The sequence below is a fragment of the Lacipirellula parvula genome, from assembly GCF_009177095.1.
In the GTDB taxonomy this organism is placed as follows: Bacteria; Planctomycetota; Planctomycetia; order Pirellulales; family Lacipirellulaceae; genus Lacipirellula; species Lacipirellula parvula.
On record NZ_AP021861.1, the window covers coordinates 1,729,307 to 1,840,000 of the forward strand.

Here is a 110,694-nt window from a genome sequence, read left to right on the forward strand (position 1 = left end):
TCGCGATCGCCTGCTATGCGATCAAGTCGGAGAAGGCCTACCTCTATCTGCGTTACGAATACGGTCGCAGCTACCGCGTGCTCGATGCGGCGATCAAAGAGTGTTACGCCGCCGGCCTGCTCGGCAAGAACATCATGGGCTCGGGGTTCAACCTCGACATCGTCCTCCACCGTGGGGCGGCCGCTTACATTTGCGGCGAAGAGACCGGGCTGATCGAAAGCCTTGAGGGCAAGCGGGCTTGGCCGCGGATCAAGCCGCCGTTCCCCGCCATCGAAGGTTTGTTCCGCAAGCCGACGATCGTCAACAACGTCGAAACGCTCTGCTGCGTGACGCACATCCTCAATCGCGGTTCGGAGTGGTTCAAGTCGATCGGCGTGCCGCCTGATCCGAACAACCCCCGCGATATGGGCAGCTACGGCCCGAAGCTTTACTGCATCAGCGGCCACGTGAACAAGCCAGGCTGCGTCGAGTTGCCGCTGGGCGTCACCGCTCGCGAGCTGATTGACGAACATGCCGGCGGGGTTTGGAAAGGCCGCAAGGCGAAGGCGGTCGTGCCGGGCGGCATCAGCATGGGTTTCCTCTCGGCCGATGAACTCGACACGCCGCTCGACTTCAACGGTCCGGGCAAGGCGGGGTGCCTTGGTCTCGGCACCGCGGCCGTCGTCGTCGTCGACGATCAGACAAGCATGGTCGACGTGTTGTACAACTGCTGCCGGTTCATGTCGCACGAGTCGTGCGGTCAGTGCACGCCGTGCCGCGAAGGGACCGCGTGGATGACGAAGATCCTCGAGCGGATTCGCGCCGGTCACGGCAAGATGGAAGACCTCGACACGCTGACGGAAGTCGCCGGCTCGATGGGCATCATCCCGGGCACGACGATTTGCGGCCTGTCGGACGGGGCCGCTTGGCCGGTGAAGAACGCGATCAGAAAGTTCCGCGCCGATTTTGAAGAGTATATCAGCAGCGGCCGGCGATCAGTGACGAGTGCTCAAGAACTGATGGCGGGAGCCCACTAATTTCGGTTTTGTTGCGACGACCTCCCGCAGCGAACGATACGAACGAGACACCACCCACGAAGCCTCCCCCGCGACGGGCGAGGAGTTTGTAATGGCCACGGCGATCATCAATAACCAGACGCTCGAGCTCAAGGATGGAGAGCAGCTGAACTGCATCCAGGCGGCGCAGCGGATCGGCTACGAGATTCCTTCTTACTGCTGGCACCCGGCGTTGTCGGTCGTCGCCAGCTGCCGCATGTGCTTGGTCGAAGTGGGCGATACCAAGCCGGACGGCACGGTCGTCATGCAACCGAAGCTCGTCCCCGGCTGTCAGACGCCGGTGAAAGAGGGCACGGTCGTCATCGCCGACAGCGAAAAGGTAAAGGCCGCTCAAAAGGCGACGCTCGAATACCTGCTGCTCAACCACCCGCTCGATTGCCCGACGTGCGATCAGGCGGGCGAGTGCTTCCTGCAGGACTACAGCTATAAGTACGGTCGCGGCTACAGCCGGCTCCAAGAGCCGAAGAACATCAAGCCGGATAAGGACCACATCGGCGAGAACATCACGCTGTTCACTGATCGTTGCATTATGTGCACGCGCTGCGTGCGGTTCACGCGCGAGGTGAGCGGCACGTCGGAACTGCAGGTGGTCTCGCGTGGCTCGGCCGAGACGATCGACACGTTCCCCGGCATTCCGTGTGACAACAAGCTTGCCGGCAACGTGGTCGACCTCTGCCCGGTTGGCGCCCTTTGCAGCAAAGACTTCCTCTACCAGCAGCGTGTTTGGTGGCTGAAGACGACCAAGAGCGTTTGCGCCGGCTGCAGCACTGGTTGCAGCGTCGACGTCGATCAAAACGAAGACCAAGTCTATCGCCTGACGCCGCGGTCGAACCCGCTGGCACAAGGCGACTTCATGTGCGACGAAGGCCGTTTTGGCTGGAAGTACATTCACAGCGACGAACGCCTCACATTCCCGGCTCGTCGCAAGAACGGCGAAATTCGCACCCGCGATTGGGACGACGTCATTCCTTCGCTGCAGAAGGCGCTGGCGAAGGCCGTGGGTCGCGCCCCCGAAAAGTGCGCCGCCGTCTTCTCGCCGTGGATGACGGTTGAAGAAGCTTACATGCTGGCAAGCTACCTCCGCGGTTTGTCGCCGAAGGTGAAGTTGGCTCTTGGCCCGGTGAAGACCGTTGGCGAGGATGACACCTATCCGAAGGACTTCTTTGGCAAGCCGAAGGAGCCGGTGAAGTTCACGATTCGCGCCGAGAAGGCGCCGAACCGTCGCGGCGTGCAAATGGTGCTGAACCACTTCGGCGGCGCGGCGACGACGCTGAGCGATCTCGCCGCCGACGGCGCCGCGGGCAAGCTCGAAGCGATTTACCTCGTGGGCGGCGATCCGACCGGCTGGCTTGAGTCGCAGCAAGCAACGGGCCTAGGCAAGGCGTCGCTGGTAATCGTGCAAGACATTCTTCCTTCGACGATCAGCGAGCGGGCCGACTTCTTGCTCACGGGCGGTTCGTTTGCCGAACGCGATGGCAGCTTTGTGAACTACAAGGGACTGGCCCAGCAAATTGGACGCTCAGTTCGCGGCCCCGATGGGACGCGGCCTGATGGTCGAATCCTATGGGATCTGACCGGTCGCAAGGGGCTGTTCAATGCCGCTGCGGTGCGGAAAGAAATGGCCGAGAAGATTCCGGCGTTCGCCGCGTTCGCGCAAGGCACGCTGGGCGACTGCGGCGTGCTGCTCAACGAGCATGGCGCCCCGGAAGCTCACGTGGTGGCGAAGGCTTAGGTTGGGCTTCGGCCTGACGTGCGGTGCGTTTGAGATTGAAGTGATTGCGGTTGGTTGAGAATCAAAATTAGGTGCAAGTCGGGCTAACAGCTCGACCTACAAATGGACGCCATTCTCGAATACATCCCGAAAGAGCTGATCACCACGCTGGTGACGATCGCGGTCGTCGTCGGCGTGACGCTCGGCGTGATCTCGTACCTCATTCTGCTGGAGCGGAAGCTTTCGGCATGGATGCAGGATCGCCGCGGTCCGAATCGCGTCGGCCCGATGGGGATTTTCCAGCCGCTCGCCGACGGCGCCAAGTTTTTGCTCAAGGAAGAAGTCACTCCGGCGGGCGCCGACAAGGTGCTGTTCTACGCGGCGCCGGGCATCGGCTTCATGACGACGATGCTCGCCTTCTCGGTCGTGCCGTTCGGGCCAGTCGGCGTCGAGGGCATTCCGTGGTTTGTGCGGTTCCTCATCGCTCCGGACGTCAACATTGGCATCGTGTTCATCTTCGCGATCACGAGCCTGTCTGTGTACGGCGTGATCCTCGGCGGCTGGGCTTCGAATAACAAGTACAGCGCCCTCGGTTCGCTGCGGGCGAGTGCTCAGGTCATCAGCTACGAAATCCCGCTCGGCATGTCGATCCTCGGCATCGCCCTGCTCGGCAGCACGCTCGACATCAACACGCTGCTCATGCAGCAAACGGGCAGCTTCTGGGACTGGTACTTCTGGACGCAGCCCTTGGCGTGCCTGATTTTCTTCACCAGTGCCCTGGCCGAAGCGAATCGCCTGCCGTTCGACCTGTCGGAGTGCGAACAAGAACTCGTCGGCGGTTTCCACACGGAATACAGCTCGATGAAGTTCGCCCTGTTCTTCCTCGGCGAATACGCTCACGTGATTCTCACCAGCTTCCTGACGAGCATTTTGTTCTTCGGCGGCTGGCACTTCCCGTGGATCGCCACGCCCGAGTCGGCCTACACCGGCGCCTGGGTCGTCAAGATCGGCGTGCTGCTGTTCAAGGTCGGCATGGTGATCGTCTTCATCATGTTGCTTCGCTGGACGATTCCGCGTTTCCGCTTCGACCAACTGATGAACCTGTCGTGGAAGGCGCTGATTCCGCTGTCGCTCGCCAACATGGTGGCGGTGATGACGGTGCTGCAATTTGGCTGGGACCGTTGGTGGTTGACGCCGATCTCGCTCGGTTTGTTCGCCGTCGCCGGTTTGATCAGCGTCGCGATGAAGCGAGCAGAAATTCGGCATCGCCCCAGCGCGGCGGAGTTGGCGCACCAGTTCGCGACGTAGTTCGCAAGCCGCTATCACTCAATCGACTTAACGCATAGACTGCTGACGCTATGGCTGTTGCAAAAGACGACGTAATGTGGATCGAGGAGCCCGAGATGGGGTTCTGGGAGATGACATTTCTCCCGGCCATTCTCGACGGCCTCAAGACCACGATCCGCCACGTCACCCATTACGATCCGGTCACGCAGCAATATCCGGAAGAGAAGCCGTCGTTGCCGCTGCACTATCGCGGCGTCCACCGGCTCAATCGTGACGAGAAGGGCCGCGTAAAGTGCGTCGCCTGCATGTTGTGCGCGACGGCTTGCCCGGCCGACTGCATCTCGATCGAAGCTTCCGCAGCGCCGCCTGATTGGCCCGATCGCGACAAGTTCCCCGCTACGTTCGTCCTCGACGAACTCCGCTGCATCTACTGCGGCATGTGTGAGGAAGCCTGCCCGGTCGACGCGATCGAGCTGACGCACATTTACGATTTGACCGGCGAGACGCGCGAGTCGATGCGGTTCGACCGCGAGAAGCTGCTCGCTGTGTACGACAAGACGAAAGACGATCCCCGCGATCCGCTCCGTACGCGACGCGGCAAGCTTGGTCCGGCCGCTGACTTCGGCACGTTGCCGACCGTGGCGCCGGCGACTCAAGTCACCGCTGGCGACCGCTCGGCTCAATCGACGGCGCCTGGCACGATCCACACCTACAACAATCCTCGTCCCTTCGACGATCCCGGGGGGGCGACGTAATCACGATGAGTGAATCGGCTGCTCAAAATATATTGTTCGGTTCGCTGGTAGCGGGCGCGATCGGCATGTGGCTCGCTGCGTCTCAGCGCGCGGCGGGGCTGCGGCTGCTCGGCTCGATCCTGGCCTCGGCCGGACTGATCGCCGCAGTGACGACGTTCGGCAATCCTGCCGGCGACCTGACCGACAAGATTCTGTTCTGGATGTTCACCGGCTCGGCGCTGCTGAGCGCCGTGATGATGGTGACGAGCCGTTCGCCCGTGTATGCCGCGCTGTGGTTTGCGTTGGCGACGCTCGGCGCGTGCGGGTTGTTCATGATGCAGTCGGCGCCCTTCCTGGCGGCGGCGACGATCATCGTCTACGCCGGCGCCATCATCGTGACGTTCCTATTCGTCATCATGCTCGCCCAGCAACAGGGACGAGTCTTTTACGACTACCGCTCGCGGACGCCGATCATGTCGATCGTCGCCAGCTGGCTGATGCTCGCCGCGCTCCTCTGGAATTTCCAGGAGTGGCAGAAGAAGGCGCCGGCTGCGGACGGCGGCCCGGCGCTGACGGCCGCGGCGGCTTCGAACCCCTTCAGCGAACCGAAGGAAAACTCGCCGTACGGTTCGCTCCGTTCGCTGGGGCTGTCCCTGTTCGGCGACTATCTGTACGCCGTCGAAATCGCCGGCACGTTGCTCCTCGTGGCAGGCATTGGCGCCATCGCGATCGCGCCGCGGAGGGCTGAAGGAACGCTATGACCGCTGATTCGGGTTGTTATCTGGCGGTCGGGGCCGCGCTGTTTGTTCTAGGCGGCATCGGCTTCGTGACGCGCCGGAACCTCATTCTGATTTTCCTGTCGGTGGAGCTGATGCTGCACGGCGTCTCGCTGACGCTGCTCACCTTCGGTCGGATGCACGACAACCTCGAAGGTCAGTCCTTCACGATTTTCATGCTGACCGTGGCGGCGTGCGAGGCGGCTCTCGGGCTCGCGCTTGTGTTGTCGCTCTATCAGCGGACCAAGTCGCTCGACGTCGACATCTGGAGCAAGCTCAGCGAACCTGACCTGCCGAAGTGGGACAAACGCGACGTGCCGCCGACGATCATTGCGGAACCGCAGACGGCGTATCCTCGCCTGACCGTGGCAGGTGAGACGCCCGATATCGACGACGACTTTCCTGTCGCCCTCGCGAAGACGACCGATCCGCGCAAGGTGCTGACTCCCTCGCCGCCGGATGATGAGTATTAAGAAGGGTGATCGGTGACTGGTGATCGGTGATCGGAAGATTACTAACCACAGAGTCGCCTGTCGCTCGCCCGCCCTTACCGATCACCAGTCCCCGATCACCATACCCCATGTCTCCCGCGACCGAACAACTTGTGCTGTGGCTGATCCCGGGCGCTCCGCTCGTGGCTGCGTTGGTGATCGCCCTGCTAGGCAAGTCGCTACTCCACGAACGGAGCCACTGGCCCTGCTGGCTCGCGCTGGCCACGTCGATGGTCTGCGCGATCTTGCTAGTGACGAAGGTCGTCCCCGGCACATTCGCCGATCACGACGAGAGCGTCGTCGGGGCCATCGCCACTGGATACTCGTGGCTGAAGGTCGGTTCGATCGACGTCCGCATCGACCTGCGGGCCGATGCGATGAGCGCGCTGATGCTGACGATGGTCACGAGCGTCAGCTTCCTGGTGTCGGTGTTCGCCTCAGGCTACATGCACGGCGACAAAGGCTACCCGCGGTTCTTCGGCGCCGTGTCGCTGTTCGTCTTCTCGATGGTGATGCTGGTCCTCTCTGCCAACTACCTGCAGCTGTTTATCTTCTGGGAACTTGTCGGTCTGTGCAGCTACTTGCTGATCGGCTTTTGGTTTCAAAAGCCGAGCGCCGCCGCCGCCGCGAAGAAGGCATTCGTCGTCAATCGCATTGGCGACATGGGGCTGATCCTCGGCATCTTCCTGATCTGGGATACGTTCGGGACGATGGACTTCTCGAAGGTGTTGTTCGACGCCGACGAGTTGTCGCTCATTGCCGGCGACCATCCGACCCGCATGGTGGCGATTTGCTTCTTGCTGTTGATCGGGGCGATGGGAAAATCGGCTCAGTTCCCGCTGCATGTCTGGCTTCCGGACGCGATGGAAGGCCCCACCCCCGTCAGCGCGCTCATTCACGCCGCGACGATGGTCACGGCCGGCGTCTACCTGGTCGCCCGTAGCACGCCGCTGTTCATGTACGCTCCGAGCGCTCAAGTGTTCATTTCCTGCATCGGCGCCACGACGGCGTTGATTGCCGCGTTGATCGCGCTGACGCAAACCGATCTCAAGCGGGTGCTCGCCTACTCGACGGTTAGTCAGCTTGGCTACATGTTCATGGCCCTTGGCGTCGGCGCCGCTGGGGCAGAACTCGCCACGGCCGGCGCCACTGCAGGCATGTTCCATTTGGTGACGCACGGCGTGTTCAAGGCACTGTTGTTCCTCGCTGCCGGTAGCGTGATGCACTCGATGGGCGACGTCATCGACATGCGTCGCTTCAGCGGGCTTCGCAAAGTGATTCCGGTCACTCACTGGACGTTCTTGTGCGGAGCCGCGGCGCTCGCCGGCGTGCCGCTGCTCGCTGGTTTTTGGAGCAAGGACGAAATCCTCGCCGTGCTCCATGAAGCGGGCCATCACAGCGAGAAGTACGGCACGGCGTTCACCGCTGTCTACTGGATCGCGACGATCACCGCGTTGCTCACGGCGTTCTACACGTTCCGCGCGTACTTCATGACGTTCTGGGGCCCTGAGCGGACTCCGCCCGAAGCAGGCCACCACCCGCACGATGCTCCGCCTGCGATGGCGTGGCCACTGCGTATCCTGGCGGTCGGCGCCCTGACCGCGGGCGGCGCGGTAGCGATCACTCATCTGTTCGCTCACTACTTCGAACACACGCCCGGCTTCGCTCACATCGAACAGCACGTCTTCCACATCAACCTGATGGTGCAGAGCGGCATTATCGCGCTGGTCGGCATCGCGGCGGCGTGGTTCATGTACGTGAAGAACCCGATGCTCCCCGCGAAGTTCGCTCAAGGGCTGAACTTTGCCTACGACATCTCATCGCGCAAGTTCTTCCTCGACGAGATCTTCACGGCGATCCTGGTGATGCCGCTGCGGGGGCTCGCCAAACTTTGCTTCCTGTTCGACGTCCATGTGATCGACCGCATCGTCGACGGCGTCGGGGCGTTGCCGCGAATCCTCAGCGCGGCGCCACGGTTGCTGCAGACTGGGTACATTTCGAGCTACGCGTTGATGATGTGGGTCGGCGCCTTGGCCTGCATGGGATATATGCTTGGGCTGTTCGATCGCTAACCGCGATTGCAGTTCGAGTTCACGACATTCACGATTTCATTTCGATTAGCGACGGCTAAATGATCCAACTTCTGTTCATCTTGCTGCTGGTGCCATTGGGAGCGGGGGGGCTGTTGCTCCTGTTCTCGGGCGTTTCTCAGCAACGCTCCGCCCGCTGGATCGCTCTCGGGGGATCGCTGGTCGCGCTCGCCTTGTCGTTGCAGTTGGCCGCCGATTACCGCGCGTTGCAAGCAGAGCAGGGCGCCTCGGCGAGCGACTCGCCGATCAACCCGCGGGTTGAATACCGCCGCGTGTGGGAAATCATCGGCGACACGTCGACGCCCGAAGCTGCCGCCGACGCGATCAAGCTTGAGTTTCACTTCGGTCTCGACGGCGTCAGCGTCGTGATGATCGTGCTGACGACGCTGCTGACCGTGGCGTGCGTCCTCTGCTCTTGGGAAGCGATCAACGAGCGCGAATCTGAGTTCTACGCCGCGCTGCTCATTTTGCAGAGCGGCGTCATCGGCGTGTTCTGCGCGTTCGATGCGGTGCTGTTCTACGTCTTCTTCGAGTTCACGCTCATTCCGCTCTTCTTCATGATTGCGATCTGGGGCGGACCGCAACGTCGTTACGCGGCAGTGAAGTTCTTCCTCTACACGCTGGCCGGCAGCCTCGTGACGCTACTCGGGTTGATCACGCTGATCACCTACGCCGCCAAGGGAGGTCTGACTTCGCCTTGTTCGCTGCCCGAACTTGCGGGTTGGTACAAAGCCCACCCAATGCCGTTCGAGTTGCAGGTGGCGACTTTCCTGGCGCTCTCGGTTGGCTTCCTGATCAAGGTGCCAGTCTTCCCGTTCCACACGTGGTTGCCGCTGGCCCACGTTGAAGCGCCGACCGCGGGCAGCGTGCTGCTGGCCGGCGTGTTGCTGAAGCTCGGCACCTACGGTTTCTTGCGGTTTTGTCTGCCGATGCTGCCCGATGCGTGCCTCACCATCGGCATGCCGGCGGCGGCGATTCTGTCGATCGTCGGCATCGTCTACGGCTCGCTTTGTGCACTCATTCAGCGCGACGTGAAGAAGCTGGTCGCTTACTCCAGCGTGGCCCACTTGGGTTTCTGCATCTTGGGGCTGTTCGCCCTGAACGTGGAAGGCATCACCGGCGGCGTGTTGCAGATGATCAACCACGGTTTGTCGACCGGCGCCTTGTTCCTCATCGTCGGCATGTTCTACGAGCGGTATCACACCCGCATGATGGACGACCTCGGCGGGCTGGCGAATCGGTTGCCGTTAATGGCCGCGATTATGGTGTTCGTTTCGATGGCGAGCGTCGGCCTGCCGGGCCTCAACGGCTTCCCTGGCGAAATGTTGTCGCTGGCCGGCATGTTCAAGCGGAATCCGTACTACGCCGCCGCGGCCGCAACTGGCCTTGTGCTTGGCGCCTGGTATTTGCTGTCGATGTTGCAGTGGGTTTTCTTCGGCCAGCTCAAAGAGCCGGCGGTTCACGATCATGATCATGGCCACCACGCTCCGATTCGCGACATCTCGCTGCGTGAACTGGCGGCGGTGATTCCGCTGGCCGCCGCGTGCTTGTGGATCGGCGTGAAGCCGCAACCGCTGATCGACGTCATTCGGCCCGACGTCGAGGCAGTCGCCAAATTGTATGAAGGACGGACGCCGATCGAGGTCAAAGCCTTGGCAGTCGCCGAAGCACAAAGCCCTGAACGGCAGGAGCAGTAAGAACCATGGCGACCGCCATCGAACAACTCAATAACGGCGTCCACTACCTCGCACCAGAATTGATTCTGGTGATGACGATCTGTGTGATGTTCATCACCGGTCCGTTCTTCGTGACGGAAGGTGGCGTCGCGGCGCCGGGACTTCGTCGCCGTTGGGGAGCCCTGGCACTAGTGGCCATCGGCTGCGCCGGCTTCATGTGGTGGACTTCCGACGCCGCGCGGCCGCTCGATACGGGGCCGTTCCGCGCCGACGCGCTCACTTGGTACGTCCGCGGCCTGACGCTCGCCCTGGGGGCGATCATTTCGATCGTCCTGATCGACCAGATCGACGAGGGGCACTCCGCTGAATCGCAGGCATGCTTGTTGGCGATTCTCGCGGGGGTGAACCTGACGGCGCTAGCCAACGATCTGATCGTACTCTTCCTCGCGCTGGAACTGGTGAGCATCCCCACCTACGTGCTGCTTTACTTGCCGCGACGCGGCGAGGCGAACCAGGAAGCCGCGATCAAGTATATGCTGCTCAGCGTGTTCTCGTCGGCGATCGTGCTGTACGGCATGAGCATGCTGTACGGCGCCGCGGGAACGACGAATCTGGCCGGCATTGCTCAATCGTTCGGCGTCGAAGACCAAGAGAAATCCGCGACGCTGGTGAAGATCGCCGTCGCGTTGCTGATCGCCGGCTTATCGTTTCGCATCGGCGCCGTGCCGTTCCACTTTTACGCTCCGGACGTGTTCCAAGGGATTCCGTCCTCGGCCGCGGCCTTGTTGTCGTTCGTACCGAAGGTCGTTGGCTTCGTCGCCCTGCTGCGGTTGCTGCCGCTTGTGGGCGGTCTGGGCGTTGCGGAAGCGGTTGACGGGCCGTCGGTTCGCGTGCTGCTGGCCGCGCTGGCATTCGTGACGATGACGTTCGGCAACCTGCTCGCCCTGCGGCAAAATAATCTTTACCGCCTGATGGCCTACTCCAGCGTCGCCCACGCCGGCTACATGCTGATCGGTCTCGTGGTCGACGGCGGCGCCAACGACGTTGACGGCGTTGGCGCCCTGCTGTTCTACCTCGCTACCTACGGATTGATTACGATCGGCGTGTTCGCGTTGATCGCCGGCGTCAACAGCGAGAAGACTCCGCTGCGTAACGTCAGCGACCTGAACGGCCTCAGCCGCGTTCACCCGGCCGTCGCCTTGGCGCTGGCCGTCTGCTTGTTCAGCCTCACTGGTTTGCCGCCAACCGTGGGCATGCTCGGCAAGCTGAACCTGTTCCTGGCGAGTTGGGGCGATGGCACCACGCTTGGCCGGTGGTTGGCGATCGTCCTGGCCGCCAATGCGGCGATCTCGGCCTGGTACTATCTGCGGCTCATCGCCGTGATGTTCCTTGAGCCAGTTCCGGCGGGCGAAACCTCGAAGGTGTCGCTGGCCCCGGCGATTGCCGGCTCGGTCTGCTCGCTGGCGAGCATCCTGCTGTTCATCGCTCCGCAGCATCTGTGGGAAGCGGCGGTGAAGTTCGTCCCGTAATGCGGACGCGAGGTCGAGCGGGGCGCCGGCGATCTGCAAACGCCGGCCCGCATGTGAGCAAGTCCGGCGGATCCGCATAATCGGTGCGATCCATCGCTAAACGGCCGCATCGCGGCCGATTCTGCCGGCGTCGACTGGCCGTTTTCGCGTGCGCCAGCCGGCAATTTCTGGACACGGCGCTCCGACCAATCAAACTGGAAAAGGTCGGCCCCCCGACGGGAACTTAGTTCCCCTCTTCAGTCGGGGCGAAGGATGCCGCACTCGAACGGCGTCGATCTTCGGACACCTTCCGCCCACGACTTTGATTGGCCGCCATGATTGCGAACGCACCTGCGCGACGCTGCGCACTTTCCTCGCCTCAATTTCGCCGCATTCGTGAACTCGTCGCTTGCGCGACGCTGGCCGTCGGCGCATTTGTCGCAAATTCAACGGATGCTGCGCTCGTTTATTCAGTAGGCGATGCGGAAGTCCTGTACACGGCCAATCAGCGTAACAGTCTGGGCTTGAACTACTGGGCCGACGGCAATCTTGGCGTCGTCCCGCTCGGCAACGGGCAATACGACTTCTACGGCGCCAATGGCAGCGCCCCCATTCGCACGACCGGCACGCTCGCAAATCCGGCGATGTCGAAGAGCACCGTCAACATCGCCGGCTTGCCGCCCGGCGCCTACAACTACGTGGCAGGCGGGCCAGTGTACACGGACCCCGCGTCCGGCAAGCGGTTGATGATCTATCACGCGGAGAAGCATGCGAGCAGCGGGCAAGACTTCTACAGTGTGCTGGGCATGGCGATTTCCACCGACTCGCAGGGGCTGAACTTTCGCGACCTCGGACTCGTCGTTGAACCAGACGTGCCGATGTCGCAGCGAACACAATCGATTGACGTAGGCGGCGGATCGTTCGCCGTGATGAACAACCAGCTTTACATTTACTACCGCGACTATCTCGAGGGGGGCGGCAGTAGCGAACTGGCCGTCGCGCGGGCACCGCTCGCCGACATCTTCAACAACGCGTCGACGTACCAGGGAACCAGCTTCTCAAAGTACTACGACGGCGGCTGGACGCAGCCAGGTCTCGGCGGCAAGTCATCACCGCTGGAAGTCGGCAACCCCGGCAACGCCTGGTCGAGCGTTTCGTACAACGACTACCTGGGCGGGCTGGTAATGATGAGCTCCGCTTGGCCCAATATGAACGGAAACAACGATCTCTACATGTCGTCGTCGACCGACGGCGTCACGTGGTCGCCGCGGCAGGTCGTGGTTTCCACCCCCGGCGAGCAGATGTATCCCACCTTGATCGGCACTGGGGCCGATCCGACCCACACGGGGCAGAGCTTTTACGCTTACTACACCGACAGCCAGGCAGGGGCGTGGAATCGTTGGAGCGACGCAAAGCTCGTCCGGCGGTTGATCACGCTCGATCCCGCGACGAACAATCCGAACCCCAATCCGAATCCCCCGACGCCGACTTGGACCACCGTCGCCGACTATCAGGACGATTTTAAGACCGGCGGTCCGGCGACCGGTTGGAAGTACATGTGGAACACCGGTGCGGTCGGCGACGCCAGCAAGTACGTGCCACTGCAATGGAGTTCCTCGGCCAACGCCTATAACACGACCGGCGGAGCGACGCGGGAGTGGAACGGCACTCTGCACAACGACGATTACCTGATGCTTAACGCCGAAGGCGGGCATCCCGGTCGGCCGGGGAGTTATACGATTGCGGGCTACACGCTGCAAGCTGACGACGGCGCCGGCAAGTATCGGCTCACGGGCAGCTCGATTATGAAAAACGATACCGTCGCCTTTCCGGGTGAAGACGGCCTGACGATGCTGTTCTATCTCAACAACACGCGCTTGGCGTCGGTAGACGTTTCAGAATTTTCGCTGGGGACGAACTTCGATCGAGATCTCGGCTCGCTCAAGGTGGGCGATACGATCTACGTGATGGTCGGCTCTGGCAAGAACAACAATTACGATCTGTTCCGCGACTTCAACTTCACGCTGCAGAAGTACGACTCATTGCCGGCCTCTGATCCGAATCCGATTCCGCAACCGGTGCAGCAGTGGCAATCGGTCGCGGGTTTTCGGCAAGATTTTAAGACCGGAGGGCCGGCCGCTGGTTGGAAGTATCAGTGGAGCTCGTCCGGCAAACTCGGCGATGCCAGCAAGTTCAGCGATCTCAAGTGGAGTTCGATCGCCGGCGCTTACAACACCACCGGCGCTGCAACGACTTCATTCAACGGCAAAGCCCGCGGCGACGACTATCTCACGCTCGGCCTCGATGCCGGACATCCGGGGCGAGCCGGTTTCTACACGATTGCCGGTTACACGCTCCAAGCAGACGACGGAGGCGGCGTCTATCGTCTGACCGGCGGCACGCTCTCGAAGGGCGACGCCTCCAAGATCGGCGATGAAGATGGCTTGGAACTGATGGTGTTCGTCAACAACACGCTGATCGGCTCGATCGAATCAATCTTGACCGACGGTTCGATCAAGTCGTTTGTGCGAGACCTCGGCCAGCTGGTCGTCGGCGATACGATCTACGTGATGATCGGTTCGGCGAAGAATCAAAACTACGATGCGTTCAGCAATTTCAACTTCACGATTGAACGCTGGACGACGGTTGCCGGCAACAACGGCAGCGGCGTCGGCGGCGACATCATTTCCTCGATTCCGGAGCCGGCCAGCGCGTCGCTGATGGTCGCCGCGGCGGTCGGCGTGGCGGCCAGCTCGCGCCGGCGAGCCGGGCGTTGCGTCGTCTAACGCGCCGAGATCACGACGCTAACGTCGGCGAGCAACTCATCGACGTCGGCGAGAGCCGTGGCCCACGAGCACATGAATCGCGCCGAACCGCGGCCGATGAAGGTGTAATAGCGCCAGCCGCGCTCGGCAAGATGCCGGTGGACTTGCTCCGGCAACGCGACGAACACCGCGTTGGCGTCAGTGGGATGCAGCACCTCGACGCCGGGCAGTCGTTGCAGTCCTGTGGAGAGCCGATGCGCCATCGCGTTGCCGTGGCGTGCGTGCTTGAGCCAAGCGTCGTTGGAAAGCAGCCCCAACCAGGGGGCGGTGAGAAATCTCATCTTCGAGGCGAGTTGGCCGGCCTGTTTGCAGCGGTACGCGAAGTCGGCTGCCAGTTTTCGATTGAAGAAGATGACCGCCTCGCCGATGGGGAGGCCAATCTTGGCGCCCCCCAAGCAAAGGACGTCGACCTGCGCGGCGCGGATGATCTCTCCAGGGGGAACATCGAGCGCAGCGACGGCGTTGGCGAAGCGAGCGCCGTCCATGTGGACCTTCAAACCCAACCGTTTTGCCGCCGTTCCTAGTTCCGCCAATTCGTCCAGCGTGTAGACGGTGCCAAGCTCCGTTGATTGCGTGATACTGAGGACGTGCGGCTTTGGATAGTGAATGTCGGTTCGCCGCGTCACGAGTTCCTCGACGGACGGAACCTCGAGCTTGCCATGCACGGAAGTCGCGAGCAGCAGCTTGGCCCCGCCGGAAAAAAACTCAGGTCCGCCGCATTCGTCGGTTTCCAGATGCGCCACGTCGGCGCAAATCACGCTGTGGTAGGGCTGGCAGCATGTGGAGACAGCCAGAGAGTTCGCCGCGGTGCCGTTGAAGACGAAGTAGACGTCGCAGTCTAAGCCGAACAGCTCGCGCAGCCGATCGGCAACGGCGGGCGTATAGGCGTCGTTGCCGTATGAGAGCTGGCAGCCTTCATTGGCTTCGAGGAATCCCGCCAGCGCCTCGGGGCAAGCGCCGGCCGTGTTGTCGCTGGCGAACTGGCAGCCAGGTTGGGTTTTTGCCGCAGCGTTGCCGTTCATCGTTGGTCGTTCCGGCTCTTGGCCGCCTCCACCATCCAATTGACTGAAGCGTTAAGCGCCCAGCGTTGTGGCGACGCCATCAGGCTACACCGCGTCGATCAGATCGATCCGCCGCTGATGGCGGCCACCTTCGAACGGCGTTGCCAGCCAGGCGTCGACGATGTCCAGGGCCATCTGTTCGGTCACCATCCGTTCGCCGATTGAAATCACGTTGGCGTTGTTGTGCTGCCGGCCGAGCTTGGCGGATTCCAGGTTCCAGCAGAGGGCGCACCGGACGCCTTTGACGCGATTGGCGACGATCGCTTCGCCGTTACCCGAGCCGCCGAGGACGATGCCGCGCTCGCACTCGCCGCTCGCCACCGCCTCGGCTGCGGGGCGGATGTACAGGGGATAGTCGACGGCTTCAGGCGAATTTGTGCCGAAGTCCTTCACCGTATGACCTGCCGCTTGCAGGTGCGACTTGATCAGTTCTTTGTAGCGGTACCCGGCGTGGTCGGAGCCGATGGCGATGTTCATGGCAGCGGATTCAGACGATTAGGTAGAACAGTTGAGAAGCGGCAATTCTAACCCCCGCTCCACGCAGCGCCGACCGGGCCGGCTGCGGAACCCCCGAGAAATTGCCGAACCGTCGACGGCGTCGCCGCGAGGTATAATTATTGACGGCGACGCCCCGACGGCTGTCGCGGCCGGGACAAAGGAAGCTACCTGTGATTCGTCACGTCTTCAACTACGAATCACGCAGCGAGCCGTTGTTGTCGCGCAACGGCTTTGCGCGGCGGCTTGGCATCAATTTGCTGGCAGCGTTCGTGCTGATCGCGATTTCGCTGCTCGCCGGCATGGCGGGGTACCATCACTTCGAGTCGATGGCGTGGATCGACGCCTTTGCTAACGCCTCGATGATTCTCTCCGGGATGGGACCGCTGCAGCCAATGGAAACGTGGGGCGGCAAATGCTTTGCCGGCTGGTACGCCCTCTACAGCGGTCTGGCGCTGATTCTCATCAGCGGCCTCATCCTCGCGCCGATTCTACACCGGCTAATGCACCGCTTTCATCTCGATACCGAAGATGATGAAGAGGCAGAAGAACGCGGTTCCAAATAACGGCGCCTACGCGAGCGTGATCAGCAGGTCGCCTGCTTGAACTTGGCTACCCGTGCCGACGTGCACGGTCGCCACTTCGCCGTCGGCGTCGGCGGCGATCGTCGTCTCCATCTTCATCGCTTCGAGCGTCATCAGCTTTTGCCCCTTGGCGACCTTCTCGCCCGCTTGCACGGCCACCAGCACTACCATGCCCGGCATGCTGGCGCCGATTTGCTTGGCGTTGTTTGGATCGGCCTTCGCCGACACAGTCGCTTCGTTGACGAGCGACTTGTCGGTGACGGTCACTTCGCGCGGCTGGCCGTTGAGTTCGAAGAAGACGCCGCGAGTGCCGTCTGCGTGCGGTTCGCCCACGGTGAGGAACTTGATGATCAGCGTCTTGCCCGGCTCAATGTCGACGGCGATTTCCTCTTGCGACTCCATGCCGTAGAGGAACACCGGCGTCGGCAGCACGCCCGTGTCGCCATAATGCTGCTGATGCTGAGCGAACTGCTCGAACACCTGCGGATACATGAAGTGCGACACGACGTCTTGCGGCGTCGGCTCGCCTTCGGTCAGCTTCGCGATGCTTTCCTTGGCCGCGGCGAAGTCGGCCGACGGCAGCGTGTCGCCGGGGCGGCCTTCCACCGGTTTCTCGCTGCGGAGAATGCGGGCCTGTACCTCCGGCGGGAAACCGAAGACCGTTTGCCCCATCTTGCCGCCAAGCAGGTCGAGCACCGACCGCGGGAACGCCAGCTCGCGCTCGCTTGCCATCAAGTCAGTGCAGCTGAGATCGTTCGCCACGAGGAAGAGCGCCATATCGCCGACCGCCTTCGACGTCGGCGTCACTTTGACGATGTCGCCGAACAGTTGATTGACGTCGGCGTAGACGCGGCAAACTTCCAGCCACCGCGACGCCAAGCCGAGTGCCTGAGCCTGTTGGAACAGGTTCGTATACTGCCCGCCCGGCATTTCGTGCTGGTAGAGGTCGGCGCCGGCGGCGAGGATCGGGCTTTCGAACGGGGCATAGAACTCGCGGGCCTCGCGCCAATATTCCGAGATCGCGTCGAGCGCCTCGGCGTTGAGGTTCGACGCCCGCGGCGTGAACCGCAGGCCTTCGACCATCGTGTTGAGGTTCGGCTGCGACGTGCCGCCCGACATCGAGGCGAGGGCGCCGTCGGCAATGTCGAGGCCGGCCTCTGCCGCGTTGAGGATCGAGGCCGCTTGGACGCCCCCCGTATCGTGCGTGTGGAAGTGAATCGGAATGCCGATCTCTTCCTTCAGTGCCTTCACGAGCACCGACGCCGCATGCGGCTTGCAAAGGCCCGCCATATCCTTGATCGCGAGGATGTGGGCGCCCATCTGCTCAAGCTCTTTCGCCAACTCGACGTAATACTTGAGGCTATACTTCGACCGCTTGGGGTTAAGGATGTCGCCGGTGTAGCAGATCGCCGCTTCGCAAATGGCGTCGGTCTGCTGGACCGCTTCCATCGCGACCCGCATGTTGGGCGTCCAGTTAAGGGCGTCGAAAATGCGGAAGACGTCGATCCCCGCCGCCGCCGACTCGCGGACGCATTCCCGCACGACATTGTCGGGATAGTTCGCGTAGCCCATGGCGCTCGAGGCGCGGAGCAGCATCTGGAACAAGATGTTCGGGATCTTCTTACGCAGCAATTCGAGTCGTTGCCACGGCGATTCCTTGAGGAATCGCATCGAGGTGTCGAAGGTCGCCCCGCCCCACATTTCGAGCGAGAAGAGGTCGGCGCAGTTGCGGGCGTAGGCGTCGGCGATCACCGCCAAATCGTAGGTGCGGAACCGCGTCGCCAGTAGCGACTGGTGGGCGTCGCGCATCGTCGTGTCTGTCCACAACAGCGGCTTCTGCTCTTTGACCCACTTAGTAAACCCGGCGACGCCGAGTTCCTTCAAGCGGTCGCGCGTCCCCTTGGGGAGCGGCGCGTGCGTATCGGCCTCCGGCAGCACCGCCGGCTCGCGGCGACGAGCGCGGGGCTGGCCCTTCACGATCGCGTTGCCGTTGACGATCACGTCGCCGATGTAGGTGAGCAGCCGCGTCGCCCGATCGCGGCGTGGGACGAAATCGAAGAGCGACGGCGTCTCGTCGATGAACCGCGTCGTGCAGTCGCCCGCAACGAACGTCTGATCGGTGATCAGCCGAGTGAGAAACGGAATGTTCGTCTTCACGCCGCGAATGCGGAACTCTTGCAGGCAGCGCTCCATGCGGTGCGTCGCGTCGACGAACGTGCGGCCCCACGCACTCACCTTCACCAGCAGCGAATCGTAGTAGGGGAAGACGACCGCACCGGAAAACGCCGTCCCCGCGTCGAGCCGCACGCCCATGCCGCCGGCCGACCGGTAGTGAGTGACGCGGCCGTAGTCGGGCATGAAGCGATTCGAAGGATCTTCGGTGGTCACGCGGCACTGAATCGCAAAGCCGGTCGTCTCGACGGCCGACTGCGCAGGAATGCCGATCGCCGCATTACTGAGCGGTTCGCCCTGCGCAATGAGAATCTGCGAGCGGACGATGTCGATGCCGGTCACTTCTTCGGTGACCGTGTGTTCGACCTGAATCCGCGGATTCACTTCGATGAAGTAAAGCTCGTTCGTGTCGGCATCAACCAGGAACTCGACCGTGCCGGCGTTGTCGTACTTCACCGCGGCGCCGATTTGCACCGCGGCTTCGCAGAGACGTTCGCGCACACCCTGCGGCAGGTTCGGCGCGGGGGCAATTTCGACGACCTTTTGATGTCGCCGCTGCACCGAGCAATCACGCTCGAACAGATGGACGAGATTGCCATGCTTGTCGCCAAGGAGTTGCACCTCGATGTGGCGGGCTCGTTTGATGAACTTCTCGACGAAAATGTCGGGACTGCCGAACGCGGTAAGCGATTCGCGACGGGCCGATTCAAACGAATCGGCAAAGTCTTTCGCATCGTTGACGACGCGCATGCCGCGCCCGCCGCCGCCGTGGGCCGCCTTCAAGATAATCGGGAAGCCGAGCTTCTCGGCAGTTTTCAAACCATCGGCCGCGTCGACGATCGGCTTGTCGCTCCCGCCGAGGACCGGCACGCCGATCCGCACGGCCACTTCGCGAGCCTTGATCTTGTCGCCGAGCGTCTCGAGTAGTTCGACCCGCGGACCAACGAAGATGATGCCGGCGTCGGCGCAGGCCTGGGCGAACTTCGGGTTCTCCGACAGGAAGCCGTAGCCAGGGTGGATCGCGTCGATGTCGTGCTGCTTCGCCAGCGCGATCACGCCGTCGATGTTGAGGTACGACTGCAGCGGCTGCCCTTCCTTGCCCACCGGGTAGGCCTCGTCCGCTTTGAAGCGGTGGAGAGCGTAGCGATCCTCGTGCGAGTACATCGCCACGGTGCGGATGCCGAGTTCGTGGGCGCTGCGGAAGACGCGGATGGCGATTTCGCTGCGATTGGCGGCGAGGAGTCTGCGGATTGGTTTCATGTGGCGAGAAGCAGTGGCGGCGAGAATTCGAAAAGGCGACCCGTGATTGTCGCATGCTGAGAGCGAATTTTCGAGGAGGTCTCTGGACGAGATTGGCGTCGATACCGCTCGCTGCCGCTGCGCTTTAGCCTCGGGCTTCGCCCGGGGGTGGGTTGCCATTCCGCGATGCGTTACCTCACGTAGCGCGACCCCCGGGCGGAGCCCGGGGCTAGAGCGAGGCAGCGATTTGCCATGGAGCTCCGGCGGGTCGTTGACCCGCGGCTACAGGCTGGCTTGCACGCGGTGTTGCTCGGCGAGGGCGTAGTCGACGAGGCGGCCGCAGAATTCGTCGGCGGTTTTGATCGGCTCGCGTTGTAGCGGTTCCACGAGGTAGGCAAGCCGCAGCAGGTCGTCGCCGGCCAGCGCGTGGCAGGGGGCGACGCCTAAGAATCCGAACCCCTCTTCCTCCAACGCTTCTGCGACGGACGGCGTCGCGGGATCGCTTAGCGGCAGTTCCGCGTAAACGACTTCGGCGTGCGAGCGTTCGACGATCTCGCGTTTCGCGTGGCGAATTTGGTGAGCCGTATCGCCGCCGAGCAGTTCCGCGCGGATCGTGGCATGCGTCGCCGAGATCGAGATGCGGATGGCGCCGTGGCCGGCAGCTTTAGACGCCGGCCCGAAAGTCGCCGCGGCGCCGAGCTTTGCGTAAATTTCCGCGACGATCGGCTGATGACGCTCGGGGACGAAGATCGTCCGCGGCAGCGGCTCAGTGAGCCAGTGGAAGAACATCAAACAAGTGATACGCTGCGGCAAGTCCGTCGAAATGTTGCGGAACTGCTGGGTGCGGGGGGCGATCGCCAGATCGACGCAGCAGAGGCGGCCGTCGTGGCTGATGTTCGACTGCTGAGTGCGCGTGTGAACCGCCACCGCGTCGGCGAACCAACCGAGGAGTTCCAAGCGTGCAGCTTCGGCGAGCGCTGCTTCCTTCATGCGGTCGAGCAGCCCGCGACTGCGATGCGACGGGTCGACGACCGCTTGTCCCCCTTCGACCACCGGTCCGTCGACGCCGCGCTCCAGGGCATAATGGCCTACGACGATTCCACCTGCTCCCACGGCGACGAACGAAATCACCGTGCCGGCGGCGTCTTGCGCGGCGACGCGGTCGGGGTAGTAGACGTCTTCATTAAGGTAAGTGTTGCCGTAGGCGCGGTACATCAACTGCGAGACTTGCACCGCCTCTTCAGGCCGCATGCGGCGAATTTCGTACTCTTGAGGCGGAGCGAGCGGCGCTTCGGCGTTAAACGGCGTCAATTCAGCCGCACCGTCGCTATCGGCGATATGACTGTCGTGCAGCCACTTGATGATCTGAATCGCTTTCCCCTCGCGGCCGAAGCCGATCCAGTGGATCTCGTCGACGGCCTCCAAGCCGGGCCATGCCAGTGAATGGACGCCGGCGGGTTGCGCCGCATCGTGCAGACGGCGTTCGAGCGCGGCGACGTCTTGGGGCAGGCCGTAGTCGCGGATGCGAAATTCGAGTCTCCCATTTTCTTCGGTCACGCGCAGTTTCACTTCGCCTGCTTCGCCGTCGGGGTAGGCGTTCGCGATTGCATTCTCAGCCGCCGCGAAGATGCACTGCGCCAGCTTGTCGGCCGTCGCGTCGTCGAACGGGTACTGGCGGAGCGTCTCGCGAACAAAAGCGTTGAGCGCCGGCAGCGTCCGCGGGGTGTTCGAGAAGAGAAGCTGAAGTTGCATGCGAATGGCTGGGGTTGAATTCGGTAGCCGCGGGTCAACGACCCGCCGGAGCGGTGAGCCGCGGCTACTCTTGTTGCAAGTTTAGGTTACGGGAGATGATCGCGGCGCAGACGCAGGCGAGGGCGAGCAAGCCGGCTCCGGGAAGCCAGTTTTTGAACACCAAGTGCCCGATGCCGAAGAGCGACGAGTAAATCAGCGTGCAGCCGACGATCCAATTGGCGAACTGCAGGCCGATGCTTTCGCTGGGTTTGGCATGGGCGGGATTCACGAGCGGGCGAACCGGCGCCCAACCTGGGCCTGCCGGGCGGACTTGTTCGTAGAAGGCAATCAGCTTCGCCTGCGGCTCGGGGCCGGTGAGGTAGGTGACGGCGACCCACGCAATCGTCGTCACGATCACCGTCGTCAGCAGAATGTAAGCGAACTCTTGCTCGTCGTTCGAACGCCACTGCAGCGGTCCGAGTTGCAGGAAGAGCGAAACGCTCGCCGCGACGACCATCGCTGCGACTTCCGACCAAGCATTAATCCGCCACCAATACCAACGCAGTAAGTAAACCGTTCCGGTGCCGGCCCCGGTGACGAGCAGCAGCTTCCAGGCGTCTTTGATCCCTTTCTCGTGCAGTCGCAGGTAATAGGTGACGAGCAGCGAGACGATCATGATCAGCACGGTCGCCAGTTGTGAGGCAAAGACGTAGTGCCGCTCGCTCGCGCTACGTTTGACGAAGGCGCGGTAGAAGTCATTGATGACGTACGAGGCGCCCCAGTTGAGATGCGTGGCGATCGTCGACATGTAAGCGGCGGCAAATCCCGCGATCATGAAGCCTCGCAGACGTGGCGGAAAAATGTCGGGGTTCATGAACATCGCGATGTAGCTTGCCTCGCGATCTTTGCTGGCGGCGAGTTCGGGCGAGAGGATGAGCGCGGCGAGCGCCGTCAAAATCCACGGCCACGGCCGCAACGCGTAGTGGGCGACGTTGAACCACAGCGTTGCCAACACACCGTGGCGTTCGTCCTTCGCGGAAAAAATTCGCTGCGCAACGTACCCGCCGCCGCCCGGTTCGGAACCGGGATACCAACTCGCCCACCAGCTCACCGCGAGATAGGTGCCGAGCGCGACGGCCGGCAGCCAAGCGGAGTTGAGCGGCGGCAGGAAATCGAGCCGCGAGCCGCTCCGGCCGCTCGCCCCGTCGAGGGCGATAATCTTCTCTTGCAGCGCATCAACGCCACCCGCGGCCTGCACGGCGTAGTAAGCGAGCAAGATGACCATCGTCATCTTGAGCGCAAACTGCAGCATGTCGGTCACTAACACGCCCCACAAACCTGCAAGCGTCGTGTAGAACGCAGTGAAAACGAGGATGCCGACGAGGATGTAGAGCGCCGTCCGATCGTCGACGCCGAGGCTGGTTCGCAAGATGGTGAGCATCGCCAGGTTCACCCAGCCGAGGATGATGCAGTTGATCGGAATGCCGAGGTAGAGGGCGCGAAACCCGCGCAGAAACGCCGCCGGCTTCCCTGAGTAGCGTAGCTGTGCGAACTCGACGTCGGTCATCACGCGGCTGCGGCGCCACAGCCGGGCGAAAAAGAAGACGGTCATCATGCCGCTCATCACCAGGTTCCACCACAGCCAGTTCCCCGCGATGCCGTTGTCGATGACCATGCCGGTCACTGCGAGCGGCGTGTCGGCGGCGAAGGTCGTGGCGACCATCGACGTGCCGGCCAGCCACCAAGGGGCGTTGCGACCCGAGAGGAAAAACTCGCCAACGTCGCCGCCGGCGCGGCGGGCGTAGTAGAGGCCAATGGCCAAGTTGGCGGCAAAGTAGAGGGCGATGACGGTCCAGTCAAACGGCGTAAGCGTCATGGGGCCTCGCGTCGAGCATGGTCAGGTAGCCGCGGGTCTACGACCCGCCGGAGTGGCGACGATTGGACGTTTGACCGCCGCCGATCTCGCGTTTATCGTCGGGCCTACTTTAGCATGTTCGCGCGCTGATGCAGCCTCTGGCGGCGGAGAATCGTTCGGCGTCCGCTCCGGCGGCTCGTTGAGCCGCGGCTACACTTCGCGGAGGGCGTCGACGACTTTCATGCGGACGGCGCGGAAGGCGGGCAGGAAGCCGCCGATGAGGCCCATCACCACGGCCAGGAGGATGCCCTGCAGGAGGATCATCGGGCCGAAATCAAACGAGAAGGCGACTTCCGTGAATGTGCCGGGGTTCATCGTGCCTGTTTGAATGCCGCCAAGCAGGAAGTTGACGCCGAGCGCCGCCAGACAGCCGAGAGCGGCGCCGGTGACGCAGAGCAGCAGCGACTCGAGCATGAACGCGAAGAGAATGCTAAAGCGGCCGAAACCGAGGGCGCGAAGCGTACCGATCTCGCGAGCGCGTGACGCGATGGCCCCGTACATCGTGTTCGCGACGGCGAACATTGCGCCGACCGTCAACACGAAAGCGATGATGTAGCCGACGAACTTGATCAGGCTGCTTTGGGCGGCCTGCTCGGCGTAGTACTGCTTTTCCGTGAGCGCTCCGAGATCGATCTGCTCGTCGTTCTTAATGTGGTTAATCAGCCGTTCTTGATCAGCTGCGCTGGCTGCACGGAACTGCATGCTCGACATTGCCCCGGTTCGCTTGGCGATCTGCGCGAGCACTGCCTGGTCCGTCCAAATTTCCGATTCGACCGCTCCGCCGCCGGCTTCAAAGATGCCGACAACCTCGAACTCGGCGCCATCCACCTTGAACTTGTCGCCCAGGCCAAGATCCTGGAAGCGGTTCGCCATGGCGCGGCTGACAATCGCTTCCCGCACTCCCTCTTTAAACTCGCGGCCTTCGACGATTGTCATTTCTTTGCGTAGCGCACGCGAGACGCTGTCGACGCCGCGAACGGAGACGTTCACTTTGATTTCCGCGCCGCGCCGCGGCAAATACGCGAAGACGACCAGTTCTGAAGCGGCCAGCGGCGTGCCGGCGGCATTCGTCGCAATGCCCTTCAGCGCTTTGATCTCGCGCGCAGCGGACTCGGTGACGGCGCTCACCGCCTCGGAGGTGGAACCTTTCCGCAGGACGATCACGTCGAGCGGCTCGGCGGCGATTTCGAGCGTTTTGTCGAGACCTGACGACAAGCCAAACGCAAAAATGCTGGCCCACACGACCATCGCGATGCCAAAGATGGTCATCAGTGAGCCGACCTTGCGGGCGCGGAGACTGCGAACGTTGTATTTAAGCGGAACCATGGCGGCTACCGGAGAATGAATGCGGTGGGCGAGTCGAAACTACACGACCTTGCGAAGTCCTTCGATGACGCTGACGTGGGCGGCGCGCCAAGCAGGGATGAGGCCGCTGAACAGGCCGATGGCCGCGGCGAGCGCGACGCCCCACAGCGCGGTTCTCCAGGGGACGTAGAACATCGCCAGTCCTGGATCGACCGCACTCATGTCGATGTACCAGAACAAGAACTTCGTGCCGACCCCGCCGATCAGTCCGCCGAGCAGGCCGATGGCGACCGACTCGGCGAGAAACATTCCGAGAATGGTGTTTTGGTTGAACCCGATCGCTTTGAACATCGCGATCTCGCGCGTCCTCTCCCGCACAGCCATCGCCATGGTGTTCGCTGCGACGCAAACGAGCGCGATGACGATGGCCGTCGCCGTCATGCGGATGAAGCCGCGGACATTGCCCATCATTTCTAAGAACGACGCGCCGAATTCCTTCTCGGTCATCGGCTTGACTGGCGCATCCGAACTAGCAAACGAACTCTCAATCGATTGCATCACCGGCGACATCTTCGACGCCGAGTCGGTCCGCAACATAATAATGCCTGCGTTGCCGGCGTTGGGCGCTCGCGCTTCCTTCAGTGACTCGTCGAAGTAGTCGAAGTGAAACACGAGCCATGAACGGTCGGACGTTTCAGGTCCGTCGAAAATTCCGCGGACGGTGAGTTCGAGATCGACGGGGTAGATGTTTCCTTGCAACGGAATTTTATCACCGACCTTCCAGCCTTTGCTCGCGGCGAGCAGCGTCCCCACCAGGCAACCGGTTTTATCGGCTTGCCAGGCGGCAATCTGGTCGGGAGGGCAGGTGAACTCCGGGTAGACTTCGAAGAAAACCTTCGGATCGGTGGCGAACTGTGCGAACTGAGTCCGTTCTTCGCGATAGTTCCCGCCAAACCACGACATCGGAATCGCATTCTTCACGCCAGATTGGCGGCGAACGCGATCGACGTAGGCGATTGGCAACTGGCCAGCTAGCCCGCCTTCATGCAGCACGGCGACGCGGTTGTACTGCGCGGTGCTGTTCGCCATGTCGTCCTGCAAATCGAGGAACGCATAGAGCAGCATCAACGGAAAAAGGCTGATTGCAATCGAAATCGCCGTGAGCGTCGAGCGAACTTTGTTGCGAAATACGTTCCGCAAGATCAGCGGGAAATACTTCATCGCGTCGCCTCCAACGCATCGATGTCGGCCTGCACGAAGGTACCTTTTTCAAGATGCAACAAGCGCTTCGCGCTGCGGGCCGCCTTCGGATCGTGCGTCACCATGATGATCGTCGTGCCGAACTGTTCATTCAACGATTGCATGAGCGCCAGGACTTCCTCGGCGCTCTGAGCGTCGAGGTTACCGGTCGGTTCGTCGGCGAGCAGCAGCACGGGGTCGTTGGCCAGTGCCCGAGCGATCGAAACCCGCTGCTCCTGACCGCCGGAGAGTTGCCGCGGGTAGTGATCGGCGCGGTCTTCGAGGCCGACGATTCGCAGCGCTGCCGCAGCGTGCTTGCGGCGTTCGCTCCGCGACAGCGGAGTCAGCAGCAGCGGCAACTCGACGTTTTCAAGTGCCGACAGCACCGGCATGAGGTTGTAGTTCTGAAAGACGAAGCCGAGATTCTCGCTCCGCCATTTGGAGAGGCCCGCTTCGGAGAGATCTCCCAGGTTCTGGTTGTTAACGATCACATCCCCGGTGGTGGGGCGGTCGAGGCCTGCGCACAGATTGAGCAGCGTCGACTTGCCGGACCCGGAGGGGCCCATCACCGCGACGAAATCGCCGCGGGGGATGTGGAGCGTAGTGTTCGTGAGAACGGGAATTACGACCTTCTCACGCCAGAAGCCTTTGGTGACGTCAACGAGCTGAACGACGCTGTCTTGGTGATCGGACATGACTGCTTAACGATCCCTGGCTTTTGGGGGATTTAACTGCCAAGGACGCCAAGGACGCCAAGGAGAAAGCTTGGCGAACGTGCGAGCCGTGGCGAATGCGAATGATCTGGTCAGTAAATGAAAGGTATTGTTGCGGATTTAGACAACGAACGCGGTCGGCTCACTGTTGGGACGAAGATCGCGGAGTTGTATTCTCCCTTGGCGTCCTTAGCGTCCTTGGCGGTTCAAGTCCTTACTCCGCCATCTTCACCTGCGCGCCTTCCTTGAGACCCGGCGGCGGCGAGGTAACGAGCATTTCGCCCCCTTTGAACGGCGAGGCCATTTCGATCAAACCACCGTCGGCGTCGCCCTTGGTGGTCACGGAGACTTTACGCACTCGGTCGCCTTCGAGGACCCAGGCGAATTTTTCCTCGCCCTCGCCCTGAATGGCGGTCACTGGAGCAAAGATCCCTTTGCGTTCCGATTGGTTCGCGTCGCCTTCCTTTTGGTCGGGCAAAAAGAAGACTGTCGCGCTCAGCTCGGGGAACAGCCGTTCGTCGGGGTTAAGGATCGCGACCTTCACCTTGACGATGCCGCGGGTGCGGTCGCCCATGGGGATGATTTCGCGGAGCTTGCCGCGGTAGCGGTGATCGGGGACGGCGTCGACGACCACCTCGGTCGGCTGGCCCTTGCGAATCTGCCCCAGATAGTCTTCTTTGACGTCGGTGTCGACTTCGAGTTCATCAAGTTTGGCGAGCGTGATCACCGAGCCGCGGCCTGAACTGGCGCCCATCCCGCCCGGCATAATCGATTCGCCCTTCTCGGCGTCCTTTGTCACCACCGTGCCGTCGAACGGGGCGTAGATAAACATGTTGCGAATCGCCTCTTCCGCCTCTTTCACCGCATTCTTCGCCGCCGCGACCGAGGCTTCGCGAGCTTGCAGGATCGTCTTGTTCGCGTCGCGAGTCGTTTGCGCCTTTTCCAGCGCGGCCTTTGTGCCGGCGTTACGCTTGAAGACGTCTTGCTCGCGGTTGAAATCGCGTTGCGACTGCTCAGCATTGAACTTGGCTTCGGCAACTTGAGCTTCCGCCAAAGCGACCGCGACTTTGCGCGATTCGAGCATCGCGTCGAGGTCGGCATGCTCAAGCTCGGCGAGTACGTCGCCCGCCTTCACTTCGGTTCCTTCTTCAACCGGGATCTCGGCGATGCGGCCCGGCACCTTGGCGCCGACGGCGGCCTGCCAACGCGATTCGAGATACCCCGTGGCGGTCAGCTCCGTCTTTAACTGGCCCAGCGTCATGACGCGCACTGAATCGACCGCAACTTCCGGCAGCGGGAACAGCTGATCCTTCAATGCCACGTAGCCCGCGGCGCCGATTGCGCCGAGGATCGCCAACAGCAGCAGCCCCCACGCCAGGAGCGCGAGCGGCGAACTGCGGCGAGCCTGGCTGCGGTCGATTCGCAGCGACGAAAGCTCATCGCGCAACGAACCAGCTTTGACATTGGGCAGGGTAGGGGAGGGCGATGTCGAAGACATGGCGGCGGGCGGAGCGGAAGGAGGGACTGCGGGAAACCCATAGGGTAACGATGTACAGGCAATCTGTCATCATAACCCAAGGAGTTCGTTGGGGGAGCGGCAACATTGCCCGGTAAAAGAGGGCAAAATCGCAGCCCGACAGCGGCGCTCGCGTTCGGCCGGAGAGCTTTCCAGTTGCGAAGTATGAAATCCCTCCCCTAGTCCCTCCCTGCGAGGGAGGGGATTATTTTGCTGCATGAGCGGCGGTCACTTCGTTCGCCAGCGTCTCGCCTCGTTCGAATGCGGTGAGATTGTGCACCGTCGTCTCGGCAATGTTTCGCAACGCCTCGTCGGTGAAGTAGGCCTGGTGCCCGGTGATCAGCACGTTAGGGAAGGTCAGCAACCGCTGAAAGATATCATCCTGGATAATCGTTTCGGACAGGTTCTCGAAAAAGAGGGGCGCCTCTTGTTCGTACACGTCGAGCGCCAGCGAACCAATATGGCGATTCTTCAAGCCACGGATGACCGCCTCGGCGTCGACGAGCCCGCCGCGGCTCGTGTTCACGAGCATCACGCCACGCTTCATCAGCCCGATCGATTCATCGTTGACGAGGTGGTATGACTCGGGGGTGAGCGGGCAGTGGAAGCTGATCACGTCGGAGTGCCGCCAGATTTCATCGAGCTCGACGTACGATCCGCCCTGCTCGATGAGCTCGCGAGATTGAAACGGATCGTGCGCGATCACTCGACAACCAAGTCCCAGTAGCGACTTCGCCAGGATGACGCCGATCTTGCCCGTGCCGACGATGCCGACCGTCTTTCCGTGCAGATCAAACCCCAGCAGGCCGTGGAGCGCGAAGTTCCCTTCGCGAACCCTGTTATACGCGCGGTGAATCTTGCGATTGAGGCAAAGGATGAGGGCGAGCGTATGCTCGGCGACGGCGTAGGGCGAGTAAGCCGGCACGCGGACGACTTTGATGCCATGCTGCTCCGCCGCCTTCAAGTCGACGTTATTGAATCCCGCGCACCGCAGCGCGATGAGCCGACAGCCTTGGCGGGCGAGTCGCTCCATCGCCACGGCGTCGCAGCCGTCGTTCACGAAAATGCAGACCGCGTCGGAACCGGTTTGCAGCACCGCGGTGTGTTCGCTCAGTCGCTCGTCGAGGTAACGGAACTGATGCTGGGCTTCGAGATTGGCCGCGTCGAGAAACTGCCGGTCGTACGGCTTCGTGCTGTAGACGGAGATGTGCATCGCGGTTGACTCTCGTTGCGGGTGGAACTGGCAAGTTCTTCTTGCGTGCTCAAGTAGAACATCCCGCCGCAACGATTTTTAGCCCCTGGCTCCGCCAGGGGGTAGCGTGACGTTACGTAACGCTTTGCGGAACGCGAAATGACCCCCGGGCGGAGCCCGGGGCTAGGAAGGCGGTCAGCTAAGCCACCTGCCTTACGAGCGGTACCCAATGCTGCCCGACTTTACGTGGTGAATCGCCTCGACCAGGCGGTTCACGTCGTCGACGTTGTTGTACATCGCCAGCGACGGCCGCACGGTCGACTCGACGCCCATGCGGCGGAGAATCGGCTGAGCACAGTGGTGCCCCGAGCGAACCGCGATCCCTTCGGCGTTGAGCGCCTTGCCGATCGATTCGTTCTCGTGCCCGGCGAGGGTGAACGACAGTACGCTCGCCTTCTCGGGCGCGGTGCCGATCAGCCGCAGGCCGTCGATCGATTGCAACGCCCGCGTCGCGTAGACGAGCAGGTCGTGCTCGTAGCGGGCGATGTTTTCGATGCCGAGCCGTTCGACATAGTCGATCGCGGCGCCAAGGCCGACCGCATCGGCGATGTTGCCAGTGCCTGCTTCAAAACGATTCGGAGCCCCTTGGTAGATCGTCTTCTCGAAGGTGACGTCCTGAATCATGTTGCCGCCGCCCTGCCACGGTTGCGTCGACTCGAGCAAGTCGCGCTTGCCGTAGAGGACGCCGATCCCGGTGGGAGCGAATACTTTGTGGCCGGAGAACACGTACCAGTCGGCGTTCAGCGATTGCACGTCGGCTCGCATGTGCGAGACGGCTTGGGCGCCGTCGACAAGGACGCGGGCGCCGTAACGCTGCGCGATGGCGACCATTTCCTTCGCCGGCGTGATCGTGCCGAGGGCGTTCGACACCTGCGGGAACGCCACGAGCCGCGTCCGCGAGGTGAACAGCTTTTGGTACTCGTCGAGCAGAATCTGCCCGTCGTCGTCGACCGGGGCGACGCGAATGCGGGCGCCAGTCTCTTGGGCGAGCATCTGCCACGGCACAATGTTGGCGTGGTGCTCCAGGTTCGTCAGAACGATTTCATCGTCCTTGCCGACGTGCTGGCGTCCCCAACTCTTGGCGACGAGGTTGATCGCTTCGGTGGCGCCGCGGACGAACACGATCTCGCTACTTGAGGAAGCGTTGAGAAACTTCGCCACCTTGTTGCGTGCGTCTTCGTACGCATCGGTCGCGCGAGCGGCGAGTTCGTGGGCCGCGCGGTGGATGTTCGAATTTTCGTGTTGGTAGAAGTACGCGATGCGGTCGATCACCGACTGCGGCTTCTGCGTCGTCGCGGCGTTGTCGAGCCACACCAACGGATGGCCGTTGACGCGTTCCTGCAGAATTGGGAAGTCGCGACGGATGGCTTCGACGCTAAACGGCTGATGCAGCGCCAGGCCGCCCGTCGGGATCGGCTGGCTCACGCGGGGCGCCGACGACGGCAGCGAGACTCCCGGCACCGGCAGCAAATCGCTCGGCGGCGCGGAGAACCGCGCGAACTGGTGAGCTTCGTTCAGAAAATAGAACGTTGAGCCATCTTCGACGCGATTCACGGCGTGCGACGACGCGGGAACCACCGACGGACCGCTGTTGACGCCGCTGGCCGGCGCGCCGCTGCGATTGGTCGGCACGCCCGAGATGTTGCTGTGCTCCAGTGCCGATTGCAGGCGATCGTCGTCGACCGATTGCAACGTCTGCGGCGGGTGGCCGCCAGGGAGCGACACGCCGCTTTGCTGTTGGCCGGCGGTCGTCGGAAACGGCGGCGTGGGCGACGCCGTGCCGCCGCCAGCGTTCAACGAACTCTCTGGCGTTAAGTCTAATCCACTCACTGCCGGCGTTCCTGGTAACTGCGACGTCGAGCCGAATCCAGACGCCGGCACGTGCGGTTGCGTTACCGACGGCGAACCGAGGCCTTGCGCAGTACTTGGAATTGCACCGCCAGGGAATTGCGCCGGCGCTCCACCGCTGCCCCCCATGAACCCCTGCGGAGAGGATGGCAGCGGCGCACCAAACCCGCCGGCTGAACCGCCGGGCGTGAAGCTGTTCGGACCCGCCGGCATTCCGGGGACCGAGCCAGGCGCTCCGCCCGGCACGGCTCCGATCGACAACGGCTGCATGCCGTACGCCGCGCCCCCGGGAGGAGCGGCGTACAGTTCGTTCGCCAAACGGGTGAGCGCACCCTCCAGCAGCGTGCCATCGCAAGGAAGGCTGCGGCCCAACTGCGGTTGAGGCAGCGAGCCCGTGCTCTGCGGCAAGCCGGCGGGGAGGTCGCGACTACTTGCTGTAGAGATGTTGATAGTCATGGTACTTTCCGATTTCCACGTTATCGAGCACGCCGAGCGCATCTTCCGTCATGACGACGGCGGAGCAATAAAGCGACACGAGGTAAGATGCGATCGCCTTGCGGCTGATGCCCATGAAACGGACGGAAAGTCCCATCCCTTGCTGGCCCGGTAGGCCAGGTTGGTAGAGGCCGATGACGCCTTGGCGCGACTCGCCGGTGCGCATCAGCACGATGCTCGTCTTGCCCCCTTCGGTGCCCAGCTTGTCGCAGGGGAAGATCGGGATGCCGCGCCAAGTGATGAACTGCGAACCGAACATCGTCACCGTGGCCGGAGGCACGCCGCGGCGGGTGCATTCACGACCGAACGCCGCGATCGCGAGCGGATGGGCCAGGAAGAAACCAGGTTCCTTCCAGACGCGGGCGATCAGCTCGTCCATGTCGTCCGGCGTCGGCGGGCCGCTGCGGGTCTTGATCCGCATGCCGGGCGCCGTGTTGGTGAGCAGGCCGTACTCCTTGTTGTTGAGGAGTTCGCTCTCTTGGCGTTCTTTGACCGTTTCGATCGCCAACCGCAGTTGCTCGCCGATCTGGTCGTGCGGCACGCTGTAGAGGTCGGAGACGCGGGTGTGAATGTCGACGATCGTCGTCACCGCGCTGAGCATGTACTCGCGGGGATTTTCGTCGTAGTCGACGAACGTTTCAGGCAGATCTCGCTCATCGCGGCGAGAGCAGGCGACGGTGACGCGCGAGGCGTCCTTCACCTTGTTCAGGCGGTAAATGCCGGCTTCCACCGGAACCCACGGCAGGAGATGCGTCAACCACCGGGGGGTGATCGTCGACATCTGCGGCGGGGTCTTCGTCGCGTTCGCAAGTTGCCGTGCGGCGACGTCGCCAAGCGCAAGTTGGGGAGGGGCGTCGGCCATAGATTCCTTCCTTCTCGTATGGGGCTTCAGTCGTCTGAAGCGGTGGAGGCAGTCGGCCGACCAGCGTTAGCAATCGGCCTGCGTCAGTGTTTTAGTTTCGCGCTTCAGAAAATAACAGTGGTTGCCAGCCGCTAGCAAACGGTCGGCAGTGATTTTTTAGATTCCGCCGCCGTCGTCGAACGCTTCGCTGCGGTTTTTAGCCTGGGTAATGTTGCTGCCCGGCGGGACGCTGCGCGTTAGCCAGACGTTGCCGCCGATGACCGAACCTTTGCCAATCGTGATGCGGCCGAGGATCGTGGCACCGGCGTAGATCACGACTTCGTCTTCGACGATCGGATGACGGGCGTTGCCTTTGAGCATGGCCCCGTTTTCGTCGGTGGGGAATCGTTTGGCGCCGAGCGTCACGGCTTGGTAGAGCCGCACCCGCTCGCCGATGATCGCCGATTCGCCGATGACGACCCCGGTCCCGTGGTCGATGAAAAAGCTCCCGGCGATTTGGGCGCCCGGGTGAATGTCGATGCCGGTCGTCGAGTGAGCGACTTCAGCGATCATCCGCGCCAGCAGCGGCGCGCCCAGACCATGCAACACATGAGCGAGGCGGTGGTGGGTGATCGCCGTGACGCCGGGATAGCAGACGAGTACTTCGTCGACGCTACGGGCCGCGGGGTCGCCTTGGTACGCGGCGCGAATGTCGCTTTCGAGTAGCTTGCGCACCGCTGGCAACTGCGAAGCGAACTCACGCGTGATCGCGATTGCGGTCTCGCGAATCTCGGTAGGGTTCGACTCCAAGGCGGCGGAGAATTGCAGTTCCCGCCGGACTTGTTCCAGCAGTTCCCGCAGCGTGAGGTCGAGCGTGTTGCCGACGAAGTAATCGACGCCCTCGTTCGTCAGGTCAGGGAGGCCGAGGCGATTCGGGAACAGGGCCGCCGAGAGCCCGTCGAGGATGCCGGCGAGCGCCTTCTGCGAGGGGAGCTTCGCGGGGCGATCGCCGAACCGCCGGCCCGGCGCCGCCATTCGCAGCGACCGTAGTTGCGCAACAATCGAGTCGATATCCCAATGCAGCGCATGGGACTCGTGTTCGACCGCCTTGTCGGAAAAACTGTTCATAGTTGGCAAGCCGACGCCGGTGGGCGGCGGCACTGCATCCATTCGCGTGCGTGAAACGAAAAAAGCCGGCGACCACCCTCAGGGCGATCGCCGGCTTCCGGTTTTTCCAGTCAGCGCAAGCAAGCTCTTCTATGTCTGAAGCGATCAACTTAGCGATCGCAGCGGCGCAATGTCAACCCAATTCACGCCGTCGACCATGCTTCCCGCAGGCTCATGCCCGTCACATTTACTTGGTTGGCCAGCGTTCGCCGCGTTGAGAAGCTACGGCCGCTTGGCGCCTATTTCTTTGCGATGTCGTAACAGAGCAACACATCTTGGTCGCGAACGTAAAGCTTGCCGTTGGCAATCACCGGATGCGCCCACGCCGGCACGTTGGTGCGGTCTGGCGGATCGAAGCGCCCGACCTCGACGTACTTTTCCGCGTTCGGCTGGATGAGGAGCATCGTGCCGTCCTCGGTGCGGTAGTAGAGCCGACCATCGGCGAATGCGATCGAGCCCTTGCCGACGCGGGTTTCGCCGCGGCGCTCGTCCCACAGCACGTCGCCATTCTCAAAGTCGAGACAGATGAGATTGCCGCCGCCGTTGCCGCCGTTGGCGCCGTAAAGACAACCCTCGAACAAAATGATGCCGCCGTGATGGTTTTGCATCCGGTTGGTGAAGTAGACCTCCTCGGCCTCGATTTCGTCGTTGGATCCCTTGCTAAGCTTTGCCAATCCGCCGCCAGCGCCGTAGGCCGAGGCGGCGAAGACCGTGCCGTCGTGGTAGAGAGGCGTCGTGCAGTTGATGCCGTTGCGGTTGGCCGGTTTCGCATACTCCCACAGGAATGCGCCATCAGAGGCGGCCACGCCGATGAGCGCCTGCGCCGTCAGCTGCACGTATTGCCGCTGCCCCTCGAAGTCGATCGCGATTGGCGAGGAGTAAGCAGCCTTGGGGCTGCCTGGCGCCTGGCTTTTCCAGATTGTTTCGCCAGTCAATTTGTTGAGCGCGACGAGCGTGGCGTCCTCGCCGCCAGGCGTGCAAATCAACCGATCGCCGTCGATAAGCGGCGACTCGCGGAAGCTCCACATTGGCGTCGTCCCGCCAAAGTCGTCGACCAAATTGCGATGCCAGACAATCGTCCCGTCCGCCGCGCGGAGGCAGGCCAACTCGCCGCCCATCCCGATGACGTAGAGCAATTCGCCGTCAACGGTGGGGGTGCCGCCTGGCCCTTCTTTCGACTGCGGCATGCGTTGCTCGACGGCTGGGCCAATCGCTTGCTCCCACGCGACTTTGCCGTCGGCCTCGTTGAGCGCCCAGACAATTTCCTCGCCATCGCGGGCGCTCATGCCGTAGAGCCGCCCCGCAGCGATGGCGGGAGCGCTATCGCCGCCGCCGAGATTGTCGACGCGCCACGCGAGGGGCGGGCCGCCCTCGGGCCATTCTTGCAGCAAGCCTTGCTCGGCCGACATGGCGTTCCGATCGGCGCCCTGCCACTGCGGCCAATCGGCCGCCGTTGCAGTAGCGGTCCACATGCACGCGGCGGCGATGTTTGCCAACGCGCACAAGAACCCGATCGAACGATCGCGCGGACTGCGATATTTATCGAAGGCGATATGCCTCATGTTGCACTCACTCCTCACAACGAAGCAGTTCGTTTCAAGTCGCACGCCCGCGGCCTAGAGCCCCGTCATCTTCTCAAGCTTTTCCGGATAGCGCGTGCCCTGCACCGTGATCTTAGCGGCCGCGGCGTCGATTTCATCCAGGTCGCCCTGTGAAAGTTCGACGGCGGCGGCGCCGAGATTTTCTTCCAACCGGTTCAGCTTGGTTGTACCGGGAATCGGCACAATCCACGGTTTCTGAGCAAGTAGCCAGGCGAGCGCAATCTGTGCGGGCGTCGCCCCCTTTCGCTTCCCGATGGCGCCAAGCAAATCAACCAGCGCCTGATTCGCCTGCATGGCTTCCGGCGTGAACCGCGGCAGCATGTTGCGGAAGTCGGCGCTGTCGAGCTTCGTTTCTGCGTTCATTGCGCCCGTGAGGAATCCCTTGCCGAGCGGGCTGTAGGGCACGAAGCCGATGCCGAGTTCTTCCAACGTGGGAATGACCTCTCGCTCCGGCGTGCGCGTCCAGAGTGAGTATTCGCTCTGCAACGCGGCAAGCGGCTGCACCGCGTGGGCTCGGCGGATCGTCTGCACGCCTGCTTCCGACATGCCGAAGTGTTTTACCTTACCCGCTGCGATCAGTTCCTTCACCGCGCCGGCGACGTCTTCAATCGGCACCGCGGGATCGACGCGATGCTGATAGAACAGGTCGATCGTCTCGATCTGCAGCCGCTTGAGCGATTCCTCGGCGACCTGCTTGATATGCTCTGGTCGGCTGTTGAGCGCCGGCGCCCCGCCTGGACTGCGGAAGTTGATCCCCTCGCGGAGATCGAATCCAAACTTTGTGGCGATCACCACCTTGCCGCGGAACGGCGCGAGCGCTGGCCCGACCAGTTCTTCGTTGAGGTAGGGGCCGTATACTTCGGCCGTATCGAAAAAGGTGACGCCGCGCTCCACTGCAGCGTGCAGCAGCGACGTCATCTCTCGCTGATCCTTCGGCGGGCCGTAGGAAAAGCTCATTCCCATGCAGCCAAGGCCGATGGCGGAAACTTCGAGACCGCTGTTGCCAAGCTTGCGAGTCTGCATTGCCTTCTCCCGGTAATCGTGTACGCGAACGAACTATCCGCCTCAGGTTCATCCAGCGCGATATTGCTCGTCGGAGACCTGCTCCAACCAATCGGCCGCCTTGCCATCGAGCGTTTCCGCAATCGCGAGGTGCGACATTCCCGTAGTCGCCGTGGCGCCGTGCCAATGCTTTTCGCCCGGCGGAAACCAGACGACGTCGCCCGGCCGAATCTCCTCTACCGGCCCGCCTTCACGCTGCGCCCAGCCGCAGCCGGCCGTGATGATCAGCGTCTGGCCGAGCGGGTGGGTGTGCCAAGCTGTGCGAGCGCCTGGCTCGAACGTGACGTTCGCAGCGAAGACGCGCGCCGGGGCCGGCGCTTCGATCAACCGATCGATCCGCACCGAGCCGGTGAAGTACTCAGCTGGCCCTTTACCGGAAGGCTGTGAGCCCGCGCGAGTGATCTGCATCGGAGTGAACTCCTGAATTGGTCTGAGTATTCAAGTTCAGGTAATTAGTCGAATAATCGGGTGCCACTGGCGTGTCGCCAGTGAGAAGTGCCAAACGAGTACCAACTTCTGCACTGGCAAGATGCCAGTGGCACCCCTTCGTTTATCTATCTGAGCCGCAAGCAAGTATCTGCAACTCACTCTGCTCGGAGCGACGCCATATCGATTGAGAAGCGATACTTCACGTCGGAGTTGAGAATCCGCTCGTAAGCTTCGTTCACCTTTTGAATCGGAATCACTTCTACGTCGGCGGTGATGTTGTGCTCGCCGCAGAAGTTGAGCATCTCTTGCGTCTCGTCGATGCCGCCGATCGGCGAGCCGGAGAAACTGCGGCGGCCCATGATCAGCCCGAACACCCCGACGGAGAGCGGCTTCTCCGGGGCGCCGACCATCGTAATGTTGCCGTCGCGAGCGAGCAGTTGGATGTAGGCGTTGATGTCGTGCTCAGCCGCCACCGCGTCGAGGATGAAGTCGAAGCTGCCGGCATGCTTTTGCATTTCATTCGCATTCTTCGAGATGACAACTTCGTCGGCGCCGAGTCGGAGGGCATCCTCCTTCTTGCTCGGCGAGGTCGTGAATACCACAGTGTGGGCGCCGAAGGCGTGAGCGAACTTCACCCCCATGTGCCCCAAGCCGCCCAGGCCGACGATGCCGACCTTCTTTCCCTTACCGACGCCCCAGTGACGCAGCGGCGAGTACGTGGTGATGCCGGCGCACAATAGCGGCGCCGCTCCGGCGAGATCGAGGCTCGCGGGAATGCTGAGAACGAAGTGCTCGTCGACGACGATCGTGTCGGAGTAACCGCCGTACGTGACCGGAGCCGTGCCATGCTTGTCGGGGCCGCCGTAGGTAAGGACCTGGCTTGGACAGAACTGCTCGAGACCTTCCTTGCAGTTCGGGCAGGTGCGGTCGGAATCGACCATGCAGCCGACGCCCACCAGGTCGCCCGGCTTGTGCTTCGTGACCGCCGAGCCGACCTTCGCGACGCGGCCGACGATTTCGTGCCCCGGCACGCAGGGGTAAATCGCCGGCATGTCGGCGTTCCATTCGTCGCGGGCGTAGTGCAAGTCGGAGTGACAGATGCCGCAGAACAGGATCTCGATCTGCACGTCGTGGTCGTTCGGCGTGCGGCGCGGGATGCTGGCCGCGGCGAGGGGCGAGGTTTTGCTGGTCGCGGAATAGGCTTTGGCTTGGAACATCTTCAGCTTCCTGGGCGGGGTTCGTCGGGGGCAATTGAGCGGGCGCCGGTGATTGATGTCCAGTCCAGCGGGCTCGCAGCTAAACCGGCCATTTCCTCGACACTGGGCCAATTCTATGGCGATCATCGGGGGAGGCGATCGGACGATTCTCGCGGATGCTTGTACAATTCTCTAAATGGCCCTCAGAGCCAGCCAATTGTCGATGCTTGCTTAGTAAGATGCCCTCATGAATCACGACCTCAGCCCCCAGCTTGCCAGCCGCGTCGCGGCCGATCTCGCGGAACTTGCCGAGCGGATCTCCGTCGCCTCGCACGAAGACGGCGCGATCGAGCCGCAGCCCGGCGTGTTCTTCTATCGGAAGTCCCAGCCCGGCGAGCGGGTCCACAGCGTGTGCGAGCCAGCGTTCTGCCTGATGGCCCAGGGTAGCAAGGTCGTTCTGCTCGGCGATGAAACCTTTCGCTACGACCCGGCTCGCTACCTGATCACCACGATGCAACTCCCCGTCACCGGTGAAGTGGTGGAAGCGTCGCCGGAGCGTCCTTATCTCGGCTTTCGTCTGACGCTCGATCCTGCGATCGTCACCTCGGTGATGGTCGAGTCGGGGCTCGTCGACGCTCGCAGCGACGGCAGCGCGAAGGCGGTCGACGTCGGCCCGCTCGATCCCGACTTGCTCAACGCCACGTTGCGGCTGGTGCGACTCGTCGACAAGCCAAGCGAGTACCGCGTGCTCGGCCCGCTGGTGATTCGCGAGATCGTCTATCGGTTGTTGACCGGGGCGCAGGGAAACCGCCTACGGCATCTGGCGATGCTCGGCGGCCAATCGCATCGCATGGTTCGCGCGGTCGAAATCATTCGCGACAACTTCGACAAGCCGCTGAAAATCGAAGCCGTCGCGAAGGAACTCTACATGAGCGTGTCGGGATTCCACGCCCACTTCAAAGCGGTGACGGCGATGAGCCCGCTGCAGTACCAGAAGCAGCTGCGGCTACAAGAAGCGCGGCGGCTGATGCTCAACGAAAATCTCGACGCCGCGCAAGCCGGCTATCGCGTCGGTTACGACGATGCATCGCACTTTAGCCGCGACTATAAGCGGAACTATGGCGAGCCGCCGATTCGTAATATTGAACGGTTGCGCGAGTTGAGCGAAGCGATTTCGGATTGAGATGTTTTCGCGGTCTTACAGCAGATTCAATCGCAAACTCGTGAAGCCGCACATTGACTGAAATCGTGAGGTCCCCTCCCCTTGAGGGGGAGGGTTAGGGAGGGGTGTCGGCAGCGGGTACCAGAGTCCCACCCCCCTCCCCAGCCCTCCCCTCAAGGGGGAGGGAGCCACAGCATTCATCAATGGAGCGCTAGTGCTACTCCGCGCTCGCCGCTTGCTTTGCGGCGCGTTTCTTCCCTTTGCCGCCGCGATTCTTGTTCGCCTTACCGGCCTTGTTCCCCTTGTTCTTGCCGGCCTTTACCACCGGCTGAGCCTTCGTCGGATCATTCGCCGTCGGCATCGGCGCGTTAATTTCCTGCCGCCACGCCTTCAGCTTCTCGTGCAGTTCCTTGGCCTTCTCCGGGTTGCTCGCGGCGAGGTTATTCTTCTCGCCGATGTCATCGGTCAGGTTGTACAGCTCAAGATGCCCGTCCTCGAAGTACTCAATCAACTTCCACTCGCCGTCGCGGATAGCGCCGCCGGGGGTGGTCCGCCAAGTGTCGCCGCTCGCGCCGAGGTAGCCGGGGAAGTGCCAGAACAGCGGCTTGCCTCGCTCCAACGGCTTCTCTGCGGTGAGAAGCTTCGCATAGCTGACGCCGTCGAGCGGGTAGTTTTCCGGCAGTTCGCCGCCGGCGAGTTCGACCAGCGTCGGGTAGAGGTCGACCGAGTTGATCGGCGTCGCCTCGGTGCGGCCCGGTTCAATCTTCCCCTTCCAGCGGAAGACGTACGGCACGCGGAAGCCCCCCTCGTAGAGCGTTCCCTTGCCACCCTTCAGCGGCGAGTTGTCGGTAATACCGTTCTTCTTGTCGAGACCGATCGTGTCGTAGCTACCGACGCCGCCGTTGTCGCTGCTGAAGATCACCAGCGTGTCGTCGTCGAGTCCGAGTTCTTCCAATTTCGCAACGATGCGCCCGACGCTTTCGTCGACGCTATACAGCATGGCTGCGTAACGCGGGTCGTGGTGTCCGCCAGCCGCTGGCTTGTCCTTGAACTTCGCGACCAACTCTTCCTTCGCATCGTACGGAGCATGCACGCCGTAGTGCGGGAGGTAAAGGTAGAACGGTTCGTCCTTATGGCGTTCGATGAAGTCGACCGCCTTGTCGCCCAAGAAGTCGGCGAGGTACTGATCGTCGGGGTGATCGGTCTTCGGGCTCGTCACGAAATTGAAATGCTTTCCTTGCGAGACGATCGCTTCGTCGAAGCCGCGCTTGCTCGGGTGGTGGGCTTCGTCGTTGCCGATGTGCCACTTGCCGAACATGCCGGTTGCGTACCCGGCCTTCTTCATCGAATCGGCGAGCGTGATCTTGTCGAGCGGCAACTGGACGACGTTGTCGACCGGGCGGAGCGGGCGCTTCGACCAGTCGAAGCGGTTGATGCCGCCGACCGTGTAGACGCCGGTGCGCGGACCGTACTGCCCGCTGTTAAGCGCGGCCCGCGTCGGTTGGCAGTTCGGCCCGCAGGTGTAGCCGTTGGTAAAGCGAGCGCCGTCGGCGGCGAGCCGATCGATGTTCGGCGTCTCGTAATACTTGCTGCCGTAGGCCGCGACGTCGGAGTACCCCAAGTCGTCGGCCAGGATGAAAATCACGTTCGGTTTCTTCGCATCAGCGGCTTGGGCTGAAGCGGAAACCGCGAGCATGGCGAAGACGCCGCTCAGTAAAGCGACGGAGCACGTCTGAAATCGAGAAGTCATTACTTGGCTCGCTCTTTGCGTTGTTGATTGCGTTGTTGGTTCCGGTTCTTCTTCATTTTCTTCCCCTCGGCATTGTGGCCGTCGGGCCCGCCGGACATGTCGGGAAGATTCGTCGTCGGGAGATATTGCGCGAGTTCCTTCTTCCGCTCCGCGTAGTTGGGATCCTCGGCCAGATTCTTGTACTCGTACGGGTCGGCTGTTTCGTCGTACAGCTCTTCATCGCCGTTGCGGTAACGGATATAGCGCCACCCTTCGCTGCGGACGGAGTGGTTCCCTTCCTCCTGCGTCGTCACGGCCGGCGTGTCCCATTTGGCTTTGGGATCGGCGAGCAGCGGGCGGATCGATTTCCCCTGCACGTGCTCCGGCGTCTCGATCCCGGCGAGGTCGGTGAGCGTGGGGTAAATCGACATGAAGTCGACGGTCCGCTCGCTGACGCTCCCCGGCTTCGTCATGCCGGGGACTTTCCAGATGAGCGGCGCGCGGGTCGCTTCTTCCCACAAGGCGAACTTCCGCCAATGTTCCTTCTCGCCGAGGTGCCAACCATGGTCGCCCCAGAAGACGACAATGGTGTTGTCGCGGTAGGGGCTCCTTTCGAGTTCATAAAGCAATCGGCCGATCATCGCATCGGAGTACGAGCACGCCGCCAGGTAGGCCTGGATCGCTTCCTTCCAGCGGCCCGAGTCGACCATTTGCTTGTGGTCGCCGTCCGGCTTGGCCATCTTCACGCCGGCGGGCGGGACGTCGCTGAGATCGTCCTCGATGTGCGGCGGCAGCTCGATTTTATCGAGCGGGTGCATATCGAAATACTTCTGCGGCACGAACCACGGCATGTGCGGTTTGTGCAACCCGATCGCCAGGAAGAATGGCTTGTCGTGTTCCTTCTTCAGCTCGTCGATGCCGTACTGCACGATTTTCCATTCGCGAAGATCTTCGTCGTTTGCATCGACGGCGCCGAAGCGAATGCCGCCGACTCCCTTGCTACCGGTCGGAATGGGATCTGTGCCCGATTCCTTCAGGTAGTCGTCCCACTCCGCGGGACTGCGGTAGGCTTCGTGATAAATCTTGCCGGCGCCGGCGACGTAGTAGCCGGCGTTGCGAAAGGCCGAGGCGAGGTGAACTTTGTCATTCAGCACCTTCCGCCAATCGTCGTTGTTGCCGTAGACGCCCGTCACGTCGGGGCGGAGGCCAGACATCAGGGCCGTACGCGACGGATTGCACGACGGCGCCGCGCAGTAGCTGCGCGAGAACGACATGCCCTGCTGAGCGAGCCAATCCAGATTCGGCGTGATCGCCTGGCGATTGCGGCCGAGGTACCCGACCCAATGGTTGAGATCGTCAGCGGCGATCATCAACACATTGGGACGCGATGGCTTCTCTTCGGCGTGGGCTGCGGCAAGGTGAGACAAGCTGGCCGCGAGGGTCAACAAGAGGGCGATGGCTAAACGTGGCATATCAACTGACGTCGTGGACAAGGGAATCAGAATCGACGGAAGGAGCTGAAAAGGCTTCAACTATGATACTCGCCTGCCGTTGGGGGCTCCGTCAACCATGAGCCGCCAACGCGCATTTTAATGAAACCCCGGCCCTGTTCCGGCGACTCTCGCCGGAGTGTCCATTCTTAAAGAATTGCTGACTTTCCTTAACGCAGATCGGACACGGCTACTCCGCGGGAAACCGACCAATGACGGGCAGCCGCTCCTGCATCCCTGCCAGAGCGGCTGCGACGTCGTGGGAGTTACTCGCCAGCCGCGGCGCCGCCGGCCTGCGCGGCTCGCTTGCGACGAGCCTGCTTGCCCGCACCCTTGCGAACTTTCAGCTTCTCGGGATTGCCGTTCGGCTCCCAAGCGGCCGGAATGTTTTTCTCATTCCACGCTTCCCAGTCTTTGCGGAGCTCGGCCACCTTTTCGGGATGCTTGGCGGCGAGATCGTTCGCTTCGCCGATGTCTTCGCTCAGGTTGAACAGCCGCGGCTGCGGTCCGTCGATACGCGAAGTGACGAGCTTCCAATCTCCCTTGCGAACGGCCCACTGCTCGCCGAGCCGCCAGAAGAGTTCGTCGTGCGGCTTCGCGTTGTTCTTGCCCGTGAGGTAGGGCAGCAAGTCGACCCCATCGAGTTGCCAGTCGGGATTCACCGCGACGCCTGCCGCCGCGAGCGCGGTCGGGATGATGTCGAGCTGAATGATCGGGTTCTCGTAAACCTGACCCGCCGGAATCTTCCCCTTCCACTGAGCGTAAAAAGGCACGCGCACGCCTCCTTCGAGCGTCGTCATCTTGAAGCCGCGGAGCGGCAGGTTGCTCGAAGTCGTGCCTTGCGTCGGGCCGCCGTTGTCGGCAAGGTAGATCACGAGCGTGTTTTCTTCGATGCCGTTGTCCTTGAGCGATTTCAGCACGTCGCCAATCGCATCGTCGGTTGCCGAGAGGATGGCGGCGAAATGCTTCCGCTTTTCGTTTTTGATCTCCGGGAAGCGATCGAGGTACTTCTGCGGCGCTTCGAGCGGAGCATGCTGCGCGTTGAACGGCAGATAGAGGAAGAACGGCTCGTCCTTGTGCTCGGTGATGAACTCGACGGCCCGCTTGCCGTAGGCATCGGTCGTGTAGAACTCGGGATCTTCGACACGCTTTGGTTGGTCCGAAATCTTTGAGTCGACAAGCTGCGGATGGAAGAACGGCGTATTCGCGAGCGTGCCGTAGAATTCGTCGAATCCGCGCTTCGACGGGCGGAACTTTTCATCCACGCCAAGATGCCATTTGCCGACGACGCCGGTGGCGTAGCCGGCCGATTTCAGGTAGTCGGCGATTGTCTTCTGATCGACCGGCAGCCCCGCGTTCGGCTTTTGCGGCGGGTTCCACTCATGGCCGAAGCGCGTTTGGTAACGGCCCGTCACCAGACCGGCTCGCGTCGGGCTGCAGTAGGGGCCGGAAACGTAGCCTTGCGTAAACTTCACGCCATTGGCGGGAATCGAGTCGATGTTCGGCGTCGGGATCTGTTTGTTCCCTTGGGCGCCGAGTTCGCCCCAGCCGAGGTCGTCGGCGAGGATCACGATGACGTTCGGTCTCTTCGCGTCAGCGGCCGAACCCGCCTGCGCGATGCCGACGGCAGCCGCGGTCGCGACGAGCGCCGTCGCCATCCGCTGCCACAGCGATGATCTGCGTAGTTTCATAGTTACTCCCAATTGAAAGGCGTGAACGCTCAAAGCGTTGATTGGCAAACTACTAGTGTACAGCAGGAGAAGCGGGCCGGCCGCCTACGAGGCGGTGCGGCCCGCTTGCCCCCAACCAAGCGTACAGTTACTGCTCGCCCTGGCGAAGCGAGCGCGGGCGACGAAATTTCCGAATCAAGGGCAGGGCGCCGAGGACCGCGGCCAAACCGATGGCCCCGCTCGCCGGCTCCGGCACCGCGGCTGTCGCGGGGCTAGCCGGCGGCGTCACGCCGCCGCCGAACTCCCGCTGCCACGACAGGAAGTCGGCCCCGTCGACAATGCCGTCGCCATTCGCGTCGCCGGTAGCTTTGGTTCCTCCCGACGCGAGTCCGTAGTTCGTCTTCCAGCGGGTGAGGTCGTCGCTGTCGACGTCGCCGTCGAGATCGAAGTCGGCCGCGTAGTTCGACGGCAGAGCGCCTGCAACGAGCGTCACGCCGTTGGCATCATACTGAGCCGTCCAGGCATTTGTCCCGTTGGTGGTGATCGCCGCGAATTGCCCCGACACGCCGCCTGTCGACGACAAAATCGAGTAAGTCGTCCCCGGCGTCGCCGTGAAGCCAGTCGGCACGACGACGTTGAGCGTTCCCTCGAGGCTGGTGGCGCCGTTTACCGTCAGCTTGTCGAACCCGCCGCCGTCGAGATCGACGTCGAAGAACGATCCCGTCGCGAACGTCACGTTGCCCGAGACGGTGAGCTGGCCGATCGCGACGCCCGGATTGATATGGCCGCCCGTCTGCACCGCAACGTTCGACGCATCGCCCGCCGTGCCGACGAAGCCGGTACCCGCCAGCGTGCCGGTGCCGCTAACGGTCACGTCGCCGCTGCCGACGGCCGAGCCCGTTGTGTTGTTCGCATAGAGTCGGCCGGCAATGATCGAAGTACCGCCGTCGTAAGTATTGGCCGCAGTGAAGGCGAGATGGCCGTTGCCTTCCTTCACGACGCTGCCGCTGGCGCCGCTAATGACGTTGCTGATCTCGCCGGCGATCGGTGCGTTGCCGTTGCGCGCGAGGAACGAGCGGGCGCCGCCGTTCAGGTCGATCGGGTTTTGGAAGACAACCGTCGCGTCGGCGCCAGCGGTGCCGACGAGAAACTTGCCGGAGATGAATCCTCCGCTCCAAACCACTTGCTGCGAAGCGCCGCCAAGGTTGACGTTGCGGGTCGCGCCGAAGGCCGCGAAGCCGACGTTTACGCCCGAACCGAACTGCACCTGCCCGGCCCCTGTGCCGATGCCGCTGGTGAAGTCGTTGGCGCCGAGGGCGACGACGCCGTTGTTGCCGCTGAGGTTGATGTTGGCGATGTTCCCGCCGGTCACGCCGCCGGGGATCGAGTTCTGATTCGTGAGCAGCAGCACGCCGTTGGCGATTTGCGTCGGGCCTTCGTAGGTGTTGGCGGCCGAGAGTTCCAGCGTCCCCTGCTGGTTCTTCACGAACGAGCTGCCGCTGCCGGCGCCGCTGATGACGCCGCTTAGCCGCGCATCGATGTCCGCCGCACCGGCGCGGGTGGCAACCGTCCGAGCAGCGCCCGCGAGATTGATCGGGTTGGTGAAGTCGACCGTCCCGTCCGCGCTGCTATCATCCGACAGAATGAAGTTGTTTCCCGCAGCGATGAAGTTGCCGGCGCCCCACGTCAGCCCGGCGCCGCCGTTGAGCGTCACTTTCCACGTACCGTTCGATGCCGAGAAGCCGCCGCCCCCGGTGGTGAACTGCACTTGGCCCGCACCTGTTCCCAAGTTGGCCGCGTAGTCGGATACGGCGAGTTGCAGATGCCCGTTGCCGGAAATCGTCAGGTTGCTCGTTGCCGGAATCGCGTTGGCCTTCTCCAGCCGCAAACCGCCGTTGTTGATGATCGTGTTGCCGGCGTAGGTGTTCGCCGCCGCGAGCGCGAGCGTCCCGGCGCCAAGCTTGGTGAAGGTCCCCGTGCCCGTCGCGCTGATCACGCCGCTGATCCGACCATCGACGGCTGCCCCGCCGTCGTTAAGGCGAATCGAGCGATTCGAGCTGCCGAGGTTGAGCGGATTCTGGAAATCAACGGTCGCCGTCGCGTTGACGGCGCCGAGCACAAACGTCCCCAGGCCAGCCGTGCCCCAATTCACTTCCTGTAGGTTCCCGCCGATGTTCACCGCACGGTCGGTCGTGAACGCGGCGAAACCGTTTTGCCCGCCGCTGAATTGGATTTGATCGGGGCCGGCGCCGAAGGTCCGCTTGAAGTCAGAACCATTCAGGCCGAGGATCGCGCTATCCTTCAGCGTGATGTTGCTCGTTCCCCCCGTGGCGTCGATGCCGCCCGGGATCGAGCCGGCGTGCTCCAGTCGCACCACAGCGAACGTTTGCGCTCCGTTGCCGGCGATCACTGTCGGTCCGGCGTAACTGTTCGCCGCGACGAAGCGAACCGTTCCCTCGCCGCTAGTGGTGCGGTTGACGAGCAGCCCGCCGGCGCCCGAAAGTGGTTGGTAGAAGCGAATCGCTTCGTCATCCTTCTGCGTGATCGTCAGCGTGGAATTGAAGATCACCGGGGCGTCGATGTAACTCCAGCCCGTTCCCTCGGCGGTATACTCGTTGCTGATGAGCGCGGCGCCGGTGAACGTCAGCGTGTTCGTCGCTGAACCGCGCACCGTCGTATCAAAGTTGTTTGTCGCGGCCGTCCCTTTGTTGATCGTGAGCGTGTCGAGCGTAATCGGCTGGCCAAGGTCAACGATCAAGTGCCCGGTGGGCGCCGAGACGATTGCCGTCGTGCCGGCGCAATTGGGAAACGGTTGCCCCCAATTGGCGTCGTCGTTCCAGGCGACGGTTCCGGAGGTTGGGATCAACTGCTGAGCAGCCGCTTGGCGCTCGTCGATCGATCCGACCGCCGTGGCGCCGATTAGACTCAAAAGCGTAGCGCGGGAGATGAGCTTTCGCATGCTGGTGTCGTCTCTCTCGATGGTGCTTGATTGGGGAAGTCGTTTGATCGCGTTGTTCTGAATGTTCTGAAGTAGCCGCTGCCGGTAAACGCAGGAGGCGGACGGGGCGAGAGTTCGCCTCGTCTGAAGAGACCCGCGGAGCGATCGGAGCCGCGCGGCGATTAGCTGCGGCAACAACAGCCGCATGGTCGTGTGAGGAGCATGAGCGCGACTCGCTCAGCCGTAAAATGCGTCGCTTGGGCAGCCAAGGCGGCGGGGAAGGGGAGCATCTTGCCTGAAGTCCTGCTAGGTAGCGCAGCGAGCTTCCGGCTTCTCCAGTGGGCGTCGCGACAATTGAGATCTAGGCACGCCCGCTGCTATGCGCGGTTCGGCGACTCACGTCGTAGCAATCATCGTGCCGAGAGTCTGCGTGCATCGTTCCGTGCGATCGACGCCGCGAGTTCGTGGCTTTCTGACCGAAATAGGCGCCCGCTTGCCGTGAGATGCGATGGACTTCCCAGCCCATCTGCTCGATTTTCCGTGAATATTCCCAGACCAAGGCTGCGCTTTTTGCTGGGGACCGAACCGTTCACGCTCATTGACGCCCGCTAAGCCGGCCGCGAAATTAGCTGCAGCGGCTTTCTCCTCCCCTTTCGCGTCGCGTTGCCTATGAGTTTGCAACGATACCTGCGGCTTTGCCCAGCGCCGGCGCTGTTCCTCTTGCTAGCTATTGTCGCTCGCTGGCCAGCCTCTGCCGCGGAGTTGGACGCGACCATCGCAGCGGATTCCGCATTCTCTGCCGAGCAACTCGAATTCTTCGAGCGGCACATCCGCCCGCTACTCGCGACGCACTGTTTCGAGTGCCACGCTGGCGAGCACCAAGAAGGAGGGCTGCGGCTTGATTCCCGTTCCGCCGTCCTCGCTGGCGGCGACTCGGGTCCCGCTCTCGACTTGCAGCAACCGGAAGTCAGCCTGCTGATCGACGCCGTACGCTACGGCGACATCTATCAAATGCCGCCCACCGAGCAGTTGCCCGCGGAACAAGTAAAACTGCTCGAAGAGTGGATCGCCCAAGGCGCCCCCTGGCCGCCGGAAGCGGCGCCCACTACCGTCGCAACGAAGCCTGCATTCGATTTGCAAGCTCGCAAGGCTAGCCACTGGGCCTGGCGACCAATCGAAAAGCCGCCCACACCGACCGATGTCGGCGCCGCGCCCGCCTCGCCGATCGACGCCTTTCTGCTGGCCAAGCTAAATGATGCGAAAGTAACACGGGCCGAACTGGCCGATCGCGGGGCGCTACTGCGGCGGATGTCGTTTGATCTGACCGGCCTGCCCCCTACGCCGGCGGAAATTCGCGAGTTCGAAAGCGATCCATCGCCGCGGGCCCGCGAGCGGATGGTCGACCGGCTGCTCGCGTCGCCCCACTTCGGCGAACGCTGGGCCCGTCACTGGCTCGACGTCGTCCGCTACGCCGAAACGCTGGGGCATGAATCGGATTTCCCGCTGACCGAGGCGTGGCGGTACCGCGATTACGTGATCCGAGCGTTCAACGCCGATCTGCCGTACGACCAATTCGTCCGCGAGCATATCGCCGGCGACTTGCTCGAAGAGCCGCGACGGCATCCAACGGAACGATTTGACGAGTCGATTCTCGCCACTGGGTTTTGGTATCTCGGCGAGGCGGTGCACGCTCCAGTCGACGCCCGCGCCGATCAGGCGACGCGACTCGAGAACCAAGTCGACGTTTTTTCGAAGGCGTTTCTCGGGCTGACCGTCGCCTGTGCCCGTTGTCACGACCACAAGTTCGATGCGATCTCGACGAAGGATTACTACGCCCTCGCCGGCTACCTCGCAAGTTCGCATCAGCAGGTCGCTCGACTCGATCCCAACGGCGAACTCGAAGCGGGAGCCGCCCGCTTAGCCGAACTTCAGGCTGCGGGGCGAGAGGTGATCGCCGCCGCCGCGCTCTTCAGCCAGCTCGAAAGCGAACTGCACCACGCCGCCGCCGACGTTCGCGGCGAACCATCGGAACAAGTATTTGCCGACTTCTCAGGCGGCTTCGAGAATTGGTTCCGCAGCGGCTGGGCCTTCGGCTCAACCCTGACCGAGCCTGGCGACTGGCGCGTCCGCGCGTCTCAACCCGCGCTCCTCGCGACTGGCGTCGCCCACAGCGGCCGCTTCGGCGAACGACTCCCCGGCGTCTTGCGCTCGCCGACGTTCACCATCGAAAAACCACATCTCCACTACCGCGTCGCTGGCCATCATGGCAAAGTTCGCCTGATCGTCGACGGCTACGCGATGGACCCGTTCACGCCGCAGCTCTTCGAGGGCTTTACGTTCGAAGTTGACGGCGACGAGTTCGAGTGGCGGAGCCAGGATGCGAGCCGGTACCTCGGGCACCGCGCGCACCTCGAATTTGTCGACGCCGGGGAAGGGTGGCTGGCGGTTGATGAAGTCTGCTTCTCGGAGAGCAAGCAATCGCCGAGCGACGATCGCTCCAAGCTCGAAAGCATGCCCGTTCCTGACTGGGCGCTCCAGAGCGAACCGATCGCTGGGCTAACGTCGCTCGTGCAATCGATGCAGAACATCGACGAATCTTTGCCCGATCCCGTTGCCGCAGTCACGATTGGCGACGGCAGCGGCGAAGACCTGCGCGTTCATATCCGCGGCAACCACAAAACTCCCGGCGAGGTCGCGCCGCGACGCCTGCTCGAAGCGATCACTGCCGACGACCCGCCGAACTCGCCACCAAGCAGCGGCCGGCTGGAACTCGCCGAGCGGATGTTCCGCGATGACAACCCGTTCGTCGCCCGTGTGATGGTCAACCGCATTTGGTTCCACCTCATGGGCCGCGGCCTCGTGCCGACGGTCGATAACTTCGGCGCCCTCGGCGAACCGCCGAGCCACCCCCAACTTCTCGACTATCTCGCCGCCCGCTTCATCGAAGAAGGGTGGTCGATCAAACGGCTCATCCGCGAGATCATGCTCAGCGACGTCTATCACCTCTCGACAGTCGGCGTGCCAGCTGCAGAGATCGCCGACCCGCAGAATCGCCTGCTCCATCGCGCCAACGTCCGTCGGCTCGAGGGCGAGGCGATTCGCGACGCACTGCTTTGCAACTCCGGTCGGCTCGACCGCACGCTCCTCGGGCCGCCCGTGCCGATCCACCTCACCCCCTTCATGGATGGCCGCGGCAAGCCCGCGACGAGCGGCCCGCTTGATGGCGCCGGCCGGCGAAGCATCTACCTCGAAGTCCGCCGCAACTTCCTCGCGCCGTTCCTGCTGGCGTTCGACATGCCAGCGCCCGCTACCTGCGTCGGCCAGCGAAACGCCTCAAACGTCCCAGCTCAAGCGCTCACGCTGCTGAACGATCCGCTCGTGCTGGAACTCTGCGATCGCTGGGCGGAGCGCATTGTGGCGGAACCGGGCTCGACGGACGAGCGAATTCGCGGGCTCTACTTCGCCGCCTTCGGCCGCGAGCCGACGCCCGCCGAAGCGACCGCGGCGAGTGAGTTCGTTTTGCAGCAATCCGCCGAACGTGGAAGCGACGGCAGCGACAAACGCGTTTGGGCAGATCTCTGCCACGTCCTGGTGAACGTCAAAGAGTTCATTTACCTGCGGTAACCGAGTCTTCCGCCTCATCAACCTCAGCGATCAAGAACGCTATGCACTGCGGCCGCTTCCTCAACGCCCCGCTGACGCGACGCCAACTCCTGCAACGGAGCGCCGGCGGCTTCGGCGCCCTCGCGCTCGCCGGGTTGCATGCCGACGTGGCCCGTGCGGAGCAGTCGAGCAGCAGCGGCCGCTCGCACTTCGCGCCAAAAGCCCGCAACGTCATCTTCCTTTACATGGACGGCGGTCCCTCGCAAGTCGATACGTTCGACCCCAAGCCGCGGCTCCAAGCGGAGCATGGCCAACCTTTCAAGATGCGGATGGAGCCGACGCAGTTCAACGACAACGGCCTCACGCTCGGCAGCCCCTGGAAGTTCGCCAAGCATGGCCAGTGCGGGATGGGCGTCAGCGAACTCTTCCCGCACGTTGCGCAGTGCGCCGACGAGATGGCGCTCATCCGCTCGATGACCTCTGAGTTCTCCGAACACACAAGCGCGAACTACTTTCTCCACACAGGCGCCGGCATCCAAGGCCGACCCAGCGCCGGCGCCTGGACGATCTACGGCCTAGGGAGCGAATCGCAAAATCTTCCCGGCTTCGTCGTCCTCAACGGCGGCCTCATCCCGCCCGGCGGCATCGATAATTTTGGCAATGGCTACCTGCCTGCAAGTAGCCAGGCGTCGCTTTTGCGACCGCGCGGCGAGGCCATCGCCAATGTCGCGTCGCGCGAGCAAGTCGCCGCGCAAATCGATGCGAAGCTAAATCTCCGCCGCCGGCTCGACGGTTTTGTTGCCGAGCGGTTTGCCCACGCCGATCCGATCGAATCGGCGATCGCCAACTACGAACTCGCGTTCCGCATGCAGGCCGCAGTTCCCGAACTCACCGACCTCTCCAGCGAAACGGCCGCAACGAAGAAACTCTATGGCCTCGACGCCGAGTTCGAACCGACGCGCACCTTCGCCGCGGAGTGCTTGCTCGCCCGTCGCTTGGTCGAGCGGGGCGTCCGCTTCGTCGAGTTGACTTGCCCCGCTGCTGCCGGTGTCGATCGCTGGGACCAGCACAGCAAACTCATCCCCGGCCACCGCGATAATGCCCGCGCCGTCGATCAACCGATTGCGGCCCTGCTCATGGATTTGAAAGCTCGCGGCATGCTCGACGAGACGGTCGTCTGGTGGAGCGGCGAGTTCGGCCGCACGCCGTTTGCCCAGGGGAGCGATGGCCGCGATCACAATCCGTTCGGCTTTAGCTGCTGGCTCGCCGGCGGCGGCGTTCGCGGCGGCACGATCTACGGCAGCACCGACGAATACGGCTACAAAGCCGTTGAAGACCGCGTCGAGATGCACGACCTCCACGCGACGCTCCTCCATTTGCTCGGCATCGACCACGAGCGGCTCACCTACCGCTTCAGCGGCCGCGACATGCGCCTCACTGACGTCGCGGGACGCGTGGTGCAGGGAATTCTGGCGTGACGCTGGTGGAATCGTTTAATCTGCCGCCAGCGCGGGTTTTAGCACGCTCAATGCATTTGCCCCTCGATAGAGGGAGAGTAGCCGCGAAATTTGCTGCGTGATGCGCAATCGTGGGTTCACTCTGCGCGAAGGCGACGTCGCGAAATATCTTGCCGGCATGTTGCAACGCGAGCGCATTGACGCTTTATCGTCAGGGCCACCATAATCCACCCCCTTCGTGGCGGTTGGTCTGCGTACTCGATGGCGCGCCAGCGACGAATTCTACCAGGCACTTATCAAGGCGGTTTTGCATGTTGCTTCAGCAATTGATTCTCAAATGGCGCGAACGAAGCACTCGTCGAAACAGCGCGCGTCCGTCGTCATGGTCGCCGCGTTTCGAATCGTTGGAAGATCGCCGCATGCTAGCGGTGACGGCGACCTTTTCGCCGGCGAGCGGCGTGCTGAGCGTCTACGGCGATAGCGGCGACAACACGATTGAGGTCAGCCGCAACGCCGCGGGAGCAATCCTCGTGAACGGCGGCGCCGTGGCGATTGTGGGCGGCGCACCGACGATCGCCAACACGAACCTGATGAACCTGTTCGGCCTCAGCGGCAACGATACGCTCTCGCTCAACGAAGCTAACGGTGCGTTGCCGAAAGCAAACCTCTTCGGCGGCGGCGGGAGCGACGTGCTGAACGGCGGTTCGGGGGCGGATCTCGCCTTCGGGCAATCGGGTAACGACGTCATTTCCGGGCGCGGCGGTGCCGACATGCTCTTCGGCGGATCGAACGACGACACGCTCGCCGGCGGCGACGCCGACGATCAGGTCTTCGGTCAGAGCGACTCCGACCGCATGATTTGGAATCCGGGCGACGACACCGATCTCAACGAGGGGGGCGCCGGCGTCGACGTCGTTGAAGTCAACGGCGGCAACGGCTCCGAAGTCTTCACGACCACTGCCAACGGAACGCGGGTTCGCTTCGATCGCATCGACCCCGCGCCGTTTTCGATCGACATTGGCACGAGCGAAAGCCTCGTGCTGAACGCCAACGGCGGCAATGATCAATTCTCGGCGACCGGAAACCTGGCCGCGCTGATCGCGATCACTGTCGACGGCGGAACTGGAGACGACATCATCTTCGGCAGCAACGGCGCCGACATCCTGCGCGGCGGCGACAACAACGATTTCATCGACGGGCAGCAAGGCAACGACGCCATCTTCGCCGGCGCCGGCGAAGACGTCATCCAGTGGGATCCCGGCGATGGCAACGACGTCATCGAAGGGGAGCAAGGCAATGACCGATTGCAGTTCAACGGCAGCGCGGCCAACGAACAAATCGAACTCTCGGCCAACGGCGGCCGAACTCGCCTGTTCCGCAACATTGCCAACATTATTCTCGACATCGACGACGTCGAGCGCATCGACGTCGCCGCACTGTCAGGCACGGATGCACTGGTCGTTCACTCGCTTGCCGGCACCGACCTGACCGTCGTCAACCTGTTGCTCGCCAGCTCGATTGGCGGCGCGATTGGGGACAGCGCGGCCGATACGGTGACCATCAACGGCACGGCCGGTGAAGACGCGATCTCTGTCTTCAGCGGCGCCAGCGGCGTCACCGTCAACGGGTTGGCCGCCACCGTCAACATCATCACGGCCGACGCGACGCTTGATCGACTCATCGTCAACGGCCTAGGCAGCGACGACGTGGTCGACGCCACTGGGCTCACCACGGCCGGCATGCTTCTCACGGCAGACGGCGGCGAGGGAGACGACGTCCTCATGGGAGGCGACGGAGGAGATACGCTGCTGGGAGGTTTGGGAGACGACGTGCTGATCGGCGGCCCCGGCGCCGATGTGCTCGATGGCGGCTCCGGCGATAACGTGGTGATCCAATGAACAATCATGCCGTCACGCAAAGCTTTGTTCTGCCATTGCACGCGCTCACGCGAACGACTCCGGCAAGTCGTTTTGTTCGCCGGCTATTCGCCCTCGGGCTGATCTGGAGCGCATACGCAGTAACTGCCAGTTGCCCAGCCGCCGCGACCGCGGCGACGTTGCAAGCCCTGTTCGGCGGCGTAACGCTGACCGTCGGCAACGCCCGCTTCGACAATTGGCAGCTGCTGAGCGCCGACCACACGAGCGGCGCGGCGTTCGATTTCTCCCTGATGTCGATGAGTGCGATCGGGAGCGATCCCAGCAACCCTGGTCTGCAGTTCGCCTCGGGCGGCCAACTGGCTGTCACCGGCATCAATGCGGCCGATCTCACGTTTCGCTTTCAGGTTCACGCGATTGGAGCGTCGAATTCGTTCGCCGCGCATTCGCTCAATATGACCGGCGTTACGTTCTCCGGCCCAGGCGGCATCGCCACCATCTCGCAAGAGGTGACGACGATCGGCGGCGTCGACTTGGGCCCCGCCGTGACGCTGGCCGACAACGTCGCCGACGTTTTCGAATTCGCCGACACCCAAGCGATTGCCCCGCACTTGAACTTGCAAGTGACGGTAAACGTCTTCGTGACCGGGCTCGTTGCCGCGGATGCAATCAACTTCACGGCGTTCACGCAACGGTTCGCTCAGACAGGGCCGGCGACCCTTCCCGGCGATTTCAACAACGATAAAAAGGTTGACGGCGCCGACTTCCTGCACTGGCAGCGGGGGCTGTCGCCCTCGCCGCTAAGCCAGGGCGACCTGACCGTGTGGAAGAATAATTTCGGTCAATCGATTCTCGCGACTCCGGCGGTCGCCAACGTTCCCGAGCCATGCGGCGTCAGCGGGGCGCTGCTCGCGGGGGCGTTCGCGCTGAGTCGACGAGCGCGCCGTCGCCCTGGAAGCTAAGAGTGCGAGCAGCGTTCGAACTGCAGTTTTTAACATCAATTCGCGAAGCGTTTGTGACGCGAAAGGAGGCTTCATAGAATTTCTAACTGGATTTATCGCGTCACTGGATGGAATCGATGTCTCCTCTCATGCGCTTCGCCCTCGTGTTGGCTTTTCTCCTAAGCGGGCGCACTTTCTTGCATGCCCAAGCCATTAACTTCGCCGAGGAGCGGCCATTCGTCATCGGCGTCGTGCCCGTGGTTGGGAACGGCGCTGTCGGCGGCGTCGCGGTTGACGCCGACGGGACCATCAAGCGGGCCGAGCAGCGCGATGAGACGTCTCTCCTGGATGCACGCCGCTCCGCGTTGGACGGCCTGACGGGAGATATCGCCAAGCCGGCAAAGCTCCGTAAGGTTTCGCTTCGCCGGCTAGATGCACTGCTCGCCTCGCATGCGAGTCAGAACAAGCCGCTGCCGCCAGAGGTGCTCTACCTGGCTGGATTGCAACGCATCGAGTATGTCTTCGCTTATCCCGAGGCGAACGATCTTGTCTTGGCCGGGCCAGCGGAAGGCTGGTTGATCGATGACGCGGGGAATGCCGTTGGCGAAAGCTCCGGGGCGCCGGTGCTGCAATTGGAAGACCTGATTGCGGCCTTGCGAACATCGGAGAAGTTGCTGGCCGGCGAGATGATCAGCTGCTCGATCGATCCGACTCCGGCCGGGGTTCAGCAGTTTGCCCGTCTCATGCGCGGCGGTCGCGCGTCGCCCTCGGCAAGGTTGCTCCGACAAATCGAGCAAGCGATGGGCCCGCAGACGATTACGCTGACTGGCGTTTCGCCTGAGAGCCACTTTGCCCAAGTGCTCGTCGCCGCCGACTGGCAAATGAAGCGACTGGGGATGGGATTGGCCGAGTCGCCTGTCGATGGATTGCCCAGCTACATGGAACTACTGCAGCATCATCCCGGCGCTGAACCTGACAACGCGATGCCGCGCTGGTGGATGGCCTACGGCGAACAGCCCGTCGAGTGCGACAAAGATCGACTTGGCTGGCGTCTCTCGCCGCCGGGCATTCGAGTCTGCACGGCGGCCGGACGTTTGCAGGCCGATGGTCGAATCGCCCCGACGACGGAAAGCGACCCATTGGCGAAAGAATGGGCCGACGCCATGACGGCGAAATACGATCGATTGGCGATCGTCGAACCGGTGTTCGGTCAGCTGCGAGGTTGCATGGACCTGGCTTTAGTGGCGGCCATTCTCACTGCGAACGACCTGACGACTCACCTCAATCTGGAGTTGCCCATGCTCCTCGACGACTCGCGCCTGCAACTGGCGGCGTATCGAGTGCCGAAAACCGTCGCATCGCAAGCGAACGCCGTGAAGAAAAAACGCGCGTGGGTGATCAGCGTTTCCGGCGGCGTGGACCTCGATGTGGCAAGCATCGTCAATAGGCCCAGCGTGCAAGCGCAAGTGCAAACGGCACGCATGCACTCCCCGCCGGGACAATCGAAGTCGTGGTGGTGGGACTGAAGCGGGACGGGGTAGCTTCGGATCTGGAGCCGAGGCGGCGCAGCCACAAGAAGGGCAGGCCGAAGCCCAAATTCCCCTGCGACAAACCCTCAATGAACGCGTCTTGCCGCTCGGCGACGCTGGATCGAGATTCAGCGCTACATGCGTTATCGCAGCGTGGCCAAGCATTTAATCGCGTCTCGTATGGGCTTGTCGAAGTCCGTTCCACGGTAGCGCTAAGTTAGAACAGCGTAGTCGAAGCACTGGATGTTGCTGCTGGTTTGATTCCGGTTTAATCTTTCTGTAGGTCTAGTTTTTGCCGGCCGCCTCATTTGCGAGAGTAGCTATGAAGATCGCCAGCTTAATGGCGGTGGCGTCAGAGATTCGCTTCCGGCGTATTTCGCTTAACTCGAAATTCTGTTTTTTTCAGTTGGCGCTTGGCGTGCTCTCGATTTGCGTTCTTCGCCACTCGTACGCTGCGACGGTACTTGCCGTCATTGGCGATGAAGGCTCCGCTGGGGCAGGCGCGACGCGCGTCGCTAATATGGTCGGCAGTTCGTCGTGGGCGACCGACTACGTACTCGCGCTGGGCGACAACAGCGGGAGTAACTATGCTTTCGGCAGCCCGGAGTGGGATAGCGTCATCGGTGCGCGATACGGTCAGTTCATCAAGAAGCGCTCTGGCCCCGCCGCGGGCGCCTATCCCAACCAGACCAGCGAAGTACAACGTTTTTTTCCTGTAGTCGGCGACCATGATCGCGATGTCGTTACAGGCAGCACCGCCGGCTACGTTGACTACTTTCACTCGGATCCTGGAGTGGAAGTTGGCCGACTGCCCGCGGGGGTTCACGACTCATCGCAGAGCTACTACGACTTCAAACTGCCGATCAAAGGCGGCGTAGGTTCGGTGCATGTGTTCGCGATGGACAGCGAAGCTTTTGCGTATTCGGCGGAATCACAGGCGGCTCAAATCGAGTGGCTTCGAGATGGACTGACGTCGTCAGATGCAACCTGGAAATTCGTCACGTTGCATAGTCCGCCCTTCTCTTCATCCTTGCACAATAGCAATCCGCTTTACCAGTTGCCGTTCCAGCAGTGGGGAGCCAACGCGGTGATGTCGGGGCATGACCATGTGTACGAACGTGTTCTCGCCACCAATGCTGGCGAGAATAGCATGCCATACTTCGTCAACGGTCTCGGCGGATCGAATATCTACACGTTTACGACCAACCGTGCGCCCGGTAGTGAATTTCGCTACAACGACGATTACGGTGCGATGCGCATTACGATCACCGATGACGAGGCGGCGTTTGAATTCTTGGCCGTCGATTTATATGGCGGGTCCGAGAACACAACGGGCGAGCTGATTGATTCTCTAACGTTGCACAGGAGCGCACTGCCCGCGCCGCCAACGCTTCAAGCCGATTTTAACAACGACGGTTTCGTAGATAGCGACGATCTGATGATCTGGAAGGCTTCCTTCGGGATCAACGACGACGGCGATGCCACTGGAGACGGGACTACGGACGGGGCTGATTTGTTAACCTGGCAGCGGCAGCGCTCGAATTTTCAACCAGACCATCCGCCTACTCTCAGTCCTGTTCCTGAGCCGGCGACCGTGGCACTTGCCGCCGCTGGTTGTGCGTTAGTCATCGGGACAATTCCCGGCCGTTGCCGTCGCCCGTTCTGAGCATTCATAGAGCGCTCGCGCCGTACCCTAAAAGACACATCCCCGCTCGATCCGCAGCCGACGGAACCCGTCCAGGAACGAAAAAACGCCCCCTGTCGATTGAAATCGACAGGGGGCGTTTCTGTAGAAGCTCCCCCGCGAGGACCAGCACATCCCGCGAGTTTCCCGAACGAAACCGCACTTCTTGAATATTGCGCTGCACATCTCGGTGCAGTTGATCCCCTGCTCGCGGCGTTGGTGAAGGCGTGGCCGACGATGGCGCCTGAGCAGCGCGACAGACTCGTCGCCGCGGTGCGCGCGGCTGCTCCCGCGGTTGTCGACATTCGCTAAAATAGACACGTCCGGGTTCGCGGAGTAATTAACCGCACAGACCGGCCGGCCGTTGCGGAAAGCATCTACCCGCGCGGTTGGCCGGTCGCCCGGCTTCATGGAGGTTAGATGCATGCTTGCGGATTCTGTTGTTGCAAACTTGTCGCGCCGCTTGATAAGCGAGTTCTTGGCCGCATCAACGTATTCGTGCGCTGAAAGGTTGATGCTGCATGCAGCTCACAGAGAGGGCCGCAGCCCCCTCGACAATCATGGCAGCGCAGGGTTCGCGTTCTCGTACTTCTCGCGACTAGGCTGGCCACTCGATCGAATTGAGGCAATGAGCTTCTGTGACGCCACCGCGATTCTCGATCGCGATGGATGGGAATCGCCCTCGGCGGCTCCGTTTTGCTTATTTGAATTGGAGTGCCAATGCAATTTTCTTAGCGATCTGGTCGAGCGCGAAGGATGCTCAAGTACGTCCATCCAAGAGGGGATTTTGCGGTGCCAATTCCTCATCTCGAAAGCGACCGGAGCGCTTGCGAGCGAAGCGTCATCCTCACTTCTCGCCGCGCTGCGCGATCTGGAAAACGTTGGCGCCCAATCCTTAAATTTGGCTGGGGATGAACAGGCCGGCCGAGTTGCCCGGCTGGTGCGAATCATTCGGGGACCGCTCGTAAAAGACTCCCCAACGTGCACTCGCGATGCCTGGATTTACGAACAAGCCATGAAATCCATCCCATGGAAGACAATCCTTTCAGGGCTAAAGCGGATTGGAGACGAGCGAGGCTGGGACGAGATTGAGTCACAAAACGGGATTAAATCTGCGGCAAATAGGTACGCAGATAAGAACAACTTCCCACGTCCGCCCTCCAGAACGCCGGGGCGAAAGAAAAGCGAACAGCTTTAGTGCGATCTAGTTCGGTCGTGTTCAATTTTATTATTCGCGATATCTGAAATACTTCGACCATCAAGCCCGCGTCCGACCTTTTCGGACAGGCGAAGCAAGATGAGGTCGAATCATGGCTCCCTCTGCAACTCTCTCCGCCCCGAGCAGCGTCCATCTCACGAAGCAAGAGGCCGCTGACTTTCTGAACGTCAGCCTCCGCACGCTCGACCGGCTCGACATCGCCAAGGTCAAGATCCGCGGCCGCGTGCTCTACCGTCGCGACACGCTTGATGCGTGGAGCAAATCTCAAGAGTCGGTCGACGTCGCCGGCTAATCTTCCTCCGCCTGGTCGCGCCGGCGCATGAAAATGCCCGGCCCCGCATCGACGACCAATCTCGCGGAACCGGGCTAATTCAGGACCAACGATGAACATTCTTTCCGAATCACCGCCGCTGAGCAACTGCCCGGCAATTATTTCGCCGCAGCAGATCGAACTTCGCGGCGTCTTCAATGACAGCTTCGGACTTCACGCCGTGTTCACCGCCGGCCCCTCGCAGCGGATCGTTCCCGTCGAACGGCGGCACCTGTCCACATTTGTGGACTTCCGCGAACGCGTTGCCGAGTTCCTGCAGATCCGCATTGCGTTCGCAGGCGACTGGTCGGACGCCGTCGCCGCGGCGTTCTCCGAGGGAGCGGCCATCTGATGAAAGCACTCGCGACGGATCGCGAACGTCTCCCCACGGCACTCGATGCCGAGCGGCAGGTAATTGGCGGCCTGCTGCTCGAGCCGTCGCAGGCGCCAAAGCTGCTTCGAACGCTGCAGCCCGCGGCGTTCGTCGATCAGCTCAACCGCGCTACGCTCGCGGCGATCGCGGAGATGAGCCGCCTCGGCGAGCCGATCGACGTCGCCACGCTGCTGTCTCGCCTGCAAGACCGAGTCGAGTTCGCCGACACCAGCGCGGCTGCATACCTTGCTGATGTGGGGCGATCGTGCGTCACCGCGACCAACGTCGCCTACCACGCGTCGCTGATCGCCGAAGCCCATCTGAAGCGGCGGATTCACCTTGCCGCCCGCGAGATCGCTTCGAGCGCTCTCAACGGGCACGCTGGCGACGACCTCCTCGCGGATTGGGGAGCAACCTTCGAAGACTTCCGCCGCGAGCAGACTGGCGGGAACCGCTTCAAGCCGATCACCGCGGCCGAACTCGCTGCCGGCGATTTTCGCGTCAACTGGATCATCGACTGGCTGCTCGTCGAAGGGCAACCTTGCATCCTTGCCGGCGGTAAGAAGTGCCTCAAAACGACGATCCTCTGCGATTTGCTGCTGAGCATCGCCGTCGGCGGTTGCTTCCTCGGTCAATTCGAAGTCCGCTCTGCGCGTCGCGTTGTGCTGTTCTCCGCCGAGAGTGGCGCCGGCGTTCTGCAGGAAACCTGCCGACGCATCGCCGCGTCGAAAGGCTGGGAACTCGCCGACGTGCCGAACTTCACGCTCATCACCGACGTTCCGCGGTTGGACTGTTCTGCAGACATGGCGGCGTTCGAAGCGGCGATCGAGGACGCCGAAGTGATTGCGCTCGACCCGTGCTATCTGATGATGCCCGGCGGCGACGCCGGCAACCTCTTCGTTCAGGGCGAGATGCTGCTCAATCTCTCGCGACTCTGCCAACGACTCGGCGTCACGCTGATCCTTTGCCATCACACTCGCAAGCATCGGTCTGCGGATCTCAACAGCTTCGATCCGCCTGAACTCGAAGACATCGCCTGGGCTGGGTTCCAAGAGTTTGCTCGCCAATGGGTGTTGGTCGGCCGTCGCGAACGTTACGTCGCTGACAGCGGCGAGCACTCGCTCTGGATGAACTACGGCGGCTCTGCGGGCCACGGCGGCTTGTGGGCGCTCGACGCGAGCGAGGGGAGCATCGGCGACGTCAGCGGCCGCCGCTGGGATGTGACGCTTTCGAAGGCTCAGGAGGTCCGAGAGCAGGCCGAACGCCGCCGCGACGATGACAAGGCCCGCAGATCAGCGCAGCAGCTTGAAGGCGATGTGAGAGCCGTTGTCGACGCCCTTGCACGCCTGCCAGAGCAGTCAGGAACCAAGACCGACTTGAAGGATGCGACCGGTCTCTACCAATCACGCTTCAGCGCCGCGATCGCGAGTGCGCTCCAAGACAATCACATCATCCCAATGCGAATCACGAAGGGAAACAACCAGAGCTACGACGGCTACCGATTGAGCCTCGAAAACCACCACCCAGATACACCCGGATAACACCACCCGGATAGGCCGCATCCGGGTGCCCGTCACCACCACCCGGATACACACCCCTGTAAGGGGTGTATCCGGTGTGGGTGGTGATGACCCGGAACCACCCGGATAAATCGCGACCGTACCCGACTGACTTTCGAATCATGAACACGTACCAGCTGACACTCGAAGCCAAGCCCCAGGCCGACGACCCCGACGGCGCGAGGCGCGTCCGCATGGCGCTGAAGCGTTTGCTGCGATCGTTCGGGTTGCGGTGCGTGAAGGTCGAGCCGGCAGTCCATCTGCGACTCGAACACGACGCAAAACGCCCCGAAACCAGCACGAAAGCACCTACCGACGGTCGCAATTCGGTGCAGTCTCAATAACGAAATGGCAGGCAACGGCCTGTTTTGGCAGAGAATTCCCTGTTTTAGGAAGGTAATCAAGTCATGGAAACCATCAGCAGTCAGACCGATGCGGAAGCCACAAGCAAGTACCGAGAACTCGTGCTAGGGATTGCCGAGAACGTTGAGCGATCAAGTGACGTGACTCTGCACATCCGGCGAGAGGGCGGTAGGAGCGACGCGCAGTTCGCCGCAGATATCGATCTCGCAATCGCTCGTCGCAATCGCAGCAAGCAGTTCGCCGCCGTTGACTACACCAAGAAAGTGCAAGAGGCACAGGCGGCACTCTCAGAGGCGACAGAGCAGCGCCGCCTTGCGTTGGCTGCGTTAGAAGACTCACGCCAGGCAGCCGACAACGCGTCCTCGAAAGCAGATGAGTTGTTCGAGAAGCGCGAAGACTTGCTGGACGAACGGAATCGCGCGACGGCAGAGTTCACCAACTACATGACCGCTACTGCTTACGTTGGCGACGGCTCCGCCGATCCGTGCGATTGGCGCAACTTCCGGCTGAGCGAATAGTTCGCGAGCATTTCAAATCACCACCTCCAGCAATTGGCAACGATGCAAGCAAATCAATTGGTTACCGAACTTCACCGGATGAGCACGCTCCTCGCGGAAGTCGCGCATCAAAATCGCCAGTTGTTGGCGGTCGTCGCCCCAATCCTTCGACAGCCGAGCTTGACGTTGGATGAGCTTTGTGGCGTCGAACACTTATTGATCTCGAACCGCGCCGCACGGGCTGCCGCCGACCGCACCGTAGATTTAGCGCTCGCTGAGTACCGTAAGCAGTTTGGCGAGTATCGCCCTTCCCAAGCTTCGTTGAACTAATTCCGCCCCAACGCCTCCTTTTACTCACTACAGGATTTGAATGATGACTAGCTATTCCGCTCGCACACGCCGTACCTCCCTTCGCACGCGCCAGGGCGTCCAGCGAATACTCCAAGGCAAGAGCACCGATGTGCCTGACGTGTTCGGCGATCAATCCCCACCGACGCTCTCCGACGTCCTCGAAACGCAGGAGGTAATCGAGCGTCGCCTTAACGAGATCGTGGACCTCGTGGAGTCGCGCCGCGGTGCTCGCCAAGTTTCCGACAAGCCGTTCGCCGCGACGAGCGACGATGTGCGTCGCATTCTCTGCAGCCGATAGCCCACTAACAGCTTCTACTCTCATTCCTCAATCGATCTAGGACACGCCAAATCATGAGTTCCACACTTACCAGCGAGCCCACTAACGCGGCCTTCGAGATACTTGATCGCGTCGATGCTGACGCCGAACGCCGCTACCAAGAACTAATCATCGCAATGGTCGACGGCTCTGACCTCAGCGGCTACCGCATGAGAGACGTGCTGTTCGACGCCAGTCGCGATCGTGATGATCTGCAACGCCATGTCGGCCAACTAACCGCTAGACGTAAGGCCGCGCAGCAGCTGGCCGAGGGCTGCGAACTGGAGCCGATTGTTCAAGATCTCCAGCAGAAGTTCGACATCGCCGTCGAAACGATCAGGCGGGTTGAGGCAGAGTACATTGCGAGGTTGCAGGAACTCTCTACCGCCGTCGATGCGGCGAGAAACCAGCTTGAAAACGTCAAGCATCGGCGAACGCACCTGATGAGTGGAACAGTGCATCTACTCATGGGCACGTTACTCCACTCCCGCAAGCGGGAGATCGAGCAAATGGGCAGTCTCGATTGCCGACTCGGGAACCAGCGGCATCAGTACCGGGCGCGTAAAGGCCAGCTCGACAAGCTCATCGAGCCTGCCCAGCAATCAGTCGACGACCTGCGAAACCGGGTTGAAGAGCTGGCCGGCGACGCCAGCGCCAGTGTGGCAGTCGCGAACATTTCGGCGCAGTTGGCCGAAGCTCAGGATCGGTTGAATGCACTACTCGCAGAACGTGACGCAGGCGAACGCTGTCTCGCTCAGTACGACGAGCACCACGCCGCCTATGAGCAGGCGCAGCGTGAGGCGATGCAGGATTGGAAGGCGATGCAGTTCGACTGATCTACAGCAGCGGCTCTCCATCCACGCCTTGAATAATCACACATGAAGAAATCACGAGACGAGATCGCACTGATTTTAGCCCTGGCAACCGGTTCGTCGGTTCGCGAGGCAGCTGCGCTGTCTGGATTCAGCGAGCGCACCGCGCACCGACGGATCGGCGAGCCAGGTTTCCAGCAGCGAGTATCGTCGACGCGTGATGAACTGTGGGGCAAGGCGGTCGGCAAGCTTGCCAGCGTCGCTGCGACGGCTGTCACGACCCTGGAGGAGTTGCTCGGGTGCGACGACGCGAAGGTCCGCTTGGGGGCTGCGCGGGCGATCCTGGCGGTTTCCCCGCAACTGAGAGAGTGCATTGAGCATGAACGACGTCTGACAGAATTGGAGGCCCAACATGCGGGCGAGAAGTAGGACGAGGCTAGCGGCGATTAGCATGCGTCGTCGCGAAGCGACCCAATGCCTTGGACAGGAAGAGATTCGACGGCTGATGCTCGAGGTGGTCGCTAACGATCCGTCGCTGGTGGAATCGCGACTTCACGGAATTCAGACCACGGCCAGCGACGATCGCCTCCGCCGTTGCGTGAAGGAAGAGATTGACCGCCGCGGTGCGAGCCACCTGCTCCATTTCGTTGGAGGCGCGAATGCGATCAGCTAATAAGAATCGACTGAAGGCGTTCGATGCAAAAGCTCCGACCGAAGATTGGAAGCGAATCGCCGGCCGCAAGATGCTGCACGTTGTTCTGTACGACGACAAGTTCGCAGAGATGGCCCGCAAGCCGCACATCGTCGGTACGCCGCCGGAAGACGCGGCGCGGTACGAAGCGGAGGCGACAGCCTACTTCGTCGACCTATGCCGGCAGCACGGCGAGCATCGTTACGCCGACTTAATTCTCGCCGAGTCGTCCAAGGACGCGAACTAGACGACGAATCGCAAGACCCTGTAACCGCTTGCGCAAACACTTTACGCAACGCGCTGCACCAAGCGAGGCAATAATGGCAAACGAATTCTCTGATTCCGAACTGTACGACCCCACGGTCGTTGCCCGTATCGCTGAGGGGATGGCGGAGCAAGCAGCCGCATGGGAGGCGCTTGCCAAGGAATGGCGGCGCTCATGCCCCGATGTAATTACGCCTGCGATGTTCGCAAAACTGTCAGTTGACTGTGTCAAAGCATTTGAGGGCGGTGCAGAGTTCATGCGAGTCGCATCTGAACACCTTACGAGGATTAACAATGTCCGGACCGATCGTCAGAGAGGGGAGAATCATCCTCGGCGTCGAGTTGGCGATGCCCAAGCTCAACGCGTCGCCGATCAACAGCGCACTGGCTGACCAGCAGAAATCTATCGCTAAAGCCGCGTCAGACGCCGCCACCGTCTCTCAGAAGGCTACTGCGGCGATCGGCACCCAGTCAGCGGCGGTCGAGAAGCAAGCGTCTGCATGGGACAAGAACGTTGATGCGTTGTCGAAGGCCGGGAAGGCTCAGCAGCAGACGAACGCTTGGATGAACGACGTTGACGCCGCCGTGAAGGAGGCAACCGATTCAATCGAAGCCAAGTCAGCGGCAGAGCAGGCTGCCAAGGATAAGGCGGAGAAGCTTGCGAAAGCGAACATCGAATTGGTCGACAGTTCGGTGAAGGCCGCCAAGGGAGCGATGCAAATGGCCCGCGGCTTCGCGTTGCTCGCCGGCTCCGAAGATGAGAGCATCGCTGCCGCGGTGAAACATGTCTTCTTCATCCAAGGGCTGTTGGACGTCGCTGACGGTGCGGTCAAAGTTCAAAAAGCGCTCGCGAAAGCGTATGCCGCGTCGGCTGCTGCGGCAGCAGCGTCGGCGGGGGCGACTAGTAGCCTTACGGTTGCGGTCAACGCGTTGAATATGACGGTCGCGAAGAATCCGTACCTGATCGTCGGCGCAGTGGCCTTATGGGCGGTGGTTGAGGTTTACAACGCGCTGACGACGTCCACCTCCGAAGCCGCAGCGGCAGAGCAACGATATCAAGACGCGATCAGCAAGTCAGTTGCTGACCGGGAAGCATACATCGAACAGCTGCGCATCATGAACGATGCTCAGCTTGAGCGGATCGGCTACCTCGATACCGCGGCGCAGAAAGAAGAGGCGCTGAACAAAGCCCGTGGTCAAAACACGGGGGCGATTACAACCGGCGCGATCGACACGGCCCGCAGCGGCCGCTTCGATCCGGCTGAGAACGTCGCGATGCTTGAGGAAGCCGTGGCGGCTGTCGAGCACGAGAAGGCGGTCACCAAAGTGTTGCTGGACCTTGAGAAGGACCAAGCCGAGGTGGCCGCGAAGAAGATCGACGACCAAATTCAGTTGATCGAGCTTCGCGAGCGAGAGCTGAAGCAATCGAAGGACGCCCTCAAAGCGGAAGAGGAAAAGAGCCGAGCGATCCGCGCTCAAATCGGCGCCCTCAACGGCGGCGAACAGGCACGCCTACGCAAGCTGCTCGAAGCGGCGAACAACGGCGACCTAACCCGGCAGCAGGCTTTGCAGCTGCAGAAGCTCGGCGGGCAAGCCGGGCAGGACATCGCCGCGGTGTTCCTTGCCAAGCTCGACCAAGGGCTCGGCGCACTTGCTCAGAAGACGCGCGCGAAGGTCACGGGCGAGGACCCGATGGCAGTAGCGCAAGCCGAGATGCAGCGGCGCCGGCAAGCCGAGATGCAGGCGACCGGCGGAAAGCCTCCGGAGCAAGCAATATCTGATCTCCAGCAAATGCGTCAGGACATTGAGCTTGAAGCCGACAACGTGTCGCGTGCCCTTACGAAAACGTTACGCGAACTAGTTGAGCGGATTCAGCGGCTAGAAACCGAGGCGAGCCAGCAGAGGCGAGCTGCTCGGCAGAACGGCAAGTGATAACCGACGCCTAGTCGGAGTTCTTTGACAATTTGACCCGCTCCGCCGGCGTTGCGAACCGCGCGGAGCACCCTACGGGGCTGAATGAGTGTTGCGCCGAGTGTTGGCCTCGATGTCGACGAGCAGAGCGATCGCCTCGATCGTCGCCATCGACCAGAGGTAGGCGACCGTCGCCCCAGCCGCAATCAGGATTCCGGTAATCAAACGCGACAACGCGATAGCCGGCAAGCTCCCCAAGAAGCTCAGTGCACTGAACATCATGAGCAGGACCGCGGCGAGAGCCAAAGCGAAGCTAACGTTGGTTGCAATTCGCAGCCAGTAGAGCAGCTGCTCTACGCGATTGTGACGTGCACTGTATGAGGTCGACGACATGCGAGGGCTCCTGGCCGTAGTAATGGGAGATCGAATTGACTCCAACTCCGCCATCTTACTTCCCATCCGAGCACTGAGAACGGGAGTCGCAGCGTTAATTTAGTCTTTCATGGACTGGAACTGTGTGATTGCTTGCCCTGCTTTAGAGCCTCCGTGTAAATGGCCGGTCCCGCCGCGCTGCGGTAATAGGGGCAGCAAACGTCACGCATCATCTGCAGCGAACCTGCTCCACGGGCGTCGGTTCCTGCGCGACGCTTCCACTGATTGAATAATCGGATATACTTTGCCCCGTCCGGAAATCGAGAGCTAGCCTGTGCTTGTCGTTGTGCGTTACACTTTCGTCGTTCTTAGTGGAGCGATCACCCCCCCCAAAAAAAATGACCGAGGTATTTGAGTGGAACTCAGCGATCTTAAACGCCTCAGTAAGCACGAGGTGACGGACCTACTGCGCGAACTAAGCTTTCGCGAGCGAGAAGTACTCAGACTACTTGGAGGCGTCTCCGACGGTTACGAATACACCCTCGATGAGGTTGCGCACATATTCGGTATTGATGCTGAATCAATTCAAACTATTGCGAATCGCGCCTGGGTGAAACTTCAGCAGGGGAGTTTATTAAGGGACTCTGTGACCGGCAGCATCGATGTTAGCACAGGGCGTGTTCAGGTCAGTGGTGTCGCTGTGATCGGAGAGGCGCGTTCAGATGGAGTCGAGGTAACTCTCGCCCTGCCGGAGTTTGCTGACGATGAAGCAATCGTAGATACACTCGTGGATCTGTATCGCGCATTAAACGATATGCACGTCGCCGCTGGCGGGGGCGGACTGAAGGTCGACGAAGGGCAATCACTCGCGGGCATGCTTTCCGTAGAGGGGGTGCCGCAATGAGCAACGAGATCGAGGAAGGCAAGGAGTCCATCAAACTGACGCTGACCGAGCGGTCCCCCACTCCGCGTCCAGGTGTTATCGAGACGATGCTTGAAGACCTGCGCCAGGCAATGCCAGGGATGCTGAGCGACCTTGGAGGAAGCGGCCGGATGTGGGCTCGTGGCAAGTCAGAGCAAGAAGTTGCTCGAGCAAAAGAGATTGTCAGTCAAGCTATTGAGCGAATCGGCAAGCTTTCGCTCGAAGAGCAAGACCAGATACATCGGCACGGCATAGAGCGAGAGAAGCACGACGCAGAGATGGAGCGAGCGAGGGTGGCGTGTTACCTCGAATCGCTTGATCGGGTCATTGCCATAGCGCAGCGACTTACGGAGATGGGAGCAGAGGTCGATATACAGGCGCTCATTGCTGGCGTCTCCTCAGCCGGCGGCTGGGCAAAGATTGGGCAGATAGCCGCATCGCTAGAAGTGAAGCCGACTGATGAATAGCGACGATCACGCCAACCAGTCCTATGTGGACTAAAACTGCCATCCGCAAAGTGAGCGGGGCCAACTGTTTCCGACCGAGCGCGGCGATCCACGTAGTAAGATCCGGTGCAACTTTTATCGACCGCTTAACGCCAGAGTTGCCGAGGAAGTGGCTCGCCCAAGTCAAAAGAATGAAACATTTCTTTGGATACGTCGAAGACTAAGGCAAAGCGTGATTCGTCGTCGGTAATTTCATCGATCGTGCAGGTATGGTCGGATCTGTACGCTCCATCAGGGAAGCCGACCCCAACGGATGATTCCTTGTGGCAATACATTTGCAGTCCCGTGACGCCACCAGCGCCGACTGTCAGGCGCAGTAGCCCAGGGTGCGATACATCACCTCGTTCGTAAAATTGCGATGCGGATTTAACGAATCTCAAAAGCCTGACTGCGAGATCCATTCCGCCAAGTCTGCGATCCGTCATCGCCGAGCGATAATCGCGGAGTGCGAACAGATCTCCGACTCTTCCGCATGATGCTACTAAGACGTCGCTGACGTTTCCCATCTTCGTTTTATCGATGCCCATGTAACCATCCGGGCATCTTGCAGGGAAGGTATCGAATACACCGTAGCGGCAGGCCTCCAATTCGCAAATGCTTTCGTGGGGAAACTCGGGACAAATGTGAAACCAAAAGTACGGAGATCCAGGCGTTTTAAATCGACTAGTAAAGCGTTCAATGCTGCGTGACAGCAGTTGCTCTCGCTTCGACTCTGGCGACTCACGGCGCTTTAAGAGGTGTGCAATTCTATCGAGATTTGCCAGTTCAAACCTGTCGCCTACGTCATTTGTCCTGATGTAAATATGAGTGGCATTCGTTATCGAGTGGGGCGCGGCGATACTCTCATGGATTCTGGCTACAACAAATACCCGGCTCGGATCGGTGGGGTGCGCAATCACGGGACTAAGCTCGGGCGTGATCGGCGGATAGATCCGATCACGGCAGATCTGTGTCAATCGCTCGGAAATGCCGGGCTTGCTGGCCATCCCCGGCTCGGCACCATCTGGTATGTTGGTCGTTTTGTCCGCGTGAACGCCGAACAGGATAATGCCGCCTCTAGTATTCGCTAGCGCAGCGACCACTTTCTCCACGTTTTGTGGTATCTCAAGCTTGTAGTCGAGTTGAGCGCCCTCTGGAATTCCTGCCCGGCAGAACGCGTTGATATCGTCGTAAGTGATTAGCGATAGCTGCTTATTCCAAAGAGACATATTTGGTTGCAATAGGGACTAGCTGACGAGTCGGCAATTTGTGGTACAGAGCACGCCAGCTACGAAGTCTTGTGGGCTGCTCACTCACGTCTGATGCGGCTGAGTTAGTACGTAAAAACGGTGAATGGATAGTGGGTCATTCTGCGCCCTGCTTGGATCTGCGGCTTCTGTTGTTTGTCTTTCTGAGCCACGACAGCGGCAGCCCCATTGAATGCGTCAAACGAACTTAAGACCCCGGTTTTTTTGTTATCGGCCCATGCCTCGCCTATGTCGATCAGCGCCTGCGAGAAGTATCCCCCGTTATTCGTTTCTCCTGCCGTCTGATTGAGGTCGCACGAATAAAAGTACACCGCACCCGCTGGGGCAGTGAGCACAGATATATCAAACACCTTCCGGCATCTATCGCGATTGGGTCCGAGAGCGGCCATTTTTGCATTTAGGGAGAGCCGAAATGCAGTTGCAGACTCTTCGGCTTCGATGAGAGTTACGTTTCGGCACGAGTCTGCAATGATCAACGATCTGGGATTTCCCGGATTTAGCTTCGAGACTGCCACTTCCTCGGTGTCATTAATGCAGAGACGCGTTTCGTCGACACCTTTACCTTTAGCGTGGTAACCGTGCCCCGAAAAAGTGACGAACGAATAGTCTTTCGTGCTCGCCGAATTGACCCACTTCAATAGTTCCTTTTCGGTTGGATGGCTGAGAATACAGATCTCGCTGGATTCCCAGGCGCCACCGATCGCAGACTCCAAGTACGCTTTGAATTTGACCACATCAGCTCTAGCGCCTGGAAGGTCGACGTGCCCTTTGAGCTTGGATGACTCAACTAAGATCGCTTGGCGACTCAAACTTCACCTCCGGTGATCGCGTGAATACGACTCGTAACGAATTGTCTAAATGGAACTTTATACGCTTCTTGATTAAGTGGGTCGTGAAGCCACCATCGCTGATGCGATTTGATAAGCTCGTCGGGGTAGAGAATGTGCTTCATTTTGTCGAGATCGCCGTCGCAAAACTCCCAGCATTGCTCAAGCACGTTGAACACGTGACAGCAGTAGAATTCGTATCGCGTTGCGTCTTCGTCCCCGCGAGGCTTGCTAGGCCACTCATCGCAAAATGCCTGAGTCTCTAGAAATGGGTACGCGATCGCCCATTCCATGAGCCGCATATTGCCTTCACGCAATGCGCGTCGTTCATCGCCAGCAATCGTCCTCCTCGCGGTGACCCACGCTACGATGGCAGATATGATGACGCCAGCGAGCGCTACAGTTAAATCTGCGCTGCTTCCCGATTCTGCTAACACGAAAAGTACCTGCGTTTCCATTTGAAGTTGGGTGGACGAGGTAAGGCTGCAAGTTGCGCGACGAGGCCGTAATCTTGACATCATCGCCGGCAATTCGCAAGCAGTCGTGGCAGGACTGGAACCAGCTGGCGCAAAGCGAGTGACCGTATCCACTTAGAAGAGGGGGCGGCTCACGTTGATGCGTGAGGCGGTGCAAATTACCCCGCATTCGCTGAAATCTGACGGCCGAGACGGTAGTTATTCAACTAGTCCGGCTGGCCTGGCTGCCGGCTTCGTGAGTTCCTGGACGTGAGCTGGAAACGCATCCCTGTACTCGGCGGTGATCTTGGAGACTTTGAACGAATGGCCTAGAGCTTCAACTTGTCGGCAAAGTATGTGTGCATCAGGGTGCGAATAGCGAAGCACCTGGCCCTCGCCGCTATCGATCAGAAGGGCAAAGTGCGATTCGGGAAATATCTTAGCCAACCTCGCCAGCTGGCCACTCTCTGTATTGCCGCTACCGATCAGGTGCCATCGGTCGACCGCTCGTCCTTCGCGGGCAAAGTGATGCTCTACACCACCAATCACAAAACTACTCTCCGTAACTAGCTTGTTCGCACCGCGAAATGCGTCACTGCATGCAAAATAGAGATCACGAAAATCGAGTGTGCTCCCTTCATCGGCGGCATCCCGGAGTCGCGGACTGATCGATGTATGCACGTACATAAGCGATACGTACATTCCGGCGCGCACCAGTGCTTCAATTGCTGGAACGAAATCTTGGTCGCCCGCAAGGAGCGTAACTGAATCCATGTTCCGATTGAGGGTGTGAGAAAGCATGTCGACAGCGAGCTTTACGTCGACCTGCTTCTGTTGCTGCTTTCTGCCGCTCGTGAGAACGCCTTCGGCGACATGCACGCCTGGCAGGCGCTTCGTCGCAGCGATACATTCGCGGTACTCCTCGCCGCGGTGTGTGGCTTTGTCGTCAGGCGGGCAGTCATAATAGAACGTCTTGAAGTACCTCTCGGAGATATGCTCGCAATCCCAGCCGAAGTGCTCTATTCCGAAAAAGTCTTTTGCGAACTGATTGATTCGCTCGCGCAGATATCCACCGTCAATAAAGAGGTAGTTTCGGTCCTTTCGATCAAATCCATGACGTCCCATAACGCCCAATCTCGCCCCTTCGCATGCGGATTGCAAGCTTTTCGGAGAATCGGTCGCACAGAATGGAACGTGACGCGTTGCGAGCAGCAGGCGTGACCGCTGAGTTGGATTCCGCAGACGGCTGCGAGATAAGCTATTAGGACGCGTGGGCGATTCGCCCCTCTGCGTGCGCCATCGCCTGCTCAAAATTCTGCTGCAGCAGCGTGAATGCTTCCAAGTCGCCGCCGTGGTCCGGGTGGGCCTCCATGGCGAGCGATCGGTAAGCGGCGAGCACGTCTTCGGGTGTCGCGTCTGCGTGGAGCCCAAGTGCCTCGAAACTGTTCGGAACGTAGTGGCAAGGTGATCCCGTCTTCAGGACCGGCTCAACTCCGGGAACGTCCGTCTCTGGCTCAGTTGCGATCCGGTAGCGCCGAAGAATGCCATTGAGCATCACCAGCGATGCGAAGGCAATCGCGGCTACGATCGTCAGCTGCAGCGGGTCTAGGCCTAGCATCGCGTTCTCCGGGTGTGTGTACGGTTCGAACAATGCAATGGCTGTGCCACCTGGCGATCTTGCTTTTCGCTCGCGCAACGTCCATACTGTCCCTTGTCAGCTAACCGCTGACCGGCCGTGGAAAGCCGTAGCAAGGACAATTCGATGATTGGTACATCAGACCGTAGGCCCGGTAGTGTGGGCACGCGTAGTAGCTTTGATCCGCGTAGGCGGGGAGCGAAGACGTGTGCGGGTGACTTGCTCACCTTTCCAACCGCATTACCGGGCCTACGGTCTTTTCGCGTCGTCATCGGGTTGTCAGAGTCGCCTCAGTCCAAGGGGCGAACGCCCCGCTGGGGCGGCTTCTTTTCGCGACGATCCGAGCGGCGCCATGGAAGGATTCAAGCCATGCAGGTCTCGGAAACTATCGTTCTCGAATTGAAGGATGGCCGCGCAACCGTTTCGACCGCCGATCTGATGCGGATTATCGAGATGCCATCCGGCAGGGTCGTCGGTGATCTCGCCGAGATGGAAGAGACTTCAATGGAAGTCACGTCGGACGACGACCGCAAGCGATTTGGGCCATGGCGGATCGCAGTCGACTACCACCTCCTTAGCATCCTGGAGCGCTCCCAGGTAACGCTGCACCAACTCGCCGTTCCGCCGATTCCGAAGGGTCACTGCCACTACTGCGGCGCATGGGGGCACAAGGAAAAGGGGAAGCGTAAGTACAGCTGCGGCACCATCAGCAAGAGAGACAAGAAACTCGGCTACTGGCGCAAGGGCGAGCAGACGATCGAGTGTCGCACCGGCGAGCTAGAGCGGCTGCACATCATGGTGCAGAAGTCAGAGTTGCTGCGGAAGGTGCTAACGGACGCTGGCGTGGTGATCGACAATCCGGAGTACTGGTGGCTGATCGACGGTCGCCCGGATGACAGCCAGTTCACGACGATGCCGCACGGACGGTATGCGGAGAGTGCGTGACGATCGCCGCATTCCCGCCGCGGGCAGGCGGCGGCTGTTTTATGTCGCCATTGAATTTGTTGTTGCGTGGCAACGACTTAAAGGCGATCGGCGACTCTAAAACGGCGATCTTGTCGCCACCCCTCCGCAGGAGCAGTAACCCTGAAGGCTATGTGGACGTGTAGACAAATTAAGAGAAGGCGTCAGGGAACTCCTCGCGAGCCTGCGATTGCGGAATTACATGAGCCTCGCGATCACCATATCGCCAATAGGCATTGCACACATCGCACTTATGCAGAAAAGCATGCTGTTCCATTGATTCCGAAATTTGCCGCGGTGATGCCAAGGACGCCGAATGTACGCCGGCCCGGCAAGCTTCGCATCCTTGGGTCTTCCACCTGTCCCTCGGAGTTACGTCGTCCATCAGAGTTACGATCCACCAAGTTCGAATAGCGTCAACAGATTCTAAATCCGGACCGTGGGAGGGGCAATCAAACGGCCGCCGATCACAGTTAACGTGTTGCCAGTTAGCGACTTAACCCCGTGACGAAGCCTCTCCGCGATCGCGCGCACCAACCGGGACCGAATCAGCCCGTTTTCGCTGACGTCGAGCAGAAAAGCCCGGGGAAAGTGCCGGGCCTGACCAGTACCGAAGCCGCCGACAAAGCGGCGCATAGATAAACGGCGAGCCCTGGAATGCCCCTCTGACCCAGGGCTCGCCGCTGACAGGAAGTGAGCAAACGTAGCTCACGAATTCGCAGCCCGCCATTTGTACTGGCGGGCTCTTTTTCCGCCCTCGCGTGCACCGGATTTCGCCCGGCGCGCGAGGCAGTGAACACGCAACTCAAGAAGCGGCCGCACGTTGGCGACCGCGTAACTAGTCCGTGAAGGACTCAACATCGAAAGGTAGATGCAAATGGCCAGTTTATCAAAAGACAAGTCCGGCAACAGAACGATCCAGTTCGTCGCCGGCGATCGCAAGCGCCGCTCGATACGACTGGGCAAGATCCCCCAGAAAGCCGCCGACACGATCAAGGCGAAGGCGGAATCGCTGAATGCCGCGGCGATCTCGCAGACCAGCTGGGACGCTGAGACGGCCGCTTGGGTGGGCAAGCTCGAGTCGCTGCTCTACGACAAGCTCGCCAACGTCGGGCTCGTGCCGAAGAAAGCCGCGCCCGAGAAGTCGACGCTCAGCGCGTTCCTGACGGCTTACATCAAGGGGCGGACCGACGTGAAGCCGACAACGCGCGAGCACCTGCAGCGGGCGCAGCGCAATCTCGTCGAGTACTTTGGCGCTGCCAAGGCGTTGACCGACATCTCCGCGGGCGACGCCGACGACTTCCGCCTCCATCTGTCGCAAACGCTCGGCCCGAACACAGTGCGGCGGATCTGCGGCCGCGCGAAGCAGTTCTTCCGCGCAGCGCAGCGCAAGCGCCTACTCGTCGACAGCCCATTCGCCGACATGAAGGAGACCAACGTGAAAGCCAACAAGAGCCGCGAGTTCTTCATCACGCGCGAGATGGCTGCCAAGGTGCTCGAAGCCTGCCCGGACGCGCAGTGGCGACTCCTGTTCGCTCTGAGCCGCTTTGGCGGACTGCGATGCCCCTCCGAGCACATGCAGCTTCGTTGGGTCGACGTCGACTGGGCTAACGACCGCGTGACGATCCGCAGCCCGAAGACTGAGCACCACGAAGGGAAGGGGAGACGCGTCATTCCGATCTTCCCGGAACTGCGGCCGTACCTGGAAGACGCCTGGGCGCTGGTCGAGGAGTCGGTGATGGCGCTCGACCCCGAGGAACGGGCGAAGGTGTTCGTGATCACCCGCTATCGCCACAAGAACGCGAACTTGCGCACTCAGTTCGAGCGGATCATCGAAAGGGCAGGGCTGAGCGCTTGGCCGAAGATCTTCCACAACCTGCGGAGCACGCGGGAGACGGAACTGGCCGAAACCTTCCCGATGCACGTCGTCTGCGAGTGGATCGGCAACAGCCAGGCGGTCGCGGCGAAGCACTACCTGCAGGTGACCGACGAGCACTTCGCAACTGGGGCCGCGCCGGCGGTGCAGAATGCGGTGCAGCCAGCGTCGGCCAGCGAGAGCCCGGATGCGTCCGCAGTCCAGCCAGAAACGAAAAAGTCCACTGCTGACGCAAGTGGTCAGCAGTGGACAGATGTTCAAGCTCCCCCGCGAGGACTCGAACCTCGGACAAAGCGATTAACAGTCGCTTGCTCTACCAACTGAGCTACAGGGGAATAGCCCGCCAAGTGGCGTTGAACTACTCAAAATATCTTACCGCCCGAGGGCCGGCAAGGGGACAGATCGGCTGCGGGCGGGCTGTTTCGCGAACAACTCGCCGCACGAGCCGGGATGGAACGATTTTGCCCATCGTGCAGGCCGAAGAGCGGCGACTGCAGCTGGGTGGCGGCCCTATTGGCGGCAGGCCCCCGCCGAACGCCAACGGCCCATCGCCGTCGTTAGTCGCACCGGCACCCGTTCGCCGGGACGCCCATCCGCTTTTCCATCGTCAGGCAGTTGCCCAGCTCGTTGTATTCCATCAACGTCATGTAGGCCTTCATTAGGGCCAAGCCGCGGCCGCCGGCAACTTCCAGGCGGTCGGGGTCGCAGCAGTCGGGCACTTTGCGCGGGTCGAAACCCGGGCCTTCGTCGCAGACGCGGATCCAGAACCGCTCGCTGCTCATGTAGCAGTCGATGGCGACCCGCTTCGCTGGATCTTCCTTGTTGCCATGACGAATGGCGTTGGAGATCGACTCCTCAAGCGCCATGTGAATCGCGAACAAGTCTCCATGCTGCCAGCCGAACGCCTCCAATTGGTCGATAATCGACTGCATGAAGTCGTGATAGGCCGTCAGCGAGCTCGGCAGTGATACCTGGAGCGTACGTTCGTCGGATGACGGCGTGGCAGACATGGCGCCTCTGTTCCGAGAAAGCGCGGGGGATCTACAGCACAGCCAATGCGTCGGCTTCGCTGTCCTTGATCTTGAACAACTTATCCAAATTCGTGATCGCGAAGACCTGGTAAATCTCCGGCGAAATATTGGTGAGAATCATCTGGGCGCCGGTCCGCTTCGCCTTCTTCTCGAAGGTGATCAGCTTGCCAAGCGCGGCGCTCGACAGAAACTCGACGTTCGCAAAGTTCAGGACAATCTTCTTGCGATCGTCCTTCTCAATCAAATCGAATAGCTCTTGGCCGAGCTCCTGGATCGCGACCGGGTCGATGATCTTCTGGTCCTTGAAATGGACCACGGAAATATTGGCCGACTCGGCAATTTGCAAACGACGCGGACTGGCCATGCGATGAAAGTCCCAATTCGATGAACGAATGATTTCGCGGTGCTCGAACCGCGGCGCGAATCTGGCCAAACAGCGTCTGGCGGCAGCCCGGCAAGCACGGCTAGCAGCCATTTGATGATATCGCGGTAACTTGGGCCAAGCAAGTTGCGGCAGGAACCTCCTCAACCCTTAGGGAGCCCCTTTCGCAGCCTCCTGGGCCACGGATTCCGGCGGGGGAGGGGGGGCCGCCGACCGGAACACGGCCCGGCTGATCAGCAGGAAATTTCGCCCCGAGTACTCGGTCACCCGGCCGCTGATGCTCCAGCTGACGCTTTCAGGCTCTTCCACCGTCTGCAGCACCCGCGACACCCGTTCGAGATTCAGGTTCGGCAACCCGCCAATTTCGCGGTTCTGGCCGTCGATGAAGGTGAGCGTATCGCCCACCTGCCGGAAGCGGCCGATGACGTTTTTCAGCTCGGTTCCTTCGCGGAGTCGCAGCTTCCCCGCCTCGGCGGCTTCCTTCTCCTGGCGATTGGCGCCAATCGGCGTATTAGCCGAGTGCGAACCCGCTACATCGGCAGCGCCTGGCGCCGCAAAGCCAGCTCGCTCAGCCGCCGCTGGCGGCGTTGCCTGATCGTCGGCCATGCCGTAGCCTGCGAGCGATACGCCAAGCGTCGCCGCTGCCGCCGACGCGACCAACCGTTGCGAGATGTCGAACCGCCGGCGAGCCATCATCCCCCCGGCTTTCGCATCGCAAGGCTGTGCAAAATCAGCACGCCGCCAATCGACATCAGGCACCAGCCAATCCACTCAGGCGGTTGAATCGTCTTCTGATGCCCGGCGCCCATATCGCTCGTCACCGCGAGCAGAGCGTGATCGCCGGCCGAGGCGTTTGTCCGTTGGGCGAGAAACTTCGTCGCCTCGTGCGTGAGCGTGTAGGTGCTCACCATCCGCAGTTGGAGCCCGATCAATAGGATGACCACTCCAATGAAGAAGTATTGATTGCGGTTCAGTTCCATCGGAGCGCCACTCCACGCTAAGGCAAATCGACAAGGCCGCCGAGACGAACGAGCGTCGTCCGTTCGTGGCGGAATGAATCTATTCGTGCTTGTTGAAGAGATATCGAGCCGCGGCGCAATTCGACTGAAGTCGAGCTGCCACGGCGCCGATGCGGAGGGTCTTGTCGAAGATGCCGCAGCGCTCGGAAGCGCCGGCTATGCCGAACGCCCGGTTAACGCCGGTCGGTGGCAGGGGGGAGCATCTGCTCCAAGCCGGTTCGCAACGAATCCTGAGCCGCCGATTGCATCAGGTCCTGCCGGTTCGCCGTGAATAGCGCCGCGGCGACATCTTGGTGCTGCATCCAGTCGACCGGCGTGAAGTTACGGATGTCGACGTAAGTTGAGGCCAGGGTTGATTCGACCTTCGGCACCAAGTGGATGCCGCTCGTGGTATTGATCACGTGGTAGTGAAGCGCCCCGTAAAGCAGCGCGCCGCCGACGAACATGCCGAAGAGGAATGTGGGAAGGCGTCGCATGGCGTTTCACTCCGTTGAACCGCGAATCACATGGGGGCGGGAAATCGGCACGATCGTTGCCATCAGTGTAGACTGGCCGCCCGCTCACCCAGAATACGAATTCCGTCCGCCGCCAGTTCGCGGCGGCGGTCGCGTCGCCGCCGGCAGATGCCGCAAGTCCCGATTAAATCAGCGTTTACTGCAGGGAACTCGCCGCGAGAACGATTCTAAGAAATGGGCGTGAAAACGGTCCCCGTGCGCGTAGCGGCAGTTAAACTTTAACCATCCCCGCGGGTTTACCTTTTCCAGCAGCATGTCGGCGTCGCGATGGGCTCACGCAAGATGGTTGATACGCACGATCACTCGACCCGGCCTGCTCGCGGCGCGCTCCTCGGCGCGACGCTTGGCCTGTTGCTGATCGCCGGCTGCAGCCAGAACAGCGGTCCGGTCGCCGTTGCCGCGGGCGCCACGACTCAGCCGACCCGCAACATCGTCGCCCTCGGCCGCATCGAACCAACGAGCGGCGTCATCTCGATCAGCGCGTTGCCGGGCGAGAAACTGACGATGTACGCCCCCGGCATCGAGGCAGGGGCCAAGGTGCCCGCCGGCGGCGAACTCGCCCAAACGGCGACGTTCGACCTGCGGCAAACGCAGCTGAAAGCTGCCGAATTGAAGCACGCAGCTTCGCAAGAGCAGCGTTCGCAAGAACTTCTCGCCGCGCAAGTGCAGGTCGAGCAAGCCCTCGCCACGCACGCGCAGGCCGAGGCGAAGCTCCGCGAAATGCAGGCCCAAGAAGGGAAGCTGAAGAACCTCTCCGAAGCGGCCGCCATCGCCGCCGACGACTACAAGAAGCTCGTCGCTCTCCAAGCGGAAGATGAAGAACTCGTGACGGTTCACCAACTTCGCCGTCGCCAGAACGCGAGCGATCGCGCTGCCAAAGAATACGAAGCGGCCGCCGCTGCATACCCCGACGGCCTTGAAGCCGCTCGCAAGGGTGTCGCTGCCGCGGAAGCTGGCGTGCGGCTAGCGCAGCAAAGCGCCGCGCTCGCCGAAAAGGTCGACCAAACGCTGGCCGCCGATCTCGATCGCCAAGCAGCCGCGACCGCGCTCGACCAAGCGGTCCTCCGCGCTCCGCAGGTTGAAGGGGGCGCCGAAGAGTTCACCGTGCTCCGCACGATGGTCGACCCCGGCGAACTGATCGCCCAAACGCCGGTGATCGAAATCGCCGACCTAACGCAAATGTCGTGCGTCGCCGAGGTCTACGAGGCCGACGCCAAGGAAGTTCAAGAGGGCCAACGCGTGACGCTCCGCAGCCCCGCCTTCACCGGCGACTTCGCAACCGCCGGCATCCCCGGCCGTGTTGTTCGCATCGGTTCGATGGTCGCCAGTCCGGGGCTCACGAATCGCAACCCGCTCGCCCCGAGCGATCGGTCGATCGTGGAAGTCGACGTCGAGATCGATCCCGCCAATGCCGCCGCCACTGCCGAAGCAGCGAGCAAGGTCGGCTTGCAAGTGACGGTCGAATTCCTCGGCGAAGTGAAGAAGCCCGACGTTCCTGCAAAGACGAAGCCCGCCAAGCCGGCCGCCTAGGATTGGGTCCGCCCGCGTCTCGCCGATTCCAGAGAGCGTTGAGCCAGAGAGCGAAGAGATCGCGATGAAAACGCCGCTCGCCTGGAAGAATCTCACGCACAACAAGGTTCGCACCGCCGTTGCGCTCGCCGGCGTCGGCTTCGCGGTGATCCTCATCTTCATGCAGATGGGGTTCAAAGGCGCCGTCCGCAAAACGGCGACGCAAATCTACGACGCGCTCGACTTCGACTTGATGCTCCGCTCGCCGTCGTATCTCCACCTCACCGAGCCGCGATCGTTTCCGCGCGAACGGGTCTACCAGGCCGCATCGCTCCCGCTCATCGCCAGCGCTCAACCGTTCTATCTTGGCCTCAGCGAGTGGCAGGCGCCTCCTCCGCCCGACGCGCCGCCCGATCAGTTCACCGGCGATTGGCGCGGCATCATCACCATCGGCGTCGATCCCCACGACCCGCCGTTCCGCCCCGCCGACCTCCGCGAGAAGTCGGTGCTGCTCACCGATCCGCGATTCGTGTTGATCGACGACAAGAGCAAAGCCGACTTCGGTCCACAGAACGGCAAACGCTTCGGCCCTGCCGATATCGGCGTCGAGACGGCCCTCGGCGGCGGTCGCGTTCGCATCGTCGGCGTCGTTTCGCTCGGCACCGGCCTCGCGGCCAACGGCGCCTGCATCGGCAACTACGCCGGCTTCGCCCAGGCGTGCCCTTGGCAGCCGCTCGACGAAATTAACTTCGGCCTACTCAAGCTCCAACCCGGCGTTGATCCGAACGCCGCTCGCGACGAAGTCCAACGGCTCATCGCCCCGCAAGTTTCCCCCGCGTCGCTCGCGCCATACGCCTCGGCAACGCCGGCCGACGTCGAGGTCCTCACCCGCGCCGAAGTGAACGCCCGCGAAGAATATCGCTGGGTCGTGCAAACGCCCCTCGGCAAGATTTTTAATCTCGGCGTATGGGTCGCGCTGTTCGTCGGCGTGGCGATCGTCTATCAGGTCCTGTCGACCGACATTGCCAACATGATGGGCGAATACGCCACGCTCAAAGCGATGGGCTATCCGAACACCTACCTTGCCCGCGTCGTGCTGCAGCAGTCGGTGCTCCTCGCGCTCGTCGGCTACGTCCCCTCGATCATCATCTCGTGGGGCTTGTACCTGTTCGTCGGCGCCCGAGCCGGCCTGCCGATGGTAATGACCTGGCAAATCGCCGCCACCGTGCTGGTGCTCGCCGTCATCATGTGCGTCCTCTCCGGCATGGCTGCACTAAGAAAACTGTTCCAAGCCGACCCGGCTGATTTGTTCTAGGAGATTACTCACCACGACGGCACAACGAGCACGACGTGAATACGAAAAGAACATCCGTCTAAACTCGTCCACACTTCGTGGCGTTCGTCGTGTCCTTCGTGCCTTCGTGGTTCAATTGAAATTCGTTCATCGCTGAATGTCATCCTTCACCAAAACACCACTGGCCTGGAAGAACCTCACCCACGACTGGCGTCGCCTGATCGTGGCCGTGGCGGGGATCGGCTTTGCGGTGCTCTTGATGTTTACGCAGGTCGGCTTCCAAAACGCCCTGTTCGACAGTCAGGTGAAGATGATCGACGACCTGCAGGGCGACATCTTCTTGGTAAGCCGCGCGAAGTACACGCTCGCCGCCGAAAAACGCTTCGCGCTCGAACTGGTGAATCAAGCTCGCTCCGCCAGCGGCGTCAGCGGCGCCTACCCGCTCTACACGGAACTCACGCTGTCCCGGCTAAAGAGCTTCGACCGCGGCGCTCCGAGCAAGGCGTTTCCGATTCGCTCGATCGGCTTCCGCCTCGACGATCCCATCTTCAACTCCGAACGCATCAACTCGCAACTTGAACAATTGCGGCTCCCGCATGCCGCGCTGATCGATGTTCGCAGCAAACGGGACAACTTTCCGTTCCCGACGGAAAGCGACGCCGAACTCGCGAAGGTGCAAGCGGAACTCGCTGATCGCAAGATCGTGATGGTCGGCACGTTCGACCTCGGCACCGACTTCGCGCACGACGGCAACCTCGCGATGAGCGCCGAGAACTTTGCCGCTTACTTTCCGCAACGCGTCCAGTTCGGCGATCCGTTAAGCGTCGTCGACCTTGGCATCGTGCACGTCGACGACAAAACTCGCACCGAGGAAGTCCGCGACACGATCGATCAAATCCTCGACGATCGCGTCGTTGTCCTCACCCGCGCCCAGTTCCGCGACCAAGAGATCGGCTTCTGGGACAACAGCACGCCGATCGGCATCATCTTCACCGCCGGAAAAATCATCGGCTTCATCGTCGGTATGGTCATCTGCTATCAGGTGATCTACTCCGACATCGCCGACCACATGCATGAGTTTGCCACGCTCAAGGCCATGGGCTACACCACCGGCTATTTCCTGCGATTGATCGTCACCGAAGGATTCTTCCTGTCGTTCGTCGGCTTCATCCCCGGGTTCATTGTGAGCGTTGGCCTCTACGCGTTGCTCGCCAACTCGACGGGGCTGTTGCTGAGAATGACGCCGTACTCCATCACTCAAGTGCTCGTACTCACAATCGCCATGTGCATCGGTTCGGGCTTGCTCGCCGTCCGCAAATTACTCGCTGCCGATCCAGCCAATTTGTTCTAGCACGATTGGCGGAGGACCACTCTATGACTGCTTTTGCTTCACTACCGGCCACCAGCGGCGCTTACTCGCAGGGACCGCAAGTCCCAAAGACTATTAAGGTCTCGCAGCTGAATCACTATTTCGGCGAAGGCGAACTACGCAAGCAGGCGCTCCACCAAAACAATCTCGAAGTCCGTCGCGGCGAGATCGTCATCATGACGGGCCCCTCCGGCTCGGGCAAAACGACGCTGCTGACGCTCATCGGCACGCTCCGCACCGTGCAGGAAGGAAGTCTGAAGGTCCTCGGCAACGAACTCAATGGCGCCTCGCGCGACGAGATCGTCAATCTCCGCCGTGAGATGGGATTCATCTTTCAGGCCCACAACTTGTTCGAATCACTCACCGCGTTTCAGAACGTGAACATGGCGGCTGAGCTGCTCGACATGGATCGCAAGCTTGCCCAGGAGCGGATCGACTACCTGCTCAATCGCCTCGGCCTCGGCCACCGCATTCACTACAAACCGAAGTCGCTCTCCGGCGGCCAGAAGCAACGCGTCGCGATCGCCCGCGGCTTGGTCCACTCGCCGAAGCTGGTCCTCGCCGACGAACCGACCGCCGCACTCGACGAACACTCGGGGCGAGAAGTGGTGACGCTGTTTCAGGAGCTGGCTCGCGACGAAGGGTGCACCATCATCATGGTCACCCACGACAACCGCATTCTCGACGTCGCCGACCGCATCGTGAACATGGTCGACGGCTACATTCGCTCCGACGTCGCCGTCCACGAAACGTCGGTGATCTGCGCGTTCCTCCGCCAGTTCCCGCTCTTCTCCGACCTGACCACGAGCACGCTCACCGACATCGCCGACAAGATGATGGTCCAAGAAGCGGCGCCCGGCGACGTGATCATCCGCCAAGGCGATCCCGGCGAATTGTTTTATCTCATCCGCAGCGGCAAGGTCGACGTGCTGATCGACGACGCGGGCGAGTCACGAAAAGTGGCGGAACTCGACGAGGGCCAATACTTCGGCGAAGCCGCGTTGCTCCGCGACGAGCCGCGCAACGCGACGATCGTCGCACGCTCGAAATCGGTCTTCTACACGCTCGGAAAAGCCGACTTTAAGGATGTCATCGCCCGCAGCAAGACGTTCGTCGACGAACTCCGCAACGTGCTGGCAAGCCGGACTTAGTTTGACGATGCGGCGTGCTTGTTCGAATGCATTTAGACAGGATGACAGGATTTCGCGGATCGACAGGATGAAAGGCCGTGGGGATTGGCCGCGTCTTTGACGTACCTGTCTCCCCTGTTTCTAATCCTGTAAATCCGTGAGATCCTGTAATCCTGTCAAAAAATCAATCGACTCCGCCATGGTCAACGTCACCGTTTCCGATCCGCCAACCGACCCTCGTCTTCGCGAGCTGCTCACAGCCGCCGCCGAGCAAATCCGCGATCAGGTCGAAACGCTCAAGTGCCACTATCACGACTGGCCGAGCGCGGTGAACGTCGAGATCCGCGACGACAAGCGAGTGAAATTCCACGTCCACGCCTGCTGCGTCGATCACCAGAATCGGATCGAAGAGCTGCTGGAAGGCGAATGACCCGCGACTAGAATCGCCGGGCGCAGATTTCGCTTCGAACTGGTCTTCGGTGCTCTCCTTCGGTTCAGTCGGGACCCGACCTGATGAATGATTACGAACGAGAAAACTTTGAAAGAGTAGAAGTCACCGACGATTACGACCACGTCTACCCGTTTTCGTGGTTCTCTTTGTGCGGGTTGCCTGCCGCGGGATGGATGGGGTGATCTTTTTCTACCCCTTGGTGTGGGCAATCGGCACCGGTTTCGCAATTGCGATGATCCTGGGCTACGGCACGGCGAGGGGAATTCTCAAGATTCGAAGCATCAAACGAGCTCTCGCTCTATCGCCAATATGCGGGGGCCTTTGGATATTGTTTTTCTACGTGCTGTTCGCAATTTTCGAGAGCTGACGCCACGAGCCAGGAGTGCCTACTTTCGGCACTTCTCGCAGCTGCACGGCTGTTCGCACGTCTTGCAAGTCGGCGCCACGCAACGCATGCAGTGCCCGTTGCAACAACCTTCGCAGCAAAGCTTCGGTTCAAACCCGCACTCCGCCGCCAGCGCCGCTTGGGCCTTCTTGAGCGTCACCTCTGCCGTTTTTAGCGAGGCGACCTGCTGCACTAGCTCCCCTTCGGCCTCGTACAACCGGCCGCGAGCGGCGCTAATCGCGAAGATCGGCGTATCGTCGGCGTCGCGACGGGCGACGAGGGCGTCGACGTTCTTCTGCCGCGCTTCGACGGCACTGCGAGCGAGCGCCACGCGCTGCTGCTGCATCACGATCTGGTAGACGGCGCCTTTAATCTCCGCCGTCGCGAGTTGTTCCGTATCAGTGTGCAGCATCGAGAGCTGCCGGCACCGCACGTCGACTTCGTGGTCGTTGCACTTGATGCAACGCAGCTTGTGAACGATCCCGTCGGTTGGCTCCACTGAACCGAGCGTCGCGTCCGCCACGCCGAGCACGCCGCGAGCAACGCGAATCGTCGATTTTTCTAAGTTGCACAGCACCAACTCCAGCCCGCGCAAATCAAATCGATTCGGCAAGCCCGCCGCGAGCTCCGCATCGGCGTCGAGCGGCGTCAGGTTCGGTTCCCAATCGGCTTGCGGCCAGAAGAAGGTCGACTCCGACACCGGGCAGCCAAGTAGCTTCTGCAGCTGGCCGTTGAGTTGCACCCGCGCAAAGTCGAGCTGCAACCGCTGGTCCTCCAGCGTCGTCAGCCGCGCGTCGATTTCGTCGCGATCGACTTCCGCCGGCAGACCTTGCTCGCGCAGCTTATCGAGCCGGTCGCGGGTCCGCGTTGTTTCTTGGGTCGCTTGTTCGAGATAGTGCTTGCGGGCTTCGATCGCCGCAAGTTGGTAGAACGCTTCGAGCGCCGCAGCCGCCGCCTTGTTCCGCTCGTCGGCGGCGTGAAGTTCCAGCAGGTCGCGTTGCAGGCACACGTTCTCTGCCACGATCTTCGAATCGCACTCGATGATCACGCCCGCCCAGTGCTCTTCGAGCTTCACTAGGTTGGCGATCGTCGCGTTCGTCGCTGCACGGCACTGCGCATCGGAGGCGGTGAGCAACTCGTAAGTTTCGCCGGGGCTCGGCAGCGTTTGCAGATTGCACTCAACGACGTTGCAATCGGGCGTCAGCTCGCGCAGGTTCGGCGGCAGCGTCTCGCCCGTCGTCTCTTTGAAATTGCACGCCACGTGCGGCGTCGCCGGAATGCAGCACCGCGACGAGCAGCGGCAACCAAGCGACGCGGCCAGCAGGGCAACTCCGAAAGTGGCGAGTGACTTCAGCGGCATGGCATTCGATCGAGGGGACGAAGACGCACGTCTCCCCTCATATCGAGTGCCGCTCGTACGACCCCTAGCAGCTAGCACTATTTTGCCACGGGCGCCGTTCGGGCTGAGTTTGCGGAATGATCGCACGGTAGCGATCGCGCAGAGGCGGAGCTGGACGAGCCCTTCTTCTTTGAACTTGTGGGAGGCGTCTCCGACGCCGATGACGCGCGGCCAGCTCAAGCCGCGGTCGAGTGGTGAGCGAATTCGGCGTCGGAGACGCCTCCCACAAAATTAATCAGCCTCCACAAAACGGCATCTCGCAGCCGTCGATAACTCCTACCTCGCCTGCCAACCTGGCAGCCATTCCCAACGCAACCCTTAACCCCACAGCCTCCGTTCGCCAAAACGGCAGGCCCGCCGCTTTTTGTCATTCCGGCGTAAATCCCAACCCAAAAACAACTTGTGACGATTTCCGAGATTGGCGCAGCGCTTGCTAACGAACCACTCGCCAGCGGAGAGGCTGCGCAAGCGGTCGCGATTCCACCCTTTCGCACCCCCGGCCCCTCCCCCAGCCGCCGCCCATTCGTCACACTGATGGGCTGCGCGAGGCCCAGACCGCAGCCATTAAGGCCGCGGCTCGCCAAATCAACCGTAAACCAAATCCCGCATTCAGCCCGTCACGGGTCGCCGCGGGAAGTTCGCACACAGGCATTCCACACACGCATCGGAGGTTCGTTTCCATGGCAACCGCCACGAAGAAGAAGGCTAAGGTCACGCTGCAACCCCTCGGCGATAAGGTCGTCGTCGAGCGCGAAGAATCGCAGACCAAGACCGCCGGCGGCATCGTCCTGCCCGATTCGGCCAAGGACAAGCCGAGCCGCGGCACGATCATCGCCATCGGCACCGGCAAGCTTCTCGACGACGGCACCCGCGGCAGCCTGCAAGTGAAAAAGGGCGACCGCGTCCTCTTCACCAGCTACGCCCCCGAAACGATCACGATCGATGACGAAGAATTTTTGCTCATGAGCGAATCCGACATTCTTGCCGTGATCGAGTAGTTGCGAGTCGCGAGCAGCGAGTCGCGAGTCAATTGCATTTCTCTCGAAACTCGTAACTCGCCACTGTCGCGACCCGTCGCGTCATACTCCAAACCAACAAGCCGCGCACCCGCGGCGAACAACTCAACCCAACACATAACCGGAGCCACCTATGGCCAAAATGATTGCCTTCGACCAGGAAGCGCGCGACGCAATGCGTCGCGGCGTCCAGAAACTCGCCCGCGCCGTCAAGGTCACCCTCGGTCCCAAGGGCCGCAATGTGATCCTGCAAAAGTCCTTCGGCTCGCCCACCGTTACCAAGGACGGCGTCAGCGTCGCTAAGGAAATTGAACTGGAAGACGCCTACGAAAACATGGGCGCCCAGATGGTCAAGGAAGTCGCCAGCAAGACGAGCGACGTCGCGGGCGACGGCACCACCACCGCCACCGTCCTCGCCGAAGCGATCTTCAACGAAGGCCTCCGCGCCGTCGTCGCCGGCGTCAACCCGGTCCAGATGAAGCAAGGCATCGAGAAAGCGGTTGCTGATATCACCGCCGAACTCAAGAAGATGTCGATCAAGATCAAGTCGTCGCAAGAGATGGCTCAGGTTGGCACCGTCGCCAGCAACGGCGACACCGAAATCGGCAAGATGCTCGCCGAAGCCATGGAGAAGGTAGGCAAGGACGGCGTCATCACCGTCGACGAAGGCAAGTCGCTCGCCACCGAAGTCGAGTGGGTCGAAGGCATGCAGTTCGACCGCGGCTACCTCAGCCCCTACTTCGTCTCGAACCCCACCAGCATGACCTGCGAACTGGACGACGCGTACGTCCTCGTTCACGAAAAGAAGATCTCGAGCGTCAAGGACCTCGTCCCGGTCCTCGAAGCCGTCGTCAACGCAGGCAAGCCGCTCCTGATCGTCGCTGAAGACATCGACGGCGAAGCCCTCGCCACGCTGGTCATCAACAAGCTCCGCGGCACGTTCAACGTCGTCGCCGTGAAGGCCCCCGGCTTCGGCGATCGTCGTAAGGCGATGCTCGAAGACATCGCCGTCCTCACCGGCGGCCAGGCGATCTTCGACGACCTCGGCATCAAGCTCGACTCGATCGGCCTTGCCGAACTCGGTCGCGCGAAGAAGGTGATCGTCGACAAGGACAACACGACGATCATCGAAGGCGCCGGCAAGAGCGGCGACATCAAGGGTCGCATCGACCAGATCCGTCGCGAGATCGAAAACACCACCAGCGACTACGATCGTGAGAAGCTCGAAGAGCGTCTCGCGAAGCTCGCCGGCGGCGTGGCCAAGGTCAACGTCGGCGCCGCGACCGAAAGTGAAATGAAGGAGAAGAAGGCCCGCGTCGAAGACGCCCTTCACGCCACCCGCGCGGCGGTCGAAGAAGGCATCCTCCCCGGCGGCGGCGTCGCTCTCCTGCGTGCCAGCAGCAAGGTGAAGCCGGCCGAGCTAAGCCAGGACCAAGAGACGGGCTACAAGATCGTCGTCCGCGCGTGCCGCGCTCCGCTCACCGCGATCGCCAACAACGCCGGCCAAGACGGCGGCATCGTCTGCGAAAAGGTGATCGCTGCGAAGAACAACGAAGGCTACAACGCCGCGACCGACGTCTACGAAGACCTGGTCAAGGCGGGCGTCATCGACCCGACGAAGGTGACCCGCACCGCGCTGCAAAACGCCTCGAGCGTCGCCACGCTGCTGCTCACCTCGGACGCCCTCATCGCCGAAGCCCCGAAAAAGGGCGGCAAGGCGACCGCGAGCGCCCCAGGCATGGATGACATGTATTAAGAGACGAGCTACTATAAAGAGTGAGCCGCCGGGTTCATCCCGGCGGTCTTCAAACCAAAACGACTTAGCCCCCGGCTCTTTAAGCCGGGGGCTATTTTTTTGTCTTCTCAAAAATACACCGTCGACCGCGACACGTAGCAACTTGATCTGTCACGTAGGAGTTTCTACTTCAGAATAGACAGGCTCCCATCCAATCAACCAGTTCGCGGCCTGGTGGCGCTCGCGGGCGATGCTCAACGCAGTTTCTACATCAGACGGGTGAGCGATGCTAATCGGCTTATCGCCGATCGCCAGGTCGTCGTCGATTAGTGGAATTCCCCGCAGATTGAACTCCGCCCACTGAACTCCCCGAGCATATGCAGGGAAGTCGATCGCTTGTTGTCTTCCCTGCATAAATTGGCGTATTCGCCAATGAACCGCCAGAGCTTGGTTGGCAAACTCCGTTCTGCCAAAGCGCGGATCAAACGAAATGCTATTTTCAATTTCATCTAGCTCGACGCGCTCTGCAAATAGCCCGCACGCCTCACCGCACTCTTGAGTATTGACTACTTGATCGTGAGCCGGCAACGTCATACGACCCAACGATGCAGCGAGGACTGCAGCCCCCTCCCAACGCCAACACGCGTCAACTAAACGCTGTTGATCAAGCTTTCCTGCGGGTGTGCTGATGACTTGAAGTTCTTCTGGCTCGAACGCATCCGACAACTGGGACTTAGTCACCCAATCAATGAGCGACGGCAAAAATTGCTGCTCATCCGAGGCGTCCCACGTGGCTGCCAGGCCGCGCAAAGCTACAGAAGCCAAACAGCATGAACGAAGAAAAACGCGACTCGCATTGGGCGGTTCGAGCTTACCGTCATCCGGTTCCGATATGACAAAACCATCGGGCAGCGGTTGGCCGCGCCGCTCCGTCTCTTCTTGATACCGTATTCGCCAATGTCGTTGCACTTCCGCTTTCTGCTTACTGTAGAGTTCCATGGCTCACCAGATTTTGAGGCCAACAAGTATGTGCAAAGATTGTGACCATGATTTCCGCCAATTGCATTAACATTTCCATGAAACAAATACAAAACGCTCCCACCGCACACACGCCTCCTTAGCCCCCGGTTCTTCAAACCGGGGGCGAACCGCGCCGCCAGACACGCCGCATCGCCCGCTTACGCCCGCGTTGTCGATTCCCGGGGTGACGCCGATATAACGGCGCCGTGGTGATGGCGGCGAACGCTGCTTGTCGGGGAATGGCGGACGTGGTGGGCGAGATTCGTGGCGGGAATGAGATGGCCGGCCGCCGCGCCCCCGGTTTGAAGAACCGGGGGCTAAAAAACACCGGTTACTGGCGTCAGGGCGTGGTGATGAATGGCCACGGGCGCGGCGGAAGGCCGGCGCGTTCGTTGTGGCGCTCGACGTAACGGATGCGACCCCGCAGTGACGCCTCATCAAAACAGTACCGCTTGTCGTAGCCCGCGGTCCAAATCGGCCGGCTCGGCCGCAACCCGAATCGCACCGCATCCTTGCCGCACTTCACCGCCGCCGGCACGTTGTCCGGCTGCACGCCGAAGATGAGATGGAAGTGCCACGAGCCGACATGCAGCGCAAAGATCGGCGCCGCCAACCGCTGCACGAGCGATCGTCCCATCAGGTCGCCCACCTCAAACAACTGCTCTGCCCCAAACAAGAACGGCGAATGTTCCATCCGTTCGCGATCAGCGTCTTCAAGCCCAGGGCAGGGCGGCATCAACGCTCCGTCGTCGATTCAACCGCGCCGATCCCCGCGCAGCCACGTGCCGTAAGTCGTCGCCGTGATCATGATTCCCAGCGTCGGCCGCATGCCGTGAAAATAACGATGGCATATACAAATGTCAACGAAAATCATCGCGTAGTACGAAATTGCCAATTAGCCCCCGGTTCTTCAAACCGGGGGCGAAACGCGCCACATCAAACTACGCTCGGTGCTATACGCGACTTGGCCAACTTCGCATTCGCGATTCGTCTGCACGGGAATTCGGGGCGGGGATGGAGATGGCCGGCCCCCACGCCCCCGGTTTGAAGAACCGGGGGCTAAAAAACGGAATTCGTCGGGCCGTCGCTCGCTCCAATGATCTCAAAAAGACAAACGCCGCCAAGAAATTTGCGGGCTAGTTATCGCACCGATAGACTGAGCAACGCCCAGTCACGCCCTCGTACGCATTCGCCCCATGGACCAAGCTGAACAAATGCCTCCGCGAAACCTGCGGGCCTTTTTCCTCCGCGTTGGCGTCGCGCTCCTCTTCGTCGGCGCGCTTGTCGAGTTCATTGCTTTCAGCCAGTTGTATCGAGTCACCAGTCGCCAGTCGGCGCTCCGGCGGATCCAGGGCGCCAAGGCGATGCTCAATCGCCCCACCGTTCCGCCCGGCGGCAAACTCGTCCGGAAGCCCGACGGCTCCTATGGAGTTTTGCTCGCGCCGCGCACCATCGCCCACGGCGTCACGGTCACCGAGTCGTACAGTTCCCGAAACGTCTACAAGAGCCTCAGCAAAGAAGAGTTAGAGCAGAATGAGCTGGAGAGCAAACGCCTCCTGCTCACGCCAATCGCCAGCGCGTTGGCTATCCCGCCCGTTGCCGGCTTGGTTCTCGTGCTGATCTTCGCTAGAACGCCATGCCTCTCCGCCATCGCACCAACCGAACCAGCGGCTACTACTTAGTCGTCTGCGTCTGCGGCCGGGGGCGCTTTGCTTTGTCCAGCAATTTGCTGGAAGTCACGAAGTCACCAAGCAGGCCTCGCCAACTGAGGGTCATTTTTGACCCGCTCGCAACCGCCGGAAAAGCCCCCAAAACATGACGCCGAGCGAAGGCAGCATCAAACCAGCGGCGGGCTCTGGTACGTCTCGAAATTCAAATTGCGTGATCAGGCCCAGCGTATCGTCTGAGCGGGGCGCTCCAATGCCGAGCGTGTCGTTGTAGGCTCGCTTGACGGTGTCTAGCGCTACGACGGCGTCAAGATTGGGTAGCGGGGCCTCGGCTTTTGCTCGCTTGAAATCAACAAGCAGATTTCCGCCGCTGTATAGAAATGGCGTCTGGAACACAAAGCGGAGATCGAACGGATTCACCAGCAAATCTCCCTCGAGCGCTGGCACGACGTAGTTGCCGCTAAATACCGTCGTTCGATTCGGCCCGTGGTTCGCGTCTAGATCAAGTCCAATGTTCTCGACGGCTACTGGCGTTTCCGAAACGTCGATTGAGAAGTCGGCGTAAACGAATCCGCCTGCGAAGTCGCCGTCAAAACCGTCGTCTTCTGCTACGCGAAAGGCGACTGACGTGATGAGTTGTCCTACTGCTTCCTGCAAATCGGCCGCCCCGTAGATTTGCTGATAACGCGTCGAACTCCAACTGAACGGAATCGAGTTATTAGACGGCGCTGGCGCATTTTCGTAACCAGCGGGAGCGACCAGAGAATCAGTAGGCGGGAGTGCCGAGGCCGCATTCATGAACGCAATCGCAGACAATACTCCCAGGCTGGCTCGTAGCATTAGACGCCTCCTCAAAAAAGAAATGACGCAAACTTGCGTCGAACTTGATTTTCAACGTTCCGGCAGGAGTTTAGCAAAGGTCATATCTAAATGCAAAAAACTCGTTGGAATAAGTCGCCCATCAGCCTTGAGTTTTGACGGGAGATGCGGACGGCTCTCCTGGGGAAAGGGGAGGCGCGTTTCCCACGTCACTTGTTGCACCCGCGCTCCAGACTCTCGCCTCGCGAGTTGAACGGCAAATTGCCGTTTCGATTGCCGGGCTCTCCGTCTTGGGTTACTCTTGCCTTCAAGCGAGCAGTCGAATCGCTATTCCGCGTCAACATTTACTCTTTTGTCGGGATCTTTGGCCATGAACGGCGCGCGGCTCATCACGTGCCTGTTGTTTGTCGCGCTGACGGCAGCCCCTGCCCGCGCCGCCGTTACGCAGACGACCTACCGCATCAACCCCGGCGGGCAGTACGAGTACAAACCTTCCCCTTGGATCGGCATTCCCGGCGGCGTGCCCAGCCCGTTCGAACTCGACTTCGGCATCGGCGGCACGTTCATATACGAACTCGACGCAACGGCGAAGACGGCGCGGCTGCTCAATCTTGATCTCTCCCTCAATGGAAATGAGGCGATTCAAACGCAATCCCCGACGCCCGGCTTGGTGAATGCGCCCAACATCGAGCGGTTTCTCAACAGCAGGTTGTTCGTCGAAGATTTCTTAGGCGGCCTGCTGCACCTCAAATCCTCGGACTATTCAAATCTGAAACTTACGGACAGCCTCAACGGCAACTTGACGCTCCTCGGCGGGTTCAACAACACGCCCGCCGACGGCGACGGCGTCTTTTTCAACTTCAGCGCCGTCGCGATCCCCGAACCGACTGCCGCGACGCTCGTCGCCCTCGCGTCGATTGTCGGGCTCTTTTTCAAGCGGCTCGCGTAGCACTGCCGCAATCCGTTCAAGTGGCAGAAAGTAGCGGATAGACGCCGCCCGCATACTTCAGTAGATATGAAGTACGAGCACAACGATTCCGCGCAAGCGCCGGGCTGCGCGCGTCGAGCGAGCAACGGCGTGCGTAACTCCAACGGGCGCCATGTCGCTTCCACCGCTTAGTGTCGCCTTTCACGGCCAATGTCGCATTAAAATTCGACCTAAGCCACTTCCAGAACACGATTTATGTAGTGTCGCCTAAAATGCGTTTTTCGCTTCTTCCCGACGCGACACGACATGCGATCCACCTGAACCCTGAACCCTGAACCCCCATGTTCACCCCCGCCTCCATCATCTACGCCTGGGACAACCAACTCGGCTACGCCCTCGCCCTGCTCGACGACCTCACCGACGAGCAATTCATCCTCCGGCCGCAGGGGCGGATGAATCATCCGGCGTGGATTGTCGGGCACATCGCCGCGTATCACCCGGTGATCATTCAGTTGCTGAGGGGGGAACCGGTCGTCGATCCGAAGGACGATCCGCTGTTTGGTTTCGCCGGCCACGGGCCGCTCGATGAACTCGCGCCCTACGGCAGCAAACGGGCGATGGTCGATCGCTTCGCCGCGGGGCACGAGCAGGTTGCTCAAGCCCTCCTCGCAGCGAAACCGGAAGATTTCCATCGGCCGCCGACGCTGGAGCGGTGGGCCAAACAATACCCAACAGTCGAATTCATGCTCCCCGACCTGCTGCTTCATCACGAGTCGCTCCACATCGGCCAGATCAGCATCTGGCGCCGGGCGGCCGGGCTGCCTGCGGTGAAGCTGCCAGCGCGTTCGATTCGTCCAGGCCTCATCAAATAGTCGAAAGGCCGCATAAAACCACCTCTTTTGCTACCTGCCGCAATCAATTCTGCGCAATCCCCCCTGTTGAAGGCCGCACCGCCTGCTGCAAACCAAACAGCTCAATTACACTCGCCTACCAGCGTCGCCTGACGAACACGTTTTCCTTATTGGTTGGTGAGCACCGTATCCATGTCTTCCATTGCCTCCACGCGGCATGATCGCCCAGCAACCCGTAAGCCGTTGATGTCTCACACGCCCGCCGCCGTTGGCATGCACCTCTCCGCCGTCGATACGCCGGCGCTGCTCGTTGATCTCGATGCGTTTGAAGCGAACCTGCGGCAAATGCAGCAAGCGATCGCCGGCTTCGGCGCCCAGCTTCGCGCTCATGCGAAGACTCACAAGTGCCCGACGATTGCCCTCGCCCAGATAGCTCACGGCGCCGTCGGCGTCTGCTGCCAGAAGGTGAGCGAGGCCGAAGCCCTCGTTGACGGCGGCGTCGAGGACGTGCTCATTTCGAACGAAGTCGTCGGCCCGACGAAGGTCGCCCGCGTTGCCGCACTGGCGCAGCGTTCAAAGCTTTCGATCTGCGTCGACGATGAGCAGCAAATCACCGCGCTGGCCGACGCGATGAGCGCCGCCGGCAACGGCACGCTCGACGTGCTCGTGGAAATCGACGTCGGCGCCAAGCGTTGCGGCGTGCAGCCAGGGGCTGAGGCGGTCCGCTTGGCCGAACTGATCAGCGTCCAGCCGCAACTCCGCTTCGCGGGGCTGCAGGCGTACCATGGTTCGGCGCAGCATGTTCGCTCGCTCGACGAGCGTCGCGCCGTCATCGCGAAGGCCGCGGAACTCGCGGCGTTCACACGCGACTGCCTGCAGGCGGCCGGGATCGAGTGCCCAAAAATCACCGGCGCCGGAACGGGCACGTTCCTCTTCGAAGCGGGCAGCTCCGTCTACAACGAACTGCAGGCCGGCTCCTACGTCTTTATGGACGCCGACTATGGCGCCAACGAGTGGAGCGACAGCTCGTTCCCGCGGTTTAAGAACAGCCTGTTCGTGTGGACCACCGTGATGAGCCGCGTGCCCGGCGTGCGGGCGGTGGTCGACGCAGGCCTCAAGTCATCGAGCGTCGACTCAGGCTTGCCGCTCCTCGCCGAGCAGACGAGCGCCGTCTACTCGAACATCTCCGACGAGCACGGCGTCATCCAGCTGAACGGCGCTCGCGACTACGAGCTGGGCGAGAAGCTGAAGTTGATCCCCGGCCACTGCGACCCGACGGTGAACATGCACGATCAACTGATCTGCTACCGCGGCGATCGCGTCGAAGCGATTTGGCCCGTCACCGCCCGCGGCTGTGCGTGGTAGGCGCTCTTCGCAATAAGGCGTTTCGCCCCCGGTTCTTCAAACCGGGGGCCAAGCGCCCCGATTGATAGTTGACTCTATCATCGACTATCGTAGCCGATTAAGTCCGCTTCCGCCCGCGTCCGCGTTGTGCCGCCGTGTCGCTCGCCGGCTCCAACTCGCCCGTCCCGCCGCCCCCCGGACGACCGCCAGCCGTCCCCGTGCGCACCGGCACGCGAGCCGTCTTCCGCTTGCCGACCGAGGCGTTCTTCGTGACGACCTTCTTCTCAACGGCCGGCACCGCGACGTCGGGGACGCCCTTGCCGACGGTCGGCCGCTTGGCGGCCTTCTTGCTCGGCGGATTGGTCGCCTTCGCACTCGGCTTCTTCACGGCCTTTTTCGGCGCGGGGGCCGGAGCCGCCTTGGCCGCAGTCGGCTTGGCCGTTTTCGCCTTTTTCTTGGCGCCCTTCTTCACCGGAGCGATCTTCGCCGGGACGTCGACCGATCCCTTATGCGGCGCCCCCTTTTTCGGGACCGACTTTACCGCTTTCTTGGCGGCCGCCTTCTTCGGCGCCGCTGGCTTCTTTGCAGCCTTCTTCTTCGCCATCGCCCACCTCACTCCATCGAGTTACTCGAATCCTCCCCAGCGCAACGCCGCGCCGCGATCTCGATGAGTGTAGTCGACTCGTGACTCCCTGCAAAGAATTTGACGGCCGCTTATCGAAGGCAACAAGGCAATGGCATCCTCCAGCTGCGGATCACCAAGTGAACTCGCCGCCCACCAGCGCGCCGTTGTAAAACAGGCTGCCATCCGTGCCGATCACGTTTTTGTCGATTTCCTTCTTAGCAAGCAACGCCGTATTGCTCGCCAGCGCGACGCCGTCGAGCCACAGCAGTTGATAGCCGCCGCGTAGCGCGAAGTGCGGCGTCACCTGGTACGTTGCAACAAAGCTCAGATCGCCGACGAAGGCGACGTGGCTGGAACTTGCGCCGCCATCGCTCAGCACATCGCCGTCATTGTCGATTTCATAGATATTGCTATCGGCGCTGTTACCGTACACGCCGGCTTTGACGATGCCGTTCACCGTCAGCCGCCCGCCTCGATTCCACAAGGCCACGTCGGCCCCAGTCTGGGCGCCGTACAAATGGTTCTGCATGTTGTAGTTGACGTCGATGATCGATGGACTGGGAAAGCCCACCGTGTAGGTGAGGTGATCGTTCAGCTCGATCCAGCGGAAACCGGCCAGCCACGTCACCCGCTGCGAGAAGGGGTGGAGCCAGTTCAACTCCGTGCTGTGGAGCGTCGACTCGTAGTTGGCGGTGAGGGAGTTCGATGTATTGAATCCGTATGGCAAAATGTTGAAATTGCCCGGATCGCCGTAGTCGCGATTCGCCTCGGCGTCCAAGATGCCGAAGTAGCGAAGTTCCCAGGCGTTGCCGCTGGCCGTTTGCCGCACGATTGACACGTCGGGGCCGCCGGTCCAATCGAACGCGAAGTCGGCGGTGTTGGAAATCGGGTTGTTGCCCGGATCGCTCACTGCCAGCACGCCGGCGTTCGGCCGTTCGCGTTTCATGATCACGGCGCCCGCCCGCACGGTCCACAAGCTGGGGCAGCCGCACCCGAGGTCGAGCGAGACGTCCTCGCCGCAACCGACGCCGTTGCAACATTCGTCGCTCGCGATTGAATCGCAAGCCGAGGTCAACTCGATGCCGTCGGCGATCGAATCGCCCGCGCGGCGTTCGACGGCCAGCGTCGTTCCGGCCGTCAAACCAAAGTAGCCAACAGCCATGGCGCGCAACAGCTTCGACATCGATTCCGCCTTTCGAGCCGAGAAGCCAACGCCTGGAATGGAAGCGGCGTCGGCGATCGTGGTGGGAACACTTGTGGCCACTGCCGTCGCATTCGCGCGATCGTACAGGGGACATGCGAGCAGCGGCGTCACAACCGTCGCCAGTGGCATGTCAGTCACTAGTGTCGACGCCCGCAACCGCTGCACTTAACCACCGCCGAAGGCGTGCGCGATTTCACTCAGGTTTCGCAGTGAAATCAACGAGAGACGCACACTTTCACCCCAAGCAACGAAAAAGGGCCCTCGGCAACGAATTGCCGAAGGCCCTCGATGTCTCCGTACGAACGGTCGACTAACTCACCTATTTCCAAACGTCTCGCCCCCGAAGACGTAGTCGGGGACGAGACGGGCTCACCGTTCGCAACTGTTCAAGATCACCAAGTGAACTCGCCGCCGACCAAGGCGCCGTGATAGAACACGTCGCCCTTGGTGTCGATGACGTTCTGGTTCACGGAGTTGAGCGTCAGCTGAGCCTGTTCGGCCGCCAACGCGACGCCGCTGACCCACAGCAGCTGATAGCCGCCGCGGAGAGCGAAGTGCGGCGTCACTTGGTAGGCGGTCGTTAGGCCGATTTCGCCCACGAAAGCCACCGGATTGCTGTTAGCGCCGCCGTCGATCAGCGGGTTGCCCAACACGTCGAAGGTGAAGTCGTTATCGGCGTCGTTGCCGTAGACGCCGGCCTTGAACAAACCGTTAATCGACAGCGGAGCGTTGAGCCGCCATAGCGCGAGGTCGGCGCCGACCTGACCGCCGTAGAGGTGGTTGTCGGTGTTCCAGTTCACGCCCGTCAAGTTCGGGACGATGAAGTCGACGTCGTAGGCGAGCTCTTCGTGCAGCTCAATGATCCGGAAGCCCGTCAACCAGGTGACGCGATCCGAACGTTGGTGGCGCCAGTTGATTTCCGTGCTGTTCAGCTTCGATTGATAGTTCGCGTTGACGTCGAGCGTCAGCGGAATGTTGATCGGGCCGATTTGGATATCGCCCATCGCACCGTACTGGTGGAGCGAGTTCCACTCGAGTCCGCCGAGGAAGCGGGCTTCGATGCTGTTCGGGCCGTTGCCGAGGCGACGTTCGATCGAGACGTCCGGACCGCCGGCGTACCCCATGTCGAAGTCGTTGCCGGTCGAGATGTCGATCAGCCCGCCGAGCGGACGAACGAGCGAAACGCCGTCTGGCCGGTTGCGATTGAGAATCGCGGCGCCAGCGCGGACTTTCCACGTCGGCGCACAGAGCGAGCCGCACAAGTCGCCGCAGCCGTTGTCGCAGCCGTCGGTGCACTCGGCGCTGTAGGCCGTTTCTGAAACGGAGCGATCATAGATGATCATGGACGATTGCGATGCTTCCGCCGACGATACCGAGTCGATCGACTCGGGGCTGTGCAGCGCCGTCTCCATCGGCGTGATCGCCGAGGCAACGCTCGTCGCCATCGCTAGCGACGATACGCCAATGATTTGTAATCCCGCCTTCATCTGCCCGACCTCCGTGTGAGCAAGCAATCGCATCTGCGACACCGGCGTCCTGCCAGCTGAATCGAGCGCGACTGTCGCATTCATCGACGGCGGCTGGGCGCTATCCGCGGGATTCTCCGATCGCTGGGCACGACTGGCGCCATCGGCAGGCTTCAGCCGATCGGCGGGCTTTGCCGAGGCGGTAAAGTCGATCAGCAGCTGAGAGCGAACACCCCCGACTTGGGCGGCGACAGGTGGCAATCGGGGCGGAGATTGGTAAAGTTTGTCGATTGAGTTGCGATGACGGCCCGCGCGGGGTCGTTCCCCACGGCCCTGATTGCGAGCTTTCGATGAACCCCGCCCAAGCTTTGCTCCTGATCGATTTGCAAAACGACTACTACCCGGGCGGGGCGTACGAACTCGATCGCATCGGCGAGGCGAGCGCGAAGGCGGCGGAATTGCTCGATCGCTTTCGCAGTTCTGGTCAACCGTTAATCCACATCCGGCACGAGTTTGCGTCGCCCGACGCCCCGTTCTTTCGCCCGGGCAGCGATGGGGCTGCCATCCACGAGAGCGTCCAGCCGCTGCCGGGCGAAACGGTCATCACGAAGCAGTACGTGAATTCGTTCCGCGAGACGGACCTCGATGCACAGTTGCGAGCGCTCGGCGTGAAGCAGCTCGTCATCGCCGGGGCCATGAGCCACATGTGCATTCAAGGGGGAACGCGAGCAGCGGCTGATCTCGGCTACCAAGTGGAGGTGATCCACGACGCCTGTGCCACGCGCGAGCAAGAATTCGACGGCCGTCGCGTAACGGCCGCCGATGTTCATGCGGCGTCGATGAGCGCGCTAGGGTTCGCTTATGCGAAGGTGCTGGCGCTGAAGGATTGGAAGTAGCCAAAGATGTTCTGGCTCCCTCCCCCTTGAGGGGAGGGCGGGGGAGGGGGGGAACCCTAGTACCCGCTGCAGTCACCCCTCCCTAACCCTCCCCCTCAAGGGGAGGGAACCTCATCGTTCAAACACGAAGGCGCTACCGGTCGGATAAGCTTCGGGGGCGGAGTCTGAAAGCGGCAATGAGGGCGACGCCAAGCAAGCTCAACGTCGCCGGCTCGGGCACGGCGGCCATCGAACTCTGCGATGCACCATTCGCCGTTGCCAGCGCCGCCGTGACGAGTGCATCGAGACTCTCCGCCGTGGGCACGACTTCGCCTGCTTGCCGCTGCCATGCCAAAAAGTCGGCGCCATCCGTGACGCCGTCACCGTTCGCATCGCCATGAGCGAGCGGATCACCGGCTGAGGCCTTCAACCCAAAGCGGCTCGCCCACGTGGCAAGGTCGGCGTTGTCGACACTTGAGTTGCCGTCGAAGTCGGCGAAGGGCGTCCGGCGCGCGACCGCTTTCAACTCGTATTCGAAGAAATCGGCGCTGTTCGGCGGAGCCGTGGTCGTCGCCTTCAAGTGAAGCCACGGCCCGATCTGCGCGGCGTACAATTCAACGCTTGAGCCGTCACCGGTCGTTCCGTCAAATCGATAGATATCGATCGGCGCCCTCACTGGAACTTTGCGGCCGACCAATCCTTCGAGGTTAAGCGTCTGATTCAGCGGCAACACGTAGGCGAGAATCGGATGGCTCGCCCACGCATTGACGTCCGAGAACTTCGCGACGTACTCGGTCGGCCAGACGTCGGTCGGTCCGATCTCGACTTCGAAATCAAACGTCCCCATCACGCGATGATCGACGTCGAAGCCGCCGAACCCGCCATGTTGGTTCAACACGCTCAGCTTCGGCAGGAAGCGGTAGTGCTCCGTCGAAACTGTCTGAGCCGTCGCTGGTCCAGCCAACACGACCGCCAGCATTCCGCCGCACGCCAACAGCCATCCAAGCAAGCGCGTCATGGGACGCCTCCTTCCAGAAAAGCCCCTCACGCCCGGGAGTATATCGGTGACTCCCGAGCGTTCGCAAAGGCTCTTCGTAAAGTTTGCGTGTTTCACGAAGCGAGCGACGGATCGCGCAAATCTTGCTCCGCTGGCGTGACGCGAACGCTTCCGCTCGGCCTGATTGGGCGATCTGTGGGAGGCGTCTCCGACGCCGATTTCGCTGACCACTCCAGGGCGGCGTGAATTCGCCGCGCGTCTTCGGGGTCGGAGACCCCTCCCACAGAATGGCAGCTGCCGTTAGCGGATGATCACTTCGCCGCGACGCGTGATGACGACCTCGACTTGGTGACCGGTTGAACGCCAAGTGTAGGTCGCGACGCGGCGGCCGAACGCGCCGTTCCGCCAGCTCACGCATGGGCTCTCGTCGCAACCGCCCGGCACGCAAACCGTCACGGGGAAGGCGGGGCAGGGATCGCACGGATCGTCGACGCGGAGCGTGACCGTTACGGGCGGCAAACAGCAACCGGTGCTCGCGGAAGCTTGCGGGGCGGCGACGATCGAACCGCCGACCAGCAAGGCGGCGAGGGCGACGGCAGTGTGAATGGTTCGTGACATGATTTCTCTCTCCCGGCAAATGGTGAACGTCTTGTGAAAGTGCGGAGAGCAATCTCTCCCGCAGCGGCCGCAGCCGTCTGCCGCGGATAATAGCGGCGGGCGGCGGGAGATGTTACGCCGTTTCTTCCGATCGAATCGGCTGGCGCCATCATCGGCTGACGAGGGGCGACGGAACGCGAGCCGGGGCAATTGGCGGCCTGCTCGGCAGCTTGGTACAACGGACGCATGTCCCCCTCGATTTCCAGCCGCGATCTGCTGCTCTGCCTGCTCGTCAAACAGCGGGGCTGGATGTCGGACCAGGATATTGAGGGGGCGGTCGTCGAGTGGATCGGCAAGAACGAGCAGCCACTCCTCGCCGTGCTCGTCGCGCGGGGCGCCCTCACCCCGCAGCAGCGGGAGGAAGCTGAAAGCCTCCTTGCGGCCAGTGCGACCGACACCGCCGTCGACCCCCGCACCTCGCGGTTGCGCGAGCTTCCTCCCGGCGTCCGCCGGCTGCTGGCGGGCCCCGCCTCCGACGTGGCACTGGCGACCGACGTGGGGTTCGAAACTCGCGCTGCCTCGCCGGCTTCCCGTGCGGCGCCCGGGGCCTCGCCCGCGACGCTCACGCCCGGCGAGCGATTCGACGTTCTGCAGGTCCACGCCCAGGGTGGCCTTGGCGTCGTCTTCCTCGCCCGCGATCACGAAATCGATCGCACGGTCGCGCTCAAGCAAATCAAATCGCAGTGGGCCGACGATGAAAGCTCGCGGGCCCGCTTTCTTCTCGAAGCCCGCATCACGGGCCGGCTCGAGCATCCCGGCATCGTGCCGATCTACGCCGTCGGCGCCGACGCCACAGGCCGCCCCTACTACGCGATGCGGCTCATCCGCGGCGAGAGTTTGCTGGAAGTGCTCGAACGCTTTCACGCCACCGACGTCGGCGGCAAGCTGAACGAGCGCATGCCCGAAATCCGCAAGCTGTTGCAGCGGTTCGTCGACGTCTGCAACGCGGTCGACTACGCCCACAGCAAGGGGGTGATCCATCGCGATCTCAAGCCGTCGAACATCATGGTCGGCAAGTATGGCGAGACGCTCGTCGTCGACTGGGGGCTCGCGAAGGTGATCGGCTCCGACGAAGACGTCGCGCTCACCACGCGGATGGTGCGCCAGCCGGTGAGCGAAGGGGGCGCCACTTCGACGCAAGTCGGCATGACGATCGGGACTCCGGCCTACATGAGTCCTGAGCAGGCGGCGGGCCGAAATGACGAACTCGGCCCGCCTACCGACATCTACAGTCTGGGGGCGACGCTGTACCACATGCTGACGGGCCGCCTGCCGCACGCCGACGACGAAGATCCAGGCGTGATGATCGCTAAGGCCGAGCATGGCCGCGTGATTCCCGTGCTCAGCCAGGCGCCGTGGCTGCCGCGGCCGCTGGCGTCGATCTGCATGAAGGCGCTCGACACGACGCCGGAGCGGCGGTACGTCTCGGCCCGCGCCTTATCGGACGACATCGAGCGTTGGCTCGGCGACGAGCCGGTGCGAGCCCACCGCGATCGCCTCAGCGAGCGGCTCTACCGTTGGTCGCGGCACAATCGGACGTTGGTGGTGTCGCTGTTCGTCGGCTACCTGGTGGCAACCGTGGCGATCATCATCGGCTCCGTCGGCTGGAGCTACCTGCGCGTGCAAAAGCAGGAGCGGCAACACCGCGCGGCGGAGTCGTCTGCCGCCGCGGCTGATTCAGACGCAGCCGACGCCAGTTCGCCGGCGAGCAGCGCAGCCGATGCTGAGTAACGCCGCCAACATCGTCGCGGCCGCAGGTTCGGGAACGGCGTGCGCCGTCGGTAGGGCGGCGCTGGCGGCCGCCGCCTGTTGCCAGAGCAGATAGTCGCTGCCATCAACCTTCCCGTCAGCGTTTGCGTCGCCGTTGGCAGTGCCGGCTGGAGCCGGGTTGCCAAAGCCAGCCTTCCATACGGGCAGGTCGAGCGCGTTGACGGCGCCGTCGAGATTGAAGTCTGCTGGACTGGTGAGTTCCGCGCCCGTCACGGTGAATCGCAGGTTGTTAGCCGAGCCAACGGTCCAATTGAACACATTCGGCACCGATTGCTCCCAGAAGATGTAGGAAGCTTGCGTCGTCGGCAGGATGTTCGGCTGCTGCACCGAAGAAGCGACGCCGTTGCCGGTGGCTCCAAACTTGCCGGAACCAATGACGAGCGCGTAGGTGCCCGCTTGCAGCGTCACGGCGAGCGGAGTATGAAATTCCGCGGTCGGGGCCGGCGGCAAGAAGGTCGTGTTCGCCTTGACTGTTGCGTCGGCGAACGGCGCTCCCTGCGGCAGCGCATCGAGCGCGGTCAGCGACACGATCGCAGCAAACAGTTCCCCGTTGAGGCCCCCGACGTGCCCGCCGACTTCCGTCACGGCCATGGTCTTCGTGACGCGAAAACGCCAACCGATATACTTGCTCGCATTGATCGGCGTGCCGCTGACTTGCCCGGCTGGGCCCATCTCCGCCGAAGCGAGTGTGATCGAGGCGCTCTTGGCCTGCGTGGCGAGCGCCGCCAGGCTGACGATCGCAACGCCGAACCAACGCACAGGAATCGAAGGCAGGGTAGCGGCGTTCATGCTTGGCAACTCGATCGTCAGAATCCGTTCAGCGCACGCGAGCGTCGTACTCGCTGCGGATAGCGAGGTTCAGCTCCCCGCCGGCAGAGTATTGAAAAATGCCGCCCGCGGTCCGCTCAATGCTGGAAAGTTGCACCGGGCCGACCATCTTCACGGCGGTCAGCCGACAGGTTTCCGTCTCCACCTCCATCTCGCCGTTGAGGACAATCGACAGCGGCGATTCGGCATTGGGGCGCACTTCGATCGTCGCTTTGAAATGAGCAACGGGCGAAGCATGATTGGCAGCGGCTGGTTCGACTTTCTCCAGCGTCAGTTCGAAGCGATGGACCGTACCGATCGGGCCGTCGAAGCCGAGCAGCGATTGCACCACGTCGCGCGGCACAAGGATCCGTTGCCCGACGGTGACATGGCGTTCGATGAGCAAGCTGGCAAACGGGTTCGGCTTGCCGACGTTTTCGAGCGATTCGGCGACGAGACGCGTCTCTTCCTCCGGGGGCGCGGCGCCGGCTAGGTCGGTGATCGTCACGCGATCGCCCTCGCGTACCATGAGATATGACTTGCCCTCGATCGGTTGCGTGACGAGTTCCTCGGGCTTTGCCCCTTCGGGCGACTGCCGCCGACTGACGGCAAACGTCGCTTTGGCCTTCACGGCGCGGCCCTCGGCGACTTCGAGCACTTCGATCGTCCGCTGCTGTTCGCGGCGCATGCGGTTTTGACTTTCGTGGGCCTTTTTCCCCGATTGCGTGATCGTGGTCGTCAGCCCGAGGTCGACGTTGAGCGTTTGCGTGACGCGATCGCCAGCGACTGCCGGCGCCTGGCGGAAGCGTACGACGGCGCCCGTCGCGGCGGGAGCAACTGGCGCGGCGGGGGGCGCCGACTCGGCCACCGCGGGGACGGCGAGCGCTGCAATCAGCAGCGGAACGGCAAGCAGGCGGCGGTGATGCATCGAATGGCTCGCAAACAGCGTGGACGAAGCGGTCGGGTTTGGGCCGGGATGATCGACGCCGCACGGCAGCGGGTCAAGGTCACCCTATGCCAGCAACCGTTCCAGCGCCGCGACGGCCACTGGCCATGTCGCCGCCCCATCGAGCCAGGCATTCCACCAGTTGAAGACGCGCTGCGGCGCGTCGGCTGGCAGCGATCCGCTAAGTCCCCACGCCTCGAAGGCCGATCCGAGCGCCGGTTCGTCACACGTTGCTAGCTCAACTTCTTGCGCCGCCGCTAGCGTCGCCGGCGCCAGCGCGACGGCGAACGCGAACGCCGATCGGCCTGGCGGCAGCGCATCGGCGTAGCGCGGCAGATCGGAATTGAGTTGAGCGAGCAGCCACGCGATCCGCAGCGGTTCCGGCAACTGTGGATGTGGATGAACGAGCACGCCCTCCAGTGTGATACGATTCTGCCGCGGATGCGCGAGCCCACGCCCGCCGGCGTACGGCAAGACGATCACAATCTCGGCCGCGCTCGGCACGATCGCCTCGTCGGTCAGTCGGCCAATCTCCCGCAACATCCCGGGGCCGCGAGCTTCCCACTGTTCCCGCAGCGGCCGCACTCGCGCGGCGAGTTCTTCTGCGAGGTTCGGCTGCTCGCCGCCGAGCGCAGCTTCTAACTCCCCAACGGCGCCTGCGATGCGTGTAGCCGTCGGAGAAGAGAGCGGCGCGGCGTGCAATCGAGCCGCAGCGCGCGTGACGAGTTCCCGGTTATTCTCGAACTCCGCAGCCAGCGACGTTATTTCCGCCAGCAGTTCAGTGCGCGGGAGGCCCGTGGCGTCGATCTCGGCAATCAGCGCGTCCGCCGGCGTTGCGAGCGCCGCGGCCAGCATGCCGTCCGTGGCCGCAACGCCACTCGCGCGACAAGCTGCAACGTAGAGGGCGGTGGCTGCGGGGCTTGTTTTCCAGCGGAGTTCTTCCAGCATCTTTTCGGTCGCCGACGGCACGCAGCGAAAAATGGCGCATAGTTGAGTGAATGCGTAAGAAATCTGACGTAGGCAAGATACGCCGGAGAGCCGCCGCGGGGCGATAGCATTCGCCGCACCCGCCGGCCGGCTGCGATTTCGGTGAAAGCTGCCCTCGCGGCGTTGGGGCGAGGTTGTTATTCTCCGCGCCCATTTCGGCCATGAACAGTGGCCGCCCCTCCGCCATTGCCTCACCGCGAGACCAGCGCGATGAAACTCCGCCGACTCTTTCTCGGAACGACGTTAACCCTTTCGCTAGCGGCCCCGTTGGGAATCGCGCAAGGGCAGCAGTATCCGGGAACTCCCGTCAACGGCGCTCAGCCGGGAGGCGTTGGCGGCGTACCAATGCAGCAGCCGGCGGGAACGGTCAACCAAGTCGCAGCCGTCGGGGTCGGGCAACCCGGCGCTCCGGCGGGCGGCGTCCTGGGAGCGCCGGTGGCTGGGCCAAATGGCGGCGCGCCCGTCGCTACGACTCCGACTGGCGCACCGATCGGCTTGCCCCCCGGCCCTCCGTTTATCCTGACGGAACTCGAGAAGGCCGAAGTTTTCCGCATTCTCGACATGTGGGAAAAGTCGAGCGCCGACGTGAAGACGTTCAACACCTCGTTCGAACTCTGGAAATACGACGCCGTCTTCGGCCCTGGCGCAGACAAGCCCCTCACGAAGGAGAGGGGGACGCTCTCGTTCTCGAAGCCCGACAAGGGGAGCTTCAAGATCGACTCGATCAGTCGTTGGACTAAGAAGGATCCTCAAAACGTCGACGTTAGTGCGCCCGGCGATTGGGCGCCCAGGCCAGACGAAATCGGCGATCACTGGGTTTGCGACGGTAAAGCCGTCTACGAGTACAGCCACCGCGACAAGCAACTCAAAGTGACCAGTATCCCCGAAGAGATGCGCGGCACGAAGATCGTCGACGGCCCGCTGCCATTCCTATTCGGCGCCGAAGCCAAGAAGCTGATGGACCGCTACTGGATCCGCCAGCGGACCTCTGATCCCAGCACGATCTGGCTCGAAGCCCACCCGCGCTGGAACGCCGACGCCCTCAACTACGACGTGGTCGACGTGATGCTCGATCGTAAGACGATGCAGCCAAAGGCGATTCAGGTCCACTTGCCGGGCGGCAAGCAACGCCACGCTTACATGTTCACGGCCCCGAGGGTTAACGAGACGAATCTCGGCGATTGGTTCCCCTCGCTATTCACCGCTCCTCGGACGCCGCTCGGTTGGACGCGGGTGATGAACGAAGATAGCACGGCTGCTCCAGGCGCAGCGCCTCAAGCTGCCAACCCAAACGCGACGCTAGAACTGAAGCGGTAGGGGATTGTTTCCCCTCTAGCCCCGGGCTCCGCCCGGGGGTGGCTTGCTATTCCGCTAAGCGTTGCGGTGCGTGACGCGCCCCCCGGGCGGAGCCCGGGGCTAGGAATGCGACGACTCGCTTCTTCGCCGGCGCAATCGCTACAACCGGCCTCGTTGGCCAGCCGCTCGCGGCAACCGCCGCAACCGTCGCCGCTTGCCGAGGCGGCGTGACATAGGCTTGCACTATGGTCCGGTCAGTCTGGGCCGTTCCTTCGCAGGCTCAGGTCTCGCCGCTCATGTCCGACGCCACGCCGGTCGCTTCGCTACCTCTTCCCACCGGCGCTGACGACGAGCTTTGTCGCCCGTTCGACCCTGCGATTCTCGACGTCGGCATGGCCGAAGAAGCGGAAGAACTCGCCCCGCCGCGACTGGTCCGCGCGCTCCATGTGATCAACGGCGAGCACTATTCTGGCGCGGAGCGCGTCCAAGATTTACTCGCTGGTTACTTACCCGAGTGCGGTTACGAAGTCGGCTTCGCCTGCGTAAAGCCGGGCCGTTTTCCCGATGCCCGTAAGTTTCGTGATGCGGCCCTTTACTCCGTGCCGATGCGAGGCCGGCTTGACTTCAGCTGCGGCCGCAAACTGGCGGCGCTGATTCGTGACGAAGGGTATGCCCTAGTCCACGCGCACACGCCCCGGTCGCTGATGGTCGCCTCCCACGCGGCTCGGCTTGCCGGCGTGCCGCTGGTCTACCACGTCCACAGTCCAGCGGGCCGCGACTCGACCCGTTGGTTTCGCAATATGAGCAATGCTTGGCTTGAGCGGCGTTTGGCTCGCCGCGCGTCGCGCTTGATCGCCGTTTCGCCAAGTGTGCGGCGGTACATGATCGAGCAAGGCTTCGCTGCGAGCGAAGTGATCTGCGTACCCAACGGCGTGCCGACGGTCGACGTTCCCCCGCGCAGCGAGGCGCCGGCCGCATTAACGTTGGGGATGACCGCCCTCTTTCGCCCACGGAAGGGGATCGAAGTCCTGCTCGAAGCACTGAAGATTGCCCGCCGCGTCGGCTGCAACGTCAGGCTCCGTACAATCGGGCCGTTTGAAACGCCGGGCTACGAGGCCGAAGTCCGCGGGCTCGCTACGCGACTAGGCCTGGATGACGCGATCGATTGGACCGGATTCGTCACCAATGTTTCCGCAGAGCTCGCGCAGGTCGACGCGCTGGTGCTACCCAGTCTGTTCGGCGAAGGTTTGCCGATGGTCGTCCTTGAGGCGATGGCAGCCGGCTTGCCAGTGATCGCCAGCGACGTTGAAGGGGTGCCGGAGGCGGTCGTCGATCGCCAGGATGGCCTACTCGTGCAGCCCGGCGATGCGTCGTCGTTGGCGGCCGCCATCGACGAGTTGGCTTCAGGGCTGATCGACTATCCCGCTCTCAGCCGCAACGCCCAAGCGCGACATGCCGAATACTTCTCGGCCGAGGCCATGGCGGCCAACGTGGCACGGGTCTATGACCAAGTTTTAGGCCGCTAACTGCCAATTTCTCGTGGCTAACCCCGTCTGCAGCCCCTTGCCATTTGCTAGCGGCGCTGCGAAAGATGGGGGATTATCCAGCGTTTACTCATCGTCAACCCGATACGGCCTGCCATGTCTGCCGCGAACGAACCGATCGAAATCTCCGTCCCCGAGGTGAAGGCCCTCCGCGATGCGGGCGGAGACTTCCTCTTCATCGATTGCCGCGAGCCGAATGAGTACGAGATTGCGTCGATCGAGGGGGCTCAATTGCTGCCCATGAGCACCCTTGCCGATCGCGTTGGCGAACTCGCGGGTAACGAGGAGCGGCGAGTCGTCATCCATTGCCATAAGGGGGGCCGTAGCCTGCGGGTTGCTAACTGGCTCCGCGAACAAGGCTTCGCGCGGGCCCAATCGATGGCCGGCGGAATCGACCAGTGGGCAACCGACGTCGAGCCGGGGATGGCGCGGTACTAAGGGTTCAGGTGGGAGGGTTCGGGGTTCAGTAAATACAGGGAAAAGACCGGATTTCCTGAACACTGAACCCCGACTGCTGAACCCTCCGCAGCCCCCCTTGAAAATCGCGGCTCGACCTGCGATTGTTACTCGTTCACCGTAGCTCGCCGGAGTGGCGGAATTGGCAGACGCGCATGGTTCAGGTCCATGTGCCCGCAAGGGCGTGGAGGTTCAAGTCCTCTCTCCGGTACTTAAGCTCAGTTAGGCCTTATCGCCTGTTCTTAGGGCGCAGCAGTTTCTAGGCGTCCGTCAGGCAAGAAGCCCGACCTAAGGCAGCAGCGGAAAGAATCTTCCGCTCATCTTCTCCCCGCGGGGAATCACATCGACCCCCGTGAGCAGCGGCTTGTCCGAATCTGAAAGCGTTCCGTCGCGGAACAGGTTGATCACCACGGCACGCCTCGGCCGGGGACTGCGGTTCTCGTAGCTGCCGTGGAGCATGAGCGGGTGGTGGAACACGGCCTCGCCTGCCTTCAGTTCGCAGGGGACCGGCGTAAACTCGGCCCGCTGCTCCGGCGTGAGCACGTCAAGAATTGCGTCCATCCCCTTGGCAAGATTGGTCGTCGGCAGCAGCGGCCAGCGGTGCGAGCCGGGAACATACTGGATGCAGCCATTTTCGGTCGTTGCGTCGTCGAGCCCAATCCAGCACGTGAGGTGGGCCATCGGCCGCGTGCGAGTCCAGTACGAGTAATCCTGGTGCCACGCCACGACGCCGCCGTCATGGGCCGGTTTGCAGAACAACTGATCGTGCCAGAAACGAACGGGGCCTTCGAGCAATTGCTTGGCTGGTTCGAGTAGGGCAGGGTTCCACAAGAGGTCGTGCATCCCCGGCTTGATGCGCCAAGCACCGAGCGCGTGGAATAAGATCGCGCTTGGATCGCCAGACTCATTGCTGTGGTATTCGTACCAGAGTTCCGCCCCGTCGTGGTCGGCTTGCACTAAGTTTGCCAACTCAACTCGCAACGCCTCGACTTGCTCGGCGTTCAGTAGGCGAATCCCCGGCAGAAACCCCTGCTGGCGAAACTGCTCGACCTGCTGTTCGGTGATTTGATAACGAGCGCGCTCCGCGTCGTTGCTCGGCTGAGAGAAGAGGTTGCTCACCGGAGCGTGATCGAGCGATAGATCCCGAGCCATGGACGCCTCTCTCTGGTTAGCAGAATAACGGCGATGCACCACGCACGTCCGGCAGCAACTGAGTGTTGCGGATTACGCCTTCTTCGGCGCCATCTGCTCGTTGATCCAGCTTTCAAGCTCTTCCCAATCAACGGCAGGCAGCTTCGTGAGATCCGGACGGAGGCGATTCGCCTCGCGCACGTAGACGTGTTCGATCTCAGTCTGCTCCTTCTCCGTATTCCAGTGGAGCATCACGCGGATACAGAGCGGAAGCGAGCCGGGGACCGCCATTTCATGCCCGCACATCAGCGGAACATCGAGCCACCCTAGTTGGCGGGCGGCCAGAGCGGGGAATTCGGCGTCGAGATCGCGGGTCGTCGAGAACACGGCGCTAGCGACGTCGCGTGATTCGATCCCATTGAGGCGAATCATGAGCGCCAACAGCTGCCGAGTGGCCGACAGAATCTCTTCTCGGTCATTTGTAGCGACAGTCGTCGCCCCGCGAACG

97 protein-coding genes, 2 tRNA genes and 1 pseudogene (2 of these 100 only partly in view) are annotated in these 110,694 nt (G+C 61.8%); 51 read left to right on the top strand and 49 right to left on the bottom strand.

Going from position 1 to position 110,694, the window contains the following annotated elements; all coding sequences use genetic code 11:
• The 10 genes from nuoF to PLANPX_RS06640 all read left to right on the top strand — a co-directional run.
• Nucleotides 1–1,016, top strand: partial view of an NADH-quinone oxidoreductase subunit NuoF gene (nuoF, locus tag PLANPX_RS06595; RefSeq protein ID WP_152097968.1) — the 3' portion only. Its footprint begins 322 nt before the window's first position; 1,016 of the gene's 1,338 nt are visible here — the last part of the coding sequence; the start codon falls outside the window, past its left edge; its stop codon occupies nucleotides 1,014–1,016.
• Nucleotides 1,017–1,107: 91 nt separating this feature from the next.
• On the top strand, nucleotides 1,108–2,787 hold the full coding sequence (locus PLANPX_RS06600; protein WP_152097969.1) for a molybdopterin-dependent oxidoreductase: 1,680 nt from the start codon (nucleotides 1,108–1,110) through the stop codon (nucleotides 2,785–2,787).
• A gap of 102 nt (nucleotides 2,788–2,889) precedes the next feature.
• Nucleotides 2,890–4,074 (top strand): NADH-quinone oxidoreductase subunit NuoH, encoded by a 1,185-nt coding sequence (nuoH, locus tag PLANPX_RS06605; RefSeq protein ID WP_152097970.1) that lies wholly within the window; start codon nucleotides 2,890–2,892, stop codon nucleotides 4,072–4,074.
• A 50-nt stretch (nucleotides 4,075–4,124) separates the two neighbouring features.
• A complete protein-coding gene (locus PLANPX_RS06610; protein ID WP_152097971.1) occupies nucleotides 4,125–4,808 on the top strand; it encodes a NuoI/complex I 23 kDa subunit family protein in 684 nt (227 codons plus the stop codon).
• 5 nt (nucleotides 4,809–4,813) lie between these two features.
• Complete coding sequence (locus tag PLANPX_RS06615) at nucleotides 4,814–5,548, top strand: NADH-quinone oxidoreductase subunit J (RefSeq protein WP_152097972.1); 735 nt, start codon at nucleotides 4,814–4,816, stop codon at nucleotides 5,546–5,548.
• Complete coding sequence (gene nuoK, locus PLANPX_RS06620) at nucleotides 5,545–6,036, top strand: NADH-quinone oxidoreductase subunit NuoK (protein ID WP_152097973.1); 492 nt, start codon at nucleotides 5,545–5,547, stop codon at nucleotides 6,034–6,036. Before PLANPX_RS06615 ends, nuoK begins: the two co-directional genes overlap by 4 nt.
• A gap of 107 nt (nucleotides 6,037–6,143) precedes the next feature.
• Complete coding sequence (nuoL, locus tag PLANPX_RS06625) at nucleotides 6,144–8,126, top strand: NADH-quinone oxidoreductase subunit L (RefSeq protein WP_152097974.1); 1,983 nt, start codon at nucleotides 6,144–6,146, stop codon at nucleotides 8,124–8,126.
• Between the two features lie 59 nt (nucleotides 8,127–8,185).
• Nucleotides 8,186–9,841 carry a complex I subunit 4 family protein gene (locus PLANPX_RS06630; RefSeq protein WP_152097975.1) on the top strand — a complete coding sequence of 552 codons (1,656 nt, stop codon included), beginning with the start codon at nucleotides 8,186–8,188 and terminating at the stop codon, nucleotides 9,839–9,841.
• Between the two features lie 5 nt (nucleotides 9,842–9,846).
• Nucleotides 9,847–11,349, top strand: a complete 1,503-nt coding sequence (locus PLANPX_RS06635) for an NADH-quinone oxidoreductase subunit N (RefSeq protein WP_152097976.1) — start codon at nucleotides 9,847–9,849, stop codon at nucleotides 11,347–11,349.
• 314 nt (nucleotides 11,350–11,663) lie between these two features.
• Entirely contained in the window at nucleotides 11,664–14,114 is a 2,451-nt protein-coding gene (locus PLANPX_RS06640; protein ID WP_152097977.1) for a hypothetical protein, read from the top strand.
• Here the strand turns inward: PLANPX_RS06640 and PLANPX_RS06645 are convergent.
• Both PLANPX_RS06645 and rpiB read right to left on the bottom strand, forming a co-directional pair.
• On the bottom strand, nucleotides 14,111–15,175 hold the full coding sequence (locus tag PLANPX_RS06645; RefSeq protein ID WP_152097978.1) for a threonine aldolase family protein: 1,065 nt from the start codon (nucleotides 15,173–15,175) through the stop codon (nucleotides 14,111–14,113). The genes PLANPX_RS06640 and PLANPX_RS06645 overlap by 4 nt on opposite strands.
• A gap of 84 nt (nucleotides 15,176–15,259) precedes the next feature.
• Nucleotides 15,260–15,691: a ribose 5-phosphate isomerase B gene (gene rpiB / locus PLANPX_RS06650; protein ID WP_152097979.1), complete on the bottom strand. Its 432-nt coding sequence runs from the start codon at nucleotides 15,689–15,691 to the stop codon at nucleotides 15,260–15,262.
• Between the two features lie 191 nt (nucleotides 15,692–15,882).
• Between rpiB and PLANPX_RS06655 the strand changes: the two genes are divergently transcribed.
• Entirely contained in the window at nucleotides 15,883–16,275 is a 393-nt protein-coding gene (locus tag PLANPX_RS06655; protein WP_152097980.1) for a hypothetical protein, read from the top strand.
• 6 nt (nucleotides 16,276–16,281) lie between these two features.
• Here the strand turns inward: PLANPX_RS06655 and PLANPX_RS06660 are convergent, their stop codons facing one another.
• From PLANPX_RS06660 to PLANPX_RS06730, 15 genes are all read right to left on the bottom strand, one after another.
• Nucleotides 16,282–19,725, bottom strand: a complete 3,444-nt coding sequence (locus PLANPX_RS06660) for a pyruvate carboxylase (protein ID WP_152097981.1) — start codon at nucleotides 19,723–19,725, stop codon at nucleotides 16,282–16,284.
• A 261-nt stretch (nucleotides 19,726–19,986) separates the two neighbouring features.
• Nucleotides 19,987–21,456, bottom strand: coding sequence for an ATP-binding protein (locus PLANPX_RS06665; protein WP_152097982.1), 1,470 nt, complete (start codon nucleotides 21,454–21,456; stop codon nucleotides 19,987–19,989).
• 64 nt (nucleotides 21,457–21,520) lie between these two features.
• The gene (locus PLANPX_RS06670; protein ID WP_152097983.1) at nucleotides 21,521–23,311 is read right to left on the bottom strand and encodes a sodium:solute symporter family protein; all 1,791 of its coding nucleotides are present in this window, start codon (nucleotides 23,309–23,311) and stop codon (nucleotides 21,521–21,523) included.
• A gap of 189 nt (nucleotides 23,312–23,500) precedes the next feature.
• A complete protein-coding gene (locus PLANPX_RS06675) occupies nucleotides 23,501–24,676 on the bottom strand; it encodes an ABC transporter permease (RefSeq protein ID WP_152097984.1) in 1,176 nt (391 codons plus the stop codon).
• Nucleotides 24,677–24,715: 39 nt separating this feature from the next.
• Nucleotides 24,716–25,876 (bottom strand): ABC transporter permease, encoded by a 1,161-nt coding sequence (locus PLANPX_RS06680; protein WP_152097985.1) that lies wholly within the window; start codon nucleotides 25,874–25,876, stop codon nucleotides 24,716–24,718.
• Nucleotides 25,873–26,589 (bottom strand): ABC transporter ATP-binding protein, encoded by a 717-nt coding sequence (locus PLANPX_RS06685; RefSeq protein WP_152097986.1) that lies wholly within the window; start codon nucleotides 26,587–26,589, stop codon nucleotides 25,873–25,875. Before PLANPX_RS06685 ends, PLANPX_RS06680 begins: the two co-directional genes overlap by 4 nt.
• Before the next feature lie 232 nt (nucleotides 26,590–26,821).
• Nucleotides 26,822–28,105 carry an efflux RND transporter periplasmic adaptor subunit gene (locus tag PLANPX_RS06690; RefSeq protein ID WP_152097987.1) on the bottom strand — a complete coding sequence of 428 codons (1,284 nt, stop codon included), beginning with the start codon at nucleotides 28,103–28,105 and terminating at the stop codon, nucleotides 26,822–26,824.
• Between the two features lie 223 nt (nucleotides 28,106–28,328).
• The gene (locus tag PLANPX_RS06695; protein WP_152097988.1) at nucleotides 28,329–29,336 is read right to left on the bottom strand and encodes a 2-hydroxyacid dehydrogenase; all 1,008 of its coding nucleotides are present in this window, start codon (nucleotides 29,334–29,336) and stop codon (nucleotides 28,329–28,331) included.
• Between the two features lie 192 nt (nucleotides 29,337–29,528).
• The gene (locus PLANPX_RS06700) at nucleotides 29,529–31,679 is read right to left on the bottom strand and encodes a family 2A encapsulin nanocompartment cargo protein cysteine desulfurase (RefSeq protein WP_198421849.1); all 2,151 of its coding nucleotides are present in this window, start codon (nucleotides 31,677–31,679) and stop codon (nucleotides 29,529–29,531) included.
• A complete protein-coding gene (locus tag PLANPX_RS06705; protein ID WP_152097989.1) occupies nucleotides 31,651–32,580 on the bottom strand; it encodes a family 2A encapsulin nanocompartment shell protein in 930 nt (309 codons plus the stop codon). The genes PLANPX_RS06700 and PLANPX_RS06705 overlap by 29 nt, the downstream gene beginning before the upstream one ends.
• Nucleotides 32,581–32,736: 156 nt before the next feature.
• Complete coding sequence (epsC, locus tag PLANPX_RS06710; protein ID WP_152097990.1) at nucleotides 32,737–33,687, bottom strand: serine O-acetyltransferase EpsC; 951 nt, start codon at nucleotides 33,685–33,687, stop codon at nucleotides 32,737–32,739.
• Between the two features lie 278 nt (nucleotides 33,688–33,965).
• Nucleotides 33,966–35,288 carry a PQQ-binding-like beta-propeller repeat protein gene (locus PLANPX_RS06715; RefSeq protein ID WP_232536314.1) on the bottom strand — a complete coding sequence of 441 codons (1,323 nt, stop codon included), beginning with the start codon at nucleotides 35,286–35,288 and terminating at the stop codon, nucleotides 33,966–33,968.
• A 54-nt stretch (nucleotides 35,289–35,342) separates the two neighbouring features.
• Complete coding sequence (locus PLANPX_RS06720) at nucleotides 35,343–36,350, bottom strand: aldo/keto reductase (RefSeq protein ID WP_152097991.1); 1,008 nt, start codon at nucleotides 36,348–36,350, stop codon at nucleotides 35,343–35,345.
• Nucleotides 36,351–36,398: 48 nt separating this feature from the next.
• Nucleotides 36,399–36,797, bottom strand: coding sequence for a cupin domain-containing protein (locus tag PLANPX_RS06725; protein WP_152097992.1), 399 nt, complete (start codon nucleotides 36,795–36,797; stop codon nucleotides 36,399–36,401).
• 176 nt (nucleotides 36,798–36,973) lie between these two features.
• A complete protein-coding gene (locus PLANPX_RS06730) occupies nucleotides 36,974–38,035 on the bottom strand; it encodes an NAD(P)-dependent alcohol dehydrogenase (protein ID WP_152097993.1) in 1,062 nt (353 codons plus the stop codon).
• A gap of 226 nt (nucleotides 38,036–38,261) precedes the next feature.
• Here PLANPX_RS06730 and PLANPX_RS06735 point away from each other — a divergent pair, with 226 nt between their 5' ends.
• Nucleotides 38,262–39,197, top strand: a complete 936-nt coding sequence (locus PLANPX_RS06735) for an AraC family transcriptional regulator (protein ID WP_152097994.1) — start codon at nucleotides 38,262–38,264, stop codon at nucleotides 39,195–39,197.
• Nucleotides 39,198–39,393: 196 nt separating this feature from the next.
• On the opposite strand, the gene PLANPX_RS06740 is transcribed toward PLANPX_RS06735, so the two are convergent.
• The 4 genes from PLANPX_RS06740 to PLANPX_RS06755 form a co-directional block, all read right to left on the bottom strand.
• Nucleotides 39,394–40,926, bottom strand: coding sequence for a sulfatase (locus tag PLANPX_RS06740; RefSeq protein WP_152097995.1), 1,533 nt, complete (start codon nucleotides 40,924–40,926; stop codon nucleotides 39,394–39,396).
• Nucleotides 40,926–42,377, bottom strand: coding sequence for a sulfatase (locus PLANPX_RS06745; RefSeq protein WP_152097996.1), 1,452 nt, complete (start codon nucleotides 42,375–42,377; stop codon nucleotides 40,926–40,928). The genes PLANPX_RS06740 and PLANPX_RS06745 overlap by 1 nt, the downstream gene beginning before the upstream one ends.
• A gap of 284 nt (nucleotides 42,378–42,661) precedes the next feature.
• Entirely contained in the window at nucleotides 42,662–44,086 is a 1,425-nt protein-coding gene (locus PLANPX_RS06750; RefSeq protein WP_198421850.1) for a sulfatase, read from the bottom strand.
• Nucleotides 44,087–44,213: 127 nt separating this feature from the next.
• Nucleotides 44,214–47,024, bottom strand: a complete 2,811-nt coding sequence (locus PLANPX_RS06755) for an autotransporter-associated beta strand repeat-containing protein (RefSeq protein ID WP_172991913.1) — start codon at nucleotides 47,022–47,024, stop codon at nucleotides 44,214–44,216.
• Between the two features lie 648 nt (nucleotides 47,025–47,672).
• Here PLANPX_RS06755 and PLANPX_RS06760 point away from each other — a divergent pair.
• From PLANPX_RS06760 to PLANPX_RS06815, 12 genes are all read left to right on the top strand, one after another.
• The gene (locus PLANPX_RS06760; protein WP_152097998.1) at nucleotides 47,673–50,627 is read left to right on the top strand and encodes a PSD1 and planctomycete cytochrome C domain-containing protein; all 2,955 of its coding nucleotides are present in this window, start codon (nucleotides 47,673–47,675) and stop codon (nucleotides 50,625–50,627) included.
• A 41-nt stretch (nucleotides 50,628–50,668) separates the two neighbouring features.
• Entirely contained in the window at nucleotides 50,669–52,084 is a 1,416-nt protein-coding gene (locus PLANPX_RS06765; RefSeq protein WP_152097999.1) for a DUF1501 domain-containing protein, read from the top strand.
• Between the two features lie 398 nt (nucleotides 52,085–52,482).
• Nucleotides 52,483–53,961: a calcium-binding protein gene (locus PLANPX_RS06770; protein ID WP_198421851.1), complete on the top strand. Its 1,479-nt coding sequence runs from the start codon at nucleotides 52,483–52,485 to the stop codon at nucleotides 53,959–53,961.
• Nucleotides 53,958–54,899, top strand: coding sequence for a hypothetical protein (locus tag PLANPX_RS06775; protein ID WP_152098001.1), 942 nt, complete (start codon nucleotides 53,958–53,960; stop codon nucleotides 54,897–54,899). The genes PLANPX_RS06770 and PLANPX_RS06775 overlap by 4 nt, the downstream gene beginning before the upstream one ends.
• A 116-nt stretch (nucleotides 54,900–55,015) precedes the next feature.
• Complete coding sequence (locus PLANPX_RS06780) at nucleotides 55,016–56,404, top strand: DUF1598 domain-containing protein (RefSeq protein WP_172991914.1); 1,389 nt, start codon at nucleotides 55,016–55,018, stop codon at nucleotides 56,402–56,404.
• A 325-nt stretch (nucleotides 56,405–56,729) separates the two neighbouring features.
• Nucleotides 56,730–58,073 carry a metallophosphoesterase gene (locus PLANPX_RS06785; protein ID WP_152098003.1) on the top strand — a complete coding sequence of 448 codons (1,344 nt, stop codon included), beginning with the start codon at nucleotides 56,730–56,732 and terminating at the stop codon, nucleotides 58,071–58,073.
• Between the two features lie 442 nt (nucleotides 58,074–58,515).
• Entirely contained in the window at nucleotides 58,516–59,289 is a 774-nt protein-coding gene (locus PLANPX_RS06790) for a hypothetical protein (protein ID WP_152098004.1), read from the top strand.
• Nucleotides 59,290–59,401: 112 nt separating this feature from the next.
• On the top strand, nucleotides 59,402–59,602 hold the full coding sequence (locus tag PLANPX_RS06795; RefSeq protein ID WP_152098005.1) for a helix-turn-helix domain-containing protein: 201 nt from the start codon (nucleotides 59,402–59,404) through the stop codon (nucleotides 59,600–59,602).
• Between the two features lie 91 nt (nucleotides 59,603–59,693).
• Nucleotides 59,694–59,972, top strand: coding sequence for a hypothetical protein (locus tag PLANPX_RS06800; RefSeq protein WP_152098006.1), 279 nt, complete (start codon nucleotides 59,694–59,696; stop codon nucleotides 59,970–59,972).
• Entirely contained in the window at nucleotides 59,972–61,534 is a 1,563-nt protein-coding gene (locus PLANPX_RS06805) for an AAA family ATPase (protein WP_152098007.1), read from the top strand. The genes PLANPX_RS06800 and PLANPX_RS06805 overlap by 1 nt, the downstream gene beginning before the upstream one ends.
• Before the next feature lie 140 nt (nucleotides 61,535–61,674).
• On the top strand, nucleotides 61,675–61,896 hold the full coding sequence (locus PLANPX_RS06810; RefSeq protein WP_152098008.1) for a hypothetical protein: 222 nt from the start codon (nucleotides 61,675–61,677) through the stop codon (nucleotides 61,894–61,896).
• 63 nt (nucleotides 61,897–61,959) lie between these two features.
• Entirely contained in the window at nucleotides 61,960–62,433 is a 474-nt protein-coding gene (locus tag PLANPX_RS06815; protein ID WP_152098009.1) for a hypothetical protein, read from the top strand.
• A 12-nt stretch (nucleotides 62,434–62,445) separates the two neighbouring features.
• On the opposite strand, the gene PLANPX_RS06820 is transcribed toward PLANPX_RS06815, so the two are convergent.
• Nucleotides 62,446–62,625, bottom strand: coding sequence for a hypothetical protein (locus PLANPX_RS06820; protein ID WP_152098010.1), 180 nt, complete (start codon nucleotides 62,623–62,625; stop codon nucleotides 62,446–62,448).
• A 247-nt stretch (nucleotides 62,626–62,872) separates the two neighbouring features.
• Between PLANPX_RS06820 and PLANPX_RS06825 the strand changes: the two genes are divergently transcribed.
• The 6 genes from PLANPX_RS06825 (at nucleotide 62,873) to PLANPX_RS06850 (ending at nucleotide 66,778) form a co-directional block, all read left to right on the top strand.
• The gene (locus PLANPX_RS06825; protein WP_172991915.1) at nucleotides 62,873–63,061 is read left to right on the top strand and encodes a hypothetical protein; all 189 of its coding nucleotides are present in this window, start codon (nucleotides 62,873–62,875) and stop codon (nucleotides 63,059–63,061) included.
• A 53-nt stretch (nucleotides 63,062–63,114) separates the two neighbouring features.
• On the top strand, nucleotides 63,115–63,915 hold the full coding sequence (locus PLANPX_RS06830; RefSeq protein WP_152098012.1) for a hypothetical protein: 801 nt from the start codon (nucleotides 63,115–63,117) through the stop codon (nucleotides 63,913–63,915).
• A gap of 42 nt (nucleotides 63,916–63,957) precedes the next feature.
• On the top strand, nucleotides 63,958–64,320 hold the full coding sequence (locus PLANPX_RS06835; protein WP_152098013.1) for a hypothetical protein: 363 nt from the start codon (nucleotides 63,958–63,960) through the stop codon (nucleotides 64,318–64,320).
• Between the two features lie 22 nt (nucleotides 64,321–64,342).
• Nucleotides 64,343–64,564 (top strand): hypothetical protein, encoded by a 222-nt coding sequence (locus PLANPX_RS06840; RefSeq protein ID WP_152098014.1) that lies wholly within the window; start codon nucleotides 64,343–64,345, stop codon nucleotides 64,562–64,564.
• Nucleotides 64,551–64,829, top strand: coding sequence for a hypothetical protein (locus tag PLANPX_RS06845; protein WP_152098015.1), 279 nt, complete (start codon nucleotides 64,551–64,553; stop codon nucleotides 64,827–64,829). Before PLANPX_RS06840 ends, PLANPX_RS06845 begins: the two co-directional genes overlap by 14 nt.
• A gap of 311 nt (nucleotides 64,830–65,140) precedes the next feature.
• Nucleotides 65,141–66,778 (top strand): hypothetical protein, encoded by a 1,638-nt coding sequence (locus PLANPX_RS06850; protein ID WP_152098016.1) that lies wholly within the window; start codon nucleotides 65,141–65,143, stop codon nucleotides 66,776–66,778.
• 72 nt (nucleotides 66,779–66,850) lie between these two features.
• On the opposite strand, the gene PLANPX_RS06855 is transcribed toward PLANPX_RS06850, so the two are convergent.
• Entirely contained in the window at nucleotides 66,851–67,150 is a 300-nt protein-coding gene (locus PLANPX_RS06855; RefSeq protein ID WP_152098017.1) for a hypothetical protein, read from the bottom strand.
• Between the two features lie 394 nt (nucleotides 67,151–67,544).
• On the opposite strand from PLANPX_RS06855, the gene PLANPX_RS06860 reads away from it, so the two are divergent.
• Together PLANPX_RS06860 and PLANPX_RS06865 are read left to right on the top strand one after the other, a co-directional pair.
• Nucleotides 67,545–68,033, top strand: a complete 489-nt coding sequence (locus PLANPX_RS06860; protein WP_152098018.1) for a sigma factor-like helix-turn-helix DNA-binding protein — start codon at nucleotides 67,545–67,547, stop codon at nucleotides 68,031–68,033.
• On the top strand, nucleotides 68,030–68,518 hold the full coding sequence (locus PLANPX_RS06865) for a hypothetical protein (RefSeq protein ID WP_152098019.1): 489 nt from the start codon (nucleotides 68,030–68,032) through the stop codon (nucleotides 68,516–68,518). Before PLANPX_RS06860 ends, PLANPX_RS06865 begins: the two co-directional genes overlap by 4 nt.
• A 125-nt stretch (nucleotides 68,519–68,643) precedes the next feature.
• Here PLANPX_RS06865 and PLANPX_RS06870 read toward each other — a convergent pair whose 3' ends face one another.
• The 5 genes from PLANPX_RS06870 to PLANPX_RS06890 all read right to left on the bottom strand — a co-directional run bounded on the left by PLANPX_RS06870 (nucleotide 68,644) and on the right by PLANPX_RS06890 (nucleotide 72,704).
• Nucleotides 68,644–69,765: a helix-turn-helix domain-containing protein gene (locus tag PLANPX_RS06870; RefSeq protein ID WP_152098020.1), complete on the bottom strand. Its 1,122-nt coding sequence runs from the start codon at nucleotides 69,763–69,765 to the stop codon at nucleotides 68,644–68,646.
• Between the two features lie 104 nt (nucleotides 69,766–69,869).
• Nucleotides 69,870–70,613, bottom strand: coding sequence for a caspase family protein (locus tag PLANPX_RS06875; RefSeq protein WP_152098021.1), 744 nt, complete (start codon nucleotides 70,611–70,613; stop codon nucleotides 69,870–69,872).
• Nucleotides 70,610–71,089 (bottom strand): hypothetical protein, encoded by a 480-nt coding sequence (locus PLANPX_RS06880; RefSeq protein ID WP_152098022.1) that lies wholly within the window; start codon nucleotides 71,087–71,089, stop codon nucleotides 70,610–70,612. The genes PLANPX_RS06875 and PLANPX_RS06880 overlap by 4 nt, the downstream gene beginning before the upstream one ends.
• A 216-nt stretch (nucleotides 71,090–71,305) precedes the next feature.
• The gene (locus PLANPX_RS06885; RefSeq protein WP_152098023.1) at nucleotides 71,306–72,211 is read right to left on the bottom strand and encodes an NYN domain-containing protein; all 906 of its coding nucleotides are present in this window, start codon (nucleotides 72,209–72,211) and stop codon (nucleotides 71,306–71,308) included.
• Nucleotides 72,212–72,347: 136 nt separating this feature from the next.
• Nucleotides 72,348–72,704 carry a J domain-containing protein gene (locus PLANPX_RS06890; RefSeq protein WP_152098024.1) on the bottom strand — a complete coding sequence of 119 codons (357 nt, stop codon included), beginning with the start codon at nucleotides 72,702–72,704 and terminating at the stop codon, nucleotides 72,348–72,350.
• Nucleotides 72,705–73,091: 387 nt separating this feature from the next.
• Between PLANPX_RS06890 and PLANPX_RS06895 the strand changes: the two genes are divergently transcribed.
• A complete protein-coding gene (locus tag PLANPX_RS06895; protein ID WP_152098025.1) occupies nucleotides 73,092–73,667 on the top strand; it encodes a hypothetical protein in 576 nt (191 codons plus the stop codon).
• A gap of 907 nt (nucleotides 73,668–74,574) precedes the next feature.
• Here PLANPX_RS06895 and PLANPX_RS27930 read toward each other — a convergent pair.
• The gene (locus PLANPX_RS27930) at nucleotides 74,575–74,997 is read right to left on the bottom strand and encodes a hypothetical protein (RefSeq protein WP_232536315.1); all 423 of its coding nucleotides are present in this window, start codon (nucleotides 74,995–74,997) and stop codon (nucleotides 74,575–74,577) included.
• Between PLANPX_RS27930 and PLANPX_RS28395 the strand changes: the two are divergent.
• A pseudogene (locus PLANPX_RS28395) lies at nucleotides 74,878–75,621 on the top strand (tyrosine-type recombinase/integrase); the annotation flags it as partial. The gene PLANPX_RS27930 and the pseudogene PLANPX_RS28395 overlap by 120 nt on opposite strands.
• A 202-nt stretch (nucleotides 75,622–75,823) precedes the next feature.
• Here PLANPX_RS28395 and PLANPX_RS06905 read toward each other — a convergent pair.
• The 6 genes from PLANPX_RS06905 to PLANPX_RS06930 form a co-directional block, all read right to left on the bottom strand.
• A tRNA-Asn gene (locus tag PLANPX_RS06905) sits at nucleotides 75,824–75,896 on the bottom strand.
• Between the two features lie 222 nt (nucleotides 75,897–76,118).
• Nucleotides 76,119–76,571, bottom strand: coding sequence for an ATP-binding protein (locus PLANPX_RS06910; protein WP_152098026.1), 453 nt, complete (start codon nucleotides 76,569–76,571; stop codon nucleotides 76,119–76,121).
• Between the two features lie 31 nt (nucleotides 76,572–76,602).
• Entirely contained in the window at nucleotides 76,603–76,956 is a 354-nt protein-coding gene (locus PLANPX_RS06915; protein WP_152098027.1) for an STAS domain-containing protein, read from the bottom strand.
• A gap of 168 nt (nucleotides 76,957–77,124) precedes the next feature.
• The gene (locus PLANPX_RS06920) at nucleotides 77,125–77,670 is read right to left on the bottom strand and encodes a hypothetical protein (protein WP_152098028.1); all 546 of its coding nucleotides are present in this window, start codon (nucleotides 77,668–77,670) and stop codon (nucleotides 77,125–77,127) included.
• The gene (locus tag PLANPX_RS06925) at nucleotides 77,667–77,954 is read right to left on the bottom strand and encodes a hypothetical protein (protein ID WP_152098029.1); all 288 of its coding nucleotides are present in this window, start codon (nucleotides 77,952–77,954) and stop codon (nucleotides 77,667–77,669) included. The genes PLANPX_RS06920 and PLANPX_RS06925 overlap by 4 nt, the downstream gene beginning before the upstream one ends.
• Nucleotides 77,955–78,166: 212 nt before the next feature.
• A complete protein-coding gene (locus PLANPX_RS06930) occupies nucleotides 78,167–78,469 on the bottom strand; it encodes a hypothetical protein (protein WP_152098030.1) in 303 nt (100 codons plus the stop codon).
• Between the two features lie 306 nt (nucleotides 78,470–78,775).
• On the opposite strand from PLANPX_RS06930, the gene PLANPX_RS06935 reads away from it, so the two are divergent.
• The 5 genes from PLANPX_RS06935 (at nucleotide 78,776) to PLANPX_RS06955 (ending at nucleotide 84,240) form a co-directional block, all read left to right on the top strand.
• Nucleotides 78,776–80,038 carry an HlyD family efflux transporter periplasmic adaptor subunit gene (locus tag PLANPX_RS06935; protein ID WP_152098031.1) on the top strand — a complete coding sequence of 421 codons (1,263 nt, stop codon included), beginning with the start codon at nucleotides 78,776–78,778 and terminating at the stop codon, nucleotides 80,036–80,038.
• A 64-nt stretch (nucleotides 80,039–80,102) separates the two neighbouring features.
• Nucleotides 80,103–81,332, top strand: coding sequence for an FtsX-like permease family protein (locus PLANPX_RS06940; protein WP_152098032.1), 1,230 nt, complete (start codon nucleotides 80,103–80,105; stop codon nucleotides 81,330–81,332).
• 136 nt (nucleotides 81,333–81,468) lie between these two features.
• Nucleotides 81,469–82,662, top strand: a complete 1,194-nt coding sequence (gene devC, locus PLANPX_RS06945) for an ABC transporter permease DevC (protein WP_152098033.1) — start codon at nucleotides 81,469–81,471, stop codon at nucleotides 82,660–82,662.
• Nucleotides 82,663–82,685: 23 nt separating this feature from the next.
• The gene (locus PLANPX_RS27200; protein ID WP_172991916.1) at nucleotides 82,686–83,831 is read left to right on the top strand and encodes an ATP-binding cassette domain-containing protein; all 1,146 of its coding nucleotides are present in this window, start codon (nucleotides 82,686–82,688) and stop codon (nucleotides 83,829–83,831) included.
• A gap of 178 nt (nucleotides 83,832–84,009) precedes the next feature.
• Nucleotides 84,010–84,240: a hypothetical protein gene (locus PLANPX_RS06955; protein WP_152098034.1), complete on the top strand. Its 231-nt coding sequence runs from the start codon at nucleotides 84,010–84,012 to the stop codon at nucleotides 84,238–84,240.
• 407 nt (nucleotides 84,241–84,647) lie between these two features.
• Here the strand turns inward: PLANPX_RS06955 and PLANPX_RS06960 are convergent, their stop codons facing one another.
• Complete coding sequence (locus tag PLANPX_RS06960; RefSeq protein WP_152098035.1) at nucleotides 84,648–86,006, bottom strand: TolC family protein; 1,359 nt, start codon at nucleotides 86,004–86,006, stop codon at nucleotides 84,648–84,650.
• Between the two features lie 719 nt (nucleotides 86,007–86,725).
• Here PLANPX_RS06960 and PLANPX_RS06965 point away from each other — a divergent pair.
• Both PLANPX_RS06965 and groL read left to right on the top strand, forming a co-directional pair.
• Nucleotides 86,726–87,043, top strand: a complete 318-nt coding sequence (locus tag PLANPX_RS06965; RefSeq protein ID WP_145431987.1) for a co-chaperone GroES — start codon at nucleotides 86,726–86,728, stop codon at nucleotides 87,041–87,043.
• 151 nt (nucleotides 87,044–87,194) lie between these two features.
• A complete protein-coding gene (groL, locus tag PLANPX_RS06970) occupies nucleotides 87,195–88,817 on the top strand; it encodes a chaperonin GroEL (RefSeq protein WP_152098036.1) in 1,623 nt (540 codons plus the stop codon).
• 150 nt (nucleotides 88,818–88,967) lie between these two features.
• On the opposite strand, the gene PLANPX_RS06975 is transcribed toward groL, so the two are convergent.
• Both PLANPX_RS06975 and PLANPX_RS06980 read right to left on the bottom strand, forming a co-directional pair.
• Nucleotides 88,968–89,795 carry a DUF4272 domain-containing protein gene (locus PLANPX_RS06975; RefSeq protein WP_152098037.1) on the bottom strand — a complete coding sequence of 276 codons (828 nt, stop codon included), beginning with the start codon at nucleotides 89,793–89,795 and terminating at the stop codon, nucleotides 88,968–88,970.
• Between the two features lie 361 nt (nucleotides 89,796–90,156).
• Nucleotides 90,157–90,552 (bottom strand): hypothetical protein, encoded by a 396-nt coding sequence (locus PLANPX_RS06980; RefSeq protein WP_152098038.1) that lies wholly within the window; start codon nucleotides 90,550–90,552, stop codon nucleotides 90,157–90,159.
• A gap of 460 nt (nucleotides 90,553–91,012) precedes the next feature.
• Between PLANPX_RS06980 and PLANPX_RS06985 the strand changes: the two genes are divergently transcribed.
• Nucleotides 91,013–91,498, top strand: a complete 486-nt coding sequence (locus PLANPX_RS06985) for a hypothetical protein (RefSeq protein ID WP_152098039.1) — start codon at nucleotides 91,013–91,015, stop codon at nucleotides 91,496–91,498.
• A 90-nt stretch (nucleotides 91,499–91,588) separates the two neighbouring features.
• On the opposite strand, the gene PLANPX_RS06990 is transcribed toward PLANPX_RS06985, so the two are convergent.
• Nucleotides 91,589–92,323: a hypothetical protein gene (locus PLANPX_RS06990; protein WP_152098040.1), complete on the bottom strand. Its 735-nt coding sequence runs from the start codon at nucleotides 92,321–92,323 to the stop codon at nucleotides 91,589–91,591.
• A gap of 349 nt (nucleotides 92,324–92,672) precedes the next feature.
• Between PLANPX_RS06990 and PLANPX_RS06995 the strand changes: the two genes are divergently transcribed.
• The 3 genes from PLANPX_RS06995 (at nucleotide 92,673) to PLANPX_RS07005 (ending at nucleotide 95,446) form a co-directional block, all read left to right on the top strand.
• Entirely contained in the window at nucleotides 92,673–93,251 is a 579-nt protein-coding gene (locus PLANPX_RS06995) for a hypothetical protein (protein ID WP_152098041.1), read from the top strand.
• Nucleotides 93,252–93,571: 320 nt separating this feature from the next.
• On the top strand, nucleotides 93,572–94,102 hold the full coding sequence (locus PLANPX_RS07000; protein ID WP_152098042.1) for a DinB family protein: 531 nt from the start codon (nucleotides 93,572–93,574) through the stop codon (nucleotides 94,100–94,102).
• A 225-nt stretch (nucleotides 94,103–94,327) separates the two neighbouring features.
• Nucleotides 94,328–95,446, top strand: coding sequence for a DSD1 family PLP-dependent enzyme (locus PLANPX_RS07005; protein WP_152098043.1), 1,119 nt, complete (start codon nucleotides 94,328–94,330; stop codon nucleotides 95,444–95,446).
• A gap of 97 nt (nucleotides 95,447–95,543) precedes the next feature.
• Here the strand turns inward: PLANPX_RS07005 and PLANPX_RS07010 are convergent, their stop codons facing one another.
• The 3 genes from PLANPX_RS07010 to PLANPX_RS07020 all read right to left on the bottom strand — a co-directional run bounded on the left by PLANPX_RS07010 (nucleotide 95,544) and on the right by PLANPX_RS07020 (nucleotide 98,981).
• Nucleotides 95,544–96,029 carry a histone gene (locus PLANPX_RS07010; RefSeq protein ID WP_152098044.1) on the bottom strand — a complete coding sequence of 162 codons (486 nt, stop codon included), beginning with the start codon at nucleotides 96,027–96,029 and terminating at the stop codon, nucleotides 95,544–95,546.
• A 151-nt stretch (nucleotides 96,030–96,180) separates the two neighbouring features.
• Nucleotides 96,181–97,383, bottom strand: a complete 1,203-nt coding sequence (locus PLANPX_RS07015; protein ID WP_152098045.1) for a BBP7 family outer membrane beta-barrel protein — start codon at nucleotides 97,381–97,383, stop codon at nucleotides 96,181–96,183.
• A gap of 263 nt (nucleotides 97,384–97,646) precedes the next feature.
• Complete coding sequence (locus PLANPX_RS07020; RefSeq protein ID WP_152098046.1) at nucleotides 97,647–98,981, bottom strand: BBP7 family outer membrane beta-barrel protein; 1,335 nt, start codon at nucleotides 98,979–98,981, stop codon at nucleotides 97,647–97,649.
• An 89-nt stretch (nucleotides 98,982–99,070) separates the two neighbouring features.
• On the opposite strand from PLANPX_RS07020, the gene PLANPX_RS07025 reads away from it, so the two are divergent.
• Nucleotides 99,071–99,616: a cysteine hydrolase family protein gene (locus tag PLANPX_RS07025; RefSeq protein ID WP_152098047.1), complete on the top strand. Its 546-nt coding sequence runs from the start codon at nucleotides 99,071–99,073 to the stop codon at nucleotides 99,614–99,616.
• A 133-nt stretch (nucleotides 99,617–99,749) separates the two neighbouring features.
• Here the strand turns inward: PLANPX_RS07025 and PLANPX_RS07030 are convergent, their stop codons facing one another.
• Nucleotides 99,750–100,613 carry a PEP-CTERM sorting domain-containing protein gene (locus PLANPX_RS07030; protein WP_152098048.1) on the bottom strand — a complete coding sequence of 288 codons (864 nt, stop codon included), beginning with the start codon at nucleotides 100,611–100,613 and terminating at the stop codon, nucleotides 99,750–99,752.
• Between the two features lie 279 nt (nucleotides 100,614–100,892).
• Entirely contained in the window at nucleotides 100,893–101,210 is a 318-nt protein-coding gene (locus tag PLANPX_RS07035) for a hypothetical protein (protein WP_152098049.1), read from the bottom strand.
• A gap of 225 nt (nucleotides 101,211–101,435) precedes the next feature.
• Here PLANPX_RS07035 and PLANPX_RS07040 point away from each other — a divergent pair, with 225 nt between their 5' ends.
• Nucleotides 101,436–102,980, top strand: coding sequence for a serine/threonine-protein kinase (locus tag PLANPX_RS07040; RefSeq protein ID WP_152098050.1), 1,545 nt, complete (start codon nucleotides 101,436–101,438; stop codon nucleotides 102,978–102,980).
• Here the strand turns inward: PLANPX_RS07040 and PLANPX_RS07045 are convergent.
• The 3 genes from PLANPX_RS07045 to PLANPX_RS07055 form a co-directional block, all read right to left on the bottom strand.
• Entirely contained in the window at nucleotides 102,927–103,808 is an 882-nt protein-coding gene (locus PLANPX_RS07045) for a dockerin type I domain-containing protein (protein WP_152098051.1), read from the bottom strand. The genes PLANPX_RS07040 and PLANPX_RS07045 overlap by 54 nt on opposite strands.
• Before the next feature lie 28 nt (nucleotides 103,809–103,836).
• Nucleotides 103,837–104,754, bottom strand: coding sequence for a hypothetical protein (locus PLANPX_RS07050; RefSeq protein ID WP_152098052.1), 918 nt, complete (start codon nucleotides 104,752–104,754; stop codon nucleotides 103,837–103,839).
• Between the two features lie 84 nt (nucleotides 104,755–104,838).
• Nucleotides 104,839–105,741, bottom strand: coding sequence for a hypothetical protein (locus PLANPX_RS07055; RefSeq protein WP_152098053.1), 903 nt, complete (start codon nucleotides 105,739–105,741; stop codon nucleotides 104,839–104,841).
• Between the two features lie 228 nt (nucleotides 105,742–105,969).
• On the opposite strand from PLANPX_RS07055, the gene PLANPX_RS07060 reads away from it, so the two are divergent.
• From PLANPX_RS07060 to PLANPX_RS07075, 4 genes are all read left to right on the top strand, one after another.
• Nucleotides 105,970–107,076: a TIGR03009 domain-containing protein gene (locus tag PLANPX_RS07060; protein WP_152098054.1), complete on the top strand. Its 1,107-nt coding sequence runs from the start codon at nucleotides 105,970–105,972 to the stop codon at nucleotides 107,074–107,076.
• A gap of 224 nt (nucleotides 107,077–107,300) precedes the next feature.
• A complete protein-coding gene (locus PLANPX_RS07065) occupies nucleotides 107,301–108,581 on the top strand; it encodes a glycosyltransferase (RefSeq protein ID WP_198421852.1) in 1,281 nt (426 codons plus the stop codon).
• A gap of 114 nt (nucleotides 108,582–108,695) precedes the next feature.
• Nucleotides 108,696–109,037: a rhodanese-like domain-containing protein gene (locus tag PLANPX_RS07070; protein WP_152098055.1), complete on the top strand. Its 342-nt coding sequence runs from the start codon at nucleotides 108,696–108,698 to the stop codon at nucleotides 109,035–109,037.
• 145 nt (nucleotides 109,038–109,182) lie between these two features.
• Nucleotides 109,183–109,266: transfer RNA gene (locus tag PLANPX_RS07075), tRNA-Leu, on the top strand.
• Between the two features lie 77 nt (nucleotides 109,267–109,343).
• Here the strand turns inward: PLANPX_RS07075 and PLANPX_RS07080 are convergent.
• The gene (locus PLANPX_RS07080; RefSeq protein ID WP_152098056.1) at nucleotides 109,344–110,207 is read right to left on the bottom strand and encodes a phytanoyl-CoA dioxygenase family protein; all 864 of its coding nucleotides are present in this window, start codon (nucleotides 110,205–110,207) and stop codon (nucleotides 109,344–109,346) included.
• Nucleotides 110,208–110,279: 72 nt separating this feature from the next.
• Nucleotides 110,280–110,694, bottom strand: partial view of a chorismate mutase gene (gene aroH / locus PLANPX_RS07085; RefSeq protein ID WP_152098057.1) — the 3' portion only. 14 nt of this gene lie beyond the right edge of the window; only the last 415 of its 429 coding nucleotides appear in the window; its start codon lies off the right edge, out of view; the stop codon is at nucleotides 110,280–110,282.

Bases quoted from the DNA above. Each gene is read 5' to 3' on its own strand.
- PLANPX_RS06965 (WP_145431987.1), top strand. From the start codon at position 86,726: ATGGCAACCGCCACGAAGAAGAAGGCTAAGGTCACGCTGCAACCCCTC.
- PLANPX_RS06630 (WP_152097975.1), top strand. From the start codon at position 8,186: ATGATCCAACTTCTGTTCATCTTGCTGCTGGTGCCATTGGGAGCGGGG.
- PLANPX_RS06870 (WP_152098020.1), bottom strand. From the start codon at position 69,765: ATGTCTCTTTGGAATAAGCAGCTATCGCTAATCACTTACGACGATATC.
- PLANPX_RS07070 (WP_152098055.1), top strand. From the start codon at position 108,696: ATGTCTGCCGCGAACGAACCGATCGAAATCTCCGTCCCCGAGGTGAAG.
- PLANPX_RS06725 (WP_152097992.1), bottom strand. From the start codon at position 36,797: ATGCAGATCACTCGCGCGGGCTCACAGCCTTCCGGTAAAGGGCCAGCT.
- PLANPX_RS07025 (WP_152098047.1), top strand. From the start codon at position 99,071: ATGAACCCCGCCCAAGCTTTGCTCCTGATCGATTTGCAAAACGACTAC.
- PLANPX_RS06665 (WP_152097982.1), bottom strand. From the start codon at position 21,456: ATGCAACTTCAGCTTCTCTTCTCGAACACCCCGCGGACGCTGCCGGCG.
- PLANPX_RS27930 (WP_232536315.1), bottom strand. From the start codon at position 74,997: ATGGAGGCGGAAGTCGTCGGCGTCGCCCGCGGAGATGTCGGTCAACGC.
- PLANPX_RS06850 (WP_152098016.1), top strand. From the start codon at position 65,141: ATGTCCGGACCGATCGTCAGAGAGGGGAGAATCATCCTCGGCGTCGAG.
- PLANPX_RS06890 (WP_152098024.1), bottom strand. From the start codon at position 72,704: ATGCTAGGCCTAGACCCGCTGCAGCTGACGATCGTAGCCGCGATTGCC.
- PLANPX_RS06840 (WP_152098014.1), top strand. From the start codon at position 64,343: ATGCGTCGTCGCGAAGCGACCCAATGCCTTGGACAGGAAGAGATTCGA.
- PLANPX_RS06880 (WP_152098022.1), bottom strand. From the start codon at position 71,089: ATGGAAACGCAGGTACTTTTCGTGTTAGCAGAATCGGGAAGCAGCGCA.
- PLANPX_RS06700 (WP_198421849.1), bottom strand. From the start codon at position 31,679: ATGACTATCAACATCTCTACAGCAAGTAGTCGCGACCTCCCCGCCGGC.
- devC (WP_152098033.1), top strand. From the start codon at position 81,469: ATGTCATCCTTCACCAAAACACCACTGGCCTGGAAGAACCTCACCCAC.
- PLANPX_RS06940 (WP_152098032.1), top strand. From the start codon at position 80,103: ATGAAAACGCCGCTCGCCTGGAAGAATCTCACGCACAACAAGGTTCGC.
- PLANPX_RS06815 (WP_152098009.1), top strand. From the start codon at position 61,960: ATGGAAACCATCAGCAGTCAGACCGATGCGGAAGCCACAAGCAAGTAC.
- rpiB (WP_152097979.1), bottom strand. From the start codon at position 15,691: ATGAACATCGCCATCGGCTCCGACCACGCCGGGTACCGCTACAAAGAA.
- PLANPX_RS06785 (WP_152098003.1), top strand. From the start codon at position 56,730: ATGAAGATCGCCAGCTTAATGGCGGTGGCGTCAGAGATTCGCTTCCGG.
- groL (WP_152098036.1), top strand. From the start codon at position 87,195: ATGGCCAAAATGATTGCCTTCGACCAGGAAGCGCGCGACGCAATGCGT.
- PLANPX_RS06935 (WP_152098031.1), top strand. From the start codon at position 78,776: ATGGGCTCACGCAAGATGGTTGATACGCACGATCACTCGACCCGGCCT.
- PLANPX_RS06740 (WP_152097995.1), bottom strand. From the start codon at position 40,926: ATGACTTCTCGATTTCAGACGTGCTCCGTCGCTTTACTGAGCGGCGTC.
- PLANPX_RS07035 (WP_152098049.1), bottom strand. From the start codon at position 101,210: ATGTCACGAACCATTCACACTGCCGTCGCCCTCGCCGCCTTGCTGGTC.
- PLANPX_RS07010 (WP_152098044.1), bottom strand. From the start codon at position 96,029: ATGGCGAAGAAGAAGGCTGCAAAGAAGCCAGCGGCGCCGAAGAAGGCG.
- PLANPX_RS06770 (WP_198421851.1), top strand. From the start codon at position 52,483: ATGCTAGCGGTGACGGCGACCTTTTCGCCGGCGAGCGGCGTGCTGAGC.
- PLANPX_RS06960 (WP_152098035.1), bottom strand. From the start codon at position 86,006: ATGCCGCTGAAGTCACTCGCCACTTTCGGAGTTGCCCTGCTGGCCGCG.
- PLANPX_RS06885 (WP_152098023.1), bottom strand. From the start codon at position 72,211: ATGGGACGTCATGGATTTGATCGAAAGGACCGAAACTACCTCTTTATT.
- PLANPX_RS06800 (WP_152098006.1), top strand. From the start codon at position 59,694: ATGAACATTCTTTCCGAATCACCGCCGCTGAGCAACTGCCCGGCAATT.
- PLANPX_RS07015 (WP_152098045.1), bottom strand. From the start codon at position 97,383: ATGCCACTGGCGACGGTTGTGACGCCGCTGCTCGCATGTCCCCTGTAC.
- PLANPX_RS06670 (WP_152097983.1), bottom strand. From the start codon at position 23,311: ATGACGCTTACGCCGTTTGACTGGACCGTCATCGCCCTCTACTTTGCC.
- PLANPX_RS06755 (WP_172991913.1), bottom strand. From the start codon at position 47,024: ATGCGAAAGCTCATCTCCCGCGCTACGCTTTTGAGTCTAATCGGCGCC.
- PLANPX_RS06660 (WP_152097981.1), bottom strand. From the start codon at position 19,725: ATGAAACCAATCCGCAGACTCCTCGCCGCCAATCGCAGCGAAATCGCC.
- PLANPX_RS07050 (WP_152098052.1), bottom strand. From the start codon at position 104,754: ATGCATCACCGCCGCCTGCTTGCCGTTCCGCTGCTGATTGCAGCGCTC.
- PLANPX_RS06600 (WP_152097969.1), top strand. From the start codon at position 1,108: ATGGCCACGGCGATCATCAATAACCAGACGCTCGAGCTCAAGGATGGA.
- PLANPX_RS07065 (WP_198421852.1), top strand. From the start codon at position 107,301: ATGGTCCGGTCAGTCTGGGCCGTTCCTTCGCAGGCTCAGGTCTCGCCG.
- PLANPX_RS06845 (WP_152098015.1), top strand. From the start codon at position 64,551: ATGCGATCAGCTAATAAGAATCGACTGAAGGCGTTCGATGCAAAAGCT.
- PLANPX_RS06720 (WP_152097991.1), bottom strand. From the start codon at position 36,350: ATGCAGACTCGCAAGCTTGGCAACAGCGGTCTCGAAGTTTCCGCCATC.
- PLANPX_RS07000 (WP_152098042.1), top strand. From the start codon at position 93,572: ATGTTCACCCCCGCCTCCATCATCTACGCCTGGGACAACCAACTCGGC.
- PLANPX_RS06765 (WP_152097999.1), top strand. From the start codon at position 50,669: ATGCACTGCGGCCGCTTCCTCAACGCCCCGCTGACGCGACGCCAACTC.
- PLANPX_RS06920 (WP_152098028.1), bottom strand. From the start codon at position 77,670: ATGATGGCTCGCCGGCGGTTCGACATCTCGCAACGGTTGGTCGCGTCG.
- PLANPX_RS06635 (WP_152097976.1), top strand. From the start codon at position 9,847: ATGGCGACCGCCATCGAACAACTCAATAACGGCGTCCACTACCTCGCA.
- PLANPX_RS06915 (WP_152098027.1), bottom strand. From the start codon at position 76,956: ATGGCCAGTCCGCGTCGTTTGCAAATTGCCGAGTCGGCCAATATTTCC.
- PLANPX_RS06675 (WP_152097984.1), bottom strand. From the start codon at position 24,676: ATGGTTCCGCTTAAATACAACGTTCGCAGTCTCCGCGCCCGCAAGGTC.
- PLANPX_RS06775 (WP_152098001.1), top strand. From the start codon at position 53,958: ATGAACAATCATGCCGTCACGCAAAGCTTTGTTCTGCCATTGCACGCG.
- PLANPX_RS07005 (WP_152098043.1), top strand. From the start codon at position 94,328: ATGTCTCACACGCCCGCCGCCGTTGGCATGCACCTCTCCGCCGTCGAT.
- PLANPX_RS06705 (WP_152097989.1), bottom strand. From the start codon at position 32,580: ATGGCCGACGCCCCTCCCCAACTTGCGCTTGGCGACGTCGCCGCACGG.
- PLANPX_RS06695 (WP_152097988.1), bottom strand. From the start codon at position 29,336: ATGCACATCTCCGTCTACAGCACGAAGCCGTACGACCGGCAGTTTCTC.
- epsC (WP_152097990.1), bottom strand. From the start codon at position 33,687: ATGAACAGTTTTTCCGACAAGGCGGTCGAACACGAGTCCCATGCGCTG.
- PLANPX_RS06925 (WP_152098029.1), bottom strand. From the start codon at position 77,954: ATGGAACTGAACCGCAATCAATACTTCTTCATTGGAGTGGTCATCCTA.
- PLANPX_RS06735 (WP_152097994.1), top strand. From the start codon at position 38,262: ATGAATCACGACCTCAGCCCCCAGCTTGCCAGCCGCGTCGCGGCCGAT.
- PLANPX_RS06730 (WP_152097993.1), bottom strand. From the start codon at position 38,035: ATGTTCCAAGCCAAAGCCTATTCCGCGACCAGCAAAACCTCGCCCCTC.
- PLANPX_RS06830 (WP_152098012.1), top strand. From the start codon at position 63,115: ATGAGTTCCACACTTACCAGCGAGCCCACTAACGCGGCCTTCGAGATA.
- PLANPX_RS06865 (WP_152098019.1), top strand. From the start codon at position 68,030: ATGAGCAACGAGATCGAGGAAGGCAAGGAGTCCATCAAACTGACGCTG.
- PLANPX_RS07080 (WP_152098056.1), bottom strand. From the start codon at position 110,207: ATGGCTCGGGATCTATCGCTCGATCACGCTCCGGTGAGCAACCTCTTC.
- PLANPX_RS06910 (WP_152098026.1), bottom strand. From the start codon at position 76,571: ATGTCTGCCACGCCGTCATCCGACGAACGTACGCTCCAGGTATCACTG.
- PLANPX_RS06995 (WP_152098041.1), top strand. From the start codon at position 92,673: ATGAACGGCGCGCGGCTCATCACGTGCCTGTTGTTTGTCGCGCTGACG.
- PLANPX_RS06795 (WP_152098005.1), top strand. From the start codon at position 59,402: ATGGCTCCCTCTGCAACTCTCTCCGCCCCGAGCAGCGTCCATCTCACG.
- PLANPX_RS27200 (WP_172991916.1), top strand. From the start codon at position 82,686: ATGACTGCTTTTGCTTCACTACCGGCCACCAGCGGCGCTTACTCGCAG.
- PLANPX_RS06985 (WP_152098039.1), top strand. From the start codon at position 91,013: ATGGACCAAGCTGAACAAATGCCTCCGCGAAACCTGCGGGCCTTTTTC.
- PLANPX_RS06750 (WP_198421850.1), bottom strand. From the start codon at position 44,086: ATGAAACTACGCAGATCATCGCTGTGGCAGCGGATGGCGACGGCGCTC.
- PLANPX_RS06805 (WP_152098007.1), top strand. From the start codon at position 59,972: ATGAAAGCACTCGCGACGGATCGCGAACGTCTCCCCACGGCACTCGAT.
- PLANPX_RS07030 (WP_152098048.1), bottom strand. From the start codon at position 100,613: ATGACGCGCTTGCTTGGATGGCTGTTGGCGTGCGGCGGAATGCTGGCG.
- PLANPX_RS06855 (WP_152098017.1), bottom strand. From the start codon at position 67,150: ATGTCGTCGACCTCATACAGTGCACGTCACAATCGCGTAGAGCAGCTG.
- PLANPX_RS06680 (WP_152097985.1), bottom strand. From the start codon at position 25,876: ATGAAGTATTTCCCGCTGATCTTGCGGAACGTATTTCGCAACAAAGTT.
- PLANPX_RS06690 (WP_152097987.1), bottom strand. From the start codon at position 28,105: ATGTCTTCGACATCGCCCTCCCCTACCCTGCCCAATGTCAAAGCTGGT.
- PLANPX_RS06955 (WP_152098034.1), top strand. From the start codon at position 84,010: ATGGTCAACGTCACCGTTTCCGATCCGCCAACCGACCCTCGTCTTCGC.
- PLANPX_RS07040 (WP_152098050.1), top strand. From the start codon at position 101,436: ATGTCCCCCTCGATTTCCAGCCGCGATCTGCTGCTCTGCCTGCTCGTC.
- PLANPX_RS06810 (WP_152098008.1), top strand. From the start codon at position 61,675: ATGAACACGTACCAGCTGACACTCGAAGCCAAGCCCCAGGCCGACGAC.
- nuoK (WP_152097973.1), top strand. From the start codon at position 5,545: ATGACCGCTGATTCGGGTTGTTATCTGGCGGTCGGGGCCGCGCTGTTT.
- nuoH (WP_152097970.1), top strand. From the start codon at position 2,890: ATGGACGCCATTCTCGAATACATCCCGAAAGAGCTGATCACCACGCTG.
- PLANPX_RS06760 (WP_152097998.1), top strand. From the start codon at position 47,673: ATGAGTTTGCAACGATACCTGCGGCTTTGCCCAGCGCCGGCGCTGTTC.
- PLANPX_RS06975 (WP_152098037.1), bottom strand. From the start codon at position 89,795: ATGGAACTCTACAGTAAGCAGAAAGCGGAAGTGCAACGACATTGGCGA.
- PLANPX_RS06610 (WP_152097971.1), top strand. From the start codon at position 4,125: ATGGCTGTTGCAAAAGACGACGTAATGTGGATCGAGGAGCCCGAGATG.
- PLANPX_RS06930 (WP_152098030.1), bottom strand. From the start codon at position 78,469: ATGCGACGCCTTCCCACATTCCTCTTCGGCATGTTCGTCGGCGGCGCG.
- PLANPX_RS06790 (WP_152098004.1), top strand. From the start codon at position 58,516: ATGCTTGCGGATTCTGTTGTTGCAAACTTGTCGCGCCGCTTGATAAGC.
- PLANPX_RS06895 (WP_152098025.1), top strand. From the start codon at position 73,092: ATGCAGGTCTCGGAAACTATCGTTCTCGAATTGAAGGATGGCCGCGCA.
- PLANPX_RS06615 (WP_152097972.1), top strand. From the start codon at position 4,814: ATGAGTGAATCGGCTGCTCAAAATATATTGTTCGGTTCGCTGGTAGCG.
- PLANPX_RS06990 (WP_152098040.1), bottom strand. From the start codon at position 92,323: ATGCTACGAGCCAGCCTGGGAGTATTGTCTGCGATTGCGTTCATGAAT.
- PLANPX_RS07060 (WP_152098054.1), top strand. From the start codon at position 105,970: ATGAAACTCCGCCGACTCTTTCTCGGAACGACGTTAACCCTTTCGCTA.
- PLANPX_RS06640 (WP_152097977.1), top strand. From the start codon at position 11,664: ATGATTGCGAACGCACCTGCGCGACGCTGCGCACTTTCCTCGCCTCAA.
- nuoL (WP_152097974.1), top strand. From the start codon at position 6,144: ATGTCTCCCGCGACCGAACAACTTGTGCTGTGGCTGATCCCGGGCGCT.
- PLANPX_RS07045 (WP_152098051.1), bottom strand. From the start codon at position 103,808: ATGAACGCCGCTACCCTGCCTTCGATTCCTGTGCGTTGGTTCGGCGTT.
- PLANPX_RS06980 (WP_152098038.1), bottom strand. From the start codon at position 90,552: ATGCCGCCCTGCCCTGGGCTTGAAGACGCTGATCGCGAACGGATGGAA.
- PLANPX_RS06685 (WP_152097986.1), bottom strand. From the start codon at position 26,589: ATGTCCGATCACCAAGACAGCGTCGTTCAGCTCGTTGACGTCACCAAA.
- PLANPX_RS06645 (WP_152097978.1), bottom strand. From the start codon at position 15,175: ATGAACGGCAACGCTGCGGCAAAAACCCAACCTGGCTGCCAGTTCGCC.
- PLANPX_RS06780 (WP_172991914.1), top strand. From the start codon at position 55,016: ATGTCTCCTCTCATGCGCTTCGCCCTCGTGTTGGCTTTTCTCCTAAGC.
- PLANPX_RS06715 (WP_232536314.1), bottom strand. From the start codon at position 35,288: ATGAGGCATATCGCCTTCGATAAATATCGCAGTCCGCGCGATCGTTCG.
- PLANPX_RS06745 (WP_152097996.1), bottom strand. From the start codon at position 42,377: ATGCCACGTTTAGCCATCGCCCTCTTGTTGACCCTCGCGGCCAGCTTG.
- PLANPX_RS06835 (WP_152098013.1), top strand. From the start codon at position 63,958: ATGAAGAAATCACGAGACGAGATCGCACTGATTTTAGCCCTGGCAACC.